The organism is Escherichia sp. Lx600-2, from assembly GCF_036662595.1.
Classification (GTDB): Bacteria; Pseudomonadota; Gammaproteobacteria; order Enterobacterales; family Enterobacteriaceae; genus Escherichia; species Escherichia coli.
The window spans coordinates 1-115343 of the sequence record NZ_JAYQWM010000005.1 but is presented as its reverse complement, the minus strand read 5'-3'; the positions used below and the strand labels follow the sequence as shown (position 1 = coordinate 115343).

Genomic DNA, 115343 nt, shown 5'->3' with positions numbered 1-115343 from the left:
ATCTTTCTGCAACTGCCGAAAACTCGCTGGACCTCCGCGCAGCTCTTGCGCCCGCAAGCACTGGACTTAGTATCCCGCGACGGTAAACGCGTTGTCCCCACGCTGTGGAAGCCGGAAATTTTCAGCTTGATCAAACTCGCCGCCCAGGACAAAGACGTCACGCGCATTTTTGTTAATCCGGCGATTAAACAACAACTTTGCCTTGATGCGGGCACCGATCGCGACTGGTTGCGCAAAGTGCGACCCTGGTTCCAGCATCGCGCGCATATGCATGTACGATTACGTTGCCCTGCCGATAGTCTGGAGTGTGAAGATCAACCTTTACCGCCATCAGGCGATGGTTGCGGGGCAGAACTGCAAAGCTGGTTTGAACCTCCAAAACCGGGAACAACAAAGCCTGAGAAGAAGACACCGCCTCCGTTGCCGCCTTCCTGCCAGGCGCTACTGGATGAGCACGTGATCTAATGGAAACGTTTAATAGCCTGTTTATGGTTTCCCCGCTGTTGCTGGGAGTTCTCTTTTTTGTCGCCATGCTGGCGGGATTTATCGACTCGATTGCCGGTGGCGGTGGGTTACTCACCATTCCGGCATTGATGGCGGCGGGGATGTCTCCCGCTAATGCGCTGGCAACCAATAAACTGCAAGCCTGCGGCGGCTCTATTTCCGCCACTATCTACTTTATTCGCCGCAAAGTGGTTAGTTTAAGCGATCAGAAACTCAATATCGCCATGACCTTTGTCGGCTCAATGAGCGGCGCGCTGCTGGTGCAATACGTTCAGGCTGATGTCTTGAGGCAGATTTTGCCTATTCTGGTGATTTGTATCGGCCTCTATTTCTTGCTGATGCCAAAGCTGGGTGAAGAAGACCGCCAGCGCCGGATGTACGGTTTACCCTTCGCGTTAATTGCCGGTGGCTGCGTCGGTTTTTACGACGGATTCTTTGGTCCGGCAGCCGGATCGTTTTACGCGCTGGCCTTTGTTACGCTGTGCGGATTTAACCTCGCCAAAGCCACGGCTCACGCCAAATTGCTCAACGCAACGTCAAACATCGGCGGCTTACTGCTGTTTATTCTCGGCGGCAAAGTGATTTGGGCGACGGGCTTTGTGATGCTGGTGGGGCAGTTCCTCGGCGCGCGCATGGGTTCAAGACTGGTGTTGAGCAAAGGACAAAAACTGATCCGCCCGATGATCGTTATCGTCTCGGCGGTGATGAGTGCCAAATTACTTTATGATAGCCACGGACAGGAGATCCTCCACTGGTTGGGGATGAACTAATGAACAGTACACACCACTATGAGCAGTTGATTGAAATTTTTAATAGCTGCTTTGCCGATGATTTTAATACCCGTCTGATTAAAGGCGACGACGAACCGATCTATCTTCCTGCTGATGCGGAAGTACCGTATAACCGAATCGTCTTTGCTCATGGCTTTTATGCCAGCGCAATTCATGAGATTTCGCACTGGTGTATTGCCGGAAAAGCGCGCCGTGAGCTGGTTGATTTCGGCTACTGGTATTGCCCGGACGGACGCGATGCCCAAACGCAAAGCCAGTTTGAAGATGTTGAAGTGAAGCCGCAGGCGCTCGACTGGTTGTTCTGCGTGGCGGCTGGATATCCGTTTAACGTCAGTTGCGACAATCTGGAAGGCGACTTCGAACCGGACCGCGTGGTGTTTCAACGGCGAGTACATGCGCAGGTGATGGATTATCTAACAAATGGCATTCCGGAACGCCCGGCACGTTTCATTAAAGCACTACAAAATTATTATCACACGCCGGAACTTACGGCGGAACAGTTCCCGTGGCCGGAAGCGCTCAACTGAAGCCAGCGCCACGTTTTACAATGAGGAAAGAAGATGATCGCGGAGTTTGAATCACGCATTCTGGCATTAATCGACGGTATGGTTGACCATGCCAGTGATGATGAGTTGTTTGCCAGTGGGTATTTGCGTGGCCACCTGACATTAGCCATCGCAGAACTGGAAAGTGGTGATGACCACTCCGCTCAGGCGGTGCATACGACCGTTAGCCAGAGTCTGGAAAAAGCCATTGGTGCTGGTGAATTGTCGCCGCGTGACCAGGCGCTGGTGACCGATATGTGGGAAAACCTGTTTCAGCAGGCGTCACAGCAGTAAGTTGCGGCGTCTGGAGCACCATGCCTGATGCGACGCTTATCGCGTCTTATCAGGCCTACACGTCACACGTAGGTCGGATAAGGCGTTCACGCCGCATCCGACAAACAATGCCAAAGCTGGTTACCCAGCCTTAACTGCTTTACCCTTCAACAATTTCCGCACCCATAACCGATTCGGGTTTAACGCCGCCAGCGTACTGGCATCCATCGGAATTGGTTCGTCGCTCATTTGCGCCGCCAGAATTTCGGCGCACAGTGGGGCAGAGCACAAACCACGCGAACCCAAAGCAGCAAGCATAAAGAGATCGGCATAAATCGGCGCGCTGACTGCGTCTTCTTTCTGTTCTGCCAGCGAGGCATATTCCACGAGCGTTGCGTCATAATCGGGGACATTGCCTACCATTGGCAGATGATCGCGAGTGGCGCAACGCACACCGCAACGTGCCTCTTTTTTACTGACATCAACCGTCTTCGCCCATTGTGCGTGTGGGAAACAATCAATCAACCGCTGGCGATTCTGCTGCTGATCGTCTTCACTGTACGCCGTCTCTTCGCTGCCGCGATGATAACTGGCACCAATACAATGGTGCTGATTCGCCGGATTTTGTGGCGTGAGATAACCGTCATAGCACAGCACCTGCTTCAGTTTTGCCAGTTCGGGTGTCGTCGGAATATGGCTGACCTGACCGGCAACCGAATATACTGGCAGAGATGATGTTTGGCTGAAACGGCTGATTTGATGCCCGTTCGCCAGTACCACTACGCTGTGTGTTGCTTGCTGATCTCCTGCAAAATTCAACAACCAACAGTCATCCTTACGGGATAAATCCTGTAACTGATATTGATAATAAATCTGCAAACCCTGCTGTTGCGCCAGTTCCAGCACATTACGGGTCAGTTCTGCTGGGCACAGCCAACCACCTTGTGGATAAGTAATGCCGCTGCAATTTGTCGCAACGCCCGTAATTTGTTCAACCGCATTTGCCTCAACGGCTACAGCCAGTTCTTCGGGTAAATCCATTGACAGCATCTGTGCGATTTTATGCTGGCTTTTCTCATCCCAGCCTAACTGCGTGACGCCGCACCAGTCATGATCAAATTTAACGGGTAATTGGTCGTAAAACCGACGAGCAAAAGTAAACGCATTAGAGAAAAAGCGGTTTAGCGCCTCATCGTGTTTGCTTAATAACGGATACAACGCCCCCTGGCGATTGCCGGAAGCACCCAGCGCGGGGGCTTCATCCGCGCAATAAAGCGTTACTTGCCAGCCGCGCCGTAATAACGCCAGCGACAACAATGCGCTGGCAATACCGCCGCCGATAATCGCAACTTCCCGTTTGCTGCTGCCCGTACGGTTAAACCACGGCGTGGAGCAGGGGAGTGATAATGTCTGTTCCATCACCCCACAAAGCATTTCCCGTTTGCGCCCAAAGCCCTTACGTTTTTGCATCGTGAATCCGGCGTCCTGCAAACCGCGGCGGACAAAACCGGCAGACGTAAATGTCGCCAGCGTGCCGCCCGGACGCGCCAACCTTGCCATGGCGTTAAACAGATTTTGCGTCCACATATCCGGGTTTTTCGCTGGCGCAAAGCCGTCCAGAAACCAGGCATCTACTTTTTGATTTAGCGAATCGTCCAGTTGGCTGGTCAGTTCATTAATATCGCCAAACCATAAATCCAGCGTCACGCGGCCTTCATCGAGTAATAAACGGTGGCAACCGGGCAAGGGCATTGGCCACTGCGCCTGAAGTTGTTCTGCCCACGGAGCCAGTTCCGGCCAGTGTTGATGCGCTAAGGCTAAATCCGCACGGGTGAGGGGAAATTTCTCAAAACTAATGAAATGTAAGCGTTGTAATTGCGCTTGCGGATGCGCTTCGCGAAACTGATCAAATGCCTGCCATAGCGTCAGGAAGTTTAATCCGGTGCCGAAGCCGCTCTCTGCTACCACAAACAGAGGATGTGGATGTTCAGGAAAGCGTGCCTCTAATTGGTTACCTCCCAGAAAAACATAACGCGTCTCTTCCAGCCCGTTATCGTTGGAAAAATAGACATCATCAAAATCTCGGGAAACAGGTGTACCCTCAGCATTAAATTCGAGGTTGGCAGGTTGTATGGAGTAGTGTTTCACGTAAGTTACTCGTCTTACAGGCGGTGGCTCGATCTTAGCGATGTGTGTAAGGCTGCGCAAATTTCTCTATTAATTGGCTGATCGGACTTGTTCGGCGTACAAGTGTACGCTATTGTGCATTCGAAACTTACTCTATGTGCGACTTACAGAGGTATTGAATGAAACGTGCAGTGATTACTGGCCTGGGCATTGTTTCCAGCATCGGTAATAACCAGCAGGAAGTCCTGGCATCTCTGCGTGAAGGACGTTCAGGGATCACTTTCTCTCAGGAGCTGAAGGATTCCGGCATGCGTAGCCACGTCTGGGGCAACGTAAAACTGGATACCACTGGCCTCATTGACCGCAAAGTTGTGCGCTTTATGAGCGACGCATCCATTTATGCATTCCTTTCTATGGAGCAGGCAATCGCTGATGCGGGCCTCTCCCCGGAAGCTTACCAGAATAATCCGCGCGTTGGCCTGATTGCAGGTTCCGGCGGCGGCTCCCCGCGTTTCCAGGTGTTCGGCGCTGACGCAATGCGCGGTCCGCGCGGCCTGAAAGCGGTTGGCCCATATGTGGTCACCAAAGCGATGGCATCCGGCGTTTCTGCCTGCCTCGCCACCCCGTTTAAAATTCATGGCGTTAACTACTCCATCAGCTCCGCGTGTGCGACTTCCGCACACTGTATCGGTAACGCAGTAGAGCAGATCCAACTGGGCAAACAGGACATCGTGTTTGCTGGCGGCGGCGAAGAGCTGTGCTGGGAAATGGCTTGCGAATTCGACGCAATGGGTGCGCTGTCTACTAAATACAACGACACCCCGGAAAAAGCCTCCCGTACTTACGATGCTCACCGTGACGGTTTCGTTATCGCTGGCGGCGGCGGTATGGTGGTGGTTGAAGAGCTGGAACACGCGCTGGCGCGTGGTGCTCATATCTATGCTGAAATCGTTGGCTACGGCGCAACGTCTGATGGCGCAGACATGGTTGCTCCGTCTGGCGAAGGCGCAGTACGCTGCATGAAGATGGCGATGCATGGCGTTGATACCCCAATCGATTACCTGAACTCCCACGGTACTTCGACTCCGGTTGGCGACGTGAAAGAGCTGGCAGCTATCCGTGAAGTGTTCGGCGATAAGAGCCCGGCGATTTCTGCAACCAAAGCCATGACCGGTCACTCTCTGGGCGCTGCTGGCGTACAGGAAGCTATCTACTCTCTGCTGATGCTGGAACACGGCTTTATCGCCCCGAGCATCAACATTGAAGAGCTGGACGAGCAGGCTGCGGGTCTGAACATCGTGACCGAAACGACCGATCGCGAACTGACCACTGTTATGTCTAACAGCTTCGGCTTCGGCGGCACCAACGCCACGCTGGTAATGCGCAAGCTGAAAGATTAATTCGCAGTAGGCCGGAGTAGGTCGGATAAGACGCGCCAGCGTCGCATCCGACGTTACGCGCCAATGCGGCCTCCGGCACTAACGCCAAAGGGAACCTGATGGTTCCCTTTTTCACATCATTGACAATCGCCGCCTGTACCAGGCAAACTTCCCGCTTTGTCGATTTCCTTCTGAAAAGACGTACGCGTTAATTCCTGCCAACGCACCGTAACCCTGAAACCAGAGAGATGAGACGGGGATACTCCTCGCCTTGCGCTGCATTCTGGAGTAATGCATGACTGCTGTAAGCCAAACCGAAACACGATCTTCTGCCAATTTTTCGCTCTTCCGCATCGCTTTTGCGGTTTTTCTCACCTACATGACCGTAGGGTTGCCGTTGCCGGTTATCCCGTTGTTTGTTCATCATGAATTGGGCTATGGCAATACCATGGTCGGCATTGCCGTCGGGATTCAGTTTCTGGCTACGGTGCTGACGCGTGGTTACGCCGGGCGACTGGCCGATCAATATGGCGCAAAACGTTCGGCGCTTCAGGGGATGTTAGCTTGTGGTCTGGCGGGGGGCGCGTTGCTGCTGGCGGCGATTTTGCCCGTCTCCGCACCGTTCAAATTTGCCCTGTTGGTCGTCGGGCGTTTGATTCTTGGGTTTGGTGAAAGCCAGTTACTGACAGGCGCTCTGACCTGGGGATTAGGCATCGTAGGGCCAAAACACTCTGGCAAAGTAATGTCATGGAACGGAATGGCGATTTACGGTGCCCTCGCTGTTGGTGCACCGCTTGGCCTGTTGATTCATAGCCATTACGGTTTTGCCGCACTGGCGCTCACCACAATGGCATTACCCTTACTGGCGTGGGCCTGTAACGGCACAGTGCGCAAAGTACCAGCCCTGGCGGGAGAACGTCCATCTCTGTGGAGCGTTGTCGGGCTTATCTGGAAGCCAGGGTTAGGGCTGGCACTACAAGGCGTTGGTTTTGCGGTTATCGGGACTTTCGTTTCGCTCTACTTTGCCAGCAAAGGATGGGCGATGGCGGGCTTTACTCTTACCGCGTTTGGCGGCGCATTTGTCGTGATGCGCGTCATGTTTGGCTGGATGCCGGATCGTTTTGGCGGCGTGAAAGTGGCGATCGTCTCTCTGCTTGTAGAAACGGTGGGCTTGTTGCTGCTCTGGCAAGCCCCGGGTGCGTGGGTCGCATTAGCGGGCGCGGCGTTAACCGGAGCCGGATGTTCGCTTATCTTTCCTGCGCTGGGCGTGGAGGTGGTTAAACGTGTCCCCTCACAAGTTCGCGGCACCGCACTGGGCGGTTACGCCGCGTTTCAGGATATCGCCCTCGGCGTCTCCGGGCCGCTGGCGGGAATGCTGGCGACCACGTTTGGTTACTCTTCGGTATTTCTTGCCGGGGCGATCTCTGCGGTGCTGGGAATTATTGTCACGATACTGTCATTTCGTCGGGGTTAACGAACCAGCCAGACCAGCATCAGGATAATCGCGACTAACAGTATCCACAGCGCGGGACGCGTTGCCATATTTTGCAACGTGTCCATCATCGGTGGAAAAGGATTAAGCAGCGGTTGCATATCACGCGGATCAATCCCTTTAACCCGCCGTTGATAAAGCTGATTAAGAATATCCTCGGCCTGGGCAGAAGAAAGCGATGATTGCGCAGAAAGGCCATATTTTTGCTGGATATATGCCGATAACGCCGCCAGTTCACTGGCATCTAAAGGTTGTTTTAGCGTCATTTGTAGTGATTCCAGCGTCGGCGTATTTTGCTGGCTTAGCGTCTGACGCGCCTGCAGCCAGGTCACCAGATGGTTAAACAGTTTCGCTGGAATTAACTCGCCATCTTTCACCCCGGAAAGTTCCAGCATCGATTGCCAGATCTGTTTGCTGGGTTCCCCCGTTGCCGCCGCAAGTTTGGTCACCAGCTGTTTGAGCGCATTGTGCTCCGCCGGTAATAAAGGACGATCGGTCGCCTCGCGCTGCTGCGGTTGCGGAATAACCATCTTCCCTTCCTGCAACAGGGTTAGAATGGTTTTTAATTGCTCCGGTGAGAGCTGATTCAGCGGCGTCTGACCAAAGTTTTGACGGATATAATCCGTGACCGCCTGACGATTATTCCCCAGACGTAAATACTCCCCTAATTGCGCTAAAAGCTGGCGGGCAGAATGGCTTTTTTGCGCGGCCAGCAGACGTTGCGCCAGATTATGCTCAGCGGCAGGGAAGTGACGCGAAAGCAGCGGTGAATCTCCCGACAGACCAATATCGTGCCTGATACCCGCCCACAGTTCTGCTCTTTGCTGTTGCGTCAGTGAGGTCACTTTCGTCATTAAGCTTTCCAGCGAAGTACGTTGCTGACTGGATAAAGGCTGATTGCCCGCGCCAGACGCCAGGTTATCTCCCTGACCTGGTGGTTGCCCAGGAGGAGGGCCGGAAATAGGTTGTATCATTACGTATCCTTATACCTGAAATCTTCGCAAGTATGCCTGGCCGCGAGATTATGGCACACTTGTCCGGTTAACTCTCGTCTCATACAGGTAACACAAACGTGAAAATCCTTGTTGATGAAAATATGCCTTATGCCCGCGACTTATTTAGCCGTTTGGGTGAGGTGATCGCGGTTCCCGGGCGTCCAATCCCCGTCGCTCAACTGGCAGACGCGGATGCGCTGATGGTGCGTTCGGTCACGAAAGTGAATGAATCTTTGCTGGCAGGAAAACCCATTAAATTTGTTGGCACTGCCACTGCGGGGACCGACCATGTCGATGAAGCATGGTTAAAGCAGGCGGGAATTGGTTTTTCCGCTGCACCTGGCTGTAATGCGATTGCGGTGGTGGAATATGTTTTCTCCTCCCTGCTGATGCTTGCCGAACGCGATGGATTTTCACTGCACGAGCGTACCGTGGGGATCGTGGGCGTTGGTAACGTTGGTCGGCGTTTACAGGCACGACTGGATGCGTTAGGGATTAAAACCTTACTTTGCGATCCGCCTCGCGCCGACCGTGGGGATGAGGGTGATTTCCGCTCGCTGGATGAGTTAGTTCAGCGCGCGGATATTCTGACTTTCCATACGCCACTCTTCAAAGACGGGCCGTACAAAACGCTGCATCTGGCGGATGAAAAACTGATCCGTAGCCTGAAGCCGGGAGCGATTCTGATTAACGCCTGCCGTGGCGCAGTCGTCGATAATACTGCGTTGCTGACCTGCCTGAATGAAGGCCAGAAGTTAAGCGTAGTGCTGGATGTCTGGGAAGGCGAACCGGAACTTAATGTGGAATTGCTGACAAAAGTGGATATCGGCACGCCGCATATTGCAGGCTATACCCTGGAAGGTAAAGCACGCGGTACTACGCAAGTGTTTGAAGCCTATAGCAAGTTTATTGGGCATGAACAGCACGTTGCGCTGGATACATTACTACCCGCGCCAGAGTTTGGTCGCATTACGCTGCATGGCCCGCTCGATCAACCGACGCTGAAAAGGCTGGTGCATTTGGTGTATGATGTGCGCCGCGATGACGCACCGCTGCGTAAAGTCGCCGGGATACCGGGTGAGTTCGATAAACTGCGCAAAAACTATCTTGAGCGCCGTGAATGGTCATCTCTGTATGTAATTTGTGATGACGCCAGTGCGGCATCATTGCTGTGTAAACTGGGTTTTAACGCCGTTCATCATCCGGCACGTTAATCTCTTCTTCATGCTCTCTGCTGTAACATTGGCAGGGAGCTTTGCTATTTCTGGAGTAAACCACCATGTCTGAAGGCTGGAACATTGCCGTCCTGGGCGCAACTGGCGCTGTGGGCGAAGCCCTGCTTGAAACGCTGGCTGAACGTCAGTTCCCGGTTGGGGAAATTTATGCACTGGCACGTAACGAAAGCGCAGGCGAACAACTGCGCTTTGGTGGTAAGACAATCACCGTGCAGGATGCTGCTGAATTCGACTGGACGCAGGCGCAGCTGGCATTTTTTGTCGCAGGCAAAGAAGCTACCGCTGCCTGGGTTGAAGAAGCGACCAACTCAGGTTGCCTGGTGATCGACAGCAGCGGATTGTTTGCTCTCGAACCCGACGTACCGCTGGTGGTGCCGGAAGTAAACCCGTTTGTACTGACCGATTACCGCAACCGGAATGTCATCGCCGTACCAGACAGTCTGACCAGCCAGCTGCTGGCGGCACTGAAACCGTTAATCGATCAGGGCGGTTTGTCGCGTATCAGTGTTACCAGCCTGATTTCAGCCTCCGCCCAGGGCAAAAAAGCGGTCGATGCGTTAGCGGGGCAGAGTGCGAAATTGCTCAACGGCATTCCGATTGACGAAGAAGATTTCTTCGGGCGTCAGCTGGCGTTCAACATGCTGCCGTTACTGCCGGATAGCGAAGGTAGCGTGCGTGAAGAACGTCGTATCGTTGACGAAGTACGCAAAATCCTGCAGGACGAAGGACTGATGATTTCGGCAAGCGTCGTCCAGGCACCGGTATTCTACGGTCATGCCCAGATGGTCAACTTTGAAGCTCTGCGTCCACTGGCAGCAGAAGAAGCGCGTGATGCGTTTGTTCAAGGGGAAGATATTGTGCTCTCTGAAGAGAACGAATTCCCAACTCAGGTAGGTGATGCTTCGGGTACGCCGCATCTTTCTGTTGGCTGCGTGCGTAATGACTACGGTATGCCGGAGCAAGTCCAGTTCTGGTCGGTGGCCGATAACGTTCGCTTTGGCGGCGCGCTGATGGCAGTAAAAATCGCCGAGAAACTGGTGCAGGAGTATCTGTACTAATGTCCGACCAGCAACAACCGCCAGTTTATAAAATTGCGCTGGGCATTGAGTACGACGGCAGTAAGTATTACGGCTGGCAACGGCAGAATGAAGTCCGCAGTGTGCAGGAGAAGCTGGAAAAGGCGCTCTCCCAGGTGGCGAACGAACCCATCACCGTCTTCTGCGCCGGGCGTACTGACGCAGGGGTACACGGTACCGGGCAGGTTGTGCATTTCGAAACTACCGCGCAGCGCAAAGACGCTGCGTGGACGTTGGGCGTAAATGCGAATTTACCTGGTGACATCGCCGTGCGTTGGGTTAAAGCTGTACCTGATGATTTTCATGCCCGATTTAGCGCCACGGCTCGCCGTTATCGCTACATCATCTACAATCATCGGCTGCGCCCGGCGGTACTGAGTAAAGGGGTAACCCATTTTTACGAACCGCTGGACGCTGAACGGATGCATCGGGCTGCGCAGTGCTTGCTGGGCGAGAATGATTTCACCTCGTTCCGTGCGGTGCAGTGCCAGTCCCGAACCCCGTGGCGCAACGTTATGCATATTAATGTCACGCGTCACGGTCCTTATGTGGTGGTTGATATCAAAGCGAATGCCTTTGTACATCATATGGTCAGGAATATTGTCGGCAGCCTGATGGAAGTCGGTGCCCACAACCAGCCGGAGAGCTGGATAGCAGAGTTGCTGGCGGCAAAGGACAGAACGCTGGCGGCAGCAACGGCAAAAGCGGAAGGGCTGTATCTGGTCGCGGTGGATTACCCTGACCGGTATGATCTTCCAAAACCGCCAATGGGCCCGCTATTTCTGGCGGACTAACGAGAATAATGCTCGGAACATTTCAGGCTGTAGCCAACGTAGTTACAGCCTGAAAGATGACGAGTACAAGGCATAGGCAAATATGGACCTGATTTATTTCCTCATCGATTTTATCCTGCACATTGACGTGCATCTGGCAGAGCTGGTCGCGGAGTACGGCGTCTGGGTTTATGCCATTTTGTTCTTAATTTTGTTCTGTGAAACCGGTCTGGTGGTAACGCCGTTTTTACCGGGTGATTCATTGCTGTTTGTTGCCGGAGCGTTGGCATCACTGGAAACCAACGATCTCAACGTCCATATGATGGTGGTGCTGATGCTGATCGCCGCGATTGTGGGTGACGCGGTCAATTACACTATCGGGCGGTTGTTCGGTGAAAAGTTATTCAGTAATCCCAATTCGAAAATTTTCCGTCGCAGTTATCTCGACAAAACCCATCAGTTTTATGAGAAACATGGCGGCAAAACGATTATTCTCGCCCGTTTTGTGCCGATCGTCAGAACGTTCGCCCCGTTTGTTGCGGGAATGGGCCACATGTCGTACCGTCATTTCGCCGCTTATAACGTGATCGGCGCACTGTTGTGGGTACTGCTTTTTACCTACGCAGGCTATTTCTTCGGTACAATCCCGATGGTTCAGGATAACCTTAAGCTGCTGATCGTCGGGATTATTGTGGTTTCTATTTTGCCGGGCGTCATCGAAATAATCCGTCACAAACGCGCTGCGGCACGCGCCGCAAAATAAAAAGTAACTCCGCGGTTCGACCACTTTTTTATCCAAAGTTTCGGGCTGTTATGTTTTAATGTGCAACATTCATGGTCTGTTGGGGGCAAAAATGGCATTATGCGTCCCCAAAGATAAAACTGGCATCGAACCAGGTTCAGACAGAAAGGTCCCTAATGAGCTGGATTGAACGAATTAAAAGCAACATTACTCCCACCCGCAAGGCGAGCATTCCTGAAGGGGTGTGGACTAAGTGTGATAGCTGCGGTCAGGTTTTATACCGCGCTGAGCTGGAACGTAATCTTGAGGTCTGTCCGAAGTGTGACCATCACATGCGTATGACAGCGCGTAATCGCCTGCATAGCCTGTTAGATGAAGGAAGCCTTGTGGAGCTGGGTAGCGAGCTTGAGCCGAAAGATGTGCTGAAGTTTCGTGACTCCAAGAAGTATAAAGACCGTCTGGCATCTGCGCAGAAAGAAACCGGCGAAAAAGATGCGCTGGTGGTGATGAAAGGCACTCTGTATGGAATGCCGGTTGTCGCTGCGGCATTCGAGTTCGCCTTTATGGGCGGTTCAATGGGGTCTGTTGTGGGTGCACGTTTCGTGCGTGCCGTTGAGCAGGCGCTGGAAGATAACTGCCCGCTGATCTGCTTCTCCGCCTCTGGTGGCGCACGTATGCAGGAAGCACTGATGTCGCTGATGCAGATGGCGAAAACTTCTGCGGCACTGGCAAAAATGCAGGAGCGCGGCTTGCCGTACATCTCCGTGCTGACCGACCCGACGATGGGCGGTGTTTCTGCAAGTTTCGCCATGCTGGGCGATCTCAACATCGCTGAACCGAAAGCGTTAATCGGCTTTGCCGGTCCGCGTGTTATCGAACAGACCGTTCGCGAAAAACTGCCGCCAGGATTCCAGCGCAGTGAATTCCTGATCGAGAAAGGCGCGATCGACATGATCGTCCGTCGTCCGGAAATGCGCCTGAAACTGGCGAGCATTCTGGCGAAGTTGATGAATCTGCCAGCGCCGAATCCTGAAGCGCCGCGTGAAGGCGTAGTGGTACCCCCGGTACCGGATCAGGAACCTGAGGCCTGATAACTGATAAGGGCAGGGCCACTGGCTCTGCCCTTTTGCTATTCTCACCGTAACGAATCAGCGGATACCATGATTATCAAACGCACTCCTCAAGCCGCGTCGCCTCTGGCTTCGTGGCTTTCTTATCTGGAAAACCTGCACAGTAAAACTATCGATCTCGGCCTTGAGCGCGTGAGCCAGGTCGCGGCGCGTCTTGGCGTTCTGAAACCAGCGCCATTTGTGTTTACCGTTGCGGGTACGAATGGCAAAGGCACCACATGCCGTACGCTGGAGTCGATTCTGATGGCGGCAGGGTACAAAGTGGGCGTCTACAGTTCGCCTCATCTGGTGCGTTATACCGAGCGCGTACGTGTGCAGGGTCAGGAATTGCCGGAATCGGCCCACACCGCCTCTTTTGCGGAGATTGAATCGGCACGCGGTGATATTTCCCTGACCTATTTCGAGTACGGTACGCTGTCGGCGTTGTGGCTGTTCAAACAGGCACAACTTGACGTGGTGATTCTGGAAGTAGGGCTGGGCGGTCGTCTGGACGCAACCAATATTGTCGACGCCGATGTCGCGGTAGTAACCAGTATTGCGCTGGATCATACCGACTGGCTGGGGCCAGATCGCGAAAGTATTGGTCGCGAGAAAGCAGGCATCTTCCGCAGCGAAAAACCGGCAATTGTCGGTGAGCCGGAAATGCCTTCTACCATTGCTGATGTGGCGCAGGAAAAAGGTGCACTGTTACAACGTCGGGGCGTTGAGTGGAACTATTCCGTCACCGATCATGACTGGGCGTTTAGCGATGCTCACGGCACGCTGGAAAACCTGCCGTTGCCGCTTGTCCCGCAACCGAATGCCGCAACGGCGCTGGCGGCACTGCGTGCCAGCGGGCTGGAGGTCAGTGAAAATGCCATTCGCGACGGGATTGCCAGCGCAATTTTGCCGGGACGTTTCCAGATTGTGAGCGAGTCACCACGCGTTATTTTTGATGTCGCGCATAATCCACATGCGGCGGAATATCTCACCGGGCGTATGAAAGCGCTACCGAAAAACGGGCGCGTGCTGGCGGTTATCGGTATGCTACATGATAAAGATATTGCCGGAACTCTGGCCTGGTTGAAAAGCGTGGTTGATGACTGGTATTGTGCGCCACTGGAAGGGCCGCGCGGTGCCACGGCAGAACAACTGCTTGAGCATTTGGGTAACGGCAAATCATTTGATAGCGTTGCGCAGGCATGGGATGCCGCAATGGCGGACGCTAAAGCGGAAGACACCGTGCTGGTGTGTGGTTCTTTTCACACGGTCGCACATGTCATGGAAGTGATTGACGCGAGGAGAAGCGGTGGCAAGTAAGTTTCAGAATCGGTTAGTGGGCACGATCGTGCTGGTGGCGCTGGGGGTGATTGTACTTCCAGGGCTGCTGGACGGGCAGAAAAAACATTATCAGGATGAGTTTGCGGCTATCCCGCTGGTTCCAAAAGCGGGCGATCGCGATGAGCCTGATATGATGCCAGCCGCCACCCAGGCGTTGCCGACGCAGCCGCCGGAAGGCGCAGCGGAAGAGGTGCGGGCAGGTGATGCCGCAGCACCGTCGCTCGATCCGGCCACTATTGCAGCCAATAACACCGAGTTTGAACCGGAACCTGCACCGGTCGCCCCACCGAAGCCGAAACCGGTGGAGCCGCCTAAACCAAAGGTTGAAGCACCACCTGCGCCGAAGCCAGAACCGAAGCCGGTCGTGGAAGAAAAAGCTGCACCGACGGGTAAAGCCTATGTTGTGCAACTGGGTGCGCTGAAAAATGCCGATAAAGTGAATGAAATTGTCGGTAAGCTGCGCGGTGCCGGTTATCGGGTTTATACGTCGCCATCCACGCCAGTGCAGGGTAAAATTACCCGTATTCTGGTTGGGCCGGATGCCTCGAAAGATAAGCTGAAAGGTTCGCTGGGTGAGTTGAAGCAACTTTCTGGCTTAAGTGGCGTGGTAATGGGCTATACGCCGAATTAATACGGTCTTGCCTGATGCGACGCTGGCGCGTCTTATCAGGCCTACGCAGGGGTAGAACCGTAGGTCGGATAAGGCGTTCACGCCGCATCCGACAGCCGTTGCCTGATGCGACGCTGGCGCGTCTTATCAGGCCTACGCAGGGGTAGAACCGTAGGTCGGATAAGGCATTCACGCCGCATCCGACAGCCGTTGCCTGATGCGACGCTGGCGCGTCTTATCAGGCCTACGCAGGGGGAGAACCGTAGGTCGGATAAGGCGTTTACGCCGCATCCGACAGCCGTTGCCTGATGCGACGCTGGCGCGTCTTATCAGGCCTACGCAGGGGTAGAGCCGTAGGTCGGATAAGGCGTTCACGCCGCATCCGACAGCCGTTGCCTGATGCGACGCTGGCGCGTCTTATCAGGCCTGCGCAGGGGTAGAGCCGTAGATCGGATAAGGCGTTTACGCCGCATCCGACACGCATTGTCCGATGCCGCAAAGGCATAAAAAGTCGATGGCGTTGAATATTTTTTCAGCGCCATTTTTATTGATGCGCGGGAAGGAAATCCCTACGCAAACGTTTTCTTTTTCTGTTAGAATGCGCCCCGAACAGGATGACAGGGCGTAAAATCGTGGGACACATATGGTCTGGATTGATTACGCCATAATCGCGGTGATTGCTTTTTCCTCTCTGGTTAGCCTGATCCGCGGCTTTGTTCGTGAAGCGTTATCGCTGGTGACATGGGGTTGTGCTTTCTTTGTTGCCAGTCATTACTACACTTACCTGTCAGTCTGGTTTACGGGCTTTGAAGACGAACTGGTTCGAAATGGGATTGCCATCGCGGTACTGTTTATCGCTACCCTGATCGTTGGTGCTATCGTGAACTTCGTGATAGGCCAGCTGGTGGAGAAAACGGGGTTGTCAGGCACCGATCGGGTGCTGGGCGTCTGTTTCGGTGCGTTGCGCGGTGTGTTGATTGTTGCTGCCATTCTCTTCTTTCTCGACTCCTTTACCGGGGTGTCGAAAAGCGAAGACTGGAGCAAATCACAGCTGATCCCGCAGTTCAGTTTTATCATCAGATGGTTTTTTGATTATCTGCAAAGCTCGTCAAGTTTCTTGCCCAGAGCGTAAGTGCTCTGAGATGTGGCTTAACGAGGAAAAAGACGTATGTGCGGTATTGTCGGTATCGCCGGTGTTATGCCGGTTAACCAGTCGATTTATGATGCCTTAACGGTGCTTCAGCATCGCGGTCAGGATGCCGCCGGCATCATCACCATAGATGCCAATAACTGCTTCCGTTTGCGTAAAGCGAACGGGCTGGTGAGCGATGTATTTGAAGCTCGCCATATGCAGCGTTTGCAGGGCAATATGGGCATTGGTCATGTGCGTTACCCCACGGCTGGCAGCTCCAGCGCCTCTGAAGCGCAGCCGTTTTACGTTAACTCCCCGTATGGCATTACGCTTGCCCACAACGGCAATCTGACCAACGCTCACGAGTTGCGTAAAAAACTGTTTGAAGAAAAACGCCGCCACATCAACACCACTTCCGACTCGGAAATTCTGCTTAATATCTTCGCCAGCGAGCTGGACAACTTCCGCCACTACCCGCTGGAAGCCGACAACATTTTCGCCGCCATCGCTGCTACAAACCGCTTAATCCGCGGCGCGTATGCCTGTGTGGCGATGATTATCGGCCACGGTATGGTTGCTTTCCGCGATCCAAACGGTATTCGTCCGCTGGTACTGGGAAAACGTGATATTGACGAGAACCGCACAGAATATATGGTCGCTTCCGAAAGCGTAGCGCTCGATACGCTGGGCTTTGATTTCCTGCGTGACGTCGCGCCGGGCGAAGCGATTTACATCACTGAAGAAGGGCAGTTGTTTACCCGTCAATGTGCTGACAATCCGGTCAGCAATCCGTGCCTGTTTGAGTATGTATACTTTGCTCGCCCGGACTCGTTCATCGACAAAATTTCCGTTTACAGCGCGCGTGTGAATATGGGCACGAAACTGGGCGAGAAAATTGCCCGCGAATGGGAAGATCTGGATATCGACGTAGTGATCCCGATTCCGGAAACCTCGTGTGATATCGCGCTGGAAATTGCGCGTATTCTGGGCAAACCGTACCGCCAGGGCTTCGTTAAAAACCGCTATGTTGGCCGCACCTTCATCATGCCGGGCCAGCAGCTGCGTCGTAAGTCCGTGCGCCGTAAACTGAATGCCAACCGCGCCGAGTTCCGCGATAAAAACGTCCTGCTGGTCGACGACTCCATCGTCCGTGGCACCACTTCTGAGCAGATTATCGAGATGGCACGCGAAGCCGGAGCGAAGAAAGTGTACCTCGCTTCTGCGGCACCGGAAATTCGCTTCCCGAACGTTTACGGTATTGATATGCCGAGCGCCACGGAGCTTATCGCCCACGGTCGCGAAGTAGATGAAATTCGCCAGATCATCGGTGCTGACGGGTTGATTTTCCAGGATCTGAACGATCTGATCGACGCCGTTCGCGCTGAAAATCCGGATATCCAGCAGTTTGAATGCTCGGTGTTCAACGGCGTCTACGTCACCAAAGATGTTGATCAGGGCTACCTCGATTTCCTCGATACTTTACGTAATGACGACGCCAAAGCAGTGCAACGTCAGAACGAAGTGGAAAATCTCGAAATGCATAACGAAGGATGATGCCTTCGCTCAGGGTGCCGGTCTGGCACCCTGACTTGCAACTCCCGCCGAAATCCTGCAAAGTCTGCCTGCAAGTCTGACAGGGCAACTATTTATGAAACGACTCATTGTAGGCATCAGCGGTGCCAGCGGCGCGATTTATGGCGTGCGTTTATTACAGGTTCTGCGCGATGTCACAGATATCGAAACGCATCTGGTGATGAGCCAGGCGGCGCGCCAGACCTTATCCCTCGAAACGGATTTTTCCCTGCGCGAAGTGCAGGCATTAGCTGATGTCACGCATGATGCGCGCGATATTGCCGCCAGCATCTCTTCCGGTTCTTTCCAGACACTGGGGATGGTGATTTTACCCTGTTCAATCAAAACCCTGTCCGGCATTGTCCATAGCTATACTGATGGCTTACTGACCCGTGCGGCAGATGTGGTGCTGAAAGAGCGTCGCCCGTTGGTGCTCTGCGTGCGTGAAACACCATTGCACTTAGGTCATCTGCGTTTAATGACTCAGGCAGCAGAAATCGGTGCGGTGATTATGCCTCCCGTTCCGGCGTTTTATCATCGCCCGCAATCCCTTGATGATGTGATAAATCAGACGGTTAATCGTGTTCTTGACCAGTTTGCAATAACCCTTCCTGAAGATCTCTTTGCCCGCTGGCAGGGCGCATAACTCCGCTGTTGCCCTGTTTCAGGGCAATTTTGCAACCGCGATCAAATCCTCGACATTTTGTTTCTGCCATTCAATCGAAACGCTGCGATTCAACCGCTATACCTGCTATCTTCAACTTCAGGACAATAATGCAACGTCTTATTAACACATTTAACGTTGAATGTTACTGTTGTCGTCAAGATGGCATAAGACCTGCATGAAAGAGCCTGCAAACACACAACACACAACACACAACACAATACACAACATAAAAAAGCCATTTTCACTTGAGGGTTATGTATGAAGAAGTCGATTCTCGCTCTGTCTTTGTTAGTCGGTCTCTCCGCAGCGGCTTCCAGCTATGCGGCGCTACCGGAGACGGTACGTATCGGAACCGATACCACCTATGCGCCGTTCTCGTCGAAAGATGCTAAAGGTGATTTTGTTGGCTTTGATATCGATCTCGGTAACGAGATGTGCAAACGGATGCAGGTGAAATGTACCTGGGTTGCCAGTGACTTTGACGCGCTGATCCCCTCACTGAAAGCGAAAAAAATCGACGCCATTATTTCGTCGCTCTCCATTACCGATAAACGTCAGCAGGAGATTGCTTTCTCCGACAAGTTGTACGCCGCAGATTCTCGTTTGATTGCCGCCAAAGGTTCGCCGATTCAGCCAACGCTGGATTCACTGAAAGGTAAACATGTTGGTGTGCTGCAGGGATCAACCCAGGAAGCTTACGCTAACGAGACCTGGCGTAGCAAAGGTGTGGATGTGGTGGCCTATGCCAACCAGGATTTGGTCTATTCCGATCTGGCTGCAGGACGTCTGGATGCGGCATTACAGGATGAAGTCGCCGCCAGCGAAGGATTCCTCAAGCAACCTGCTGGTAAAGACTTCGCCTTTGCTGGCTCATCAGTGAAAGACAAAAAATACTTCGGTGATGGCACCGGTGTAGGGCTACGTAAAGATGATGCTGAACTGACGGCTGCCTTCAATAAGGCGCTTGGCGAGCTGCGTCAGGACGGCACCTACGACAAGATGGCGAAAAAGTATTTTGACTTTAATGTCTACGGTGACTGATACGTCGCTGGGAAGCTGTACCTGATGGAATGATCATCATGGTGCACGCCAGGTTTGTTGCACTATCGTGGTGCATTGAAATGCATACTTAAGCATTTTTAATGAAAAATAATACGTCTAACGGGGCGGGATATTTTGCCTTGATGGTCAATTTTATGGCACGATAAGTGTAACAAACCTGTAAATATTCCCTATAAAAAGACTGTCAGTTGAGGACATTATGAAAAAACTGGTGCTATCGCTCTCTCTGGTTCTGGCCTTCTCCAGCGCAACTGCGGCATTTGCTGCGATTCCGCAAAACATCCGCATCGGTACCGACCCGACCTATGCGCCATTTGAATCAAAAAATTCACAAGGCGAACTGGTTGGCTTCGATATCGATCTGGCAAAGGAATTATGCAAACGCATCAATACGCAATGTACGTTTGTCGAAAATCCGCTGGATGCGTTAATCCCGTCCTTAAAAGCGAAGAAGATTGACGCCATCATGTCATCGCTTTCCATTACGGAAAAACGTCAGCAAGAAATAGCCTTCACCGACAAACTGTACGCTGCCGATTCTCGTTTGGTGGTGGCGAAAAATTCTGACATTCAGCCGACAGTCGAGTCGCTGAAAGGCAAACGGGTAGGCGTATTGCAGGGCACCACCCAGGAGACGTTCGGTAATGAACATTGGGCACCAAAAGGCATTGAAATCGTCTCGTATCAGGGGCAGGACAACATTTATTCTGACCTGACTGCCGGACGTATTGATGCCGCGTTCCAGGATGAGGTCGCTGCCAGCGAAGGTTTCCTCAAACAACCTGTCGGTAAAGATTACAAATTCGGTGGCCCGTCTGTTAAAGATGAAAAACTGTTTGGCGTAGGGACCGGCATGGGCCTGCGTAAAGAAGATAACGAACTGCGCGAGGCACTGAACAAAGCCTTTGCAGAAATGCGCGCTGACGGTACTTACGAGAAATTAGCGAAAAAGTACTTCGATTTTGATGTTTATGGCGGTTAATCGCCATCGGTGAAAGAAAGCCAGCTCCCTTCGGGTAACCGGAGGGAGACAAGAGGCGGTAATTCACCACACACGACAGGACAGGCAGCATGTTGTATGGGTTTTCAGGTGTTATTTTACAGGGGGCGCTCGTCACGTTGGAGCTGGCTATCAGCTCTGTAGTGCTCGCTGTAATCATCGGTTTAATTGGCGCTGGCGGTAAGCTCTCGCAAAATCGGCTTTCGGGGCTGATTTTCGAAGGGTACACCACGCTGATTCGTGGCGTGCCGGACTTAGTGTTGATGCTGCTGATTTTCTACGGTTTGCAGATTGCACTAAACACGGTGACGGAGGCGATGGGCGTCGGGCAGATTGATATCGATCCGATGGTCGCTGGTATTATTACTCTCGGTTTTATCTACGGTGCTTATTTTACCGAAACGTTCCGTGGTGCTTTTATGGCAGTGCCGAAAGGACATATAGAGGCGGCGACGGCGTTTGGTTTTACTCGTGGGCAAGTGTTTCGGCGGATCATGTTTCCGGCGATGATGCGTTACGCCCTGCCAGGCATTGGAAACAACTGGCAGGTGATCCTCAAATCTACCGCACTGGTTTCGTTACTCGGCCTGGAAGATGTGGTCAAAGCCACGCAGCTGGCAGGCAAAAGTACCTGGGAACCGTTCTATTTCGCTATCGTTTGTGGCGTGATTTACCTGGTTTTCACCACCGTTTCCAATGGTGTGCTGCTGTTCCTTGAGCGCCGCTACTCCGTGGGTGTGAAGAGGGCTGACCTGTGATCGAAATCTTACATGAATACTGGAAACCGCTGCTGTGGACCGACGGTTATCGCTTTACCGGCGTGGCGATCACTCTGTGGCTGCTTATTTTGTCGGTAGTGATAGGCGGAGTTCTGGCGCTGTTTCTGGCGATTGGTCGTGTCTCCAGTAATAAATACATCCAGTTTCCAATCTGGTTATTTACCTATATTTTTCGCGGTACGCCGCTGTATGTTCAGTTGCTGGTGTTCTATTCCGGTATGTATACGCTGGAGATTGTTAAGGGGACCGAGTTTCTTAACGCCTTTTTCCGCAGTGGCCTGAACTGTACCGTGCTGGCGCTGACGCTTAACACCTGCGCTTACACTACCGAGATTTTTGCTGGGGCAATCCGTTCGGTTCCGCATGGGGAAATTGAAGCCGCCAGAGCCTATGGCTTCTCGACTTTTAAAATGTATCGCTGCATTATTTTGCCTTCTGCGCTGCGTATTGCGTTACCGGCATACAGCAACGAAGTGATCCTGATGCTGCATTCTACTGCGCTGGCGTTTACGGCCACTGTGCCGGATCTGCTGAAAATAGCCCGCGATATTAACGCCGCCACGTATCAACCTTTTACCGCCTTCGGCATTGCCGCGGTGCTCTATTTAATCATCTCTTATGTCCTGATCAGCCTCTTTCGCAGAGCGGAAAAACGCTGGTTGCAGCATGTGAAACCGTCTTCAACGCACTGAGAATACGATGTCCGAGAATAAATTAAACGTTATCGATTTGCACAAACGCTACGGCGAACACGAAGTGCTGAAAGGGGTCTCACTGCAAGCGAATGCCGGAGATGTAATAAGCATCATCGGATCGTCGGGATCGGGGAAAAGTACCTTTCTGCGCTGCATTAACTTCCTCGAAAAACCGAGTGAAGGGTCGATCGTGGTCAATGGCCAGACGATCAATCTGGTGCGCGACAAAGACGGTCAACTCAAAGTCGCCGATAAAAATCAACTGCGCTTACTGCGCACACGCCTGACGATGGTATTCCAGCACTTCAATCTCTGGAGCCATATGACGGTGCTGGAAAACGTCATGGAAGCGCCGATTCAGGTGTTGGGCCTGAGCAAGCAGGAAGCGCGCGAGCGGGCGGTGAAGTATCTGGCAAAAGTCGGGATAGACGAACGTGCGCAGGGGAAATACCCGGTGCACCTGTCCGGTGGTCAGCAACAGCGTGTTTCCATAGCGCGGGCGCTGGCAATGGAACCGGAAGTTTTACTGTTTGATGAACCTACCTCGGCGCTCGATCCTGAACTAGTAGGCGAAGTGTTGCGCATTATGCAGCAACTGGCAGAAGAGGGGAAAACCATGGTGGTAGTGACTCACGAAATGGGCTTTGCTCGTCATGTTTCTACTCACGTCATTTTCCTCCATCAGGGGAAAATAGAGGAAGAAGGCGCGCCGGAGCAGTTATTTGGCAACCCGCAAAGCCCTCGTCTGCAACAGTTCCTTAAAGGTTCGCTGAAATAATTGCCTCTCCGGTGGCTAACGCTGCCGGAGTATTTTCAAGGGGAATTTGCGAGTCAGCTTCCGCTGAAATGTAAAATTTGCAGTCCGCTAAAAATACTTCTGAATTCGCTGTCCAAAGATAAAAACTGCCTGCTGCATTGGGTGTTAATCGTGGTTATTGTCGCGTCATCTTAAATTTGAGGGGTGACGGAACGCCATGACAATATCGACAACTTCCACGCCGCATGATGCGGTATTTAAATCTTTTTTACGCCATCCAGACACCGCGCGGGATTTTATTGATATTCATCTTCCCGCGCCGCTGCGCAAACTGTGTGATTTAACGACGCTTAAACTGGAACCAAACAGTTTTATTGATGAAGACCTGCGGCAATATTATTCCGACCTCTTGTGGTCTGTGAAAACGCAGGAGGGAGTGGGTTATATTTATGTAGTGATAGAGCACCAAAGTAAGCCGGAAGAATTAATGGCTTTTCGCATGATGCGTTATTCCATTGCGGCAATGCAAAACCAGCTTGATGCGGGCTATAAAGAGCTTCCATTGGTGATCCCGATGCTGTTTTATCATGGTTGCAGAAGTCCTTATCCTTATTCACTCTGCTGGCTTGATGAATTTGCCGAGCCTGCGATTGCCCGTAAAATATATTCATCGGCTTTTCCGTTGGTGGATATTACCGTGGTGCCGGATGACGAGATTATGCAACATCGCAAAATGGCGCTGTTGGAGTTAATTCAGAAACATATTCGTCAGCGCGATCTGTTGGGATTAGTCGACCAAATTGTTTCGCTGCTAGTTACAGGGAACACTAATGACAGACAGCTAAAAGCCCTGTTTAATTATGTATTACAAACGGGAGATGCCCAGCGTTTCCGTGCATTTATTGGTGAGATAACAGAACGCGCACCACAAGAAAAGGAGAAACTGATGACCATTGCTGACAGATTACGTGAAGAAGGCGCAATGCAGGGCAAACACGAAGAAGCCCTGCGTATTGCTCAGGAGATGCTGGATAGAGGTTTAGACAGAGAGTTAGTTATGATGGTGACCCGACTTTCACCAGACGATCTTATCGCGCAAAGCCACTAATCCTGTAACACCGGGAGTTAACTGGCGGATGTTTGCTGTAAACCACATCAGCGAACGACATCCGCCAGCGCCTCTTCTAAATCGTACCAGCGAAACGCAAAACCCGCTTCTTCCAGCCGTTTAGGCAGCGCGCGTTGTCCACCTAATACCAGTACTGAAGATTCGCCCATTAACAGTCGAATGGCGGTCGCGGGGACGCGCAAAATGGCCGGGCGATGCAGCGCATGACCGAGCGCATGGGCAAATTGTTCATTGCGTACCGGGTAGGGCGAAACCATATTAAATGGCCCGCGCAGCTCGTTATCCAGCAGCCAGAGAATGCCGTTGACCATATCATCGATATGAATCCAGGCCAGATACTGCCGACCGGAACCAATCGGCCCGCCCAGGCCAAGACGAAACGGCGGCAGCATTTTACCGAGAATACCGCCATCCGGTGCCAGCACTACGCCGGTACGCAGCAGGCACACTCGCGTTTTGTCACTTTGCGCCCGGCAGGCAATTTCTTCCCAGCGGGCGCAGAGTTTATGGGTAAATTCGTTATGCGGCGGTTCCTCTTCGGTAACCACCACTTCACCTAAGTCGCCATAATAGCCCGTTGCCGAGCCGGAAATGAGTACCGACGGTGGCGTGTCGCTGGCATTAATCAAATCGACCAGTTTTTGCGTGATATTCCAGCGGCTTTGGCAGAGACGCTCTTTTTGCTCGTGAGTCCAGCGTTTATCAGCAATCGGTTCTCCGGCCAGGTTGATTACCGCATCAACGCCGTTGAGGTTGCTTTGATCGGCAAGCCCTTGCCATAGTGTCACCCGAGGGCCGAGAACGGAACTGGCTTTCTGCGGGTTACGCGTCATTACCGTGATTTGATGGCCCAGCTCCAGCAAACGTGGAATCAAATGGCGACCAATTAATCCCGTCCCTCCGGTGATCACTATGTTCATGCAGCCTCCCGATATGGCGGTTAACGCTGCCAGCTTAAGGTCATGGATACCGAATCGGCGTAGCGCAGCGCGTGCAGTTTATCGATCTCCACTTCAGCATACGTCACCCAGTGATGTTCACGTGCGATATCGAGCACATCCTGAGTTAATTTTTCCAGCAAAGAGAAACGGTTATTCTCTACATGCTGAATAATGTTTTTCGTTACGGTGCGATAATTCAGCGCATCGTTGATATCTTCGCTGGTGCGCGCTTTATCGGCGGGGTAGTGGATCGTCACATTGATAACAATATCCTGACGGTTGTTAATTTCTTCTTCCTTAATTCCGATAAACGTACGTAAACGAAGGTTCTTTATACGAATAATAGCGGCAGGTTGTGCCATTGCAGGTTCTCCGTTGTTTTACTTAGGATGAAATAATACACGAGAATCTGTTTCTGTTAACTATCCGAACGCTCATCACCGAGTTGTGCTTTTAGCAGTGCCTGCCCGGTGGCAGGGCGCGAACGGATCCGCTCATGCCAGTTCTTGACTGCCGGATACATAGCGAGGTCTATTCGCTGGCGAGTCCAGGCATTAACCCACGGCCAGCAGGCAATATCCGCAATGCTGTAGTTCTCGCCTCCCAGCCAGGGCGAGTTTTCCAGCCGCTTGTTCAGTACATGGTACAGACGCTGAGTTTCAACCTGATAACGTTCAATAGCGTAAGGAATGGTTTGGGGGGCTGCGTGATTAAAATGATGATTTTGCCCAAGCATCGGCCCCAGTCCGCCTACCTGCCAGAATAACCACTGTAATGTGGCGGCGCGTTCACGCGTTTCATGACTCAAAAAGAGCCCCGTTTTCTCAGCCAGATACAACAAAATGGCACCAGATTCAAAGAGGCTTAGCGGTTCGCCGCCATCGGCTGGAGAATGATCAACAATTGCCGGAATTTTGTTGTTAGGCGAAATGCGCAAAAATTCCGGGCGAAACTGACCGCCTTTCCCCAGGTCTACCTTTATCAAGCGATAATCCAGCCCTGCTTCTTCGAGAAACAGCGTAATTTTGTGGCCATTGGGTGTCGGGGCGAAATAGAGATCGATCATTGCAGCTCCGGTTGTCTAATCATCTGAACACCACAAGTATAGAAAGCGCGGCGACTTGCGTGAGTATTCGTCACGTGACAGTGACAAAAAGGCTCTATAGTTTGATAGCCAGCCCCCTTTATTGCCGAGGACATAATGAGTAAACCCGCTATCACGCTTTGGTCAGATGCCCATTTTTTCTCCCCTTATGTGTTATCCGCCTGGGTGGCGTTGCAGGAAAAAGGCCTGTCGTTTCATATCAAGACCATCGACCTCGACAGCGGTGAACATTTGCAACCGACGTGGCAAGGTTACGGTCAGACACGCCGTGTGCCGTTATTACAAATCGATGATTTTGAGTTGAGTGAATCTTCTGCCATTGCGGAGTATCTGGAAGATCGATTTGCGCCACCGACCTGGGAACGTATTTATCCGCTTAATTTAGAAAATCGTGCGCGTGCACGACAGATTCAGGCCTGGCTGCGCAGCGATCTGATGCCCATTCGCGAAGAGCGTCCGACGGATGTTGTCTTTGCGGGGGCGAAAAAAGCGCCACTAACGGCCGAGGGAAAAGCCAGTGCAGAGAAACTGTTCGCGATGGCAGAACATTTGTTAGTACTGGGTCAGCCGAATTTATTTGGTGAATGGTGCATTGCTGATACTGATCTGGCGCTAATGATTAACCGCCTGGTACTACATGGCGATGAGGTGCCAGAATGCCTGGTGGATTATGCGACATTCCAGTGGCAGCGAGCGTCTGTCCAGCGTTTTATTGCACTTTCAGCGAAGCAATCTGGCTGATAGCAACGACAGAATCCAGTATCATAGCTTACGTTTTTTCGACGAGGAGTGAGTGATGAAACTGATGTTTGCATCGGACATTCATGGGTCGTTACCGGCGACGGAACGTGTTCTGGAGTTGTTTGCCCAAAGCGGTGCCCAGTGGCTGGTGATCCTTGGCGACGTGTTGAATCACGGCCCGCGTAATGCTTTACCGGAGGGTTACGCGCCAGCCAAAGTCGCTGAACGGCTTAATGAAGTGGCACATAAGGTTATCGCTGTGCGCGGCAACTGCGACAGCGAAGTGGATCAAATGCTGCTGCATTTCCCGATAACCGCGCCGTGGCAACAGGTATTACTGGAAAAACAACGTCTGTTTTTGACGCATGGTCATCTTTTTGGCCCAGAAAATCTGCCTGCTTTAAACCAGAACGATGTGCTGGTGTACGGCCATACCCATCTGCCAGTGGCAGAACAGCGGGGGGAGATTTTCCACTTCAACCCCGGCTCGGTGAGTATTCCGAAAGGCGGTAATCCGGCGAGTTATGGCATGCTCGATAATGACGTACTCAGTGTAATCGCACTCAATGATCAAAGTATCATTGCGCAGGTCGCGATTAATCCGTAATTTACCCACAACTCAAAATGCGCCGTAAGAGCGCCAGATAAAGAAGGTTTCCTGATAATGGAACAGCGTCGTTTGGCAAGTACTGAATGGGTGGATATTGTCAATGAAGAGAACGAAGTCATTGCACAAGCCAGCCGGGAACAAATGCGGGCACAGTGTCTGCGTCATCGTGCAACTTACATCGTCGTGCATGATGGCATGGGCAAAATTCTGGTCCAGCGTCGTACCGAGACAAAAGACTTTTTACCCGGCATGTTAGATGCGACCGCAGGCGGTGTGGTCCAGGCCGATGAGCAACTGCTGGAATCCGCGCGTCGCGAAGCGGAAGAAGAGTTGGGCATTGCCGGTGTCCCCTTTGCTGAGCACGGGCAGTTCTATTTCGAAGATAAAAATTGCCGTGTCTGGGGCGCATTGTTCAGCTGCGTCTCTCACGGTCCCTTCGCCCTACAGGAAGATGAAGTCAGTGAAGTTTGCTGGCTGACGCCGGAAGAAATCACCGCACGCTGCGATGAGTTCACTCCAGACTCGCTGAAAGCGCTAGCGTTGTGGATGAAGCGCAATGCCAAAAATGAAGCCGTAGAGACTGAAACGGCAGAATGAAAAAAGAGCCGCAATTGCGGCTCTTAACATTTTTAGTGGTAGCCCATCAACTGAGCGCCGATCACTACGACGCTGGACATAATAAACAGCAGTCCAAGCAGGGTCGCGCCCACCTTCAGCCAGTTACGGAAGTCCACCCGGCAAACACCGAGCGTCGCCATTAACGAAGCTGAGGTCGGGTAAATGATGTGACTGAAGCCATCACCAAACTGGAACGCCAGCACGGTAACCTGACGGTTAACACCGACCAGATCGCCAAGCGGCGCCAGTAACGGCATGGTTAACGCCGCCTGACCAGAACCGGACGTCACGAAGAAATTAAATACCGCCTGGAAGAGCAACATAAACCAGGCCGCGACCGCGTTGTCCAGACCGCTAATGGCATTGGCAATGCTGTTGAGGATGGTATTTAACACGCTGGCATCACCCGCTTCACCATTACCGACCAGCAGCAAAATCCCTTTGGCGAAACCCACCAGCAGGGCAGGGGCGATCATCATTCGCGCCCCTTCGGTAAAGGATGAAGCCATGGTATTAACCGTCATGCCGTTAAGGCGGAAAATAACGCCGATGATGCCAATCACCAGACCCATGGTGAAGAACTGGCTGGCAATTTCTGGAATAAACCAGGCATTAACGATCACGCCCCAAATCACCCAGACCATTACGGCGGTCAGGACAATCAATACCAGCCAGTCACCAAAGGTAAACGGACGTTGTTCAACATCTGCCTGCTTTTCACGAAAGAAGCGGTCGGACTCATGCACGCGTGACAGAAGAGGATTCTTTTTCACTCGTGAGGCGTACACCATGGTAAAGATCAGGCCAATCAGAGTGGCGATAACCCACACCACGATGCGCAACCCGGAGCCAGAAAGCACCGGAACGCCGGCAATCCCCTGAGCAACGACCACACAAAACGGGTTCATCCACGAACTGGCAAAACCGATTTGCGTGGCAATATAGGTCACCAGGACGGTGGTAATACTGTCATAGCCCAGCCGGACCATTAGCGGTGCGATGATAATGGCAAAGGCGACGGCCTCTTCCCCCATACCAAATACCGCGCCGCCAAGTGAAAACAGAATAAACAGCGCAGGAATAAAGAGAATTTCATTCCCGCGGGTATGGCGAATAAGCGCCAGGATGCCGTTATCAATGGTTCCTGTACGCATCACAATGCCAAACGCGCCGCCAATCACCAGCATAAACATGATGATGCCAACGGCTGTCCCGTATTTCGATCCTGAGGTTAACCCTTCAAATGGGAAGTTCATCAGGCCCGGGCGTTCATCGCCCGTCGTGAACAGCTGTACGCGGTGATACTCAGGTTCGCCTGCTTCGTTAGTCAGAATGCGAAATGAGTGTGGATCTACGACTTTGCGTGTTTTTGTTTGACCATCAACCTGATACTGCACTTCCTGACTGTCAAACATCCCCACCGGAACTACCCAGGTGGCAAGGCTGGTTAAAATAGCAACAAAAAAGATAATCACCAACGTATCGGGCATTGCCCATCTTCTTGTTGGTTTGGATTCAGTGATTGCGGACATAGCGCAAATATTCCCTTGCACAAAACAAAGTGGTAAGTATGCAAAGTGAAATGGCGCAATTCATTGATGCAGCGCAGTTAAGCAAGATAATCAGAAAGGATTAATGCAAATTAAGAGAATAAAAAACCGGAAATAGTGACTATTTCCGGTTCAGATATCCGCAGCGCAAAGCTGCGGATGATGACGAGATTACTGCTGCTGTGCAGACTGAATCGCAGTCAGCGCGATGGTGTAGACGATATCGTCAACCAGTGCGCCACGGGACAGGTCGTTAACCGGCTTGCGCATACCCTGCAGCATCGGCCCGATGGAGATCAGGTCGGCAGAACGCTGTACCGCTTTGTAGGTGGTGTTACCGGTGTTCAGATCCGGGAAGATGAACACGGTAGCGCGACCTGCAACCGGAGAGTTCGGAGCTTTGGATTTCGCAACGTCAGCCATTACCGCAGCGTCGTACTGCAGCGGACCGTCGATCATCAGGTCAGGACGTTTTTCCTGCGCCAGACGAGTTGCTTCGCGAACTTTTTCTACGTCGCTACCTGCACCAGAAGTACCGGTGGAGTAGGAGAGCATAGCAACGCGCGGTTCGATACCGAAGGCTGCAGCGGAATCAGCGGACTGAATCGCGATTTCTGCCAGCTGTTCTGCGGTCGGATCCGGGTTGATCGCACAGTCACCGTAAACGTAAACCTGTTCCGGCAGCAGCATGAAGAACACGGAAGATACCAGGGAGCTGCCCGGTGCAGTTTTGATCAGCTGCAGCGGCGGACGGATGGTGTTTGCGGTAGTGTGAACAGCACCGGAAACCAGACCATCAACTTCATCCTGTTCCAGCATCAGCGTACCGAGCACCACGTTGTCTTCCAGCTGTTCGCGGGCAACGGTTTCGGTCATGCCTTTGTTCTTACGCAGCTCGACCAGACGACCAACATAGCTTTCGCGAACCACTTCTGGATCAACGATTTCAATGCCTGCACCCAGTTCTACACCCTGAGACGCTGCAACACGGTTGATCTCTGCCGGATTACCCAGCAGTACGCAAGTTGCGATACCACGTTCAGCACAGATAGCGGCTGCTTTAACGGTACGCGGTTCGTCACCTTCCGGCAGTACGATACGTTTGCCCGCTTTGCGCGCAAGTTCAGTCAGCTGATAACGGAACGCTGGCGGAGACAGACGACGGCTGCGCTCAGAAGTGGCAGTCAGAGAATCGATCCAGTCAGCGTTGATGTAGTTAGCAACGTATTCCTGAACTTTCTCGATACGCTCGTGATCGTCAACTGGAACTTCCAGGTTGAAGCTCTGCAGGCTCAGAGAAGTCTGCCAGGTGTTGGTGTTCACCATAAATACCGGCAGGCCGGTAGCGAAAGCACGTTCGCACAGTTTAGAAATGCGCGCGTCCATTTCGTAGCCGCCAGTCAGCAGCAGGGCACCGATTTCTACGCCGTTCATGGCAGCCAGGCAAGCGGCAACCAGCACGTCAGGACGGTCTGCGGAAGTCACCAGCAGAGAACCGGCACGGAAGTGCTCCAGCATGTGCGGAATGCTGCGTGCGCAGAAAGTGACGGATTTAACGCGGCGAGTATTGATGTCGCCTTCGTTGATGATGGTCGCATTCAGGTGGCGAGCCATATCGATCGCACGAGTCGCGATCAGGTCAAAGCTCCACGGCACAGCGCCGAGAACCGGCAGCGGGCTGGATTCTTGCAGCTTCGCCGGATCAACATTGTTTACTTTAGCTTTGGAAGAGTCGTCGAAAATCTCGGACAGATCCGGGCGAGTACGACCCTGTTCATCAACCGGTGCGTTCAGTTTGTTAACGATAACGCCGGTGATGTTGGTGTTTTTGGCACCGCCGAAGCTGTTGCGGGTCAGTTCGATACGCTCTTTCAGCTGTTCCGGGGTGTCAGTGCCCTGAGACATAACGAAGACGATTTCCGCATTCAGCGTTTTAGCGATTTCGTAGTTCAGAGACTGGGCAAACTGGTGCTTACGTGTCGGGACCAGACCTTCAACCAGAACGACTTCAGCGTCTTTGGTGTTAGCGTGGTAGTTTGCGACGATCTCTTCCATCAGCACATCTTTCTGATTGCTGGAAAGCAGACCTTCAACGTAGCTCATTTTCAGCGGTTCAGCGGCCGTCGTAGTGGAAGAGTTCGCACGTACGATAGTCGTAGTCTGATCGGGCGCATCGCCACCGGTACGCGGCTGAGCGATAGGTTTGAAAACGCTCAGACGAACGCCTTTGCGTTCCATTGCACGGATCACGCCAAGGCTGACGCTGGTCAGACCGACGCTGGTTCCGGTAGGGATCAGCATAATAATACGGGACACGGTTTATCCTCTTTCGTTACCGCCGATTTGGCGGGTTACAAAACAGCACCGCCAGCTGAGCTGGCGGTGTGAAATCAGGCAGTCAGGCGGCTCGCGTCTTGCGCGATAACCAGTTCTTCGTTAGTTGGGATAACCACCGCAGGACGGGTACCTTCTTTGTTGATGAAACCAGATTTGCCGAAACGTGCAGCCAGGTTGCGTTCATGATCAACTTCAAAGCCCAGCACGCCCAGTTTGCCCAGAGACAGTTCACGAACCATCGCGGCATTTTCACCGATACCACCGGTGAATACAACAGCGTCCAGACGACCATCCATCAGCGCAGTGTAGGCACCGATGTATTTCGCCAGGCGGTGGCAGTAAACGTCCATTGCGCGCTTCGCGTCTTCTTTCGTCGCGTAGTTGTCTTCAACATAGCGGCAGTCGCTGGTCACTTCGGTCAGACCCAGCAGGCCAGACTCTTTGGTCAGCAGTTTGTTGATTGCGTCAACGCTCATGCCCAGGGTGTCGTGCAGGTGGAAGATGATCGCCGGATCGATATCACCAGAACGGGTACCCATGACCAGACCTTCCAGCGGGGTCAGGCCCATAGAGGTGTCAACGCATTTACCGTTGCGGATAGCAGAAACGGAACCACCGTTGCCCAGGTGGCAGGTGATGATGTTCAGTTCTTCTACCGGTTTGTTCAGCATTTTTGCCGCTTCCTGGGTTACATAGAAGTGGCTGGTGCCGTGCGCGCCGTAACGACGGATGCCGTGCTCTTTGTACAGGTTGTACGGCAGGGCGTAGAGGTAAGACTCTTCCGGCATAGTCTGGTGGAACGCGGTGTCAAATACAGCAACGTTTTTGTCTTTCAGCTGTGGGAAAGATTTCAGAGCTTCTTCGATACCGATCAGGTGAGCCGGGTTGTGCAGCGGTGCAAAAGAAGCTGCATCTTTGATACCCTGAATAACAGACTCATCGATCACTACGGAGCTGGTATACTTTTCGCCGCCGTGTACGATACGGTGACCGATAGCAGTCAGCTGCGCAGACAGTTCTGGTTTTTGTGCCAGAATAGTATTAACGATAAAGTTGAGCGCTTCGCTGTGAGCGGCGCCTGCACCTAAAGCCGCTTCCTGTTTATTGCCGTCCATTTTCCATTTGATACGTGCTTCGGGCAGGTGGAAACATTCGGCTAAACCAGAAAGGTACTCTTCACCATTTACTGCATCGATGATGGCAAATTTCAGTGAAGAACTACCGCAGTTCAGAACCAGTACTAACTTACTCGACATGGAAGTACCTATAATTGATACGTGGCTAAAAAAACGTCAGGGAGCCATAGAGCGTAGCGCATGATGACACCGACATTTATGATTAACATCATGCACTGCAAATTTTTTTTGCATGATGGAAGAAATATCTTGAGTCTATGCCATTTTGCGTAATTTTCAGCCAATGGCATAATGTATATGAATTTGACGACTCAATGAATATGTACTACTTAGGCCTTCAGGCTGCTAAAGGATACCTGATAGTGGGTATGGAAGACAAAATGTTTTGAACGTTGTCCCGCTGAGTTGTGAATTTGCACAAATTTTTGAATCTTTATATGTGAAGTTGAGGTGAAGCATGTCAACGCCGGATAATCGTTCTGTTAATTTTTTTAGCTTGTTTCGCCGGGGACAGCATTACTCAAAGACGTGGCCGCTGGAAAAACGCCTTGCCCCGGTCTTTGTCGAAAATCGCGTTATCAAGATGACGCGTTATGCGATCCGTTTTATGCCGCCGATCGCCGTATTTACTCTCTGCTGGCAGATTGCCCTGGGCGGTCAGCTTGGGCCGGCAGTTGCCACTGCCCTGTTCGCCTTAAGTTTACCCATGCAGGGATTGTGGTGGCTGGGCAAGCGTTCTGTCACGCCATTACCCCCTGCAATCCTCAACTGGTTTTATGAAGTTCGCGGTAAATTGCAGGAGTCTGGACAGGTGTTGGCACCCGTTGAAGGCAAGCCTGATTACCAGGCATTAGCTGACACGCTTAAGCGCGCCTTCAAACAACTGGATAAAACTTTCCTTGATGATTTGTAATTGACCCCTGATTACGCATATAAAAGAAAGCATACTCAGCCTTCTTTTTTTTCACCGTAATAGAGTGATACAGGAGTCAACAATGGAAATGACCAACGCGCAACGTCTTATTTTGTCTAATCAGTACAAGATGATGACTATGCTCGATCCGGCAAATGCTGAACGTTACCGTCGCCTGCAAACAATCATTGAGCGTGGTTATGGATTACAGATGCGTGAACTGGATCGCGAGTTTGGCGAGCTGAAAGAAGAAACCTGCCGCACTATCATCGACATTATGGAGATGTATCATGCGTTGCATGTTTCCTGGTCTAATTTGCAGGACCAGCAATCCATCGATGAACGTCGTGTCACCTTCCTCGGCTTTGACGCCGCCACTGAAGCACGTTACCTCGGTTATGTCCGCTTTATGGTTAATGTGGAAGGGCGCTATACCCATTTTGACGCCGGAACTCACGGTTTTAACGCCCAGACGCCAATGTGGGAAAAATATCAGCGCATGCTTAATGTGTGGCATGCCTGCCCGCGTCAGTACCATTTGAGCGCCAACGAAATTAATCAAATTATCAACGCCTGAGGAGGCCCGCGTGCGGTGCAAAGGTTTTCTGTTTGATCTTGATGGAACGCTGGTGGATTCCCTGCCTGCGGTAGAACGGGCGTGGAGCAACTGGGCCAGACGTCATGGGTTAGCGCCGGAAGAGGTGCTGGCTTTCATTCACGGTAAACAGGCGATCACCTCTCTGCGCCATTTTATGGCGGGCAAATCCGAGGCTGATATTGCCGCCGAGTTTACGCGTCTGGAGCAAATCGAGGCCACGGAAACCGAAGGTATTACCGCGCTTCCGGGGGCAATCGCCTTACTCAATCATTTGAATAAAGCAGGTATTCCGTGGGCCATTGTGACTTCTGGCTCCATGCCGGTAGCGCGAGCGCGCCATAAAATAGCGGGGCTTCCCGCACCAGAGGTGTTTGTAACCGCTGAGCGAGTGAAGCGCGGAAAACCAGAACCTGATGCGTATCTGTTAGGCGCGCAGCTGCTGGGGCTTGCGCCGCAGGAGTGTGTGGTGGTGGAAGATGCTCCCGCTGGCGTGCTTTCTGGCCTGGCGGCGGGTTGCCATGTCATTGCGGTTAACGCTCCGGCAGATACCCCGCGCCTGAATGAGGTCGATTTGGTCCTCCACAGTCTGGAGCAAATTACTGTGACCAAACAGCCAAATGGCGATGTTATTATTCAGTGAAACACCTGATCATGATTTAGCCCCGTCTCGTCGGGGCTTTTTTATGGCAGAATCAAGTCATCCCCCTCAATTAACAAGGATAAGTTGTGAACGGTGAATTGATTTGGGTTCTTTCATTACTGGCCGTTGCCATCGTCTTGTTTGCGACGGGCAGAGTGCGTATGGATGCGGTCGCTTTGTTTGTTATTGTCGCGTTTGCATTAAGCGGAACGCTGACAGTCCCAGAAGTATTTTCCGGCTTTTCTGATCCTAACGTTGTCCTGATTGCCGCCTTGTTTATTATTGGCGATGGTTTGGTCCGTACCGGTGTTGCCACCGTAATGGGAACATGGCTGGTCAAAGTTGCGGGCAACAGTGAAATCAAAATGTTGGTTTTGTTGATGCTGACCGTCGCGGGGCTTGGCGCGTTTATGAGTTCAACCGGCGTTGTCGCTATCTTTATTCCCGTGGTGTTAAGCGTTGCCATGCGTATGCAAACGTCGCCGTCACGTCTGATGATGCCGTTAAGTTTTGCCGGGCTGATTAGCGGCATGATGACGCTGGTGGCGACGCCGCCGAACCTGGTAGTCAACAGTGAATTGCTGCGTGAAGGCTATCACGGCTTCAGTTTCTTTAGCGTAACACCTATTGGCCTGGTCGTGCTGGTGCTGGGTATTTTGTATATGTTAGTGATGCGTTTCATGCTGAAAGGGGATACCCAGACCCCGCAGCGCGAAGGCTGGACGCGTCGAACCTTTCGCGATCTTATCCGTGAATATCGACTGACCGGGCGTGCGCGACGTCTGGCTATCCGCCCCGGATCGCCAATGATTGGTCAACGGCTGGACGATCTCAAATTACGTGAGCGTTATGGCGCTAACGTCATCGGTGTTGAACGCTGGCGGCGTTTTCGTCGCGTTATCGTGAACGTTAATGGGGTTTCTGAATTTCGCGCGCGTGACGTTTTGCTTATTGATATGTCTGCGGCTGATGTCGATCTCCGGCAATTTTGTAGTGAGCAATTGCTGGAGCCGATGGTACTGCGCGGCGAGTATTTTTCTGACCAGGCCCTTGATGTGGGCATGGCAGAGATTTCATTAATTCCTGAGTCAGAACTTATTGGTAAATCGGTGCGCGAAATTGGTTTTCGTACCCGCTACGGACTGAATGTGGTGGGGCTAAAGCGCAATGGCGTGGCGCTGGAAGGTTCGCTGGCGGATGAGCCTCTGCTGCTGGGCGATATCATCCTGGTTGTGGGTAACTGGAAACTGATCGGTATGCTGGCCAAACAGGGCCGCGACTTCGTAGCGCTGAACTTACCGGAAGAGGTGAGTGAAGCATCGCCCGCGCACAGCCAGGCACCCCATGCCATTTTCTGTCTGGTGCTAATGGTGGCGTTAATGCTGACAGATGAAATTCCTAATCCTGTTGCCGCTATCATCGCCTGCCTGCTGATGGGGAAATTCCGCTGTATAGATGCTGAAAGCGCCTATAAATCCATTCACTGGCCGAGCATTATTTTGATCGTTGGGATGATGCCGTTTGCTGTGGCATTACAGAAAACGGGAGGTGTCGCGCTGGCGGTGAAAGGGCTGATGGACATTGGCGGTGGTTACGGGCCACATATGATGCTGGGTTGTTTGTTTGTCTTGTCGGCGGTTATTGGGCTATTTATCTCTAATACCGCGACGGCGGTGTTGATGGCTCCGATTGCGCTGGCTGCTGCCAAAACGATGGGGGTGTCGCCTTATCCATTCGCGATGGTCGTGGCGATGGCAGCATCCGCCGCCTTTATGACACCGGTTTCTTCACCTGTTAACACACTGGTTTTAGGTCCGGGAAATTACAGCTTCAGTGACTTTGTGAAGTTGGGGGTACCGTTCACCATTATCGTGATGGCGGTTTGTGTGGTGATGATCCCGATGCTGTTTCCGTTTTGACAAGAGCCTGATGTCGCATCCGGCGCTTATTGCCTGATGCGACGCAGACTCCGGCTGCTTACAGCGGTGAATCCTGGCTAATCTCATCGAGCGAAAGATGGAAGCTGGGAACAAATACTTCCATGAAGTAGTCCATCTCCTGGCTGCGACGCGCTTCAAGCGTCGCTTCCAGTCGCGTTTTTGCCAGCAAGAATTCATTATTTCCGGCCGCGAGTTCTTCCAGACATTTCAGATATGCACACAGTGCATCTGCCTGTTTCACCAGCGATTTTTCTTCATCGCTATATGCATGCTCGTCAATTAACGGCGCAAAGATATCCCGCAGCTCTTCCGGAACCATATCGACCAGTTTTTGCTGAGCGATTTTTTCAATCGCCTTGTACTCCTGAGCGATTTGCGAATTGAAGTATTTCACCGGAGTAGGGAGATCGCCGGTGAGCACTTCTGAGGCATCGTGGTACATCGCCAGTAAAGCGATACGTTCGGCGTTGACATTACCGCCAAATTTCCGATTTTTGATAGCTGCCAGCGCATGGGCGACCATCGCTACCTGCAAACTGTGTTCGGACACATTTTCCGTCCGCACGTTGCGCATGAGCGGCCAGCGGTTAATGAGTTTCAGGCGGGAGAGATGGGCAAAAAAATGGCTATGTTTCATAGTGACCTTACGTATGATGACATCATCAGGTCATTGTGGCGGGATAACACTGCCGGATGCAATCTCCGGCAGTGAAATTAAGATTACAGCTGATGATAACCAGAAAGGAAACGCGCGAACTTACTCAAAGACAGCTCGATATCATCGACACGCGGTAGCGTGACAATGCGGAAGTGGTCCGGCCACGGCCAGTTGAATGCCGTCCCTTGCACCAACAGAACTTTTTCCTGCAACAGGAAATCCAGCACCATTTTCTGATCGTCGTGAATGTTAAAGCGTTTGGCGTCGATTTTCGGGAACATGTACAGCGCACCACGAGGTTTCACGCAGGAAACGCCCGGAATATCGTTGATCAATTCCCACGCGCGGTTACGCTGCTCATAAAGACGACCGCCAGGGGTAATAAATTCACTGATGCTCTGATAACCACCCAGCGCGGTCTGAATGGCGTGTTGCGCAGGAACGTTAGCACACAGGCGCATTGAAGCCAGCATTTCCAGACCTTCGATGTAGCCTTTGGCGTGTTTTTTCGGCCCGTTCAACACCATCCACCCCTGACGGAAGCCTGCAACGCGGTACGTTTTCGACAGTCCATTAAAGGTAATGGTCAGCAGGTCAGGTGCCAGCGGCGCAATTGAGTGATGCTCAGCGTCGTCGTAGAGAATTTTGTCATAAATTTCATCGGCGAAGATAATGAGATTATGCTGACGTGCAATCTCCACAATCTCCATTAAAAGCTCTTTGGAATATACCGCGCCGGTTGGGTTATTTGGGTTGATAATAACGATCCCACGCGTACGAGGCGTAATTTTAGCGCGAATATCATCGAGGTCCGGGAACCAGTCAGAGGATTCATCGCAAAGATAATGCACCGCTTTACCGCTGGAAAGCGAAACCGCCGCGGTCCATAGTGGGTAATCTGGTGCAGGAACCAACATTTCGTCCCCGCTGTTCAGCAATGCCTGCATTGCCTGAACGATAAGCTCCGATACACCATTGCCGATGTAAATATCTTCCACGGTAACATCACGCATGCCACGAGCCTGGTAGTGCTGCATGATGGCTTTACGCGCGGAGTAAAGACCTTTGGAATCGCAATACCCTTGAGCTGTAGGCAGGTTGCGTATCACGTCAACGAGGATTTCATCTGGCGCGTCAAAACCGAACGGGGCTGGGTTGCCGATGTTCAGTTTCAGTACCTTGTTACCTTCTTCTTCCAGGCGTTTTGCTTCTTTCAGCACCGGACCACGGATGTCATAACAGACATTCTCTAATTTGCTGGATTTTTCAATGGGGGACATGAATCTTGACCTTTTTTGCTGTTATCGCCACTCCCTGCCGTGGAAGTCAGCTTAGAACAATGTACTCCCCCAGGACGGTGTTTTGAAGGTCTGCAGAATAAGATTTTGCCAGAGGGGAAGGCTCGATTGTGCTGTTAATAACTTAATAATGACAAAATAATGAGGTGTATATGCTTTACATGCAATGTTATATAGTGAATTGTTCTGATTCTTGATTGTAAGTCTGGTTTTTTTATCTGTAAGATAATTGTGTGAAAATGCCTCATTTAAGAATTCACTAATGAAACGCGATGATGATATTTCCGCATTACGGAGAGTTTAACAGCGTGATGATTTCCGAGGTGTCGCAATGGGGGCAAGGTGTGAAACTATTGTTAAGCGGAATTAATGAATGAGGATGATGCTAATTAATTATTATTTAATATTCAAAAAGGTTTTGATGTGCTTATTAATAATAGAAGATTACTTTGCCTAACATAACATAACTTTGCATCAGATAATTCGCAATGACCCTTATAAATAAAAGGTTTTTGGGGTAAAATGCTCGCATAAATGACGGATCCCTGCTCTTGATGCCGCCTCACCATTGCTGTTTGTACGTGTTCGCGTATGACCAGCGATGCTGCACGAGAGTGGAACAAGGACTCACATTTACATTTATACAAACACGCGCATGTCATAAATAGAAAATAGTGAGTAACTTAATAGATATGCGATCCCTGAAGATATATTCTGTGATCTACTTCAGGCATTATAACGGAACAATGTGAGTCGCTTTTTTAGTGCAACTCATATGCATTTTTACTTTCGTCCGGGTTCCGGATGAAACTGCCAGGGAGGCACATTACAAATGGAATTGCTTGTTTGTGTGTGCACAGCATTAACCAGCTCAGTATGAGCCGCCAGTAAGTGATAATATATGATAAGTGCAAATCGTCCGATAATTAACCTCGACCTCGATCTGCTGAGAACATTTGTTGCTGTTGCCGATCTGAACACTTTTGCTGCCGCAGCTGCCGCTGTGTGTCGTACTCAGTCCGCCGTAAGTCAGCAAATGCAGCGTCTGGAACAACTCGTTGGGAAAGAACTGTTCGCTCGTCACGGTCGCAACAAACTGTTAACTGAACATGGCATTCAACTTCTTGGTTACGCCAGGAAAATCCTGCGTTTTAATGATGAGGCCTGCTCATCATTAATGTTCAGTAATCTTCAGGGCGTGTTAACTATCGGTGCTTCAGATGAATCTGCCGATACGATCTTACCTTTCCTGTTAAATCGCGTGAGTTCGGTTTATCCGAAATTAGCGCTGGATGTCCGCGTTAAACGTAATGCCTATATGGCAGAAATGCTGGAATCCCAGGAAGTGGATTTGATGGTAACCACCCATCGTCCTTCAGCGTTTAAGGCATTGAACCTGCGTACCTCGCCAACACACTGGTACTGCGCAGCGGAATACGTATTGCAAAAAGGTGAGCCGATCCCTCTTGTATTGCTGGATGATCCAAGTCCGTTTCGCGATATGGTGCTGGCGACGCTTAATAAAGCAGATATTCCCTGGCGACTGGCTTATGTCGCCTCGACGCTTCCGGCCGTTCGTGCGGCAGTGAAAGCCGGTCTTGGCGTGACGGCAAGGCCGGTCGAGATGATGAGTCCGGACTTGCGTGTGCTGAGTGGAGTAGATGGCTTACCGCCGCTACCTGATACCGAATATTTGCTGTGCTATGACCCGTCCAGTAATAATGAGCTGGCCCAGGTGATCTATCAGGCGATGGAGAGCTACCATAATCCGTGGCAATACAGCCCAATATCTGCTCCGGAAGGGGATGATTCATTGTTGATTGAAAGGGATATCGAGTAATCGACGGACGATAGATAATTCCTGAGACAATAGTGTAAAAAACGAGCCGCTGGGGGTGTTTTAAACCCCAGCGGCTTTTTTTTAGTAAAGAACCTTCTTCACATCGTGCAGAACGTACAAAACTGTTCATTTTTCAATCACCAGAGATTCACGCCCCGTACGCACAAATAATCGCCTGAAAAAAATCACCTGCTACAATGATGTTAAAAAATACGTAAATTTGTTGCTGCGTTTTTGTTATGGAATGACAAAAGCGTGTCACAGATCAAGAAAATACTCTCTTTTGGGGGGAGGAATCGACACAAATTCCTGTCAAAATAGACCCGTATTTTTTCCATTGCTTCACAACGGACACGATTCAACAACATCTAATTATCCTGGAGTCGTCAAGGATCTGGGGTGAAAGGGCATTAAATGCTAATGGTGTTGATATTATGTAAACTAATGTGAAGAAACTTTTGTTAAAGTTGACAAAAGGTTATAGAAAGGAGTAAAAGACCACATCAATTAGCTGTATAAAAGAATTTCTACAGTGATTGTAAGGTTTTTTTTATTCCTCCCCATGAATCGATGTGGCGTCCATCTGCCGTGAAGAGCAGTGAATCTGGCGCTACTTTTGATGAGTAAGCAATGAGTATGTCAACATCCACTGAAGTCATCGCTCATCACTGGGCATTCGCTATCTTTCTTATCGTTGCCATTGGCCTGTGTTGCCTGATGCTGGTAGGCGGTTGGTTTTTAGGCGGTCGCGCACGCGCGAGGTCGAAAAACGTGCCGTTTGAATCCGGTATCGACTCGGTCGGCTCCGCCCGCTTACGCCTGTCCGCCAAGTTTTATCTGGTGGCCATGTTCTTCGTTATCTTCGACGTTGAAGCGCTGTATCTGTTCGCATGGTCAACCTCTATCCGCGAAAGCGGCTGGGTAGGCTTTGTGGAAGCTGCAATTTTTATTTTTGTGTTACTGGCAGGTCTGGTTTATCTGGTGCGTATTGGCGCGCTGGACTGGACGCCCGCGCGTTCACGCCGCGAGCGTATGAACCCGGAAACGAACAGTATCGCTAATCGTCAACGCTAACCGCGAGGCATTAAGATGGATTATACGCTCACCCGCATAGATCCCAACGGTGAGAACGACCGTTACCCCCTGCAAAAGCAGGAGATCGTAACCGACCCTCTGGAGCAAGAAGTTAACAAAAACGTGTTTATGGGCAAGCTCAATGACATGGTTAACTGGGGTCGTAAAAACTCAATTTGGCCGTATAACTTCGGTCTTTCCTGCTGTTACGTTGAGATGGTGACTTCGTTTACCGCGGTGCATGACGTGGCGCGTTTTGGCGCAGAAGTATTGCGTGCTTCGCCGCGTCAGGCTGACCTGATGGTGGTTGCAGGAACCTGCTTTACCAAAATGGCACCGGTTATTCAGCGTCTGTATGACCAGATGCTGGAACCAAAATGGGTTATCTCAATGGGTGCCTGTGCCAACTCTGGTGGTATGTACGATATTTATTCCGTTGTGCAGGGCGTCGATAAATTCATCCCGGTTGATGTGTATATCCCGGGCTGCCCGCCGCGTCCTGAAGCGTACATGCAGGCACTGATGCTGTTGCAGGAATCTATCGGCAAAGAACGTCGTCCGCTCTCCTGGGTGGTTGGCGATCAGGGCGTTTATCGCGCCAATATGCAATCAGAGCGCGAACGCAAGCGCGGTGAACGCATTGCCGTAACCAACCTGCGTACACCTGACGAGATTTAATTTGCGCCTGTCGGCAAAGGGATTTTTCTTCGCTTATTCCTAAATCTATTTCGCGAAGCTTACTGCGCCGACAGTCACCACGGACCATTTGCAATGGTGAACAATATGACCGACTTAACCGCGCAAGAACCCGCCTGGCAGACCCGCGATCATCTTGATGATCCGGTAATTGGCGAACTGCGCAACCGTTTTGGGCCGGATGCCTTTACTGTTCAGGCGACTCGCACCGGGGTTCCCGTTGTGTGGATCAAGCGTGAACAATTACTGGAAGTTGGCGATTTCTTAAAGAAACTGCCGAAACCTTACGTCATGCTGTTTGACTTACACGGCATGGACGAACGTCTGCGCACACACCGCGAAGGGTTACCTGCCGCGGATTTTTCCGTTTTCTACCATCTGATTTCTATCGATCGTAACCGCGACATCATGCTGAAGGTGGCGCTGGCAGAAAACGACCTGCACGTACCGACCTTCACCAAACTGTTCCCGAACGCTAACTGGTATGAGCGTGAAACCTGGGATCTGTTTGGCATTACATTCGACGGTCACCCGAACCTGCGCCGCATCATGATGCCGCAAACCTGGAAAGGTCACCCGCTGCGTAAAGATTACCCGGCGCGCGCTACCGAATTCTCGCCGTTTGAGCTGACCAAAGCCAAACAGGATCTGGAGATGGAAGCCCTGACCTTCAAACCGGAAGAGTGGGGGATGAAGCGCGGCACCGAAAACGAGGACTTCATGTTCCTCAACCTCGGTCCGAACCACCCGTCGGCGCACGGTGCTTTCCGTATCGTTTTGCAGCTCGATGGCGAAGAGATTGTCGACTGCGTACCAGACATCGGCTACCACCACCGTGGTGCGGAGAAAATGGGCGAACGCCAGTCCTGGCACAGCTACATTCCGTATACCGACCGTATCGAATACCTCGGCGGCTGCGTTAACGAAATGCCTTACGTGCTGGCGGTAGAGAAACTGGCCGGGATCACCGTGCCGGATCGCGTTAACGTCATTCGCGTAATGCTCTCCGAACTGTTCCGCATCAACAGCCACCTGCTGTATATCTCGACCTTTATTCAGGACGTCGGCGCAATGACGCCCGTGTTCTTCGCCTTTACCGATCGTCAGAAAATTTACGATCTGGTGGAAGCGATCACGGGTTTCCGTATGCACCCGGCGTGGTTCCGTATTGGCGGCGTAGCGCACGACCTGCCGCGCGGCTGGGATCGCCTGCTGCGTGAGTTCCTCGACTGGATGCCGAAACGTCTGGCGTCTTACGAGAAAGCGGCGCTGCAAAATACCATTCTGAAAGGTCGTTCCCAGGGCGTTGCCGCCTATGGCGCGAAAGAGGCGCTGGAGTGGGGCACCACTGGCGCGGGCCTGCGTGCTACCGGGATCGACTTCGACGTGCGTAAGGCGCGTCCTTATTCTGGCTATGAAAACTTCGACTTTGAAATCCCGGTTGGTGGTGGTGTTTCTGACTGCTACACCCGCGTAATGCTGAAAGTGGAAGAGCTGCGCCAGAGTCTGCGCATTCTTGAGCAGTGCCTCAACAACATGCCGGAAGGCCCGTTCAAAGCGGATCACCCGCTGACCACGCCACCGCCGAAAGAGCGCACGCTGCAACATATCGAAACCCTGATCACCCACTTCCTGCAAGTATCGTGGGGGCCGGTGATGCCTGCCAATGAATCTTTCCAGATGATTGAGGCGACCAAGGGGATCAACAGTTACTACCTGACCAGCGACGGTAGCACCATGAGTTATCGCACTCGTATCCGCACGCCGAGTTATGCGCATTTGCAGCAAATTCCGGCGGCGATCCGCGGCAGCCTGGTGTCTGACCTGATTGTTTATCTGGGCAGTATCGATTTTGTTATGTCAGATGTGGACCGCTAATTATGCACGAGAATCAACAACCACAAACCGAGGCTTTTGAGCTGAGTGCGGCAGAGCGTGAAGCGATTGAGCACGAGATGCACCACTACGAAGACCCGCGTGCGGCGTCCATTGAAGCGCTGAAAATCGTTCAGAAGCAGCGTGGCTGGGTGCCGGATGGTGCGATCCACGCGATCGCCGATGTGCTGGGTATTCCGGCAAGCGACGTCGAAGGTGTGGCAACGTTCTACAGTCAGATCTTCCGCCAGCCGGTTGGTCGCCATGTGATCCGTTATTGCGACAGCGTGGTCTGTCATATCAACGGGTATCAGGGTATTCAGGCGGCGCTCGAGAAAAAGCTGAACATCAAACCAGGGCAAACGACATTTGATGGCCGCTTTACGCTGCTGCCAACTTGCTGCCTGGGGAACTGTGATAAAGGGCCAAACATGATGATCGATGAGGACACTCACGCGCATCTGACCCCGGAAGCGATCCCTGAACTGCTGGAGCGGTATAAATGAAAAACATTATCCGTACTCCCGAAACGCATCCGCTGACCTGGCGTCTGCGCGATGACAAACAGCCAGTGTGGCTGGACGAATACCGCAGCAAAAACGGTTACGAAGGGGCGCGTAAGGCGCTGACCGGGCTGTCTCCGGACGAAATCGTTAATCAGGTAAAAGACGCTGGTCTGAAAGGGCGCGGCGGCGCGGGCTTTTCGACTGGCCTGAAGTGGAGCCTGATGCCGAAAGACGAATCCATGAACATCCGTTACCTGCTGTGTAACGCCGATGAAATGGAGCCGGGCACCTATAAAGACCGCCTGTTGATGGAGCAACTGCCGCACCTGCTGGTGGAAGGTATGCTCATCTCCGCGTTTGCGCTGAAAGCTTACCGTGGCTACATCTTCCTGCGTGGCGAATATATTGAAGCGGCAGTGAATCTACGCCGTGCCATTGCCGAAGCCACCGAAGCAGGTCTGCTTGGCAAAAATATTATGGGAACAGGTTTCGACTTCGAACTGTTCGTCCATACCGGGGCAGGGCGCTACATCTGCGGGGAAGAAACAGCGTTAATCAACTCCCTGGAAGGGCGTCGTGCTAACCCACGCTCGAAACCCCCCTTCCCGGCAACCTCCGGCGTATGGGGCAAACCGACCTGTGTCAACAACGTCGAAACCCTGTGTAACGTTCCGGCGATCCTCGCTAACGGCGTGGAGTGGTATCAGAACATCTCGAAAAGTAAAGATGCTGGCACCAAGCTGATGGGCTTCTCCGGTCGGGTGAAAAATCCGGGACTGTGGGAACTGCCGTTCGGCACCACCGCACGCGAGATCCTCGAAGATTACGCCGGTGGTATGCGTGATGGTCTGAAATTTAAAGCCTGGCAGCCAGGCGGCGCGGGGACTGACTTCCTGACCGAAGCGCACCTTGATCTGCCGATGGAATTCGAAAGTATCGGTAAAGCGGGAAGCCGTCTGGGTACGGCGCTGGCGATGGCGGTTGACCATGAGATCAACATGGTGTCGCTGGTGCGTAACCTGGAAGAGTTTTTCGCCCGTGAGTCTTGCGGCTGGTGTACGCCGTGCCGCGACGGTCTGCCGTGGAGCGTGAAAATTCTGCGTGCGCTGGAGCGTGGCGAAGGTCAGCCGGGCGATATCGAAACACTTGAGCAACTGTGTCGATTCTTAGGCCCGGGTAAAACTTTCTGTGCCCACGCACCTGGTGCCGTGGAGCCGTTACAGAGCGCCATCAAATATTTCCGCGAAGAATTTGAGGCGGGGATCAAACAGCCGTTCAGCAATACCCATTTGATTAATGGGATTCAGCCGAACCTGCTGAAAGAGCGCTGGTAACCGAATTTCGATTAACGCTCAGTCTCTGACTGAGAAAACTGGAAGCATGCTAATGGCTACAATTCATGTAGACGGCAAAGAATACGAGGTCAACGGAGCGGACAACCTGCTGGAAGCTTGTCTGTCTCTGGGCCTTGATATTCCTTACTTTTGCTGGCATCCGGCGCTGGGAAGCGTCGGTGCTTGCCGCCAGTGTGCGGTGAAGCAATACCAAAACGCGGAAGACACGCGTGGTCGCCTGGTGATGTCCTGTATGACACCGGCTTCCGATGGCACCTTTATTTCCATTGACGACGAAGAAGCGAAACAGTTCCGTGAAAGTGTGGTCGAGTGGTTAATGACCAACCACCCGCACGACTGTCCGGTATGTGAAGAAGGCGGTAACTGCCATCTTCAGGATATGACCGTGATGACCGGACACAGCTTCCGTCGCTACCGTTTCACCAAACGTACCCACCGTAATCAGGATTTGGGGCCGTTCATCTCTCACGAAATGAACCGCTGCATCGCCTGCTACCGCTGCGTGCGTTACTACAAAGATTACGCTGACGGTACAGATCTGGGCGTTTATGGCGCGCACGACAACGTCTACTTCGGTCGCCCGGAAGACGGCACGCTGGAAAGCGAATTTTCCGGTAACCTGGTCGAAATTTGCCCGACCGGCGTATTTACCGACAAAACGCACTCCGAGCGTTACAACCGTAAATGGGATATGCAGTTTGCGCCGAGCATCTGCCAGCAATGTTCCATCGGCTGTAACATCAGCCCCGGTGAACGTTACGGCGAACTGCGTCGTATCGAAAACCGTTACAACGGTACGGTAAACCACTACTTCCTCTGCGACCGTGGTCGTTTCGGTTACGGTTACGTCAACCTGAAAGATCGTCCGCGTCAGCCAGTACAGCGTCGTGGCGATGATTTCATTACCCTCAACGCCGAACAGGCAATGCAGGGCGCAGCAGATATTCTGCGTCAGTCGAAGAAAGTGATCGGCATTGGTTCTCCGCGCGCCAGCGTGGAAAGCAACTTTGCGCTGCGTGAGCTGGTGGGCGAAGAAAACTTCTACACCGGTATCGCTCACGGTGAGCAGGAACGTCTGCAACTGGCGCTGAAAGTACTGCGTGAAGGCGGCATTTATACTCCTGCTCTGCGCGAAATCGAATCTTACGATGCTGTACTGGTGCTGGGCGAAGACGTTACCCAGACCGGCGCGCGCGTCGCACTGGCAGTGCGTCAGGCTGTGAAAGGTAAAGCGCGCGAAATGGCGGCAGCACAGAAAGTGGCTGACTGGCAGATTGCGGCAATCCTCAACATCGGTCAACGTGCGAAGCATCCGCTGTTTGTTACCAACGTTGATGACACCCGTCTGGATGATATCGCGGCGTGGACTTACCGCGCACCGGTTGAAGATCAGGCGCGTTTAGGTTTTGCCATCGCCCATGCGCTGGATAACTCTGCACCAGCAGTTGACGGTATTGAACCTGAACTGCAAAGCAAAATCGACGTCATCGTGCAGGCACTGGCGGGTGCGAAGAAACCGTTGATTATCTCCGGGACGAACGCCGGTAGCACCGAAGTTATTCAGGCGGCGGCTAACGTCGCAAAAGCCCTGAAAGGTCGCGGCGCTGACGTCGGTATCACCATGATTGCCCGCTCTGTAAACAGCATGGGGCTGGGCATTATGGGTGGCGGTTCGCTTGAAGAAGCGTTAACTGAACTGGAAACCGGACGCGCCGACGCGGTGGTGGTGCTGGAAAACGATCTGCATCGTCACGCTTCTGCTACCCGCGTGAATGCTGCGCTGGCTAAAGCGCCGCTGGTGATGGTGGTTGACCATCAACGCACAGCGATTATGGAAAACGCCCATTTGGTGCTTTCTGCTGCCAGCTTTGCTGAAAGCGACGGTACGGTGATCAACAACGAAGGCCGCGCCCAACGTTTCTTCCAGGTTTACGATCCGGCCTATTACGACAGCAAAACTGTCATGCTGGAAAGCTGGCGCTGGTTACACTCGCTGCACAGCACCCTGCTGAGCCGTGAAGTGGACTGGACGCAGCTCGACCATGTAATTGACGCTGTTGTGGCGAAAATTCCGGAACTGGCAGGTATCAAAGATGCTGCGCCGGATGCGACATTCCGTATTCGTGGGCAGAAACTGGCCCGTGAGCCGCACCGTTACAGCGGTCGTACCGCCATGCGTGCCAACATCAGCGTTCATGAGCCGCGTCAGCCGCAGGATATTGACACCATGTTCACCTTCTCGATGGAAGGTAACAACCAGCCGACCGCACACCGTTCGCAAGTGCCGTTTGCCTGGGCACCGGGCTGGAACTCCCCGCAGGCGTGGAACAAATTCCAGGACGAAGTGGGCGGCAAACTGCGCTTTGGCGATCCGGGCGTGCGTCTGTTTGAAACCAGCGAAAACGGTCTGGATTACTTCACCAGCGTACCGGCACGCTTCCAGCCGCAGGACGGGAAATGGCGTATTGCGCCGTATTACCACCTGTTTGGCAGCGATGAATTGTCACAGCGTGCTCCGGTCTTCCAGAGCCGTATGCCGCAGCCGTACATCAAACTCAACCCAGCGGATGCCGCGAAGTTAGGTGTGAACGCAGGTACACGCGTCTCCTTTAGTTACGATGGCAACACGGTCACGCTGCCGGTTGAAATCGCCGAAGGACTGACGGCAGGGCAGGTGGGCTTGCCGATGGGTATGTCCGGCATTGCTCCGGTGCTGGCTGGCGCGCATCTTGAGGATCTCAAGGAGGCACAACAATGAGTTGGATATCACCGGAACTGATTGAGATCCTGCTGACCATCCTCAAAGCGGTGGTGATCCTGCTGGTGGTTGTCACCTGCGGGGCATTCATGAGCTTTGGCGAACGTCGCCTGCTGGGTCTGTTCCAGAACCGTTACGGACCTAACCGTGTTGGCTGGGGTGGTTCGCTCCAGCTGGTTGCGGACATGATCAAAATGTTCTTTAAAGAAGACTGGATCCCGAAATTCTCGGATCGCGTCATCTTTACCCTGGCACCGATGATTGCCTTTACCTCGCTGCTGCTGGCCTTTGCAATTGTGCCAGTCAGTCCGGGTTGGGTGGTTGCCGACCTGAACATCGGGATTTTGTTCTTCCTGATGATGGCAGGTCTGGCGGTTTACGCGGTGCTGTTTGCGGGCTGGTCAAGTAACAACAAATACTCGCTGCTGGGTGCGATGCGTGCTTCTGCGCAGACCCTGAGCTACGAAGTGTTCCTCGGGCTTTCCCTGATGGGCGTGGTGGCGCAAGCCGGTTCATTCAACATGACCGACATCGTCAACAGCCAGGCGCATGTGTGGAACGTCATCCCGCAATTCTTTGGTTTTATTACCTTTGCCATCGCGGGCGTGGCGGTGTGTCACCGTCACCCGTTTGACCAGCCGGAAGCCGAGCAGGAACTGGCGGATGGTTACCACATTGAATATTCCGGCATGAAGTTCGGTCTGTTCTTCGTGGGTGAGTACATCGGGATTGTGACCATCTCTGCATTGATGGTGACGCTGTTCTTCGGTGGCTGGCAAGGCCCGTTGTTACCGCCATTCATCTGGTTCGCGCTGAAAACCGCGTTCTTTATGATGATGTTCATTTTGATTCGTGCGTCGTTACCGCGTCCGCGTTATGACCAGGTAATGTCCTTCGGCTGGAAAATCTGCCTGCCGCTGACGCTGATCAACTTGCTGGTAACGGCGGCTGTCATTCTCTGGCAGGCGCAATAAGGGGCAATAAGACCATGACCTTAAAAGAATTGTTAGTAGGTTTCGGCACCCAGGTTCGTAGTATCTGGATGATCGGCCTGCACGCGTTCGCCAAACGCGAAACGCGAATGTACCCGGAAGAGCCGGTCTATCTGCCGCCCCGTTATCGTGGTCGTATCGTTCTGACCCGCGACCCGGATGGCGAAGAGCGTTGCGTAGCCTGTAACCTCTGTGCGGTAGCCTGCCCGGTCGGCTGTATCTCGCTGCAAAAAGCAGAAACCAAAGACGGTCGCTGGTATCCGGAATTTTTCCGCATCAACTTCTCACGCTGCATTTTCTGTGGTCTGTGCGAAGAAGCCTGTCCGACCACGGCGATTCAGTTAACCCCGGATTTCGAAATGGGGGAATACAAGCGCCAGGATCTGGTTTACGAAAAAGAGGATCTGCTGATCTCCGGTCCGGGCAAATACCCGGAATATAACTTCTACCGGATGGCAGGTATGGCAATCGACGGCAAAGATAAGGGCGAAGCAGAGAACGAAGCCAAGCCTATCGACGTCAAGAGCCTGTTACCGTAAGGAGAGGGGCAATGGAGTTCGCTTTTTATATCTGTGGCCTGATAGCCATACTTGCGACCTTGCGAGTGATCACCCATACCAATCCGGTACACGCACTGCTGTACCTGATTATTTCGCTGCTGGCGATTTCCGGGGTGTTCTTCTCACTGGGCGCTTACTTCGCCGGTGCGCTGGAAATTATCGTCTACGCGGGTGCCATTATGGTGCTGTTCGTGTTCGTGGTGATGATGCTCAACCTGGGCGGTTCAGAAATCGAACAAGAACGCCAGTGGCTGAAACCGCAGGTGTGGATTGGTCCGGCAATTTTGTCAGCCATCATGTTGGTGGTGATTGTTTACGCCATTCTCGGTGTTAACGATCAAGGTATCGACGGTACGCCAATCAGTGCTAAAGCAGTGGGTATTACGCTGTTCGGGCCTTACGTACTGGCGGTGGAACTGGCTTCTATGCTGCTGCTCGCGGGTCTGGTTGTGGCCTTCCACGTCGGTCGTGAAGAGCGTGCGGGTGAAGTGCTGAGCAATCGTAAAGACGACAGCGCGAAAAGAAAAACGGAGGAGCACGCATGATCCCCTTACAACATGGACTGATCCTCGCGGCAATCTTATTCGTTCTTGGCTTAACCGGTCTGGTTATCCGTCGCAATCTGCTGTTTATGCTGATTGGTCTGGAAATCATGATTAACGCCTCCGCGCTGGCCTTTGTGGTCGCCGGAAGCTACTGGGGCCAGACCGACGGTCAGGTGATGTACATTCTCGCCATCAGCCTCGCGGCGGCAGAAGCGAGTATCGGCCTTGCGCTGCTGCTGCAACTTCACCGTCGTCGCCAGAACCTGAACATCGATTCAGTAAGTGAGATGCGCGGATGAACATGCTTGCCTTAACCATTATTTTGCCATTGATTGGCTTCGTCCTGCTGGCGTTCTCCCGTGGGCGCTGGTCTGAAAACGTCTCGGCGATCGTCGGCGTAGGCTCTGTGGGCCTAGCGGCGCTGGTAACCGCCTTTATTGGCGTCGACTTCTTCGCTAACGGCGAGCAGGCTTACAGCCAGCCGCTGTGGACGTGGATGTCAGTAGGCGACTTTAACATCGGTTTTAACCTGGTGCTGGACGGCCTGTCGCTGACCATGCTCTCGGTGGTCACTGGTGTGGGTTTCCTTATTCACATGTACGCCTCCTGGTATATGCGTGGTGAAGAGGGCTACTCTCGCTTCTTCGCCTACACCAACCTGTTCATCGCCAGCATGGTAGTTCTGGTGCTTGCCGACAACCTGCTGCTGATGTACCTCGGCTGGGAAGGCGTGGGCCTGTGCTCCTATCTGCTGATCGGTTTCTATTACACCGATCCGAAGAATGGCGCAGCGGCAATGAAAGCGTTCGTCGTGACCCGTGTGGGTGACGTTTTCCTCGCTTTCGCACTGTTCATTCTTTACAACGAACTGGGCACCCTGAACTTCCGCGAAATGGTGGAACTGGCACCAGCGCACTTTGCTGACGGCAATAACATGCTGATGTGGGCGACGCTGATGCTGCTGGGCGGTGCGGTCGGTAAATCTGCGCAGTTGCCGTTGCAGACATGGCTTGCCGACGCGATGGCGGGCCCGACGCCTGTCTCCGCGCTGATCCACGCCGCAACGATGGTAACCGCGGGTGTCTACCTGATCGCCCGTACCCACGGCCTGTTCCTGATGACGCCGGAAGTTCTGCATCTGGTGGGTATTGTCGGGGCGGTTACGCTGCTGCTGGCCGGTTTTGCCGCGCTGGTACAGACCGACATCAAACGTGTTCTCGCTTACTCTACCATGAGCCAGATTGGCTACATGTTCCTCGCGCTTGGCGTGCAGGCATGGGATGCGGCGATTTTTCACTTGATGACCCACGCGTTCTTTAAAGCGCTGCTGTTCCTGGCATCCGGTTCCGTCATTCTGGCCTGCCATCACGAACAGAACATCTTCAAGATGGGCGGTCTGCGTAAATCTATTCCGCTGGTTTATCTCTGCTTCCTGGTGGGCGGCGCAGCACTGTCGGCACTGCCGCTGGTCACTGCGGGCTTCTTCAGTAAGGATGAGATCCTCGCGGGTGCGATGGCGAATGGTCATATCAATCTGATGGTGGCAGGTCTGGTCGGTGCGTTTATGACCTCGCTCTACACCTTCCGTATGATTTTCATCGTCTTCCACGGAAAAGAACAAATTCACGCTCACACCGTGAAAGGGGTAACTCACAGCCTGCCGCTGATTGTGCTGCTGATCCTTTCCACCTTCGTTGGCGCACTGATTGTACCGCCGCTGCAGGGCGTGCTTCCGCAAACGACGGAACTGGCGCACGGCAGCATGTTGACCCTGGAAATTACCTCTGGCGTGGTCGCGGTGGTCGGCATTCTGCTGGCAGCCTGGCTGTGGCTGGGTAAACGTACTCTGGTGACCTCCATCGCCAACAGTGCGCCGGGCCGTCTGCTGGGCACCTGGTGGTACAACGCCTGGGGCTTTGACTGGCTGTACGACAAAGTGTTCGTCAAGCCGTTCCTGGGTATTGCCTGGTTGCTGAAACGCGATCCGCTGAACTCAATGATGAACATTCCGGCGGTTCTTTCCCGCTTTGCAGGTAAAGGCCTGCTGTTAAGCGAGAACGGTTATCTGCGCTGGTATGTGGCATCCATGAGCATCGGTGCGGTCGTGGTGCTGGCACTGTTGATGGTACTGCGTTGAGTTAAGGATTGTGGGATTGCCCCTGGGCATATAAGAACGTAGGTCGGATAAGCCTCCTTCGCGGTGCATCCGACACTACCCCCAGTCCGAAGAGAATTTTCTGTCGTGAGAATTCGTTGAAAATCCGGTCCTGACGGGACTTTTACAAGGAATAAAGATCGCCATGTTACTACCCTGGCTAATATTAATTCCCTTTATCGGCGGCTTCCTGTGCTGGCAGACCGAACGCTTTGGCGTCAAGGTGCCGCGCTGGATCGCGCTGATCACCATGGGATTGACGCTGGCGCTGTCGCTGCAACTGTGGTTGCAGGGCGGTTATTCACTGACGCAATCCGCCGGAATTCCGCAGTGGCAGTCTGAATTCGACATGCCGTGGATCCCGCGTTTTGGTATCTCTATCCATCTCGCCATTGACGGGCTGTCGCTGCTAATGGTCGTGCTGACCGGTCTGCTCGGTGTGCTGGCGGTACTCTGTTCGTGGAAAGAGATCGAAAAATATCAGGGCTTCTTCCACCTCAACCTGATGTGGATCCTGGGCGGCGTTATCGGCGTGTTCCTTGCCATCGACATGTTCCTGTTCTTCTTCTTCTGGGAAATGATGCTGGTGCCGATGTACTTCCTGATCGCACTGTGGGGGCATAAAGCCTCTGACGGTAAAACGCGTATCACGGCGGCAACCAAGTTCTTCATTTACACACAGGCGAGTGGTCTGGTGATGTTGATCGCCATCCTGGCGCTGGTTTTTGTTCACTACAATGCGACCGGCGTCTGGACCTTCAACTATGAAGAGCTGTTGAATACGCCAATGTCCAGTGGTGTGGAATATCTGTTGATGCTGGGCTTCTTCATCGCCTTCGCAGTCAAAATGCCGGTGGTTCCGCTGCATGGCTGGCTGCCGGATGCGCACTCCCAGGCTCCGACCGCCGGTTCCGTTGACCTCGCGGGGATCTTGCTGAAAACTGCCGCTTACGGTTTGCTGCGTTTCTCCCTGCCGCTGTTCCCAAATGCGTCGGCAGAGTTCGCGCCAATCGCTATGTGGCTGGGTGTTATCGGCATCTTCTACGGTGCGTGGATGGCCTTCGCCCAGACCGATATCAAACGTCTGATCGCCTACACCTCGGTTTCCCACATGGGCTTCGTGCTGATTGCTATCTACACCGGCAGCCAGTTGGCCTACCAGGGCGCGGTAATCCAGATGATTGCGCACGGCTTGTCGGCGGCGGGTCTGTTTATTCTCTGCGGTCAGCTTTATGAACGTATCCATACCCGCGACATGCGCATGATGGGCGGTCTGTGGAGCAAGATGAAATGGCTGCCAGCACTGTCGCTGTTCTTTGCGGTGGCAACGCTTGGGATGCCTGGCACCGGTAACTTCGTCGGCGAATTTATGATTCTGTTCGGCAGCTTCCAGGTTGTCCCGGTGATTACCGTTATTTCTACCTTTGGGCTGGTCTTTGCATCTGTTTATTCGCTGGCGATGTTGCATCGCGCTTACTTCGGTAAAGCGAAAAGCCAGATTGCCAGCCAGGAACTGCCAGGGATGTCGCTGCGTGAGCTGTTTATGATCCTGTTGCTGGTGGTGCTGCTGGTACTGCTGGGCTTCTATCCGCAGCCGATTCTGGATACCTCGCACTCCGCGATTGGCAATATCCAGCAGTGGTTTGTTAATTCCGTTACTACTACAAGGCCGTAAATCGCCATGACAATAACTCCACAAAACCTGATCGCACTGCTACCGTTGCTGATCGTCGGCTTGACGGTGGTGGTTGTGATGCTCTCCATTGCGTGGCGACGCAATCATTTCCTCAACGCTACGCTCTCGGTTATTGGGCTTAACGCGGCGCTGGTTTCGCTCTGGTTTGTTGGCCAGGCGGGCGCTATGGACGTTACGCCGCTGATGCGCGTTGATGGTTTCGCCATGCTTTACACCGGGCTGGTATTGTTGGCGAGCCTCGCCACCTGTACTTTCGCCTACCCGTGGCTTGAAGGCTATAACGACAACAAGGATGAGTTCTACCTGTTGGTGTTAATTGCCGCCCTGGGCGGGATCCTGCTGGCGAATGCCAACCATCTGGCGTCTCTGTTCCTCGGTATTGAACTGATCTCTTTGCCGCTGTTTGGCCTGGTCGGTTACGCTTTCCGCCAGAAACGTTCGCTGGAAGCCAGTATCAAATACACCATCCTTTCTGCCGCAGCGTCTTCTTTCCTGCTGTTCGGTATGGCGCTAGTGTATGCGCAGTCTGGCGACCTGTCGTTTGTCGCGCTGGGTAAAAACCTCGGCGACGGTATGCTCAACGAGCCGCTGTTGCTGGCAGGTTTCGGTCTGATGATTGTTGGCCTCGGTTTCAAACTCTCTCTGGTGCCGTTCCACCTGTGGACGCCAGACGTATACCAGGGCGCGCCTGCGCCGGTTTCCACTTTCCTGGCGACGGCGAGCAAAATCGCTATCTTCGGTGTAGTGATGCGTCTGTTCCTCTACGCACCGGTGGGTGACAGCGAAGCGATTCGTGTGGTGCTGGCGATTATCGCCTTTGCCTCCATCATCTTCGGTAACCTGATGGCGCTGAGCCAGACCAATATCAAACGTCTGCTCGGTTACTCATCTATCTCTCACCTCGGCTATCTGCTGGTGGCGCTGATTGCGCTGCAAACTGGCGAGATGTCGATGGAAGCGGTAGGGGTTTACCTGGCCGGTTATCTGTTCAGCAGCCTCGGCGCGTTCGGCGTGGTCAGCCTGATGTCCAGCCCGTATCGTGGCCCGGATGCTGATTCCCTGTTCTCTTACCGCGGTCTGTTCTGGCATCGCCCGATCCTCGCGGCGGTGATGACGGTGATGATGCTGTCTCTGGCCGGTATCCCGATGACGCTGGGCTTTATCGGTAAGTTCTACGTGCTGGCGGTCGGTGTCCAGGCACACCTGTGGTGGCTGGTGGGTGCCGTGGTTGTCGGTTCGGCAATCGGCCTTTACTACTACCTGCGTGTGGCGGTGAGCCTGTACCTGCACGCACCGGAACAACCGGGTCGCGATGCACCGTCAAACTGGCAGTACAGCGCAGGTGGTATCGTTGTGCTGATCTCTGCACTGTTGGTACTGGTACTGGGTGTATGGCCACAACCGCTGATTAGCATTGTGCGGTTAGCAATGCCGCTGATGTAAGCTATCAGTTTGTAAGTCAGAAAGCCGCCGACATGTTCGGCGGTTTTTTTTGGAGCCCTGACACCATCACCCAACAATAACCGTCAGCGCATGATTCCCTTGTCGCAGCATACGTCGATACGCGCTAATCAGCTTTTCCATATCAAGCATGATCGAGGCAAAGAGTTGCCCCTCTAACTCTTCTGAAAAGGTCACTCCCGGATAAATCTCCATTTCATTGAGTCGCTTAATGGAAAACTGTTTACGCAGTTCATTTCGATCCAGTGATTCCAGTCGGTCGATTGTCGCGGCTAACTCCTGATTCCAGGTCAATCCAAGGAAGCCATCTATGCCATCTTCGAGGCTGTGTTCACCAAGCACGGCACGACTCAGCGGATCATTCTTCGCGGGATCAAAAGCAGAGGTGCCTGTCAGCCCAAAGTGTAAAAAATCCCAGCGTTTATCAATATCCAGTCGGCGTAATCCTGAAAGCGTGTCATGTATATTATCCATCAAAGGTTTTTCAGTAGACTCAAGCAGTTGGTTAATCTTTTCTGAGTCAATTTCTGCAAAATAGCCAATCATTCCCATTTATTTTTCCTCCGTTGAATTTCATGTTTCGCATCTTAAAACAGATGAGGGAAAATAAAATGTGCATGTCGCTTTTTCTGGACCCGCCTCGAGAAATTTTTATTATTTACTGTTGTATAACAAAGTTATAACACCATCCACTACCTAAGCCATTTTCTGATAATTCAATCTGTCTGCGGTATCACCGGGCAAGTGGTATTGTTTATTACGATAAAAAGCGGTGTCAGTAATCATTATGGCGGGAATATCGTGTTGCCAATAATTCAGGTGATCAGAGAAATCAATACCGGGAATAAACCCTGGGGCATTCATAGAATAAACAGATAAATCCTGAGATGACAACAATGCCGCTTTTACCTGACGAACGGCGTTGATATCCTGCATTCTGCCGACCACGGCAATAAAGTCTCCCCGATCGGGATAAAGCCAGGACATTGCCGGGTAAGGGTAATTCTGGCTTCCAGGCGCAGAGTCGTAATAGCCAATCGGGGACGCCCTGCGCGGTAACTCTGGCACCGCTACTGACAAAGACCTCTTTTATATACTCTACGGACCTATTCAGATTATCAATATTGTCGGCATTACGTGGATGCACAGTTTGTGTAAGATAACGAACTGTTTTTTCTCATTGCTCAGGAATTACGTGTCGGGGCGTTGGCGATAATGCAGTGACCCAGGGTTGGTAAAAAATAATCAGAGGGAGGGAAAACAGAAATAATATAACAAAAGGAAAATTTTTTTCATATGTAAATTATCAATAAAAGACGTTATTTTATCATTATTTATAATGAGTTATGACTGTTTGTTTTATTACGGTTGTTAGATCTATACAAAAAGTATCTTTTACAGTGGCTTCGCTATTTTAAAAAGGAATTCATATAAGGAAAAATATAATTATGTTATTTATTGGCAGATTGAGTTGACAGGGGGCAGAAATCTGAGGGTAAGAAAAGTCAGCAACAACAATCCACTACATCAACAGACCAGCAATCGCGTGCCGAGATACGCTGGAAATACCCGAAGATTGAACTGGCGGATGGTGTGACTGACATCAGTCAGTGATGACTTTTTAGTAAACTATGTTCGACCAGTCAGCATATTTACTGACTAGTCGAATTAATTAACAATGATGTTAACTTACTCTTTTGCTTGATGCTCTATTTTGGGGTTGTGAGTGTTTTATTTCTAAGTTTCTATAATAATGATTGATATTTGCATCGCCATATTTATCTAAATAACAATTTCTGTTTACCTGTCGATGTTGAAAATCAATTTCGTACTGCTCTTCTGCTGAATATTTTTAAATCTGCCAGCATAGTTTTTTAATAACGTATAGGGGGCGCTGTCAGAATTGCTTTCCCTTTGTTCAATCACTTCCTGGGCTGCCATGCACACAAATGCACCGCAACTTTGGCTTAAATGCTGCTGAAGAGCGGCATGTAAAAATATTATCTCGGGTTCAGTTAAATGAACTTTTATATTATTATTCGACATTTCTCCCATGAGTTCAGAATTAAAACTATTAATGACATGCTTAAGTGAATTTTCTTTATCATGGCCTAGTGCGCACAATGAGTTGAATATGACGCATTTAATTTGTTGTGTATTATTTTTTTTCATTTACTATTTTCTGTAGCGAAACTAATATCCAGTGTCCGCCAGTATTTATGGGGAATAACTGGACTTCTTTCGGCCATGATGGATCGCTCTTAATATTATCATTGAGAGCGTCTTCCAGATGAGTTCTGGTGGAGTAGGGGACGTAGAGACCAGTAGGATAATTGACTTGAGTATTTTTTGCATTAGCGGCGATCTTCTGAAGATAGCAATCTATTTCATCTGTGGTTAATTGACGATTTTTATCCCAGAAGTTTGTACCATCACTCAGTTCATTATTCTCATCATTTAAAAGCACCTTTGAAAGCGACTGTTTTTCAGATATAAGAGGAATTTCATCGCCGATAATTGTCATTAATTTCGAAGGGGAGGATAGCTTTTTGAACAGGAGATCATCTGAATTATCCGGAGCAGTTGGTTTAAGGTGGGAATTGGTTGCGGTATGTGCCAAATTATATAATTTTAAACAGGCATTTTTAATAAGTCGGATAATCGATAGGGTCTCATTTGTTGGGTTTCTAACAATATGGTAAAGAATATCTTCAGCTTTTTTTCCAAATTCATCATAACCTAACGCAATGTTATGCAGTAACTCAATACTTTCTTCATCTCCGGATAACGCTGTTTTTTTTAAAGACTGCAGTAATTCCTCGGTCACAGTAAATTTTTCTGCAAATGTCTGACTGAGTTTGGTTTGAGATAATTGACAATAATTGCTGACAACTGTAACCATCATATGCTCCTTTTAGTTGCAAAGGTTGTGCTGAATGAAGATAAAAAGAGGCAACTTATTGCTCTGAATATAGTGCGTAATGAGATGAATAAATATCAAAAATCGCTCAATATGCCCGTGTGGGTGGATATATGTAGCGCGGGTTGCGATAACAGGGCAAGTTTCGCCCTGTTTTTAATAATAAGCAGAGTTAAACGTTAAACATGGCCAAATCATTCGCCAGTTCAGTCGCCGGGAAAATTGACCGACATTCACGTAACAGGTGCTGACAACCTTTGTCATCATAGCGCGAGCTGACGTGGGTAATGATTAGCTTACCGACTCCAGCCTCACGGGCCAGTGTCGCAGCCTGGCGTGTAGAGCTATGACCGCGACTATTGGCTTTGGCTTCCATGGTTATATCCAGCGTCGCTTCGTGCACCATGACATCGACACCTTTAGCCAGGTCAAGTGCGGCATCGCAGGGGCCGGTATCGCCGAAAATAGCGAGTGCTTTACCTGGCACTGGAGCAGCTAAGTAATCTGCGCCGTTAATCTGCCTTCCATCTTCCAGCATGATTGTTTTGCCCGCTTTTAATTCCTGAAACAGTGGGCCAGGCGGTACGCCAGCAGCTTTTAATGCCTGGGCATTTAATGCACCCGGTTTATCATGTTCTTCAATACGATAGCCATAGCATTCCAGTGGGTGTTCCATTGGATAAGCGGTCACTTTGCGCAGGCCATCATCGAGAATTTCGCCAGCGCCAATTTCGACAATTTCCAGCGGATAATCGGTCCATGAGCCGCTAATCCGCAGCGCGGTCTCCACAAATTCACGGATACCTTGCGGACCATAAATCGTTAAGGGTTGGACAATACCAGACATAGAACGACTGCACAGCAAGCCGGGTAAACCAAAGAGATGATCGCCATGAAGGTGACTGATAAAAATCTTGTCCAGTTTTCCAGGGTTAAAGGCGGTATGCAGTAGCTGATGCTGGGTGCCTTCACCGCAGTCAAACAACCAAAGACCGCTTTGGGTCGGATGTTGCAGGTTAAGCAATATTGCCGTGACATTGCGCGTACGGGTTGGCACACCGGCTGAAGTACCTAAAAAAATTAATTCCATGAGTTCATCACGTTTCAAAAAATATTCCGGCTAGTATAAGGCATACATCTAAAAGGAGAGCATTATGATTGAATGGCAAGATCTGCATCACTCTGAATTATCGGTTTCCCAGCTTTATGCCTTATTACAACTGCGTTGCGCGGTGTTTGTTGTCGAGCAGAATTGCCCTTATCAGGATATCGATGGTGATGATTTGACGGGGGATAATCGCCATATTCTCGGTTGGAAAAATGATGAACTGGTGGCGTATGCGAGGATTCTGAAAAGTGATGATGATCTTGAGCCGGTCGTTATTGGTCGGGTGATTGTCAGTGAAGCGTTGCGTGGCGAAAAAGTGGGGCAGCAACTGATGAGTAAAACCCTCGACACTTGCACGCATCACTGGCCTGATAAGCCTGTTTACCTCGGGGCGCAGGCGCATCTGCAAAACTTCTACCAGAGTTTCGGTTTTATCCCTGTGACGGAGATCTATGAAGAAGATGGTATCCCACACATTGGGATGACACGCGAGGTAATTCAGGCGTAATCAATAACCCTTGTCTATAGTTAGTGACAGGTTTTACGCAAATGGAGAACGAGAATGTCTAATCAGTTTGGTGATACACGTATCGATGACGACCTGACGCTGCTTAGTGAAACACTGGAAGAGGTGCTCCGCTCCTCTGGCGATCCCGCCGATCAGAAATATGTTGAGCTGAAAGCGCGTGCAGAAAAAGCGCTGGATGATGTGAAAAAACGGGTTAGCCAGGCTTCAGACAGTTATTACTATCGGGCGAAGCAGGCTGTTTATCGTGCTGATGACTACGTCCACGAAAAACCCTGGCAAGGAATTGGTGTGGGCGCAGCCGTTGGGCTGGTACTAGGACTGTTGCTGGCACGCCGTTAAAACCTCCCTACACCGGGGTACTGCATTTTTTTTGAAGTACCCCGTATAATGTGAGGCTTTTAACAGGGAGAGGTCCGCGTGCAATCACTTACTACGGCGCTGGAAAATTTACTGCGCCATTTGTCGCAAGAGATTCCGGCGACACCCGGCATTCGGGTTATCGATATTCCTTTCCCTCTCAAAGACGCTTTTGATGCCTTGAGCTGGCTGGCCAGTCAGCAAACGTACCCGCAATTCTACTGGCAACAACGTAATGGTGATGAAGAAGCTGCCGTCCTGGGCGCGATTACCCGTTTTACGTCGTTGGACCAGGCACAACGTTTTCTTCGCCAGCACCCGGAACACGCCGACTTACGCATTTGGGGGCTGAATGCGTTTGACCCGTCGCAGGGCAATTTACTTTTACCACGCCTGGAATGGCGACGCTGTGGCGGTAAAGCCACGCTGCGGCTGACGCTATTCAGCGAAAGCTCCCTTCAGCACGATGCGATTAAGGCAAGAGAATTTATCGCCACACTGGTGAGTATCAAGCCCTTGCCTGGGTTACATTTAACCACTACGCGAGAACAACACTGGCCGGACAAAACGGGCTGGACGCAATTAATCGAACTAGCAACGAAAACCATCGCCGAAGGTGAGCTCGACAAAGTGGTGCTTGCTCGGGCAACTGATCTGCATTTCGCAAGTCCGGTCAATGCGGCGGCGATGATGGCGGCCAGTCGTCGACTGAATCTGAATTGCTACCATTTTTACATGGCCTTTGATGGCGAAAATGCTTTTCTTGGCTCTTCACCGGAACGGTTATGGCGGCGGCGTGACAAAGCGCTGCGTACTGAAGCGCTGGCGGGAACAGTAGCAAATCATCCTGATGATAAGCAGGCGCAGCAGTTAGGAGAGTGGCTGATGGCGGATGATAAAAACCAGCGCGAGAACATGCTGGTGGTGGAAGATATCTGCCAACGATTACAGGCCGATACCCAGACGCTGGATGTTTTACCGCCGCAGGTACTGCGTCTGCGTAAAGTGCAGCATCTTCGCCGCTGTATCTGGACTTCACTCAACAAAGCGGATGATGTGATCTGTTTACATCAGTTGCAGCCAACGGCAGCAGTTGCTGGCTTACCGCGCGATCTGGCGCGACAGTTTATCGCCCGTCACGAACCGTTCACTCGAGAATGGTACGCCGGTTCTGCGGGCTATCTCTCATTACAGCAAAGCGAATTCTGCGTTTCCCTGCGCTCAGCAAAAATCAGCGGCAATGTCGTGCGGCTATATGCTGGCGCGGGCATTGTCCGTGGCTCCGACCCCGAGCAAGAGTGGCAGGAAATCGACAACAAAGCGGCAGGGCTGCGTACTTTATTACAAATGGAATAGTAATGAGTCGCATCATTACCGATTCATATCAATAATCTATTTTTGTAGCTCCTTATACTTAGCCGCAATATTGATACCGGACAAACTCATGTCAGTAAGCGCATTTAACCGACGCTGGGCGGCGGTCATTCTGGAAGCATTAACGCGTCACGGCGTCAGACACATCTGTATCGCCCCTGGCTCGCGTTCTACACCGTTAACGTTAGCGGCGGCGGAGAATTCCGCATTCATTCACCACACCCATTTCGATGAGCGTGGACTGGGGCATCTGGCGCTGGGGCTGGCGAAAGTTAGCAAGCAGCCGGTGGCGGTGATTGTGACCTCCGGCACGGCGGTAGCAAATCTCTATCCGGCACTGATTGAAGCTGGGTTAACCGGAGAAAAACTGATCCTGTTAACCGCCGATCGCCCGCCGGAGCTAATTGACTGCGGCGCGAATCAGGCGATTCGTCAGCCGGGAATGTTCGCCTCTCACCCCACGCACAGTATTTCACTGCCGCGCCCGACCCAGGATATCCCCGCACGTTGGCTGGTTTCTACCATCGACCATGCTCTCGGTACGCTTCATGCTGGTGGGGTCCATATCAACTGCCCGTTTGCTGAACCGCTGTATGGCGAGATGGACGACACTGGGCTTAGCTGGCAACAGCGTCTGGGTGACTGGTGGCAGGATGATAAGCCGTGGCTGCGTGAAGCGCCTCGTCTTGAGAGCGAAAAACAGCGCGACTGGTTCTTCTGGCGGCAAAAGCGCGGCGTGGTGGTTGCCGGGCGCATGAGTGCGGAAGAGGGCAAAAAAGTTGCCCTGTGGGCGCAAACTCTTGGCTGGCCGCTGATTGGCGACGTGCTGTCGCAAACCGGACAGCCGCTGCCGTGTGCCGATCTTTGGTTAGGCAATGCCAAAGCGACCAGCGAACTGCAACAGGCGCAAATTGTGGTGCAGCTGGGAAGCAGCCTGACTGGCAAGCGGCTCCTGCAATGGCAGGCAAGCTGTGAACCAGAAGAGTACTGGATTGTTGATGACATTGAAGGGCGACTTGATCCGGCACACCATCGTGGACGCCGCTTAATTGCCAATATTGCCGACTGGCTGGAGCTGCATCCGGCAGAAAAACGCCAGCCCTGGTGCGTTGAAATCCCGCGCCTGGCGGAACAGGCAATGCAGGCGGTTATTGCCCGTCGCGATGCGTTTGGCGAAGCGCAACTGGCGCATCGCATCAGCGACTATCTGCCTGAACAGGGGCAATTGTTTGTCGGTAACAGCCTGGTGGTACGTCTGATTGATGCGCTTTCGCAACTTCCGGCAGGTTACCCGGTGTACAGCAACCGTGGGGCCAGCGGTATCGACGGGCTGCTCTCGACTGCCGCCGGCGTTCAGCGGGCAAGCGGCAAACCGACGCTGGCGATTGTGGGCGATCTCTCCGCACTTTACGACCTGAATGCGCTGTCGTTATTGCGCCAGGTTTCCGCGCCGCTGGTATTAATTGTGGTGAACAACAACGGCGGGCAAATTTTCTCGCTGCTGCCGACGCCGAAAAGCGAGCGCGAGCGTTTTTATCTGATGCCGCAAAACGTCCATTTTGAGCACGCTGCCGCGATGTTTGAGCTGAAATATCATCGTCCGCAAAACTGGCAGGAACTTGAAACGGCGCTTGCTGACGCCTGGCGCACGCCAACCACCACGGTGATTGAAATGGTGGTTAACGACACCGATGGTGCGCAAACGCTCCAGCAACTTCTGGCGCAGGTAAGCCATTTATGATCCTGCACGCGCAGGCAAAACACGGCAAACCAGGTTTACCCTGGCTGGTTTTTTTGCACGGTTTTTCCGGCGATTGCCACGAATGGCAAGAAGTGGGCGAGGTGTTTGCCGACTACTCACGGTTGTATGTTGATCTCCCAGGTCACGGTGGTTCGGCGGCGATTAGCGTCGATGGATTTGATGATGTCACCGACTTACTGCGTAAAACTTTGGTTAGTTACAACATCCTTGACTTCTGGCTGGTGGGGTACTCGCTTGGCGGACGGGTGGCGATGATGGCGGCTTGCCAGGGGCTGGCGGGGCTTTGTGGGGTTGTTGTCGAAGGCGGTCATCCGGGGCTGCAAAATGCTGAACAACGCGCGGAACGTCAGCGTTCCGATCGCCAATGGGCGCAGCGTTTTCGTTCCGAACCATTAACCGCGGTATTTGCCGACTGGTATCAACAGCCTGTTTTTGCCTCGCTCAATGACGATCAACGCCGGGAGCTGGTGGCGCTGCGCAGCAACAATAATGGCGCAACGCTTGCCGCCATGCTGGAGGCGACTTCTCTCGCCGTCCAGCCTGATTTACGTGCTAACCTTAGCGCCCGCACATTTGCGTTTTATTATTTATGTGGTGAACGTGACAGCAAATTCCGCGCTCTGGCGGCGGAACTGGCTGCCGACTGCCATGTCATTCCTCGCGCCGGACATAACGCGCATCGGGAAAATCCCGCTGGCGTTATCGCAAGTCTGGCGCAGATCTTGCGTTTCTGACTAAAGGACACAATATGATTTATCCTGATGAAGCAATGCTTTACGCACCGGTTGAATGGCACGACTGCTCCGAAGGTTTCGAGGACATTCGTTATGAAAAATCCACCGACGGTATCGCAAAAATCACCATTAATCGTCCGCAGGTGCGCAATGCCTTCCGTCCTCTGACGGTAAAAGAGATGATCCAGGCACTGGCAGATGCGCGTTATGACGACAACATCGGCGTGATCATTCTGACTGGTGCAGGCGATAAAGCGTTCTGCTCCGGTGGTGACCAGAAAGTGCGTGGCGATTACGGCGGCTATAAAGATGATTCCGGCGTACATCATCTGAACGTGCTGGACTTCCAGCGTCAGATCCGTACCTGTCCGAAACCGGTTGTCGCGATGGTGGCTGGCTACTCCATCGGCGGCGGTCACGTTCTGCACATGATGTGCGACCTGACTATCGCGGCAGATAATGCCATCTTCGGTCAGACTGGCCCGAAAGTCGGTTCCTTCGACGGCGGCTGGGGCGCTTCCTACATGGCTCGCATCGTCGGACAGAAAAAAGCGCGTGAAATCTGGTTCCTGTGCCGTCAGTACGACGCGAAACAGGCGCTGGATATGGGCCTTGTAAACACCGTGGTGCCGCTGGCGGATCTGGAAAAAGAGACCGTCCGTTGGTGCCGCGAAATGCTGCAAAACAGCCCGATGGCGCTGCGCTGCCTGAAAGCTGCGCTGAACGCCGACTGTGACGGTCAGGCGGGTCTGCAGGAGCTGGCGGGCAACGCCACCATGCTGTTCTACATGACGGAAGAAGGTCAGGAAGGTCGCAACGCTTTCAACCAGAAACGTCAGCCTGATTTCAGCAAATTTAAACGGAATCCGTAATGCGTAGCGCGCAGGTATACCGCTGGCAGATCCCCATGGACGCGGGGGTGGTTCTGCGCGACAGGCGGTTAAAAACCCGCGACGGGCTGTATGTTTGCCTGCGTGAGGGCGAGCGCGAAGGGTGGGGGGAGATCTCCCCACTGCCGGGCTTCAGTCAGGAAACCTGGGAAGAGGCGCAAAGTGTGCTGCTTGCCTGGGTAAATAACTGGCTGGCTGGCGATGGCGAGATACCGCAGATGCCTTCCGTTGCCTTTGGCGTAAGCTGTGCATTGGCGGAGCTGGCAGATACGTTGCCGCAAGCAGCCAACTACCGTGCGGCACCGCTGTGTAATGGCGATCCGGACGATCTGATCCTCAAACTTGCCGATATGCCGGGCGAGAAAGTGGCGAAGGTCAAAGTGGGATTGTACGAAGCGGTGCGCGACGGCATGGTGGTGAATCTGTTGCTGGAGGCAATTCCGGATCTGCATTTGCGTCTTGACGCAAATCGCGCCTGGACACCGCTGAAAGGTCAGCAGTTTGCCAAATACGTTAACCCGGATTATCGCGACCGCATCGCGTTTCTCGAAGAGCCGTGCAAAACCCGCGATGATTCGCGAGCGTTTGCCCGTGAAACCGGCATTGCCATTGCCTGGGATGAAAGCCTGCGCGAGCCGGATTTTGCCTTTGTGGCTGAAGAGGGCGTGCGCGCGGTAGTTATCAAACCCACGCTCACGGGCAGTCTGGAAAAAGTACGCGAGCAGGTACAGGCGGCGCACGCGCTGGGGCTGACGGCGGTGATCAGTTCTTCCATTGAATCGAGCTTAGGCTTAACGCAACTGGCGCGGATTGCCGCCTGGTTAACGCCGGACACCATTCCAGGGCTGGACACGCTGGATCTAATGCAGGCGCAGCAGGTACGTCGCTGGCCGGGTAGCACGCTGCCTGTCGTGGAAGTTGATGCACTGGAGCGGTTGTTATGATCTTCTCTGACTGGCCGTGGCGTCACTGGCGGCAAGTGCGGGGAGAAGCCATCGCCTTACGTCTTAATGACGAGCAACTCAACTGGCGCGAGCTTTGTGCTCGCGTCGATGAATTAGCCTCCGGATTTGCGGTGCAGGGTGTGGTTGAGGGCAGCGGCGTGATGTTGCGGGCGTGGAATACGCCGCAAACGCTGCTCGCCTGGCTGGCGTTACTGCAATGCGGGGCGCGGGTGTTGCCCGTGAACCCTCAGCTGCCGCAACCGTTGCTTGAAGAATTGCTGCCCAATCTGACGCTGCAATTTGCGCTGGTGCCGGATGGGGAAAACACGTTTCCGGCATTAACGTCGCTGCACATTCAGCGGGTTGAAGGCGCACATGCCGCTACGTGGCAGCCGACGCGTCTGTGCTCAATGACGTTGACCTCGGGTTCTACCGGGTTGCCGAAAGCCGCTGTCCATACTTATCAGGCCCATCTTGCCAGTGCCGAAGGGGTGTTATCGCTGATTCCGTTTGGCGATCACGATGACTGGTTGCTCTCTTTACCGCTGTTTCACGTCTCCGGTCAGGGAATTATGTGGCGCTGGTTATACGCTGGTGCGCGGATGACGGTACGTGATAAACAGCCATTGGAGCAAATGCTGGCAGGCTGTACTCACGCTTCACTGGTGCCAACACAACTCTGGCGTTTGCTGGTTAACCGCAGTTCCGTTTCCCTGAAAGCGGTGTTACTTGGCGGCGCGGCTATCCCGATCGAGTTGACGGAACAGGCGCGCGAGCAGGGGATTCGTTGCTTTTGCGGCTATGGTCTGACCGAGTTTGCCTCCACGGTGTGTGCGAAAGAAGCCGACGGCCTGGCAGACGTTGGTTCGCCGCTGCCGGGTCGGGAAGTGAAAATCGTTAATAATGAAGTGTGGCTGCGGGCTGCCAGTATGGCAGAAGGTTACTGGCGTAACGGGCAACTGGTTTCACTGGTTAATGACGAAGGCTGGTACGCTACGCGCGATCGCGGTGAGATGCATAATGGCAAGCTGACCATTGTCGGACGTTTAGACAATCTATTCTTCAGTGGCGGAGAGGGTATTCAGCCGGAAGAAGTCGAGCGCGTAATTGCTGCACATCCTGCGGTTTTGCAGGTGTTTATCGTCCCCGTTGCCGACAAGGAGTTTGGTCATCGACCGGTAGCGGTGGTGGAGTATGACCAGCAAACCGTTGATCTTGGCGAATGGGTGAAAGATAAGCTGGCCCGTTTTCAGCAACCGGTGCGTTGGTTAACGTTGCCGCCTGAACTGAAAAACGGCGGTATTAAAATTTCACGTCAGGCGCTAAAAGAGTGGGTGCAACGTCAGCAATAATTAACCCTCCGTTTCACTTCTCATTTCTGCCATTCCATTGCCGTTGATAAAGAGTTTATCTGTTAATCTGTAAATTGATGTGAAAACTCTTAGCAAACAGGATAATGCAATGGAATGGCTGGTCAAAAAATCGTGCTGCAATAAACAAGATAACAGACATGTACTTATGCTCTGCGATGCTGGCGGCGCGATAAAAATGATCGCCGAAGTGAAGAGTGACTTCGCCGTGAAAGTGGGGGATTTACTCTCACCTTTGCAGAATGCGCTTTACTGTATTAATCGTGAAAAGCTGCATACGGTGAAAGTCCTCTCGGCAAGCAGTTATAGCCCCGATGAGTGGGAACGGCAGTGTACAGCGGCAGGGAAAACTCAGTAACGTTGTTTTGTCGTGGGCAGGAAAATCAGCATCAACCCGCTCATAATACAGGCTACTCCTAGTAGTGCTTTCAGCGAAAAAGTCCCTTCCCAGCCGGGAAGTACCATTGAAGCAATCCATACCAGCACATAACTCATACTGAGCAAGGCATAGGCTTTGCTTAGCGCAAGTTTATGTAGCGTTTTATACCAACAAAAAACGGAAAGCAGATAACCCAGCAGCCCGAGTAACAGTATCCGGGCATCCAGCCCAAAAGCTAACAGCGCCGCGATAAAATCCCATAAGTGCGTCATCGGCGGCAGATGACTCGCCGCAAAACCCAGGCTTAATTGCGCAACTGAGGCAATAATGACGCTGAATAATCCCCACATCAGGCCCATTACACCGTACTCCCGAGGATCACAATGCCACCAATAATGAACGCCACCCCACACCAGTGACGCGGCGATACCGGTTCGTGCCACAGTTTTACTGCAGCCAGCGTCACCCAGACAAAATTCAGACTTAACATCGGGTAGGCAATGCCTACCGGTACGTTCTGCAAGACCAGCAGCCAGAGCACCATGGCAAGACCAAGACAAGCCAGCGCCAGTCCCAGCCACAGCACGATATGTTTGCGCCGTTTGTTTATCGCCACAAAGCAGGTTGCCTGTTTCTGACACAACTGCCCGGCAACGCTAAGCAAGCTGGCAAAGACTAATGTTAGCCAGATCATTTGGGACGATACTGAATCAGCACCAGACGCTCCTGACGATCGATGGCATCTGCGGGCGGAATGGCGAGACTGTTGATATCTTCATCGCGGTCAACCGAAAGCACGAGTGTAATAATCCCCTCCTGACGATGTTGATTAAGCCAGTTTGCGAACTCATCACCGCTGACAAATCTCCCTTTCGCATCCGGATAATTAAGGCCGTATTTCAACTCACCTGTCTGGCGATACATGATGATGTCATCGCGTTGCAGGCTCCATGCCAGACCTGCGGCAACACCGACGCTATCAGTAAGAATATAGCGGCTTGGCTGAAGTGATTCTTGTGTCATCTCGACAAAAAATTGCGGATGTTTTCCTTCCATGACTCTGTCAGGAATTGAAAATCCTACCAGCAACGCTAGCCCCAGCGGGCAAAGCGCGGCAAAAGACCAGGTCTTTTCGACGTTTGTTAAGGTGTACCAGCCGAAAAATGCCCATAGCGAAAAAATCGACCAGGCACAAAAGACTTTATAGCTCTCGAAGGTTTGCCACACCGGCGTGTTCATTGGTCCCCAGGGGGAGACCACAAATGTGGCAATAATGCCAGTGACGCCAAAAGCGATGTTAATCCAGCCATTAATCCGCAGCGCCAGAGGATTATTTTTTGCTGCCAGCAAAGCGTAATGCGCCATCAGCATTGCCAAAGGTGCAAAGCAAGAAAGAATATAGGTGGGCAATTTACCCTTAGCAACGGAGAAAAACAGCAGCGGCATTATCGTCCAGCTCAACAAATAGACGGTTGCGGAATGCTTGCGGTTTTTCCAGCCTGTGTATAGTGCACCGGGGAGTAATCCCAGCCACGGCAGGCTACCGGCAATGATGACCGGCACGTAGTACCAGAACGGGGCTCTGTGTTGGGCATCATCCAGTGCAAAGCGTTGAATATGCTCAACCCAGAAAAAATAGTGCCAGAAGTCAGGCTCCCGCTGCGCTATCGCCAGTCCCCAGGGGAGAACCGTCAGTACGCAACTGATAACCGCCAGCCAGCCGTAAATAAAGAGATCTTTCCAGCGTTTTTGCGTCGCTACCCATGGCAGCACGCTTAATACCGGCACGGCAAGGGCGAGAAAACCTTTGGTCATCACCCCCATGCCGCAGGTGATTCCCAGCAGTAAAAATCCTGCGCTTTTGCCTTTCCACGTCTGTGCCTGCATTGCCAGCCAGAAGCTGCACATTCCCGCCACCAGCCAGAAGGCAATAAACGGATCGAGCACGGCATAAGTGCCGATGGCATAGACAATAAACAATGAGAGATAAATTACTGTGGCGAGTAGAGCCAGACGTTTATCGCGCCATAAGCGCAGAGTAAACCAGGTCACCAGCGCGGCAGTTAACAGGGTCGCAAAGATAACGCCTGCCCGCACACCAAAGTTATTCGCGCCAAATAGCCATTGCCCAATGCTGTTAATCCAGTATCCGGCAATGGGTTTTTCAAAATAACGTAGCCCTAACAGATGGGGCACAATCCAGTCGCCGGATGCCAGCATTTCCCGACTGATTTCCGCATAACGCGTTTCATCTGGTTGCCAGAGCAGACGCGTGCTGATCGGTAACAGGTAATAGCAGGCAATAAACGCGAAGAGGCCGATAAGGTAACGTACCGATTTCATCAGCGACTACCCGCAATTTGTTGGCAACCCAGCCAGCCTTCACGTCCGGCAATATTTCCGCGAACAACTTGTCCGAGCGGCAACGTCTCTGATAACAGTTCGCTTAAAGGGCAAAATGTCACGCCTTCCTGAGCTGCGCGTTTGAGGAGATCCACAAAATTATGCTGATAAGCGCAGCCTTCAACTTCTGCATGAATGGTATAAACCGGCGTGCCTTTATCTCGCAGGATGCGGTTGAGTAACCAACCGTTAAAATCTTCTGCTTTCACATCCCGACCAATCACTTCATCCCAGGTGGGTAAGGTCACCGGAATTTGCGCAGTGCCAGGGTTTCCTGATTCGAGCAGTGGACGGAACGGCATGGCCCCACGGCAATCGCTGTTGTAGCGCAAATGGAACGCTTCTTTTGCTTCGATCACCTGCTGGTCGGCACGCCAGCCCGCAGCGGCAGAACAGGTTACCGGTTGACCGATAATCTCTTCCAGAGTGCGAAGGCCGCGTGCAATATCGTCGATCATTGTTTGCCGATCCCAGTTACCGCTACGGGCTTGCCAGGCATGGTGATCCCAGGCGTGCAGGCCGACTTCGTGATGTTTAGCCGCTTCACGAATGATATCGGCATTGGCATGACCAATCTCTTTACCTGGCCAGGCCGTACCTGCCAGTAAAATATCCCAGCCATAAAGCGATGCCGCGTTTGAGCGCAGCATCTTCCACAAAAACTGTGGCTTCACCAGTCGCCAGAGATGGCGGCCCATATTGTCCGGGCCGACGCTGAAAAAAATGCTGGCCTGAATATTATGCTTACTCAAGATTTCCAGCAGACGCGGCACGCCTTCACGGGTGCCACGAAAGGTATCGACATCAATGCGTAAGCCTACTTTGGTCATGATGGTTTATCCGTAAGATCAACGGTGCGCAGGAAGAAATCCAGCGTTTCGTCGATGGTTTCCTGCATATCAATTTTCGGCTCCCAGTCCAGGCAGCGGTGGGCATTGCGGATGCTCGGTTTACGATGCTCTACGTCCTGATATCCTTTGCCGTAGTAGCTGCTACTTTCGACAACGCGAAAGCCCGCAAACGGTGGGAAATGATGGCGCAGCGGATGTTTTTCGAAGCTCGCCAGCAGCATCTCGCCCAGTTCCTCAATGCTCGCTTCGTTCTCAGGATTGCCAATGTTGATAATTTCGCCGTCGCAGCGATTTCCCGCATTTTCGATAATGCGGTATAACGCCTCGATACCATCGCGAATATCAGTAAAGCAGCGTTTTTGTTTTCCGCCATCAATCAGCTTAATCGGTGAACCTTCTACCAGATTGAGAATGAGTTGCGTAATCGCGCGGGAGCTGCCGATTCGTGCCGCATTAAGGTTATCCAGTCGTGGTCCCATCCAGTTAAACGGGCGGAAGAGGGTGAACTGTAAACCCTCTTTTTCGCCATAGGCCCAGATCACCCGATCAAGTAATTGTTTTGATACCGAATAAATCCAGCGTGGTTTATTCACCGGGCCGACGATTAAATTAGAATGGTCCTCATCGAAGTATTTATCGCTACACATCCCATAAACTTCTGAAGTTGACGGGAAGATGATTCGCTTACGGTACTTCACGCAGTAGCGGATAATGCGCAGATTCTCTTCAAAATCGAGTTCAAATACGCGCAGCGGGTTGCGGGTATATTCAATCGGCGTGGCTATCGCCACCAGCGGCAAGACGACATCACATTTTTTGACGTGATACTCAATCCATTCGGAATGAATACTGATATCGCCTTCGACAAAGTGAAAATGCGGATGATTCAGAAAACGGCTTATCGCATCGCTGCCAATATCCAGACCGTAAACTTCATAATGATCTTCGCGCAGCAGGCGTTCTGTCAGATGGTTGCCAATAAAGCCATTCACCCCGAGGATGAGTACCCGGGTACGGCGTCGGGCGGCACAGGCAGGCTGGCTATTCAAGCGTGAACCTTGCACCAGGCCCAGCGTCTGCGCTAATTGCGAGCCCTGCATAGTAATGCCGTCGCCCGCCTGTCCGGTGACGATTTCCAGCGCGCCATCGCCACAGGCAATCAGCAACGGCGCAACAGAAATCACGCTCCCCGGCTGTGCTTTGCTGGCATGAGGATGAACACGCGACGACCAGACGGTGAATTTCTGATTGCCAGCATAGCTGAAGGCACCCGGCCACGGATCGGCAACGGCACGTACCATGTTGTGCAGTACGGATGCCGGCTTATACCATTCGAGGAAACTGTCATCCGGCGTTCTGCGACCAAAACAGGTGGCTTCGTTTTCGCGCTGGGCGACTTCCAGAATATTACCGTGTTTAATGGCGGGTAATGTCTGTTCCAGTAGCTGGCGCGCAGCATGGCACAATTTATGATGCAGCGTAATGGCGATATCATCTGGCGCAATGGCAACGCGCAGTTGCGCCACAATGGCCCCGGCATCGGCACGTGTCACCATTCGGTGCAATGTAACGCCCGTTTCCGTTTCACCGTTCACCAGCACCCAGTTCAGCGGCGCGCGACCACGATATTTTGGTAACAGCGAACCATGCAGATTAAATGCACCTGCGGGAGCGAGCTGCAAAATTTCGTCGCAAATAAGATGGCGATAATAAAAAGAGAAAATCACCTCTGGCGACAGTTGGGCAATGCGTTCCACCCACAGCGGATGATTAACGTCATCCGGCGCATAAACCGGAATGCCTCTTTCCGCCGCCAGACGAGCCACAGAACCATAAAAGGCTTTTTCACCGGGATTATCGGTATGGGTAAAAATGGCGCTAATTTCGTAACCGGCAGCCAGCAGGGCTTCAATACCGAGGCATCCCATATCGTGGTAGGCAAAAACGACGGTTTTCATTATTCATTTTCCTTGCTAGATGGACGGATAACTTGCTGAACAAAATAGCGGGGGCGGGCGCGGACATCGGTGTAGATCCTGCCGATATATTCACCGAGTAATCCCATGCCGATAAACTGAGCGCCAATAAAAGTAAACAGCACGGCAAATAGCATAAAGACGCCTTCTGCCGCCCATTGTGGTCCGAAGGTCAGGCGTAAAATCACCAGCAGCACCGCAATGCTAAAACCTCCAATCGCAATAATGCTGCCGAGCAGACTCAGCATACGTAGCGGCGTTGTGGTAAGGCAGGTCACCAGGTCGTACATCAAATTAATCAGGCGCATAAAACTGTATTTGGATTCACCAAACTCACGCTCGGCATGATGCACTGGAATTTCAATGGCACGGCGGGCGAAGATATTCGCCAGAATCGGGATAAAGGTGCTGCGTTCATGGCAGTGCAACATCGCATCGACAATATGACGGCGATAGGCGCGCAACATACAACCGTAGTCACCCATCGCTTTGCCGGTGGTGCGCTGAATAAGCCGGTTAATCATCTTCGAAGCGGTTTTGCGAAACCAGCTGTCCTGGCGGTTCTGGCGTACAGTCCCTACCACGTCGTAACCTTCATCGGCTTTTGCCACCAGACGGGGGATCTCCTCTGGCGGATTCTGGAGATCGGCATCGAGGGTAATAATTAAGTCGCCAGTAACGTGACTGAATCCCGCCATAATCGCTGAATGCTGCCCGTAATTGCGGTTAAGCAAAATAGACACAATATGGCTGTTCTCCGCTTGTGAGGCTTCGACCAGCATATGCGCGGAATTATCGCTACTGCCGTCATCAATCAGCAGGATCTCATACTCTTTCCCCAGTGATTCACAGGCTGTGGTGGTGCGCCTGATTAATTCCGGTAAGCTTTCCTGCTCGTTATAAACGGGAATAACCACCGAGACTTTCTTAACAGGGTGGATTTCAAACATGGCTTATTGTCCTGCGAGTTGCTGGAGGGCTGTGATGACGCGGTCGGCATCGGCGGTAGTCATATCCGGGAACAGCGGCAACGAACAGATGCGTTCGCTATTCCATTCGGTATTCGGTAACGACAGCGTGGGAAAACGCTCGCGATAATATTTTTGTGTGTGAGCGGCGCGGAAATGTAACCCGGTACCAATACCTCTTTCTTTTAACGCTTCCATCAACACATCGCGACTGATACCACAACGTTGTTCATCGACACGAATAATAAACAGATGCCAGGCGTGAACGTGCGACCAGGCGGGAAGGCTTAATGGCTGAAAGGGGAGAGCTGCCAGTGCTTGCTGATATTGCTGGGCAATTTCGCGCCGACGGGTGTTGAGGTGCTCTAATTTAGCTAACTGTGTCAGGGCAATCGCGGCGTTAATATCGGTCAGATTGTACTTATAGCCCGGCGTTAAGACTTCAGCCTGCGGTGCACGGCCCCAGGTTTGTCTGTCATAGGCATCGATACCCAGACCGTGAAATTTCAGCATCCGTAGCTGGCAGGCAAGATTTTCATTATCAGTAACAATCAGGCCACCTTCCGCACAGGTAATATTTTTGATGGCGTGAAACGAAAAAATAGCGGTACCTTTTGCGCCAATATGTCGCCCTTTGTAATACGTACCGACGGCATGGGCTGCATCTTCGATAACTGCGATGCCGTAACGTTCGCCAATGGCGCGAATGGCGTCAATATCTGCTGGCGCACCGGCATAATGCACCGGTATGATGGCTTTAGTGCGTGGCGTAATGGCTGATTCGATCGCTTCAGGCGTGACCATCAGCGTATCGCGATCGACATCCACCATTACCGGCGTTGCACCCTGCAAGGAAATCATATTGAGGGTTGAAACCCAGGTCAGGGAAGGCGTAATCACTTCATCGCCCTTGCCAATTTCCAACGCCATTAGCGTGATATGCATTCCGGCGGTGGCTGAACTGACCGCGATGGCATGCTGATTTCCCGTCAACTGGCAAAAGGCTTGTTCAAGCGCGTGATTCTTCGGACCGGTTGTGATCCAACCGGATTCGAGAACCTCTTTAACTGCAGCGAGTTCCTCCACGCCCATTGCTGGTCGCGAAAAAGGCAAAAATTCTGACATTGCTTTTCCTTCCGCCATTGAATACCTGTCCACTTATATTTGCTATAAAGAGTGTTGTGTATATTTTGCCATTTGGAGCGAAATTTTAAGGATAGAATATTAACTTAACCTTAAGAAACTAATATTAGACGTAAATATTGAAATTTTTATATTTTTTCTTATTTAGGCTTTGCATTTGGCAAAATTTTGAGGCATTTTGCCGGCATCGCAGGATTTTTAATATTACACCAACTGCTAATTATCGCCAGAAATGTCGCTCAATTTCACGGTAATTGTCTGGTTGCGCTTGTCTATAGGTGGAGTTTACGTGTTAGCTTTTTGCCGCTCTTCGTTGAAGTCAAAAAAATATTTCATCATTTTACTGGCGCTCGCTGCAATTGCCGGACTGGGTACTCATGCCGCCTGGAGTAGCAATGGTTTGCCACGTATCGACAATAAAACACTGGCCAGACTGGCACAACAGCACCCGGTTGTCGTTTTGTTTCGCCATGCTGAACGTTGCGATCGTTCAACCAATCAATGCTTGTCAGATAAAACAGGTATTACGGTCAAAGGTACCCAGGATGCCCGAGAACTGGGCAAGGCTTTTAGTGCTGATATCCCTGATTTCGATCTCTATTCCAGTAATACCGTCCGGACCATTCAGTCGGCGACCTGGTTTTCAGCGGGTAAAAAATTGACGGTAGATAAACGACTTCTTCAGTGCGGTAATGAGATTTATAGTGCAATTAAGGACTTACAAAGCAAAGCGCCTGATAAAAATATCGTTATTTTCACCCATAATCATTGCCTGACATATATTGCTAAAGATAAGCGTGATGCGACATTTAAACCTGATTATCTGGATGGTTTAGTCATGCATGTGGAAAAAGGCAAAGTTTATCTGGATGGGGAATTCGTTAATCACTAAATTTTCAATCTGACAGCCAGTAATGGCTGTCATCATTGTTACAGAAGACCTTTCAAACGTAACGTTTTTCGGGTGGCGACATTCAAATCATAGTGCGCCAGATCTTCAGGTTTTACCCACGCGTAGTCCTGAAACTCTTCGTTTATTTTCACTTCTCGGTTGGCAGAAACGCAGTCAAAAATCAGGTAAATCATATAAATCTCTTCCTTGCGACCATCTGGATACGTTTTGGTGCGAATATCATCGCTGAAGGTCCACGGCTTGATTTCTGTCAAAAGCAGCTGTTCTCCCAGTTCTTCGCGAATTTCGCGGCGTAGTGCCTCTTCAATTCGTTCGCCGGGCTCCACGCCGCCACCCGAAAGCGCCCATTGACCGGGGAAAACGCCGCGATCGTCGGCCATTTTACACAGCAAATAAGCACCATCATTTTGAATCAAAGGGCATACAATAGTCCGTTGTCGCACAGGGGTATTCCTTATAAATAAATAGAAACCATGAGAATACGGTAACTCAGAAATATGTGAAAGTGACAGTAATCTCTTTTGCGATGATAACTGCACTTATTATTATTTTTGTGTGTATCGGTAAACTGTGTTTATTTTTTCGGCGTTTAATTATTTAAGAAGTATTTAGTTACAATAAGTGACTAGATCCCTTTTTTCGCTCATTGAATCCTCTGCGCCAGGCAGTACAATCCCGCAGCTTTGGGAATTTTGATTAATTGCTTGTGGGAAAGGGGATAATGAAAAAAATTGCGCTAGCAGGTCTGGCCGGAATGCTGTTGGTTTCTGCATCGGTCAATGCAATGAGCATCAGCGGCCAGGCGGGTAAAGAATACACCAATATTGGTGTCGGTTTTGGGACTGAATCGACGGGCCTGGCTTTAAGCGGTAACTGGACACATAACGACGACGACGGTGACGTCGCGGGCGTGGGGCTGGGGTTGAATCTGCCTCTCGGGCCGTTAATGGCGACCGTTGGCGGAAAAGGCGTTTACACCAACCCGAATTACGGCGATGAAGGTTATGCCGCAGCGGTAGGAGGTGGTTTGCAGTGGAAAATTGGCAACAGCTTCCGTTTGTTTGGCGAGTATTACTACTCTCCGGATTCACTCTCCAGCGGTATTAAAAGTTATGAGGAAGCGAATGCTGGCGCGCGTTACACCATTATGCGTCCAGTCAGTATTGAGGCGGGTTATCGCTACCTGAATCTGTCGGGTAAAGACGGCAACCGCGACAACGCCGTGGCTGACGGCCCGTATGTTGGGGTTAACGCCAGTTTCTGATCCCTTCCGGCGCGGCATTCTGCCGCGCCATTCAGTTTCTTACTACGCCTTATCTCCCTTTGCGTTATAGTGATTCGATAACAAAAGCAGGAGATAACCATGTTAAAAGTGGAAATGCTATCCACCGGGGATGAAGTGTTACACGGGCAAATCGTTGACACTAACGCTGCCTGGCTGGCCGATTTTTTCTTTCATCAGGGGTTGCCATTATCTCGCCGCAATACGGTGGGGGATAACCTTGATGACTTAGTGACCATTCTTCGCGAACGTAGTCAGCACGCCGATGTGCTGATCGTTAACGGCGGGCTGGGACCGACCAGCGATGATTTAAGCGCACTCGCCGCTGTAACAGCAAAAGGTGAAGGCCTGGTGCTGCATGAAGCCTGGCTCAAAGAGATGGAACGCTATTTCCACGAACGTGGACGAGTAATGGCACCGAGCAACCGTAAACAAGCGGAGCTGCCTGCCAGTGCTGAATTTATCAATAACCCGGTAGGCACCGCCTGTGGTTTTGCCGTGCAGCTTAATCGTTGCCTGATGTTCTTTACTCCCGGCGTACCGTCAGAATTTAAGGTGATGGTCGAGCACGAAATCCTGCCGCGTCTGCGCGAGCGTTTTTCTTTACCACAGCCGCCGGTTTGCCTGCGTTTGACTACCTTTGGTCGTTCGGAAAGCGATCTGGCACAAAGCCTGGACACTCTACAACTGCCGCCGGGCGTAACAATGGGCTATCGCTCCTCAATGCCGATCATCGAACTGAAACTCACCGGACCGGCAAGCGAGCAACAGGCGATGGAAAAACTGTGGCTGGACGTTAAACGTGTTGCCGGACAGAGCGTGATTTTCGAAGGCACCGAAGGACTGCCCGCGCAGATCAGTCGCGAATTGCAAAACCGCCAGTTCAGCCTGACGTTGAGCGAGCAATTCACCGGTGGTTTATTGGCTTTGCAACTTTCTCGCGCAGGTGCTCCACTGCTGGCGTGTGAAGTGGTTCCTTCACAGGAAGAAACCCTGGCGCAAACTGCGCACTGGATTACAGAACGGCGGGCCAACCATTTTGCCGGGCTGGCACTGGCTGTTTCGGGTTTCGAGAACGAGCATCTCAACTTTGCGCTAGCCACGCCAGATGGCACTTTCGCTCTGCGTGTGCGTTTCAGCACTACACGCTACAGCCTGGCTATCCGTCAGGAAGTGTGCGCAATGATGGCACTGAATATGCTACGCCGTTGGTTAAACGGCCAGGACATTGCCAGTGAGCATGGCTGGATTGAGGTTGTTGAGTCGTTGATGCTGTCGCCACAGGGGGCATGAAAGAGGGCGCGCCGGGGAGAAGGCTTTTACCCGGCACGTTGTCGCATTCATTGCAGGCTTAATGGAGCGAGATCGGCCTCGGTTAGCTGGGTTGTTGCCAGCACCAGGTCACGATCGATACCCTGCTCCAGCATGCGCAAGGCAATTTTAATGGCTTGTTCATGCATGCCTTCCTGCAAACCTTCTAATTTACCTTCTTGCCAGCCTTCAATTTTACCTTCCTGCCAGCCAATTTGATGTCCTTCCTGCCGTAGCCGTTCAGCAATAGTCATTAATCTCTCCTTTTGTAGTGGTGAACGTTCGGCAATCTCCTGAATAAAACGGGTGAAACGGGAGGTATCGCCGCATTGCAGCAGATAATTAAACAGTGTTTGTAGCTGGCTGTCATTAGTGAAGCCTCTAACCAAAAGCGTGGTGATCCTGTCGACCATACCGATTAAATCGCGGTCGCGAATATGCTTTTGAATCAGTTCAAGCAGAGCTATACGCCGATGTTGCATGATCTCATCGTCAGGTACGATGGTAATATCCACCAACGGAAAAGCTTCGGTGTACAACTGCCGGGCAAGTTGCGGATCGTCAAACTCATCCAGCCAGTTGAGTGAGTACGGGTAGGGCGAGGTTTCGCCATGATAAAACAGCAACGGCACCACCAGCGGGACTCTGTCATAGCCTTTGTCCAGGTGACGCTGCATGGCGGCAGTGGCATAGCGCATTAGCCGAAAAGCCATATTCTTTTCTGCAGAGCTTTGATGTTCAATCACGCAGTAGATATAGCCGTCACCGTCGCTGGTTTCCACGGACCACAAAACATCCGAGTAGTAAGCGCGTAAACTTTTTTCAATAAAACTAGTGGGTTCCAGGCGTAAGGTTTGCAGGTTGCAAAGCTTGCGCAGTGGTTCAGGTAAATGTATTTCGAGAAAATCCCGTGCGGTTTCGGGTGTGAACATAAAGGTTTTAAATACTGCATCATGCGGGGAGGAGGTTGTTGATTCGGTCATGGTTGTCCGTCACCTGATATTTATGATGACGCGACATTACGGTTATCCCAGGCCTTTGACATCTGCCAGTTTCAGCCTTTGCGAGACGTTTTCAGAGGAATTTTCACTGCGTTGCAACGCATACATTGGGCACGGAATCGTGTACGCAAAAATGCCCGGTAACCACATGCTTACCGGGCATCAGAAAGGAGTTTAAGCCAGCGCCTGGGCCAGTAGCGTAATCGGATGTTCGCAGCGAAGACTTGTGGACATCTCAATCTGCCATTTACAGGTTTCGCAGTCGGTGACCACCAGATCTGCGCCGCTTTCTTCTATCTGGCGGAACAGTGGTGCGCCGATGGCTTGTGAGGTGGGGTAGTTCTCTTTTTTGAAACCGTAAGTACCCGCAATACCGCAGCACTGGGAATCCAGCACCGTTAATTCAAGCCCCGGGATGTTACGCAACAGCTCCAGGGTGTAGAGCGTCCAGCCCATTTTTTCCATATGGCACGGAGTGTGATAAACCACTTTCAGCGGCAGCGGTTTCAGCGGTAACGTTTTGCCTTCGTCCAGCTTGCGCCACAGCCAGCGGGTCGCCAGTTCGATATGATCGCGCAAGCCTTTATTGTCGACATTCAGCACTTCCGGGTATTCGTCGCGCAGGGCAAATGTACAGGTTGAGGAGGTGGCAATCACCGGAATGCCTTTTACTCCCACAGCTTCGCGGATCGACTCTACATTCGTAATTGCCTGTTTGCGTGCTTTATCGGTAAAGCCGTTGGCGATTAGCGGTACGCCGCAGCATTTTTCTTTGCTGAGCAGTTGTACACCGGTACCCATTGCGTTGAGCACTTTAATTAAATCTTTGCCTAACTGCGGATGGTTGTAGTTAACGAAGCAGCCGTGAAAGAAAGCGACCTGGTCTTTATACTGCGCTTGCTGAGCCGCCACGCTGCGATACCAGCGACGGAACGTGCCGAAGGAGTATTTCGGTAGCGTACGGCGATGATCGATTTTTAACGCCGCATCAAGCAGCTGCCGCACCGGTTTCAGCGAGGTAGCGGTGTTGACAATTGGTGCGAACGGCGTGGAAACGCTACCCATCAGGTCGGTATGACTCAACACAAAATTACGCAGCGACGGGCGCGTGGTGTCATATTTCGCCCGCGCGCGCTGGATGATATCGCCAATCTTCACATCGGACGGGCAGGCGACTTCACAACGTTTGCAGTTGATACAATATTTCAGCGCCTCGTCATACAGTGCGCCATCTTTTAAACGCAGACGCTCGCCATCCGGCCCGGCTTGTTTTGGCCCTGGATAACCGGGATTCACCCGGCTCACTGGGCAGGCGGTGGTGCAGACGGTGCACTTAATGCAGTTTTCGAAGCTGGTGTCATTCATTGTTGGCCTCCTGCGCGTTGGGCAATCTGTTGAGCGGCATGTAAAGCACTGACGGCACAAACACCGCCGCCGCATCCCTGGGCGATGGGATCAAATCCGCCCAGCACCGAACCGATGGCAAACAGGTTTTCAATGGTTTGCCCTGCCTGCGACGGGCGTAGCGTCTGATCAGTGGTTACACCGAACTGCTGCCACGGTTGCGGCGCAAAAAAATCTCCCTTATACCATTCACCCCGCGTGGCGGTTTGTAGCACATCAAGGCCGAGAATCGGCTCTCGAATGCCGTTACGTTCCGCTACCAGTCCGCCACTAAAGAAACTGCCGCTGGCGAGAACCGCGAAACGTGGACGTAGCGGGATATCGGCGTGATTGCGGGTCCAGATTTCATTCACTACGCCATTTTTACAGGTCACTTTTTTCACTTCATCGCCCGGCATCCACACGCCACCCTGGCGCACAAACTGGCGCTGTAACTGGTTTTGCAGACGAATGCCCAGCACGGAAGGCGGCAGCGTTGGCAAAAGCATCAGTGAACAAGGTAGTTTTTCATTCAACCAACGCCACAGTTTGTCATCGGCCAGGCCGAAGCAGGCGGGCATCAGGATCATTTCGCAGGTATTGGCGACAGGAATAAGCGCATCAAGTAACAGCGACCAGTTTTCTTCATTATCAAGGAAACGGGCGATATTCACCGCGCGGAACTCGGTGGCGTTATTGCGCAGGACATCCAGTTCCGGCAGCTCTATTTCTGCGGTTTCAACCGAAAGATCCAGTTCACGCAACGAAGCTGCCGCAAGGTGCGCCTGAAAATCCATCAGCCCGCTTATCCCCACTACACATATCTTCTTCGCGGGTAGCGGCCAGACGGGGACTTCTGGCGAACTTAGCCAGGTAGAGCGCAGAGTGCCGAGCGGCGTAATCCGCTGGTGAGGCAGTTCTACGCTGCCCTGCAATTGCGCACCGCTTTCAGCGATTAATGCCTGCGCCTGGCAAGCGAGATCGAGCACGCGTTGTGGCCCGAGAAGAGAGTAAGGATGTGCAGGTGCCTGCTGACGCAAAGATTCCAGTCCACTGTGAATGTCTGTCACAGCTTGACCATCTGGCAGATGGCTCAGCAAATCCAGCGAACCGGATGAGAAATGCAGCGCGCTTTGACCACGCGTGACAATGGCACAGCGCAGGCCGTGTTTTTGCAGTTGCAGGCCACAGAGTAATCCGGCGAGGCCGCCGCCCATAATGATAGTATCAAAGCGCATCTTTCTGCTCCTTCTCCAGACCACACAGTCCCTGATAAACCCAGCGGGTAAATTCGCTTTCGCGCAGTGCATCTCCCCAGGCGATGGGTTGCACGCCTTTCCAGCGTTCGTTAAGGAAGGTGGAAAGTTGCTCGATAGATTGCGCGGACGTCGTGACGTTAAAACGTTGCAGCAGTCCAGCAGCGCGGCAGGCGCAGAGTTCGCCCTGGCAGGTACCCATCCCCACACGGGTACGACGGCGTAAATCCAGCAGGCTATTAACGTTTAAATTTTCTACCGCGTACTGCACTTCACCCGCAGTTACCGCTTCGCACTCACATACCAGGCTACGGTGCAGACGGCCTTCGCTCAGCCAGGCAGGCGTGCGATCGCCATGACGATAAACCGCAGAACCGCGCAGCGGGGCAGGCAGGGAGATGACTTTACGCAAGGTAACTTCAGCGGGTTCCTGTGAACCCGGAAGTGCCAGATCGGCGGTCGTACAGGGGCGCGTGTTGCCCAGTTTGCGGCATACCGCGTCGGTAGCCCATTCAGCCATCAGCCGATAGGTCATCAGTTTGCCACCGGTGATGGTGATAAATCCGTCCAGACCATCGCGTTCAGCATGGTCGAGCAGCACGATGCCACGGCTGACGTTACGTCCGCTCGGGTCGTCATCGCTGGCAACCAGCGGGCGCACGCCAGAATAGGCCCGCAAAATGCGCGTTTTCGCCATCACGGGGGCCAGTTTTTCCCCTTCACGCAGCAGAATATCAACCTCTTCTGCCGTCACTCGATTATCGTCAATCTCGTTGTAATCAATACGTAAAGAGGTGGTGCCAATCAGCGAAATGGTATCGCCAGGCACCAGAATATCGGCGTCGGAAGGTTTACGGCAGCGGTTGATCACATGCTGGTTAATGCGGTGACCCATGATCAGCAGCGTTCCTTTCGCCGGGAACATGCGAATGCGCAGATCGGCATATTCGGCAATGTGTTGCCCCCAGATCCCAGCGGCATTAACCACGACAGGTGCATGAAGGGCCTGAGTTTCGCCGGTGAGATGGTTACGTACACGAACACCGCACACCGTCGCGCCTTCACGAATCAGCCCCGTGACTTCATGAGCGGTAAGGATAACGGCACCGTGTTCTTTGGCATCCAGCATGTTTGCTGCGGTCAGACGAAATGGATCAACGGTGCCATCCGGAACTTTCACCGCGCCAATCAGTGCCGGGTTAACGGCAGGTTCGATAATGCGCGCTTGCTGCGGGTCTATAGCTTCTGCGCTGATCCCTGCTTCTTCGCAGGCGCGAATAAAAGTGGCCTGGAAGGAGAGGTCATCTTCCGGCAGGGTGATAAACAGGCCGTTGGTTGGTTCAACGCAGTGACGTGCAATGCGTTTCAGGATCTGGTTTTCACTAATGCATTCGCGTGCCGATTCCGCATCGGTTACCGCATAGCGCGCACCGCTGTGCAGCAGGCCGTGGTTACGCCCGGTGGCACCGGTTGCGATGTCGTGGCGCTCAACCAAAATCACGCGCAGCCCGCGCAGGGCACAGTCGCGGGCAATCCCGGCTCCCGTTGCGCCGCCGCCAATGATAATCACGTCACTTGATTGCGAGTCGCGAGTTTTCATTGTTATCCCTCTGAAGTTCGTTTTTTACTATTTAGCCATAGTAAAAACATGAATTGTTTGATTTCGCGCATATTCGCTCATAATTCGAAAGTGAAACGTGATTTCATGCGTCATTCTGAACATTTTCACCATCGTATTTAATAATGTGTGCGGTAATTCACATTTAATTTATGAATGTTTTCTTAACATCGCGGCAACTCAAGAAACGGCAGGTTCTCCCACTGAATCAGGCTGTTAATCATAAATAAGATCACGGGCCACGGAGGCTATCAATGTTGAGTATTTTTAAACCAGCGCCACACAAAGCGCGCTTACCTGCCGCGGAGATCGATCCGACTTATCGTCGATTGCGCTGGCAAATTTTCCTGGGGATATTCTTTGGCTATGCTGCTTACTATTTGGTTCGTAAGAACTTTGCGCTCGCTATGCCTTACCTGGTGGAGCAGGGATTCTCACGGGGTGATTTAGGTTTTGCGCTTTCTGGGATCTCGATCGCCTATGGATTTTCGAAATTCATCATGGGTTCGGTATCGGATCGCTCGAATCCGCGCGTTTTCCTGCCCGCAGGTTTGATTCTGGCGGCGGCAGTGATGTTGTTTATGGGCTTTGTGCCATGGGCGACGTCGAGCATTGCGGTGATGTTTGTACTGTTGTTCCTCTGCGGTTGGTTCCAGGGGATGGGGTGGCCGCCGTGTGGTCGTACTATGGTGCACTGGTGGTCGCAGAAAGAACGTGGCGGCATTGTGTCAGTGTGGAACTGTGCGCACAACGTCGGTGGTGGTATTCCGCCGCTGCTGTTCCTGCTGGGGATGGCCTGGTTCAATGACTGGCACGCGGCGCTCTATATGCCCGCTTTCTGCGCCATTCTGGTGGCATTATTCGCCTTTGCGATGATGCGCGATACCCCGCAATCCTGTGGCTTGCCGCCGATCGAAGAGTACAAAAATGATTATCCGGACGACTATAACGAAAAAGCGGAACAGGAGCTGACCGCGAAGCAAATCTTCATGCAGTACGTGCTGCCGAACAAACTGCTGTGGTACATCGCCATCGCCAACGTGTTCGTTTATCTGCTGCGTTACGGCATCCTCGACTGGTCACCGACTTATCTGAAAGAGGTTAAGCATTTCGCGCTGGATAAATCCTCCTGGGCCTACTTCTTCTATGAGTATGCGGGTATTCCGGGCACCCTGCTGTGCGGCTGGATGTCGGACAAAGTCTTCCGTGGTAACCGTGGGGCAACCGGCGTCTTCTTTATGACACTGGTGACCATCGCGACTATCGTTTACTGGATGAACCCGGCAGGTAACCCAACCGTCGATATGATTTGTATGATTGTTATCGGTTTCCTGATCTACGGCCCTGTGATGCTGATCGGTCTGCATGCGCTGGAACTGGCACCGAAAAAAGCGGCTGGTACGGCAGCGGGCTTTACTGGTCTGTTTGGTTACCTGGGCGGTTCGGTGGCGGCGAGCGCGATTGTTGGCTACACCGTGGACTTCTTCGGCTGGGATGGCGGCTTTATGGTAATGATTGGCGGCAGCATTCTGGCGGTTATCTTGTTGATTGTTGTGATGATTGGCGAAAAACGTCGCCATCAGGAATTACTGCAAAAACGCAACGGAGGCTAATGGCATGAAATTGACGCTGAAAAACCTTAGCATGGCGATCATGATGAGCACTATAGTCATGGGAAGCAGTGCAATGGCGGCGGACAGCAACGAAAAAATAGTCATCGCCCATCGCGGTGCCAGTGGATATTTGCCGGAGCATACGCTGCCAGCAAAAGCGATGGCGTATGCGCAGGGAGCGGATTATCTGGAACAGGATTTGGTGATGACCAAAGACGACCATCTGGTAGTTCTGCATGACCATTACCTCGATCGTGTTACTGATGTTGCCGATCGTTTCCCGGATCGGGCGCGCAAAGACGGTCGTTACTACGCGATAGATTTCACGCTGGATGAAATTAAGTCGTTGAAATTTACCGAAGGTTTCGATATTGAAAACGGTAAAAAAGTGCAGACTTATCCGGGGCGTTTCCCAATGGGTAAGTCCGACTTCCGGGTGCACACCTTTGAAGAAGAGATTGAATTTGTTCAGGGGTTAAATCACTCTACCGGGAAAAATATCGGTATCTATCCAGAAATCAAAGCGCCGTGGTTCCATCATCAGGAAGGGAAGGATATTGCGGCAAAAACGCTGGAAGTGCTGAAGAAATATGGTTACACCGGTAAAGACGATAAAGTTTATTTGCAATGTTTTGATGCTGATGAGCTGAAGCGTATTAAGAATGAGCTGGAACCTAAAATGGGCATGGATCTCAATCTGGTACAGCTGATTGCCTATACCGACTGGAATGAAACGCAGCAGAAACAGCCGGATGGAAGCTGGGTTAATTACAACTACGACTGGATGTTTAAGCCGGGTGCCATGAAACAGGTGGCGGAATATGCAGATGGTATTGGTCCGGATTACCATATGTTGATTGAGGAGACATCGCAGCCGGGTAATATCAAACTCACTGGCATGGTGCAAGATGCTCAGCAGAACAAGCTGGTAGTGCATCCTTATACCGTGCGGTCAGATAAACTGCCTGAATACACAACTGGTGTGAATCAGTTATATGATGCTCTGTATAACAAAGCGGGTGTAAATGGGTTGTTTACTGATTTCCCTGATAAAGCGGTTAAATTCCTGCATAAAGATAATTAATGACACAGGCATCCGGGAAGGCAAAACCTGACCGGATGCCCTTTTCACAATATGCCTTTGACCACCAGGGTTTCCATACACATTTGCAATAAAAACAATGGGCTGCCTTCTACCGGCGCCTCTTTGACCAGCAATGAAATTTGCCGATAAAACGTCGGCTCCAGCGGGACAGAGCATAACTCACCGGCGACGGCTTTCAGCGTCAGCTCCGGTAACAGAGCAATTCCTAATCCCTGGCGAATAAAACTTATTGCCGTATCTGGATGGTTAAATTCATATTTAATGACCGGCGTAATATTCTTTTCCTTAAATAACGCCATAATGCTTAATTCATAACGCCCCTTACTGATAATGAGCGGTTCTCCCACCAGTTCTTCCACCGATATAGCGTTATTTTTTGCCAGGGGATGAGCATCTGGCAGCACCACGGTAAATTTATCCTGATATACCGGGACGGAATACATTCCGGTTACCGGAAAATGGACAAAACCGGCATCGATAGTTTCGTTTTGCACCGAATCAATAATTTCACTGCTGTTCTCTTCGTAAGGAATGATTTTTATCTGCGGATGATAAGTTTCAAAATAGCGAATAATACCCGGTAAAATACACGCGCAGGCGCTGGGAAAGCAGCCGATGCGCAGCGTTCTGGTCGGGTTATGTTTTTCCTGCTCGGCAATTTCTTTCACAGCGTTCACTTCACGGGTAATCGCCCGCAGATGGCTTGCGATGCGTGAGCCGGCGTCAGTCAGCTGCAGTGCTTTTCGCCGCTCGCGGATCAGGATCTCTACGCCAAGCTCTTGCTCCAGGGTGGCAATGGCCTGGCTTACGGCGGATTGCGTCATAAACAGGCGCTTACTGGCTTCGGTAAAGCCGCCATAATCCAGTACGGCGAGCAGGGTGTGGATTTGGGTTAGTGTCATTAGTAATATCTAATTAATATGATTAAAACGATTAATTTCTCTTATAGAGTGCATCCATTTATACTCTATTTCTATCGAGTAAATCACATTTTGACGCACCTGTAGTGGTTCAGCCTGTGATGCTGAGCGGTGTCCTTGTGCGCCATTTGAACGGGTCGTTTAGTATGAAAGAAAAATTATGGACGAAAGATTTTTGGGCAATCACCATTATTAGCTTTATTATCTTTTTCGTCTTTTATGTGTTGCTGACCTTATTACCTATTTATATCTCCGATCGTCTCCATGCATCCCCTGATAAAGCTGGTCTGCTGGTGACATTATTTTTAATTGCGGCGATTGTTATTCGACCCTTTGCCGGGCAATGGGTGGGTAAATATTCGAATAAAACTATTCTGGTGCTCTCTTCTCTGGCCTTTTTGGTGGTCACTGCGCTGTATCCTTTTTGCCACTCAATAGAATCACTGCTTTTTATTAGGGTGCTTCATGGTATTACCTTCGGGGTTATCACAACGGTAAAGGGAACGATTTCCGCGCGGCTGATCCCGGCCTCCCGACGTGGGGAGGGCATCAGTTTTTTCTCTCTGGCAATGGGGCTGGCAATGGTGGTCGGGCCGTGGATTGGCCTGAATATGGCGCGCTGGGAGGCCTTTAATATGGCTTTCTGGTTATGTACTGGCGTTGCGGCGGTGGGGATTATCCTGTCGCTGATTATGACCGTGCCGCCGGTTATCAGCCATGCCGACGGTTCAAAGCCAAAGATGGGCTTCGCCGCCATGTTCGATCGCGCGGCATTGCCGTTTGCCATGGTTACATTCTTTATGACCTTTTCGTATGCCGGGGTTTCTGCCTTTCTGGCGCTTTACGCCCGCGAACTTAATCTGATGTCGGCGGCCAGTAATTTCCTGCTCTGCTACGCCATCTTCCTGATGATCTGCCGTACCTTCACCGGCAATGTTTGCGACAAAAAAGGCCCGAAATATGTGGTTTACCCCTGCCTGCTGTTCTTTACGGTTGGGCTGGTGGTTCTCGGCTACACCCAGGGCAGCGTAATGATGGTCGTTTCTGGCGCGTTGATTGGTATCGGGTATGGTTCCGTGACGCCAGTTTTTCAGACGCAGATTATCAGTTCAGTGGAACCGCATAAAATCGGTGTCGCAAACTCCCTCTTCTTCAATGCGATGGATGCAGGCCTGGCGCTGGGAGCCTGTGTGATGGGGATGATGGTTGCACATACTGGCTACCGAATGATTTATCTGCTGGGCGCACTATTAGTGGTAGTGGCTGGTGGAGTCTATGCGCTGCAAATGAAGGGTAAAAGCGGTGTCGCGCTAGTAGTGGCAAAAGAAATTCATTAATACGACACGTTTCATTAAGATTTTTCGCAGGTAACCACCTATAGTCATTGTCGTTAATAAAAAATGACAGGCGATAGGGTATGGCAGTTTCAGCAAAGCACGACGAATTTAATCACTGGTGGGCAACAGAGGGCGACTGGGTTGAAGAGCCTAACTATCGCCGTAATGGTATGAGCGGGGTGCAATGCGTCGAGCGCAACGGCAAAAAGCTATATGTAAAGCGCATGACGCATCATCTGTTTCATTCCGTACGTTATCCTTTCGGCCGACCAACGATTGTCCGTGAGGTTGCGGTAATTAAAGAACTGGAACGGGCCGGTGTCATCGTGCCGAAGATCGTTTTTGGTGAAGCGGTGAAAATTGAGGGGGAATGGCGCGCGTTGCTGGTGACTGAAGATATGGCGGGGTTCATCAGCATTGCTGACTGGTATGCCCAGCATGCAGTAACGCCCTATTCTGACGAAGTACGGCAAGCCATGTTGAAAGCAGTGGCGCTGGCGTTTAAGAAAATGCATAGCATTAATCGTCAGCATGGGTGCTGCTACGTTCGCCATATCTATGTGAAAACGCAGGGGAAGGTGGAAGCTGGTTTCCTCGATCTGGAAAAATCCCGCCGCCGTTTGCGTCGTCATAAAGCCATTAGTCATGACTTCCGGCAGTTGGAGAAATATCTTGAGCCGATCCCCAAAGCGGACTGGGAGCAGGTGAAAGCGTATTACTATGCCATGTAATCGTTGTAGGCCAGATAAGACGCATAAGCGTTGTATCTGGTACTACAACCAATTCACAACTCGATTTCAATATCGCCTTTTGCCCGGCAACAACAGGGCAAAATTTCCCCCGGCTGAATAAAGGCTAACGGTTCGGCAATCCAGTCCACCTGGCCTGCAACAAGGCGCGTGCGACAGGAGCCGCAGTAACCTTCGCGGCACTGGTACTCAACCGCCACATTGTGGGATTCCAGCGCCGCCAGAAGGGAAGGGTGTTCATCCTGGCACAGCAGTTGTGTGCCAGTGATGCGCAGGGTAACGCAGGCCATCAGAGCTGGAAGTTACTCAAATCGTCGGTGTCCACTTCCGAGTCAATCTGCCCGACCAGATAAGAACTCACCTCCACTTCCTGTGGAGCAACCTGCACGTTATCAGACACCAGCCAGGTGTTGATCCACGGGATCGGGTTGGAGCGCGTCTGGAACGGCAGATCCAAACCAACCGCCTGCATACGGATATTGGTGATGTACTCCACGTACTGGCAGAGAATGTCTTTGTTCAGACCAATCATCGAACCGTCACGGAACAGATAATCCGCCCAGTCTTTCTCCTGTTGTGCCGCCTGAACAAACAGGTCATAGCATTCCTGCTTACACTCTTCGGCAATTTCCGCCATCTCCGGATCATCCGCGCCGCTGCGCAGCAGATTCAGCATATGCTGAGTACCGGTCAGGTGCAGGGCTTCATCGCGGGCAATCAGGCGAATAATCTTGGCGTTACCTTCCATCAGTTCGCGTTCTGCAAAGGCAAAGGAACAAGCAAAGCTGACGTAGAAACGAATCGCTTCCAGCGCGTTAACGCTCATCAGGCAGAGATACAGTTTTTTCTTCAGCTCGCGCAGGCTAACGGTTACGGTTTTACCGTTAACGGTGTGGGTGCCTTCGCCCAGAAGGTGCCAGTAGCTGGTCATTTCGATCAGCTCATCGTAATAGCTGGAGATCCCTTCCGCACGTTTCTGGATCTGCTCGTTGGTGACGATATCGTCAAACACAACAGACGGATCGTTAACGATATTACGAATGATATGAGTATAGGAACGGGAATGAATCGTTTCTGAGAACGCCCAGGTTTCGACCCAGGTTTCCAGTTCCGGAATAGAAATAAGCGGCAATAGCGCCACGTTCGGGCTACGACCCTGAATGGAATCCAGCAGCGTCTGATATTTCAGGTTGCTGATAAAGATGTGTTTTTCGTGCTCCGGCAGCGCCTGGTAATCGATACGGTCGCGGGAGACGTCAACTTCTTCCGGACGCCAGAAGAAAGAGAGCTGCTTTTCGATCAGCTTTTCGAAGATGTCATATTTTTGCTGATCGTAGCGAGCCACGTTGACCGGCTGACCAAAAAACATCGGTTCTTTGAGCTGATCATTTTTCGTCTGTGAAAAGGTGGTATATGCCATGAGTGTGTCCTGTTGGGAGTTTAATGCCGGATAAGGCATTTTACGCCGCATCCTGTGCCTGATGCGACGCTGGCGCGTCTTATCAGGCCTACAAATCCGAGCCGTAGGCCGGATAAGGCGTTCACGCTGCATCCGGCACCCGGAGCCTGATGCGACGCTGGCGCGTCTTATCAGGCCTACAAACCGAGCCGTAGGCCGGATAAGGCGTTTACGCCGCATCCGGCATCTCAATATCAGATCTTACATGCGCCGCTTTCGCAGCCATCGTCCTGGATTGACGGCACCAGATCGTCCTGCGCGTCTTCAGCGCCGTCACGGGTGTTCTGATAATACAGCGTTTTGACCCCGAATTTGTAGGCGGTGAGCAGGTCTTTCAGCAACTGCTGCATCGGCACTTTTCCTGACGGGAAACGTGACGGATCGTAGTTGGTGTTAGCAGAGATCGACTGATCGATAAATTTCTGCATGATACCCACCAGTTGCAGATAGCCATCGTTACCCGGCATTTCCCACAGCAGTTCATAGGCGTCGTGCAGATGCTCGTAGTCCGGCACCACCTGGCGCAGAATACCGTCTTTCGACGCTTTGATGCTGACGTAACCACGCGGCGGTTCAATACCGTTAGTGGCGTTAGAGATCTGCGAAGAGGTCTCGGACGGCATCAGAGCAGAAAGCGTGGAGTTACGCAGGCCGTGCGTTTTGATTGACTCACGCAGTGCTTCCCAGTCGTAATGCAGCGGCTCATTAGCGATGGCATCCAGATCTTTCTTATAGGTATCGATCGGCAGGATCCCTTTCGCGTAAGTGGTTTCGTTAAACCACGGGCACGCGCCTTGCTCTTTCGCCAGCTCATTAGAGGCTTTCAGCAGGTAATACTGAATGGCTTCGAAGGTTTTATGCGTCAGGTTGTTGGCGCTGCCGTCGGAGTAGCGTTTACCATGCTTCGCCAGGTAGTAAGCGAAGTTGATCACACCAATACCCAGCGTACGACGACCCATCGCTCCACGTTTGGCGGCCGGGATCGGGTAATCCTGATAATCCAGCAGCGCGTCAAGTGCACGAACCGCCAGAATTGCCAGCTCTTCCAGTTCATCCAGGCTATTAATTGCGCCCAGGTTGAAAGCAGACAGCGTACACAGCGCGATTTCACCGTTCTCGTCGTTGACGTCGTTCAGCGGTTTGGTCGGCAGGGCTATCTCCAGGCACAGGTTAGACTGACGCACTGGCGCGATGGCCGGATCAAACGGGCTATGGGTATTGCAGTGGTCAACGTTCTGAATATAGATACGACCGGTAGACGCACGTTCCTGCATCATCAGCGAGAACAGCTCAACGGCTTTCACACGCTGCTTGCGGATGCTGTCGTCTTTCTCATATTTGGTATACAGACGTTCAAACTCTTCCTGATCGGCGAAGAATGCGTCGTACAGCCCCGGTACGTCGGACGGGCTGAACAGGGTGATATCTTCACCTTTCAGCAGGCGGGTATACATCAGTTTGTTGATCTGTACCCCGTAGTCCATATGGCGCACGCGGTTGCCTTCCACACCACGGTTGTTTTTCAACACCAGCAGGCTTTCCACTTCCAGATGCCACATCGGGTAGAACAGCGTTGCCGCACCTCCGCGCACGCCGCCCTGAGAGCAGGATTTCACCGCAGTCTGGAAATGTTTGTAGAACGGAATGCAGCCGGTATGGAACGCTTCGCCACCGCGAATCGGGCTACCCAGCGCACGAATACGCCCGGCGTTGATGCCGATCCCGGCACGCTGGGAAACATATTTCACAATCGCGCTGGAGGTGGCGTTGATGGAATCCAGGCTGTCGCCGCACTCGATCAGTACGCAGGAGCTGAACTGACGAGTCGGGGTACGCACGCCGGACATGATTGGCGTCGGCAGCGAAATTTTAAATGTGGAAACCGCGTCGTAAAAACGCTTCACATATTGCAGGCGCGTTTCACGCGGGTAGTTCGAGAACAGGCACGCGGCAACCAGAATATAAAGGAACTGGGCGCTTTCGTAGATTTCGCCGGTCACGCGGTTCTGTACCAGATATTTGCCTTCCAGCTGCTTAACGGCAGCATAAGAGAAGGTCATATCACGGTCGTGATCGATAAACGTGTCCATCTGCTTGAGCTCTTCTTCCGTGTAGTCTTCCAGCAGATGATTATCGTATTTGCCCATCTCGACCATTTTCACCACATGGTCATACAGCGCAGGTGGCTCAAACTGGCCGTAGGCTTTTTTACGCAGGTGGAAGATCGCCAGGCGCGCGGCGAGATACTGATAATCCGGCGCATCACGGGAGATCAGGTCTGCGGCAGCCTTGATAATGGTTTCGTGGATGTCAGAGGTCTTGATACCGTCATAAAACTGAATGTGGGAGCGCAGCTCGACCTGGGAAATCGAAACGTTATGCAGTCCTTCTGCCGCCCAATCCAGAACGCGATGGATTTTGTCGAGATTGATGCGCTCTGTGCTACCGTCGCGCTTTGTCACCAGCAGATTCTGATTCATGTATGTCGTACCTGTTTTTGGAATTCTTTCCGCAATAGTTTCGTGCAGACTACCTGTAGTACGGGAAGCTGCTTAGAACACTATATATAGGGGGTATGTTTGGGATTCACTGCAAGATAGTGTGAAAATGGCCCTCTTGCAAGTGCATAACTTTGTGGATAACTCAGGAAGGAAAAAGTGGCTTTCGCGCACCTTAGGTCAGACAAGGTGTCCGGGAAAGTCAATGGGAAGAGAAAAATTTGTTAAAAATAACTGTTCGGCGATTTCTTGAACGGCAGAATAGGTTGGATAAATTGATATAGATGGTTTATTAATCTTTTTGCTAATGATTGCAAAAATTGATCTAAGCACGAGTCATCACATAATCTGATGTATCAGTTGTGGTCAATATATAAGCGAATGTAAGAGATTGTTGGTGGCGAAATGGTTGTTTTCTATTCGGTTATTGTTAAATGCGAAGCCATTTTGTTAATTTACCTTATATTATAAGAAAATTATTCATTACTTTAATTTAGTTTAAATATAACTGGTATCCCTTAAGGTTATTAACTTGAATGATGACGCACTGATACTATTCATCAAATAATAACAAAATAGCTATTGCATCGGGTTGGACAATTTACAAAAGAAAGATAACCCATATTGTATAATGCGTTTAAATATTCCGTCTTATATAAAATGATGGTCAGATTAATATGCGGGTTATCTTTCTACGCAAGGAGTATTTATCTCTACTCCCGTCAATGATTGCATCTCTTTTCTCTGCTAACGGTGTCGCGGCGGCCATTGATTTATGCCAGGGATATGATATCAAAGCGAGTTGTCACGCCAGCAGGCAAAGCCTTTCAGGCATTACGCAGGTCTGGAGTATCGCCGATGGGCAATGGCTGGTTTTTTCGGATATGACCAATAATGCCAGCGGTGGGGCCGTATTTTTGCAACAAGGAGCGGAATTTACATTATCACCAGAAAATGAAACTGGAATGACTCTGTTTGCCAATAACACCGTTTCAGGAGAATATAATAACGGCGGGGCAATATTTGCTAAAGAAAACTCAACGCTGAATCTTACTGATGTTATTTTTTCTGGTAACGTCGCAGGCGGCTATGGTGGCGCAATCTATTCTTCTGGTACTAACGATACCGGTGCCATCGATTTACGTGTCACTAACGCCGTGTTTCGCAATAACATCGCTAATGGCCGTGTTTCGCAATAACATCGCTAATGACGGCAAAGGTGGTGCAATTTATACCATCAATAATGATATCTATTTAAGTGATGATGTTTTTAACAATAACCAGGCATATACATCAACAAGTTACAGTGATGGCGATGGCGGCGCAATCGATGTCACAGATAATAATAGCGACAGCAAGCATCCTTCAGGTTATACGATAATAAATAACACTGCCTTTACAAATAACACTGCCGAAGGTTATGGCGGGGCGATATATACCAATAGCGCGACGGCTCCCTATCTTATTGATATTTCTGTTGATGACAGCTACAGCCAGAACGGAGGCGTGTTAGTCGATGAGAACAATAGCGCAGCAGGCTATGGAGATGGTCCTTCCTCTGCGGCGGGTGGCTTTATGTATCTCGGCTTAAGTGAAGTTACCTTTGATATTGCCGACGGAAAAACGCTGGTTATTGGCAATACAGAGAATGACGGAGCTGTTGACTCTATTGCTGGTACCGGGTTAATCACCAAAACAGGTTCCGGCGATCTGGTACTTAATGCAGATAACAATGACTTTACTGGTGAGATGCAGATTGAAAACGGTGAAGTTATCCTGGGCCGCAGCAACTCCCTGATGAATGTCGGCGATACTCATTGCCAGGACGATCCGCAAGACTGCTACGGTCTGACGATAGGGAGTATTGATAAGTACCAGAATCAGGCAGAGCTAAATGTTGGCTCCACCCAACAAACTTTTGTGCACTCATTGACGGGCTTTCAGAATGGTACTTTAAATATCGATGCTGGTGGCAATGTTACTGTTAATGAAGGCAGTTTTGCTGGCACCATCGAAGGTGCTGGTCAGCTCACCATTGCGCAAAACGGCAGCTATGTGCTGGCGGGAGCGTCGTCGATGGCGCTAACCGGCGATATAGTCGTTGATGATGGTGCGGTGCTTTCGCTGGAAGGCGACGCGGCAGATCTTGCCGCTCTCCAGGACGATCCGCAGTCGATCGTGTTAAACGGCGGTGTGCTCGATCTCTCTGATTTCTCCACCTGGCAGAGCGGTACATCATACAAAGATGGCCTTGAAGTCAGTGGCAGCAGCGGAACGGTTATCGGCAGTCAGGATGTGGTAGATCTTGCAGGCGGAAACGATATGCATATCGGCGGCGACGGGAAAGATGGCGTCTACGTGGTGATCGATGCGGGTGACGGGCAGGTCAGCCTGGCAAATGACAATCAATACCTCGGCACAACGCAAATCGCCTCCGGTACGCTGATGGTGAGCGACAACTCGCAGCTTGGAGATACCCATTATAACCGCCAGGTTATCTTTACTGATAATCAACAAGAAAGCGTGATGGAGATTACTGCCAATGTCGATACTCGTTCTACAACGGCTGAGCATGGGCGTGATATTGAAATGCGCGCCGACGGTGAAGTGGCAGTTGATGCGGGGGTAGACACGCAGTGGGGCGCACTGATGGCTGACAGCAGCGGGCAACATCAGGATGAGGGTAGCACATTGACTAAAACGGGGGCGGGTACACTGGAGCTGACCGCCAGCGGTACAACGCAGTCAGCGGTGAGAGTAGAAGAGGGCACGCTGCAAGGTGATGTTGCGGATATCTTCCCTTATGCTTCGTCGCTATGGGTCGGTGACGGGGCAACGTTCGTTACTGGCGCGGATCAGGATATTCAGTCAATTGATGCTACTTCCAGCGGCACTATCGACATCAGCAATGGTACGGTTTTGCGCCTGACCGGGCAGGATACTTCCGTCGACCTTGATGCCTCACTGTTTAACGGCGATGGTACGCTGGTGAATGCCACCGATGGCGTGACGTTGACAGGTGAGCTTAATACCAACCTTGAAACTGACAGCCTGACTTATCTTTCCGACGTAACAGTTAATGGCAATCTGACCAATACGACCGGTGCGGTCAGCCTGCAAAATGGCGTCGCTGGCGATACGCTGACGGTAAACGGTGATTACACCGGCGGCGGTACGTTACTGTTCGACAGCGAATTAAACGGCGATGACTCAGCAAGCGACCAGTTGGTGTTGAACGGTAATACTGCTGGCAATACCACGGTTGTGATTAATCCCATTACAGGGATTGGTGAGCCGACATCTACAGGCATTAAAGTGGTTGATTTCGCAGCTGATCCCACGCAGTTTCAAAACAATGCGCAGTTCAGTCTGGCAGGCAGTGGCTACGTCAACATGGGAGCGTATGACTACACGCTGGTGGAAGATAACAACGACTGGTATCTGCGATCACAAGAAGTAACGCCGCCATCGCCACCTGATCCCGACCCGGACCCAACCCCCGATCCTGACCCAACACCCGATCCAATCCCCGCTTACCAGCCGGTGCTGAATGCCAAAGTTGGCGGTTATCTCAATAACCTGCGGGCGGCAAATCAGGCGTTTGTGATGGAGCGACGCGATCACGCTGGTGGCGATGGTCAGACGCTGAATTTACGTGTTATCGGCGGACGTTATCATTACACGGCGGCAGGGCAACTGGCTCAACATGAAGACACTTCTACGGTGCAGCTTAGCGGCGATCTGTTTAGCGGGCGCTGGGGCACGGATGGCGAGTGGATGCTTGGGATTGTTGGTGGCTACAGCGATAACCAGGGCGACAGCCGCTCGAGTATGACCGGAACTCGCGCCGATAACCAGAACCACGGTTATGCCGTTGGGCTGACCTCAAGCTGGTTTCAGCACGGTAAGCAGAAGCAGGGGGCCTGGCTGGATAACTGGTTGCAGTACGCGTGGTTTAGCAATGATGTTTCTGAACATGAAGATGGCGTGGATCATTACCATTCGTCGGGGATTATCGCCTCGCTGGAAGCGGGGTATCAGTGGTTACCGGGGCGTGGTGTGGTGATTGAACCGCAGGCGCAGGTGATTTATCAGGACGTGCAGCAGGATGATTTTACCGCCGCTAACCGTGCGCGCGTGTCACAATCGCAGGGTGATGATATTCAGACGCGGCTGGGTTTACACAGCGAATGGCGTACCGCTGTTCATGTCATACCAACATTAGATCTGAATTATTATCACGATCCCCATTCGACGGAAATTGAAGAGGATGGCAGCACTATCAGTGACGATGCGGTGAAGCAACGGGGTGAAATAAAAGTGGGAGTCACGGGCAATATCAGTCAGCGAGTGTCCCTGCGCGGCAGCGTGGCGTGGCAGAAAGGGAGTGATGATTTTGCCCAGACGGCAGGGTTTTTGTCGATGACGGTGAAATGGTAATCGCTGTCTGACCATCACTATTGCTGGATGCGGCGTAAACGCCTTATCTGGCCTACGGAGAGCATTTGTAGGCCTGATAAGACGCGGCAAGCGTCGCATCAGGCATTGGCGCGGTTGCCGGATGAATCCAAACAACAACCTCACTTATTCTGCGTGTGCAGCATATAGTTCACATCCACGCCGGGGCCGAGTTTAAAAGTATTAGTGATCGGGTTGTAATGTAGCCCGGTTATATGTCGCTCTTTAAGGCTTGTCTGATCTACCCAGCCAAGCAGCTCTGCCGGTTTAATAAACTTCTTCACATCATGCGTGCCTTTGGGCACCATGCGCAAAATATATTCAGCACCAACCACCGCCATCAGCCATGATTTGCCGTTGCGGTTAAGCGTCGAGAAAAAGACATCGCCGCCTGGTTTCACCAGTTGCGCACAGGCTCTCACCACTGACTGCGGATCGGGAACGTGCTCCAGCATCTCCATGCAGGTCACCACATCATACTGCCCGGCATGTTTTGCCGCGTGCTCTTCCACGGTTTCCTGCACGTAATCCACCTGAATGCCGCTTTCCAGCGCGTGCAGTTTTGCCACCTGCAATGGCTCAAAGCCCATATCCAGACCGGTCACCGTCGCACCTTCGCGCGCCATACTCTCGGCCAGAATGCCGCCGCCACAACCGACATCGAGCACCTTTTTGCCGAATAAACCGCCAGCACGCTCGGCAATATAGCCCAGACGCAGCGGGTTAATGCGGTGCAGCGGTTTGAACTCACCTTCCAGATCCCACCAGCGGGAGGCGACGGCTTCAAATTTAGCGATCTCTTCGTGGTCTACGTTATGGTTTACCGGCGATTTTTCGGCATTCATTGGCACTTCTACTCCGTAATTGGCAAGACAAACGAGTATATCAGGCATTGGATGTGAATAAAGCGTATAGGTTTACCTCAAACTGCGCGGCTGTGTTATAATTTGCGACCTTTGAATCCGGGATACAGTAGAGGGATAGCGGTTAGATGAGCGACCTTGCGAGAGAAATTACACCGGTCAACATTGAGGAAGAGCTGAAGAGCTCCTATCTGGATTATGCGATGTCGGTCATTGTTGGCCGTGCGCTGCCAGATGTCCGAGATGGCCTGAAGCCGGTACACCGTCGCGTACTTTACGCCATGAACGTACTAGGCAATGACTGGAACAAAGCCTATAAAAAATCTGCCCGTGTCGTTGGTGACGTAATCGGTAAATACCATCCCCATGGTGACTCGGCGGTTTATGACACGATCGTCCGTATGGCGCAGCCATTCTCGCTGCGTTACATGCTGGTAGACGGTCAGGGTAACTTCGGTTCCATCGACGGCGACTCTGCGGCGGCAATGCGTTATACGGAAATCCGTCTGGCGAAAATTGCCCATGAACTGATGGCCGATCTCGAAAAAGAGACGGTCGATTTCGTTGATAACTATGACGGCACGGAAAAAATTCCCGACGTCATGCCAACCAAAATTCCTAACCTGCTGGTGAACGGTTCTTCCGGTATCGCCGTAGGTATGGCAACCAACATCCCGCCGCACAACCTGACGGAAGTCATCAACGGTTGTCTGGCGTATATCGATGATGAAGACATCAGCATTGAAGGGCTGATGGAACACATCCCGGGGCCGGACTTCCCGACGGCGGCAATCATTAACGGCCGTCGCGGTATTGAAGAAGCTTACCGTACCGGTCGCGGCAAGGTATATATCCGCGCCCGTGCCGAAGTGGAAGTTGACGCCAAAACCGGACGTGAAACCATTATCGTCCACGAAATTCCGTATCAGGTAAACAAAGCGCGCCTGATCGAGAAGATTGCGGAACTGGTAAAAGAAAAACGCGTGGAAGGCATCAGCGCGCTGCGTGACGAGTCTGACAAAGACGGTATGCGCATCGTGATTGAAGTGAAACGCGATGCGGTCGGTGAAGTTGTGCTCAACAACCTCTACTCCCAGACCCAGTTGCAGGTTTCTTTCGGTATCAACATGGTGGCATTGCACCATGGTCAGCCAAAGATCATGAACCTGAAAGACATCATCGCGGCGTTTGTTCGTCACCGCCGTGAAGTGGTGACCCGTCGTACTATTTTCGAACTGCGTAAAGCTCGCGATCGTGCTCATATCCTTGAAGCATTAGCCGTGGCGCTGGCGAACATCGACCCGATCATCGAACTGATCCGTCATGCGCCGACGCCTGCAGAAGCGAAAACTGCGCTGGTGGCTAATCCGTGGCAGCTGGGCAACGTTGCCGCGATGCTCGAACGTGCTGGCGACGATGCTGCGCGTCCGGAATGGCTGGAGCCAGAGTTCGGCGTGCGTGATGGTCTGTACTACCTGACCGAACAGCAAGCTCAGGCGATTCTGGATCTGCGTTTGCAGAAACTGACCGGCCTTGAGCACGAAAAACTGCTCGACGAATACAAAGAGCTGCTGGATCAGATCGCGGAACTGCTGCGTATTCTTGGTAGCGCCGATCGTCTGATGGAAGTGATCCGTGAAGAGCTGGAGCTGGTTCGTGAACAGTTCGGTGACAAACGTCGTACTGAAATCACCGCCAACAGCGCAGACATCAACCTGGAAGATCTGATCACCCAGGAAGATGTGGTCGTGACGCTCTCTCACCAGGGCTACGTTAAATATCAGCCGCTTTCTGAATACGAAGCGCAGCGTCGTGGCGGGAAAGGTAAATCTGCCGCACGTATTAAAGAAGAAGACTTTATCGACCGACTGCTGGTGGCGAACACGCACGACCATATTCTGTGCTTCTCCAGCCGTGGTCGCGTCTATTCGATGAAAGTTTACCAGTTGCCGGAGGCCACTCGTGGCGCGCGCGGTCGTCCGATCGTCAACCTGCTGCCGCTGGAGCAGGACGAACGTATCACCGCGATCCTGCCGGTGACCGAGTTTGAAGAAGGCGTGAAAGTCTTCATGGCGACCGCTAACGGTACTGTGAAGAAAACCGTCCTCACCGAATTCAACCGTCTGCGTACCGCCGGTAAAGTGGCGATCAAACTGGTTGAAGGCGATGAGTTGATCGGCGTTGACCTGACCAGTGGCGAAGATGAAGTAATGCTGTTCTCCGCCGAAGGTAAAGTGGTGCGCTTTAAAGAGTCTTCTGTCCGTGCGATGGGCTGCAACACCACCGGTGTTCGCGGTATTCGTTTAGGCGAAGGTGATAAAGTCGTCTCTCTGATCGTGCCTCGTGGCGATGGCGCAATCCTCACCGCAACGCAAAACGGTTATGGTAAGCGTACCGCAGTGGCGGAATACCCAACCAAGTCGCGCGCGACGAAAGGGGTTATCTCCATCAAGGTTACCGAACGTAACGGTTTAGTTGTTGGCGCGGTACAGGTAGATGACTGCGACCAGATCATGATGATCACCGATGCCGGTACGCTGGTACGTACTCGCGTTTCAGAAATCAGCATCGTGGGCCGTAACACCCAGGGCGTGATCCTCATCCGTACTGCGGAAGATGAAAACGTAGTGGGTCTGCAACGTGTTGCTGAACCGGTTGACGAGGAAGATCTGGATACCATCGACGGCAGTGCCGCGGAAGGGGACGATGAAATCGCTCCGGAAGTGGACGTTGACGACGAGCCAGAAGAAGAATAATTTTACTTCTTCATGCCAAAAGGGAGCTATCTCCCTTGTTTGAATTGAAAAGTCCAGGCTGCAAAGTCTGGGCTTTTGTCGTATTAGGGCACGGTAAAGTTTGGCTGTGCCCGTAAAAAATGGCTGGCTATACACAAGGAATGTGGCAATGAGTGGTGAAAAAAAGGCGAAAGGCTGGCGGTTCTATGGTCTTGTAGGTTTTGGCGCAATAGTACTGCTTTCCGCTGGCGTCTGGGCGTTGCAATATGCTGGCAGTGGGCCAGAAAAAACGTTGTCGCCGCTGGTGGTGCACAACAATCTGCAAATCGATCTCAATGAGCCAGACCTCTTTCTCGACAGCGACTCTCTGAGCCAGCTTCCCAAAGATCTCCTCACCATTCCGTTTCTCCACGATGTTCTTAGCGAAGATTTCGTTTTCTATTATCAGAATCATGCCGATCGTCTGGGCATTGAAGGCAGCATTCGCCGCATTGTCTATGAACACGATCTCACGCTGAAAGATAAACTCTTTTCGTCACTCTTAGATCAGCCCGCGCAGGCGGCGCTATGGCACGATAAACAAGGCCATCTTTCACATTACATGGTGCTGATCCAACGCAGTGGTTTAAGCAAACTGCTGGAGCCATTGCTGTTTGCTGCTACCAGCGATAGCCAGTTAAGCAAAACGGAAATCAGTAGCATCAAGATAAATAGTGAAACTATTCCTGTTTATCAGTTGCGCTATAACGGCAATAACGCCCTGATGTTCGCGACATATCAGGACAAGATGCTGGTGTTTTCCAGCACGGATATGCTGTTTAAAGATGATCAGCAGGATACCGAAGCCACGGCGATCGCAAGCGATTTGTTGAGCGGCAAAAAACGCTGGCAAGCCAGCTTTGGCCTGGAAGAGCGTGCTGCCGAAAAAACGCCAGTACGCCAGCGTATCGTAGTCAGCGCCAGGTTGCTGGGGTTTGGCTACCAGCGATTAATGCCTTCTTTTGCTGGCGTACGCTTCGAAATGGGTAACGACGGCTGGCACAGTTTTGTGGCGTTAAATGATGAATCCGCCAGCGTAGATGCCAGTTTCGATTTTACGCCGGTCTGGAACAGTATGCCTGCCGGGGCCAGCTTCTGTGTGGCGGTGCCGTATTCACACGGTATTGCCGAAGAGATGCTTTCGCACATCAGCCAGGAAAACGACAAGTTGAATGGGGCGTTGGACGGTGCCGCGGGGCTGTGCTGGTATGCAGACTCAAAATTGCAAACCCCGCTGTTTGTCGGTCAGTTTGATGGCACTGCCGAACAGGCGCAATTGCCAGGGAAACTGTTTACGCAAAATATTGGCGCGCACGAAAGCAAAGCGCCAGAAGGTGTTTTGCCGGTAAGCCAGACTCAGCAAGGCGAAGCGCAAATCTGGCGTCGCGAAGTGAGTTCCCGGTACGGTCAGTATCCGAAAGCGCAGGCGGTGCAACCCGATCAATTAATGTCGGATTATTTTTTCCGCGTGTCGCTGGCGATGCAAAACAAAACGCTGCTTTTCTCCCTCGATGACACGCTGGTTAATAACGCCCTGCAAACACTGAATAAAACCCGCCCGGCAATGGTGGATGTAATACCCACAGATGGCATCGTTCCGCTCTATATCAATCCACAAGGCGTGGCGAAACTGCTGCGTAACGAAACGCTGACCAGTCTGCCGAAGAATCTCGAACCGGTTTTTTATAACGCCGCACAAACTTTATTAATGCCGAAGCTGGACGCTTTATCTCAACAACCGCGTTATGTCATGAAGCTGGCCCAGATGGAACCCGGTGCCGCCTGGCAGTGGCTAACCATAGCCTGGCAGCCGCTATGAGGCACGGGCTGCTGGCGCTGATTTGCTGGCTGTGTTGTTGCCCATAGCGAAATGCTGAATGTCGAACAATCCGGGCTGTTTCGCGCCTGGTTTGTGCGCATTGCTCAGGAACAGCTCCGCCAGGGGCCAAGTCCACGCTGGTATCAGCAGGATTGTGCGGGCCTGGTGCGATTTGCGGCGAACGAGACGCTGAAAGTTCACGACAGTAAATGGCTAAAAAGTAACGGTTTATCTAGTCAGTATTTGCCGCCAGAGATGACGCTAACACCTGAACAGCGTCAACTGGCGCAAAACTGGAATCAGGGGAACGGGAAAACCGGCCCCTACGTGACCGCGATTAATTTGATTCAGTACAACAGCCAGTTTATTGGCCAGGACATAAACCAGGCGCTGCCTGGCGATATGATTTTTTTCGATCAGGGCGATGCCCAGCACTTAATGGTCTGGATGGGGCGTTACGTCATCTACCACACCGGAAGCGCCACGAAAACTGACAACGGAATGCGCGCAGTCAGTCTGCAACAACTTATGACATGGAAGGACACCCGATGGATACCCAACGATTCCAATCCCAATTTCATTGGCATTTATCGTTTAAATTTTCTGGCGCGATAGCAGCGTGCTTGTCCCTGTCTCTTGTGGGAACAGGGCTTGCTAATGCTGATGATTCGCTTCCTTCCAGTAACTATGCGCCGCCCGCAGGGGGAACATTCTTTTTGCTTGCTGACAGCAGTTTTAGCAGCAGTGAAGAGGCGAAAGTGCGACTGGAAGCGCCGGGGCGTGATTATCGGCGCTATCAGATGGAAGAGTACGGCGGCGTGGACGTTCGCCTGTATCGTATTCCTGACCCGATGGCATTTTTGCGCCAGCAGAAAAACCTGCATCGCATTGTGGTGCAACCGCAATATCTGGGCGACGGGCTGAACAATACGCTGACCTGGCTGTGGGATAACTGGTACGGCAAATCTCGCCGCGTGATGCAGCGTACTTTCTCTTCTCAGTCACGGCAGAATGTGACTCAGGCATTACCCGAATTACATCTCGGCAATGCCATTATTAAACCTTCCCGTTATGTACAGAACAACCAGTTTTCCCCGCTGAAAAAATATCCCCTGGTGGAACAGTTCCGTTACCCATTATGGCAGGCTAAACCGGTCGAGCCGCAGCAAGGGGTAAAACTGGAAGGCGCATCCAGCAATTTCATCTCGCCGCAGCCGGGTAACATTTATATTCCTCTCGGCCAACAAGAGCCGGGACTGTACCTCGTCGAGGCGATGGTTGGTGGGTATCGGGCGACGACGGTGGTGTTTGTTTCCGATACCGTGGCGCTTAGCAAAGTGTCAGGCAAAGAGCTTCTGGTGTGGACCGCGGGTAAAAAACAGGGTGAAGCGAAGCCCGGCTCAGAGATCTTGTGGACTGACGGTCTTGGCGTGATGACCCGCGGTGTGACCGATGACAGCGGTACCTTGCAGTTACAACATATATCGCCAGAACGTTCATACATTCTGGGTAAGGATGCTGAAGGCGGCGTTTTTGTCTCCGAGAACTTCTTCTACGAAAGCGAAATCTACAACACCCGCTTGTATATTTTTACCGATCGCCCGCTATATCGCGCAGGCGATCGTGTCGATGTTAAAGTGATGGGCCGCGAGTTCCACGATCCGTTGCATTCATCCCCCATCGTCAGCGCCCCGGCGAAGCTTTCGGTGCTGGACGCTAACGGCAGTCTGTTGCAAACCGTCGATGTCACGCTGGATGCGCGCAATGGCGGGCAGGGAAGTTTCCGCCTGCCAGAAAATGCCGTTGCCGGAGGTTATGAGTTACGTCTTGCTTACCGCAATCAGGTCTATAGCAGTAGTTTTCGCGTAGCCAACTATATCAAGCCACATTTCGAGATTGGTTTAGCTCTCGACAAAAAAGAGTTCAAAACTGGCGAAGCGGTCAGCGGCAAACTGCAACTTCTCTACCCGGATGGCGAGCCGGTAAAAAATGCCCGCGTGCAGTTAAGTTTGCGCGCTCAGCAATTATCAATGGTCGGTAACGATTTGCGTTATGCCGGACGTTTCCCCGTGTCGCTGGAAGGCAGTGAAACGGTGTCCGACGCCAGCGGTCATGTGACGTTAAATCTCCCCGCCGCCGATAAACCGAGCCGCTATTTGTTAACCGTCTCCGCCAGTGACGGCGCGGCGTATCGCGTCACCACCACCAAAGAGATCCTCATTGAACGCGGCCTGGCGCATTACTCTTTAAGTACCGCCGCACAATACAGTAATAGCGGCGAGTCGGTTGTGTTCCGTTATGCCGCGCTGGAATCTTCAAAACAGGTTCCTGTTACGTATGAATGGTTGCGTCTCGAAGACCGCACGAGCCATAGCGGAGAGCTACCGTCTGGCGGCAAATCCTTTACCGTCAATTTCGATAAACCTGGCAACTACAATCTGACGTTACGCGATAAAGACGGCTTAATTCTCGCCGGGTTAAGCCATGCAGTCAGCGGTAAGGGCAGCATGTCGCATACTGGTACGGTAGATATCGTGGCAGATAAAACGCTGTACCAGCCTGGCGAAACCGCGAAGATGCTGATTACCTTCCCGGAGCCAATTGATGAAGCATTATTGACGCTGGAACGCGATCGCGTGGAACAGCAGTCGCTGCTTTCGCATCCGGCAAACTGGCTAACGCTACAACGTTTAAACGATACTCAGTATGAAGCCCGTGTTCCAGTGAGCAATTCCTTTGCGCCTAACATCACTTTTTCGGTGCTGTATACCCGTAACGGTCAGTACAGTTTTCAGAACGCCGGGATCAAAGTTGCCGTTCCTCAGCTGGATATCCGGGTGAAAACGGACAAAACCCATTACCAGCCTGGTGAACTGGTCAATGTCGAATTAACCTCGTCGCTGAAAGGTAAACCTGTTTCTGCGCAGCTAACGGTAGGCGTGGTCGATGAAATGATCTACGCGCTGCAACCAGAAATCGCGCCGAATATCGGCAAATTTTTCTATCCGCTGGGGCGTAACAATGTGCGTACCAGCTCCAGTCTGTCGTTTATCAGCTACGACCAGGCGCTCTCCAGCGAGCCGGTTGCGCCTGGCGCAACTAACCGCAGCGAGCGGCGAGTAAAAATGCTTGAACGTCCACGGCGTGAAGAGGTGGATACCGCGGCATGGATGCCGTCACTCACAACCGATAAACAAGGCAAAGCGTATTTCACGTTCCTGATGCCTGATTCGTTAACCCGCTGGCGTATCACCGCGCGTGGGATGAACGGCGACGGGCTGGTCGGGCAGGGGCGTGCTTATCTGCGTTCGGAAAAAAATCTCTACATGAAGTGGAGTATGCCAACGGTGTATCGCGTGGGCGACAAACCGGCGGCAGGACTGTTTATCTTCAGTCAGCAGGATAACGAACCGGTGGCGCTGGTGACTAAATTTGCAGGCGCTGAGATGCGCCAGACGCTGACGCTGCACAAAGGGGCGAATTATATTTCGCTGACGCAGAACATTCAGCAATCTGGCTTGTTAAGTGCAGAACTGCAACAAAATGGGCAAGTGCAGGACAGCATTAGCACAAAACTGTCTTTTGTGGATAACAGCTGGCCCGTTGAACAGCAGAAAAATGTCATGCTCGGCGGTGGCGATAACGCGCTGATGTTGCCCGAGCAGGCGAGCAATATCCGGCTACAAAGTAGTGAAACGCCGCAGGAGATTTTCCGCAACAATCTTGATGCGATAGTCGATGAACCGTGGGGTGGGGTGATCAACACCGGTAGCCGTCTGATCCCGCTCAGTCTCGCCTGGCGTTCGCTTGCCGATCATCAAAGTGCCGCCGCTAACGACATTCGTCAGATGATTCAGGATAACCGTCTGCGGCTGATGCAACTGGCGGGGCCCGGAGCGCGCTTTACCTGGTGGGGTGAAGATGGCAATGGTGACGCCTTCCTTACGGCATGGGCATGGTACGCCGACTGGCAGGCCAGCCAGGCGCTCGGCGTAACGCAACAACCGGAATACTGGCAGCATATGCTCGACAGTTATGCCGAGCAGGCAGATAACATGCCGTTATTGCATCGGGCGCTGGTGCTGGCGTGGGCACAGGAGATGAATCTGCCGTGCAAAACGTTGTTGAAAGGGTTGGATGAAGCTATCGCCCGGCGCGGAACTAAAACTGAAGATTTCTCGGAGGAAGACCCCCGCGATATCAATGACAGCCTGATCCTCGATACACCGGAATCTCCACTGGCAGATGCGGTGGCAAACGTCTTAACCATGACGTTGCTGAAAAAAGCGCAGTTGAAGTCCACGGTGATGCCTCAGGTTCAGCAATATGCGTGGGATAAAGCGGCAAACAGCAATCAGCCGCTGGCGCACACGGTTGTGCTGCTCAATAGCGGTGGTGACGCTACCCAGGCGGCTGCTATTTTAAGTGGTTTGACCGCTGAGCAATCTACTATTGAGCGCGCGCTGGCCATGAACTGGCTGGCGAAATATATGGCGACAATGCCTTCGGTTGTGTTGCCTGCGCCTGCGGGCGCATGGGCCAAACATAAGTTAACTGGAGGGGGCGAATACTGGCGTTGGGTTGGTCAGGGCGTGCCGGACATTCTCTCTTTTGGTGACGAATTATCGCCGCAAAATGTGCAGGTCCGCTGGCGTGAACCGGCAAAAACGGCTCAACAAAGTAACATTCCGGTGACCGTTGAACGCCAGTTGTATCGGCTTATCCCCGGTGAAGAAGAGATGAGCTTTACTCTGCAGCCGGTGACCAGCAATGAGATTGACAGCGATGCGCTGTATCTCGATGAAATTAAGCTTACCAGCGAGCAGGATGCAGTTCTGCGCTATGGTCAGGTGGAAGTACCGCTCCCGCCGGGAGCCGACGTTGAGCGCACAACATGGGGCATTTCAGTCAATAAACCCAACGCCGCGAAACAGCAGGGGCAATTGCTGGAAAAAGCGCGTAATGAAATGGGCGAACTGGCCTATATGGTGCCGGTGAAAGAACTGACGGGAACGGTCACTTTCCGCCATTTGCTGCGCTTCTCGCAAAAAGGGCAATTCGTTCTGCCTCCTGCTCGTTATGTGCGTTCCTATGCACCTGCGCAGCAAAGTGTTGCGGCAGGGAGCGAATGGCCCGGGATGCAGGTGAAATAAGTGAACTGGCGCAGAATCGTCTGGCTATTGGCGTTGGTTACTCTGCCAACGCTTGCGGAGGAGACGCCGTTACAACTGGCACTGCGTGGTGCGCAGCACGATCAACTGTATCAGCTGTCGTCATCAGGCGTGACCAAAGCCTCGACATTACCTGACTCGCTCACCACGCCGTTAGGGAGTTTGTGGAAACTGTATGTTTACGCCTGGCTGGAGGATACCCATCAACCGGAGCAGCCCTACCAGTGTCGCGGAAACTCCCCGGAAGAGGTTTATTGTTGTCAGGCTGGGGAGAGCATAACGCGCGATACCGCGCTGGTACGTTCCTGTGGGCTCTATTTTGCGCCGCAGCGGTTGCATATTGGCGCAGATGTGTGGGGGCAATACTGGCAACAGCGTCAGGCACCTGCGTGGTTAGCGTCTCTTACTACGCTGAAGCCAGAAACCTCGGTAACGGTTAAATCGCTGCTTGATTCATTAGCGACGTTACCTGCGCAAAACAAAGCTCAGGAAGTCTTACTGGATGTGGTGCTGGACGAGGCGAAAATCGGTGTCGCATCCATGCTCGGTAGTCGGGTTCGGGTGAAAACCTGGAGCTGGTTTGCCGATGATAAACAGGAAATCCGTCAGGGTGGTTTTGCCGGCTGGTTAACCGATGGTACACCGCTGTGGGTGACTGGCAGTGGCACCAGCAAAACGGTACTGACCCGTTATGCGACGGTGCTTAATCGGGTTTTGCCAGTGCCGACACAAGTTGCCAGTGGGCAATGTGTAGAGATGGAGCTATTTGCCCGCTATCCGCTGAAGAAAATCACAGCGGAAAAGAGTACGACGTCAGTAAAACCCGGCGTACTTAATGGGCGCTATCGTGTGACATTTGCCAATGGTAACCACATTACGTTTGTCAGCCACGGTGAGACGACCTTACTGAGCGAAAAGGGCAAACTGAAATTGCAGTCGCATCTCGATCGTGAAGAGTACGTTGCCAGAGTTCTGGATCGCGAGGCGAAAAGTACGCCCCCTGAGGCAGCGAAAGCCATGACCGTGGCAATTCGCACTTTTTTACAGCAAAACGCCAATCGGGAAGGCGATTGCCTGACCATCCCCGACAGCAGCGCCACGCAGCGTGTTTCTGCTTCGCCAGCTACCACGGGGGCGCGAACGATGACCGCCTGGACGCAGGATCTCATCTATGCGGGCGATCCGGTTCATTATCACGGCAGTCGCGCTACCGAAGGGACGCTTTCCTGGCGGCAAGCCATGGCCCAGGCGGGGCGGGGAGAGCGTTACGACCAGATACTCGCGTTTGCTTATCCCGACAACAGCCTTAGCCGCTGGGGAGCGCCACGCTCAACCTGTCAGTTATTACCCAAAGCGAAAGCCTGGCTGGCGAAAAAAATGCCGCAGTGGCGGCGTATATTACAAGGCGAGACGGGGTACAACGAACCAGACGTGTTTGCGGTCTGTCGTTTAGTCTCAGGTTTCCCCTATACCGATCGGCAGCAGAAACGGCTGTTTATTCGTAACTTCTTTACGCTTCAGGATCGGCTGGATTTAACCCATGAGTATCTGCACCTGGCCTTTGATGGTTATCCCACCGGGCTTGATGAGAACTATATCGAAACGCTGACCCGACAATTATTAATGGACTAATGCTATGCGAAAGATTTTTCTTCTGTTGTTACTGGTGGCGCTTTCGCCTGTCGCTCACAGTGAAGGTGTGCAGGAAGTCGAGATTGACGCACCGCTCTCAGGCTGGCATCCGGCAGAGGGCGAAGATGCCAGTTTTTCACAATCGATCAATTACCCGGCGTCGTCCGTCAACATGGCAGATGATCAAAATATCTCAGCGCAGATCCGCGGCAAAATAAAGAATTATGCTGCGGCGGGTAAAGTTCAGCAGGGCCGGCTGGTGGTCAACGGTGCCAGTATGCCGCAGAGAATTGAATCCGATGGTTCATTTGCACGCCCTTATATTTTCACTGAAGGCAGCAACAGCGTGCAGGTCATCAGCCCGGATGGGCAAAGCCGACAAAAAATGCAGTTTTACTCAACGCCGGGTACAGGAACGATTCGTGCACGTTTACGGCTGGTTCTCTCGTGGGATACGGACAATACCGATCTCGATCTCCATGTTGTCACGCCCGATGGCGAACACGCCTGGTACGGTAACACCGTGCTGAAAAACAGTGGTGCACTGGATATGGATGTCACGACGGGGTACGGACCCGAGATTTTCGCCATGCCAGCGCCAGTTCACGGGCGCTATCAGGTGTATATCAACTACTATGGTGGGCGCAGCGAAACGGAATTAACCACCGCCCAACTGACGCTGATTACCGATGAAGGATCGGTCAATGAGAAACAGGAAACATTTATTGTACCGATGCGTAATGCTGGCGAGCTGACGCTGGTGAAAAGTTTTGACTGGTGATCCATCCCTTCACACAACCTGGCTCTTTCTTTTTTCAGATAAGACTGCTGGGCGATCTGCCGACGCCAGGATATAACCATTAACAAGCGTCGGCAGATTGGTCATTTCTTATTTTTCGTACTGAGAACTGTCCATTTACTCCGGCTTTCCTGGTTAAGGCAATGGTTTCTAAGCGATACGCATTATTGCAATGGTGACAGAACATTGCGGTAACACGCTTTTACCGCTACCTTAACCACACTCCATCGGTCACCTGAGGCGGAGCTTCGCCCCTTTGAAATACCTTGCTTCTTTTCGTACAACCCTGAAAGCCTCGCGCTACATGTTCAGAGCATTGGCGTTAGTGCTCTGGCTGTTGATTGCTTTTTCATCCGTTTTTTACATCGTTAATGCGTTACATCAGCGAGAATCGGAAATTCGTCAGGAATTTAATCTGAGTTCCGATCAGGCTCAGCGCTTTATTCAACGCACCTCTGATGTGATGAAAGAGCTGAAGTACATCGCTGAAAATCGCTTATCGGCAGAAAACGGTGTGCTTTCCCCGCGTGGACGAGAAACGCAGGCGGATGTGCCTGCGTTTGAACCGCTGTTTGCCGACTCCGATTGTTCCGCAATGAGTAACACCTGGCGAGGTTCTCTGGAGTCATTGGCGTGGTTTATGCGCTACTGGCGCGATAATTTTTCTGCGGCTTACGATCTCAACCGGGTATTTTTAATCGGCAGCGATAACCTCTGCATGGCCAATTTCGGTCTGCGTGATATGCCAGTGGAACGCGATACCGCGTTGAAAGCGTTGCATGAACGCATCAATAAATATCGAAATGCACCACAAGATGATAGCGGCAGTAACCTCTACTGGATCAGCGAAGGTCCGCGCCCTGGCGTCGGGTATTTTTACGCGTTGACGCCAGTTTATCTGGCGAACAGGTTGCAGGCGCTTTTGGGTGTCGAGCAGACCATCCGGATGGAGAATTTTTTCTTACCGGGTACGTTGCCGATGGGGGTTACCATTCTTGATGAAAATGGTCATACCCTGATTTCGCTTACCGGACCAGAAAGCAAAATTAAGGGCGATCCTCGCTGGATGCAGGAACGCTCCTGGTTTGGCTATACGGAAGGTTTCCGGGAGCTGGTGCTGAAGAAAAATCTGCCTCCCTCATCGCTAAGCATCGTTTATTCGGTGCCGGTTGATAAGGTGCTGGAACGCATTCGCATGTTGATCCTTAACGCAATTTTGCTGAATGTGCTTGCTGGAGCTGCATTGTTTACTCTCGCGCGGATGTACGAGCGGCGTATTTTCATTCCGGCGGAAAGCGATGCCCTGCGACTGGAAGAACATGAGCAGTTTAACCGCAAGATTGTCGCCTCCGCGCCAGTGGGTATCTGTATTTTGCGTACCGCAGATGGCGTCAATATTTTAAGTAACGAACTGGCGCATACCTATCTCAATATGCTTACGCATGAGGACCGCCAACGGCTGACACAAATTATCTGTGGGCAGCAGGTCAATTTTGTTGATGTCCTGACCAGCAACAATACCAATCTGCAAATCAGCTTCGTCCATTCGCGCTATCGTAATGAAAACGTGGCCATTTGTGTGCTGGTGGATGTTTCTTCGCGCGTGAAGATGGAAGAGTCGTTGCAGGAGATGGCACAAGCAGCGGAACAGGCGAGCCAGTCAAAATCGATGTTCCTTGCCACCGTCAGTCATGAGCTGCGAACGCCGCTGTATGGCATTATCGGTAACCTGGATCTGTTGCAAACCAAAGAGTTACCGAAAGGCGTCGATCGTCTGGTGACGGCAATGAACAACTCTTCCAGCCTGTTGTTGAAAATTATCAGCGATATTCTCGATTTCTCGAAGATTGAATCGGAACAGTTGAAGATCGAACCGCGTGAGTTTTCACCGCGTGAAGTGATGAACCACATCACCGCCAACTATTTACCGCTGGTGGTACGCAAGCAGTTAGGCTTGTACTGCTTTATTGAACCGGATGTGCCAGTGGCTTTAAATGGCGACCCGATGCGTTTACAGCAGGTCATCTCCAACCTGTTGAGTAACGCCATAAAATTCACTGATACCGGCTGTATAGTTTTGCATGTCCGCGCTGATGGCGATTATCTCTCTATCCGTGTTCGCGATACCGGCGTGGGGATTCCGGCGAAAGAAGTGGTGCGCTTGTTTGATCCCTTCTTCCAGGTCGGAACGGGCGTACAGCGAAACTTCCAGGGGACCGGTCTGGGTCTGGCGATTTGTGAAAAACTGATCAGCATGATGGACGGCGACATCTCGGTAGATTCAGAACCGGGAATGGGCAGCCAGTTTACCGTGCGTATTCCGTTGTACGGCGCTCAGTACCCGCAGAAAAAAGGCGTGGAAGGGCTGAGTGGTAAACGCTGCTGGCTGGCGGTCCGCAATGCGTCGCTCTGTCAGTTCCTGGAAACCAGTTTGCAGCGCAGCGGCATCGTCGTTACAACATACGAAGGGCAGGAACCGACTCCCGAAGATGTGTTAATCACTGACGAGGTAGTGAGTAAAAAATGGCAGGGCAGAGCGGTAGTGACCTTCTGTCGTCGACATATTGGTATTCCGCTGGAGAAAGCGCCAGGGGAGTGGGTACACAGTGTGGCTGCTCCGCATGAGCTACCGGCATTGTTGGCGCGTATTTATTTGATCGAGATGGAGAGCGACGATCCTGCTAACGCTCTGCCGTCGACGGACAAAGCGGTCAGCGATAATGACGATATGATGATTCTGGTCGTGGATGATCATCCGATTAACCGACGTCTGCTGGCAGATCAGTTGGGATCGTTGGGCTATCAATGTAAAACCGCGAATGATGGCGTCGATGCGCTTAATGTACTTAGCAAGAATCATATTGATATCGTGCTTAGCGACGTCAACATGCCAAATATGGATGGTTACCGCTTGACGCAACGCATTCGTCAGTTGGGACTGACGTTGCCGGTAATCGGAGTAACTGCTAATGCGTTGGCTGAAGAGAAGCAGCGGTGTCTGGAGTCCGGTATGGACAGCTGCCTGTCGAAGCCGGTAACGCTGGATGTGATAAAACAGACGCTGACGGTATATGCCGAGAGGGTCAGGAAATCGCGGGATTCGTAGGACGGATAAGGCGTTTACGCCGCATCTGGCATTCAGTGCAAATGCCAGATGCGACGCTGACGCGTCTTATCTGGCCTACTTTAATGTAATCTGTTGAAATAATGGGAATCGTAGGACGGATAAGGCGTTTACGCCGCATCTGGCATTCAGTGCAAATGCCAGATGCGACGCTGACGCGTCTTATC

General features: G+C 52.0%; 95 protein-coding genes and 4 pseudogenes (1 of these 99 running past the window's edge). 68 read left to right on the top strand and 31 right to left on the bottom strand.

What is annotated here, in order from left to right:
- The 4 genes in view from mepA to OQV04_RS03260 are tightly spaced (at most 33 nt apart) and all read left to right on the top strand, a layout consistent with a single transcriptional unit that may run on beyond the window.
- Positions 1-465: the 3' portion of a penicillin-insensitive murein endopeptidase gene (gene mepA / locus OQV04_RS03275; RefSeq protein ID WP_032281289.1), read on the top strand. It extends 360 nt beyond the left edge of the window; only the last 465 of its 825 coding nucleotides appear in the window; its start codon lies off the left edge, out of view; the stop codon is at positions 463-465.
- Entirely contained in the window at positions 465-1274 is an 810-nt protein-coding gene (locus tag OQV04_RS03270) for a sulfite exporter TauE/SafE family protein (protein WP_000447361.1), read from the top strand. The genes mepA and OQV04_RS03270 overlap by 1 nt, the downstream gene beginning before the upstream one ends.
- A complete protein-coding gene (gene epmC / locus OQV04_RS03265; RefSeq protein WP_001089222.1) occupies positions 1274-1822 on the top strand; it encodes an elongation factor P hydroxylase in 549 nt (182 codons plus the stop codon). The genes OQV04_RS03270 and epmC overlap by 1 nt, the downstream gene beginning before the upstream one ends.
- A gap of 33 nt (positions 1823-1855) precedes the next feature.
- Positions 1856-2134 (top strand): YfcL family protein, encoded by a 279-nt coding sequence (locus OQV04_RS03260; RefSeq protein WP_000559764.1) that lies wholly within the window; start codon positions 1856-1858, stop codon positions 2132-2134.
- 120 nt (positions 2135-2254) lie between these two features.
- Here the strand turns inward: OQV04_RS03260 and mnmC are convergent, their stop codons facing one another.
- The gene (gene mnmC, locus OQV04_RS03255; RefSeq protein ID WP_032281287.1) at positions 2255-4261 is read right to left on the bottom strand and encodes a bifunctional tRNA (5-methylaminomethyl-2-thiouridine)(34)-methyltransferase MnmD/FAD-dependent 5-carboxymethylaminomethyl-2-thiouridine(34) oxidoreductase MnmC; all 2007 of its coding nucleotides are present in this window, start codon (positions 4259-4261) and stop codon (positions 2255-2257) included.
- Positions 4262-4419: 158 nt separating this feature from the next.
- Here mnmC and fabB point away from each other — a divergent pair, with 158 nt between their 5' ends.
- Positions 4420-5640, top strand: coding sequence for a beta-ketoacyl-ACP synthase I (gene fabB / locus OQV04_RS03250; protein ID WP_000817178.1), 1221 nt, complete (start codon positions 4420-4422; stop codon positions 5638-5640).
- A gap of 274 nt (positions 5641-5914) precedes the next feature.
- Complete coding sequence (locus OQV04_RS03245) at positions 5915-7093, top strand: arabinose transporter (protein ID WP_000127789.1); 1179 nt, start codon at positions 5915-5917, stop codon at positions 7091-7093.
- On the opposite strand, the gene flk is transcribed toward OQV04_RS03245, so the two are convergent.
- The gene (flk, locus tag OQV04_RS03240) at positions 7090-8085 is read right to left on the bottom strand and encodes a flagella biosynthesis regulator Flk (RefSeq protein ID WP_032281285.1); all 996 of its coding nucleotides are present in this window, start codon (positions 8083-8085) and stop codon (positions 7090-7092) included. The genes OQV04_RS03245 and flk overlap by 4 nt on opposite strands.
- Positions 8086-8183: 98 nt before the next feature.
- Between flk and pdxB the strand changes: the two genes are divergently transcribed.
- The 16 genes from pdxB to rpnB all read left to right on the top strand — a co-directional run bounded on the left by pdxB (position 8184) and on the right by rpnB (position 23764).
- On the top strand, positions 8184-9320 hold the full coding sequence (gene pdxB / locus OQV04_RS03235) for a 4-phosphoerythronate dehydrogenase PdxB (RefSeq protein ID WP_032281284.1): 1137 nt from the start codon (positions 8184-8186) through the stop codon (positions 9318-9320).
- A 65-nt stretch (positions 9321-9385) separates the two neighbouring features.
- Positions 9386-10399: an aspartate-semialdehyde dehydrogenase gene (locus tag OQV04_RS03230; RefSeq protein WP_001289167.1), complete on the top strand. Its 1014-nt coding sequence runs from the start codon at positions 9386-9388 to the stop codon at positions 10397-10399.
- Positions 10399-11211, top strand: coding sequence for a tRNA pseudouridine(38-40) synthase TruA (gene truA / locus OQV04_RS03225; RefSeq protein ID WP_001283590.1), 813 nt, complete (start codon positions 10399-10401; stop codon positions 11209-11211). Before OQV04_RS03230 ends, truA begins: the two co-directional genes overlap by 1 nt.
- An 82-nt stretch (positions 11212-11293) precedes the next feature.
- On the top strand, positions 11294-11953 hold the full coding sequence (locus tag OQV04_RS03220; RefSeq protein WP_000364335.1) for a DedA family protein: 660 nt from the start codon (positions 11294-11296) through the stop codon (positions 11951-11953).
- A 155-nt stretch (positions 11954-12108) separates the two neighbouring features.
- Entirely contained in the window at positions 12109-13023 is a 915-nt protein-coding gene (gene accD / locus OQV04_RS03215; protein WP_000118404.1) for an acetyl-CoA carboxylase, carboxyltransferase subunit beta, read from the top strand.
- Positions 13024-13092: 69 nt separating this feature from the next.
- Positions 13093-14361 carry a bifunctional tetrahydrofolate synthase/dihydrofolate synthase gene (gene folC / locus OQV04_RS03210; protein ID WP_000584575.1) on the top strand — a complete coding sequence of 423 codons (1269 nt, stop codon included), beginning with the start codon at positions 13093-13095 and terminating at the stop codon, positions 14359-14361.
- Positions 14351-15013, top strand: a complete 663-nt coding sequence (gene dedD, locus OQV04_RS03205; protein ID WP_000146992.1) for a cell division protein DedD — start codon at positions 14351-14353, stop codon at positions 15011-15013. The genes folC and dedD overlap by 11 nt, the downstream gene beginning before the upstream one ends.
- Before the next feature lie 622 nt (positions 15014-15635).
- Positions 15636-16124, top strand: a complete 489-nt coding sequence (gene cvpA / locus OQV04_RS03200) for a colicin V production protein (protein WP_000262113.1) — start codon at positions 15636-15638, stop codon at positions 16122-16124.
- Positions 16125-16160: 36 nt separating this feature from the next.
- Positions 16161-17678: an amidophosphoribosyltransferase gene (purF, locus tag OQV04_RS03195; RefSeq protein WP_000334220.1), complete on the top strand. Its 1518-nt coding sequence runs from the start codon at positions 16161-16163 to the stop codon at positions 17676-17678.
- Positions 17679-17772: 94 nt separating this feature from the next.
- Complete coding sequence (gene ubiX / locus OQV04_RS03190) at positions 17773-18342, top strand: flavin prenyltransferase UbiX (protein WP_000825700.1); 570 nt, start codon at positions 17773-17775, stop codon at positions 18340-18342.
- A 279-nt stretch (positions 18343-18621) separates the two neighbouring features.
- Positions 18622-19404: a lysine/arginine/ornithine ABC transporter substrate-binding protein ArgT gene (argT, locus tag OQV04_RS03185; protein ID WP_000748261.1), complete on the top strand. Its 783-nt coding sequence runs from the start codon at positions 18622-18624 to the stop codon at positions 19402-19404.
- Positions 19405-19624: 220 nt separating this feature from the next.
- Positions 19625-20407, top strand: coding sequence for a histidine ABC transporter substrate-binding protein HisJ (gene hisJ, locus OQV04_RS03180; RefSeq protein ID WP_000737621.1), 783 nt, complete (start codon positions 19625-19627; stop codon positions 20405-20407).
- Between the two features lie 89 nt (positions 20408-20496).
- The gene (gene hisQ, locus OQV04_RS03175) at positions 20497-21183 is read left to right on the top strand and encodes a histidine ABC transporter permease HisQ (protein ID WP_000965518.1); all 687 of its coding nucleotides are present in this window, start codon (positions 20497-20499) and stop codon (positions 21181-21183) included.
- Positions 21180-21896 carry an ABC transporter permease gene (locus OQV04_RS03170; RefSeq protein ID WP_000569958.1) on the top strand — a complete coding sequence of 239 codons (717 nt, stop codon included), beginning with the start codon at positions 21180-21182 and terminating at the stop codon, positions 21894-21896. The genes hisQ and OQV04_RS03170 overlap by 4 nt, the downstream gene beginning before the upstream one ends.
- A 7-nt stretch (positions 21897-21903) precedes the next feature.
- Positions 21904-22677, top strand: a complete 774-nt coding sequence (gene hisP / locus OQV04_RS03165; RefSeq protein WP_001293612.1) for a histidine ABC transporter ATP-binding protein HisP — start codon at positions 21904-21906, stop codon at positions 22675-22677.
- Positions 22678-22873: 196 nt separating this feature from the next.
- Positions 22874-23764, top strand: coding sequence for a recombination-promoting nuclease RpnB (rpnB, locus tag OQV04_RS03160; protein ID WP_032281280.1), 891 nt, complete (start codon positions 22874-22876; stop codon positions 23762-23764).
- A gap of 47 nt (positions 23765-23811) precedes the next feature.
- Here the strand turns inward: rpnB and OQV04_RS03155 are convergent, their stop codons facing one another.
- The 3 genes from OQV04_RS03155 to yfcG are packed head-to-tail and all read right to left on the bottom strand — an operon-like array spanning position 23812 to position 25792.
- On the bottom strand, positions 23812-24705 hold the full coding sequence (locus OQV04_RS03155; protein ID WP_001551399.1) for a TIGR01777 family oxidoreductase: 894 nt from the start codon (positions 24703-24705) through the stop codon (positions 23812-23814).
- A 20-nt stretch (positions 24706-24725) separates the two neighbouring features.
- Positions 24726-25088 carry a dihydroneopterin triphosphate 2'-epimerase gene (gene folX / locus OQV04_RS03150; RefSeq protein WP_000068457.1) on the bottom strand — a complete coding sequence of 121 codons (363 nt, stop codon included), beginning with the start codon at positions 25086-25088 and terminating at the stop codon, positions 24726-24728.
- Between the two features lie 56 nt (positions 25089-25144).
- Positions 25145-25792 (bottom strand): GSH-dependent disulfide bond oxidoreductase, encoded by a 648-nt coding sequence (gene yfcG, locus OQV04_RS03145; protein WP_000566499.1) that lies wholly within the window; start codon positions 25790-25792, stop codon positions 25145-25147.
- A 135-nt stretch (positions 25793-25927) separates the two neighbouring features.
- On the opposite strand from yfcG, the gene yfcF reads away from it, so the two are divergent.
- The 3 genes from yfcF to yfcD are packed head-to-tail and all read left to right on the top strand — an operon-like array spanning position 25928 to position 27779.
- Complete coding sequence (gene yfcF / locus OQV04_RS03140; protein ID WP_032281278.1) at positions 25928-26572, top strand: glutathione transferase; 645 nt, start codon at positions 25928-25930, stop codon at positions 26570-26572.
- 55 nt (positions 26573-26627) lie between these two features.
- Positions 26628-27179 carry a phosphodiesterase gene (yfcE, locus tag OQV04_RS03135; RefSeq protein ID WP_000772452.1) on the top strand — a complete coding sequence of 184 codons (552 nt, stop codon included), beginning with the start codon at positions 26628-26630 and terminating at the stop codon, positions 27177-27179.
- Between the two features lie 57 nt (positions 27180-27236).
- Positions 27237-27779 (top strand): NUDIX hydrolase YfcD, encoded by a 543-nt coding sequence (gene yfcD, locus OQV04_RS03130; RefSeq protein ID WP_000437935.1) that lies wholly within the window; start codon positions 27237-27239, stop codon positions 27777-27779.
- A gap of 32 nt (positions 27780-27811) precedes the next feature.
- Here the strand turns inward: yfcD and yfcC are convergent, their stop codons facing one another.
- The 3 genes from yfcC to ackA all read right to left on the bottom strand — a co-directional run bounded on the left by yfcC (position 27812) and on the right by ackA (position 32943).
- Positions 27812-29332, bottom strand: a complete 1521-nt coding sequence (gene yfcC, locus OQV04_RS03125) for a putative basic amino acid antiporter YfcC (RefSeq protein WP_032281276.1) — start codon at positions 29330-29332, stop codon at positions 27812-27814.
- 189 nt (positions 29333-29521) lie between these two features.
- A complete protein-coding gene (gene pta / locus OQV04_RS03120) occupies positions 29522-31666 on the bottom strand; it encodes a phosphate acetyltransferase (protein ID WP_000086716.1) in 2145 nt (714 codons plus the stop codon).
- Between the two features lie 74 nt (positions 31667-31740).
- Positions 31741-32943 carry an acetate kinase gene (ackA, locus tag OQV04_RS03115; RefSeq protein WP_000095707.1) on the bottom strand — a complete coding sequence of 401 codons (1203 nt, stop codon included), beginning with the start codon at positions 32941-32943 and terminating at the stop codon, positions 31741-31743.
- Positions 32944-33280: 337 nt separating this feature from the next.
- On the opposite strand from ackA, the gene yfbV reads away from it, so the two are divergent.
- From yfbV to OQV04_RS03095, 4 genes are all read left to right on the top strand, one after another.
- Positions 33281-33736 (top strand): terminus macrodomain insulation protein YfbV, encoded by a 456-nt coding sequence (gene yfbV / locus OQV04_RS03110; RefSeq protein WP_000106627.1) that lies wholly within the window; start codon positions 33281-33283, stop codon positions 33734-33736.
- Positions 33737-33818: 82 nt separating this feature from the next.
- A complete protein-coding gene (locus OQV04_RS03105) occupies positions 33819-34313 on the top strand; it encodes a YfbU family protein (RefSeq protein WP_000426124.1) in 495 nt (164 codons plus the stop codon).
- Between the two features lie 10 nt (positions 34314-34323).
- Positions 34324-34974, top strand: a complete 651-nt coding sequence (gene hxpA, locus OQV04_RS03100; protein WP_001203399.1) for a hexitol phosphatase HxpA — start codon at positions 34324-34326, stop codon at positions 34972-34974.
- A gap of 86 nt (positions 34975-35060) precedes the next feature.
- Positions 35061-36893, top strand: a complete 1833-nt coding sequence (locus OQV04_RS03095) for an SLC13 family permease (RefSeq protein WP_001012899.1) — start codon at positions 35061-35063, stop codon at positions 36891-36893.
- Between the two features lie 58 nt (positions 36894-36951).
- On the opposite strand, the gene yfbR is transcribed toward OQV04_RS03095, so the two are convergent.
- Together yfbR and alaA are read right to left on the bottom strand one after the other, a co-directional pair.
- The gene (gene yfbR, locus OQV04_RS03090; protein WP_032281274.1) at positions 36952-37551 is read right to left on the bottom strand and encodes a 5'-deoxynucleotidase; all 600 of its coding nucleotides are present in this window, start codon (positions 37549-37551) and stop codon (positions 36952-36954) included.
- 83 nt (positions 37552-37634) lie between these two features.
- A complete protein-coding gene (alaA, locus tag OQV04_RS03085; protein WP_000074527.1) occupies positions 37635-38852 on the bottom strand; it encodes an alanine transaminase AlaA in 1218 nt (405 codons plus the stop codon).
- Between the two features lie 919 nt (positions 38853-39771).
- Between alaA and lrhA the strand changes: the two genes are divergently transcribed.
- The 14 genes from lrhA to nuoN all read left to right on the top strand — a co-directional run bounded on the left by lrhA (position 39772) and on the right by nuoN (position 56365).
- Entirely contained in the window at positions 39772-40710 is a 939-nt protein-coding gene (lrhA, locus tag OQV04_RS03080; protein ID WP_000622284.1) for a transcriptional regulator LrhA, read from the top strand.
- A 630-nt stretch (positions 40711-41340) separates the two neighbouring features.
- Positions 41341-41784 carry an NADH-quinone oxidoreductase subunit NuoA gene (gene nuoA / locus OQV04_RS03075; protein WP_000062997.1) on the top strand — a complete coding sequence of 148 codons (444 nt, stop codon included), beginning with the start codon at positions 41341-41343 and terminating at the stop codon, positions 41782-41784.
- Positions 41785-41799: 15 nt separating this feature from the next.
- A complete protein-coding gene (gene nuoB, locus OQV04_RS03070; protein WP_000386733.1) occupies positions 41800-42462 on the top strand; it encodes an NADH-quinone oxidoreductase subunit NuoB in 663 nt (220 codons plus the stop codon).
- 93 nt (positions 42463-42555) lie between these two features.
- The gene (gene nuoC, locus OQV04_RS03065) at positions 42556-44358 is read left to right on the top strand and encodes an NADH-quinone oxidoreductase subunit C/D (protein ID WP_000247878.1); all 1803 of its coding nucleotides are present in this window, start codon (positions 42556-42558) and stop codon (positions 44356-44358) included.
- Positions 44359-44360: 2 nt separating this feature from the next.
- A complete protein-coding gene (gene nuoE / locus OQV04_RS03060; protein ID WP_000545042.1) occupies positions 44361-44861 on the top strand; it encodes an NADH-quinone oxidoreductase subunit NuoE in 501 nt (166 codons plus the stop codon).
- Positions 44858-46195, top strand: a complete 1338-nt coding sequence (nuoF, locus tag OQV04_RS03055; protein WP_000789502.1) for an NADH-quinone oxidoreductase subunit NuoF — start codon at positions 44858-44860, stop codon at positions 46193-46195. The genes nuoE and nuoF overlap by 4 nt, the downstream gene beginning before the upstream one ends.
- A 52-nt stretch (positions 46196-46247) precedes the next feature.
- Positions 46248-48974, top strand: a complete 2727-nt coding sequence (gene nuoG / locus OQV04_RS03050) for an NADH-quinone oxidoreductase subunit NuoG (protein WP_001603039.1) — start codon at positions 46248-46250, stop codon at positions 48972-48974.
- On the top strand, positions 48971-49948 hold the full coding sequence (nuoH, locus tag OQV04_RS03045) for an NADH-quinone oxidoreductase subunit NuoH (protein ID WP_000118507.1): 978 nt from the start codon (positions 48971-48973) through the stop codon (positions 49946-49948). The genes nuoG and nuoH overlap by 4 nt, the downstream gene beginning before the upstream one ends.
- A gap of 14 nt (positions 49949-49962) precedes the next feature.
- Positions 49963-50505: an NADH-quinone oxidoreductase subunit NuoI gene (gene nuoI, locus OQV04_RS03040; protein WP_000172749.1), complete on the top strand. Its 543-nt coding sequence runs from the start codon at positions 49963-49965 to the stop codon at positions 50503-50505.
- Positions 50506-50516: 11 nt separating this feature from the next.
- A complete protein-coding gene (gene nuoJ, locus OQV04_RS03035) occupies positions 50517-51071 on the top strand; it encodes an NADH-quinone oxidoreductase subunit J (RefSeq protein ID WP_000393511.1) in 555 nt (184 codons plus the stop codon).
- Positions 51068-51370, top strand: coding sequence for an NADH-quinone oxidoreductase subunit NuoK (gene nuoK, locus OQV04_RS03030; protein ID WP_000612644.1), 303 nt, complete (start codon positions 51068-51070; stop codon positions 51368-51370). Before nuoJ ends, nuoK begins: the two co-directional genes overlap by 4 nt.
- Positions 51367-53208, top strand: a complete 1842-nt coding sequence (nuoL, locus tag OQV04_RS03025; RefSeq protein WP_032281269.1) for an NADH-quinone oxidoreductase subunit L — start codon at positions 51367-51369, stop codon at positions 53206-53208. The genes nuoK and nuoL overlap by 4 nt, the downstream gene beginning before the upstream one ends.
- Positions 53209-53371: 163 nt before the next feature.
- Positions 53372-54901, top strand: coding sequence for an NADH-quinone oxidoreductase subunit M (gene nuoM, locus OQV04_RS03020; protein ID WP_000926441.1), 1530 nt, complete (start codon positions 53372-53374; stop codon positions 54899-54901).
- A 6-nt stretch (positions 54902-54907) separates the two neighbouring features.
- The gene (gene nuoN / locus OQV04_RS03015) at positions 54908-56365 is read left to right on the top strand and encodes an NADH-quinone oxidoreductase subunit NuoN (RefSeq protein WP_000156701.1); all 1458 of its coding nucleotides are present in this window, start codon (positions 54908-54910) and stop codon (positions 56363-56365) included.
- Positions 56366-56431: 66 nt separating this feature from the next.
- On the opposite strand, the gene OQV04_RS03010 is transcribed toward nuoN, so the two are convergent.
- The 4 genes and pseudogenes from OQV04_RS03010 to rbn form a co-directional block, all read right to left on the bottom strand.
- Positions 56432-56935: a YfbM family protein gene (locus OQV04_RS03010; protein WP_000525360.1), complete on the bottom strand. Its 504-nt coding sequence runs from the start codon at positions 56933-56935 to the stop codon at positions 56432-56434.
- Between the two features lie 144 nt (positions 56936-57079).
- Positions 57080-57656: pseudogene (locus tag OQV04_RS03005) on the bottom strand (hypothetical protein).
- 411 nt (positions 57657-58067) lie between these two features.
- A pseudogene (gene elaD / locus OQV04_RS03000) lies at positions 58068-59288 on the bottom strand (deubiquitinase ElaD).
- A gap of 187 nt (positions 59289-59475) precedes the next feature.
- Positions 59476-60393, bottom strand: a complete 918-nt coding sequence (gene rbn, locus OQV04_RS02995; RefSeq protein ID WP_032281264.1) for a ribonuclease BN — start codon at positions 60391-60393, stop codon at positions 59476-59478.
- Between the two features lie 64 nt (positions 60394-60457).
- On the opposite strand from rbn, the gene OQV04_RS02990 reads away from it, so the two are divergent.
- The 9 genes from OQV04_RS02990 (at position 60458) to pmrD (ending at position 68729) form a co-directional block, all read left to right on the top strand.
- A complete protein-coding gene (locus tag OQV04_RS02990) occupies positions 60458-60919 on the top strand; it encodes a GNAT family N-acetyltransferase (RefSeq protein WP_274446448.1) in 462 nt (153 codons plus the stop codon).
- 54 nt (positions 60920-60973) lie between these two features.
- Positions 60974-61279, top strand: a complete 306-nt coding sequence (elaB, locus tag OQV04_RS02985) for a stress response protein ElaB (protein ID WP_000070621.1) — start codon at positions 60974-60976, stop codon at positions 61277-61279.
- A gap of 78 nt (positions 61280-61357) precedes the next feature.
- Positions 61358-62653, top strand: coding sequence for an isochorismate synthase MenF (gene menF, locus OQV04_RS02980; protein ID WP_001191387.1), 1296 nt, complete (start codon positions 61358-61360; stop codon positions 62651-62653).
- Between the two features lie 88 nt (positions 62654-62741).
- Positions 62742-64412: a 2-succinyl-5-enolpyruvyl-6-hydroxy-3-cyclohexene-1-carboxylic-acid synthase gene (gene menD / locus OQV04_RS02975; RefSeq protein ID WP_032281261.1), complete on the top strand. Its 1671-nt coding sequence runs from the start codon at positions 62742-62744 to the stop codon at positions 64410-64412.
- Positions 64409-65167 carry a 2-succinyl-6-hydroxy-2,4-cyclohexadiene-1-carboxylate synthase gene (menH, locus tag OQV04_RS02970; protein ID WP_000600532.1) on the top strand — a complete coding sequence of 253 codons (759 nt, stop codon included), beginning with the start codon at positions 64409-64411 and terminating at the stop codon, positions 65165-65167. The genes menD and menH overlap by 4 nt, the downstream gene beginning before the upstream one ends.
- Positions 65168-65181: 14 nt before the next feature.
- Positions 65182-66039, top strand: a complete 858-nt coding sequence (gene menB, locus OQV04_RS02965; RefSeq protein ID WP_000639996.1) for a 1,4-dihydroxy-2-naphthoyl-CoA synthase — start codon at positions 65182-65184, stop codon at positions 66037-66039.
- Positions 66039-67001 carry an o-succinylbenzoate synthase gene (gene menC / locus OQV04_RS02960; protein WP_032281260.1) on the top strand — a complete coding sequence of 321 codons (963 nt, stop codon included), beginning with the start codon at positions 66039-66041 and terminating at the stop codon, positions 66999-67001. Before menB ends, menC begins: the two co-directional genes overlap by 1 nt.
- Entirely contained in the window at positions 66998-68353 is a 1356-nt protein-coding gene (gene menE / locus OQV04_RS02955) for an o-succinylbenzoate--CoA ligase (protein WP_032281258.1), read from the top strand. Before menC ends, menE begins: the two co-directional genes overlap by 4 nt.
- Before the next feature lie 109 nt (positions 68354-68462).
- Positions 68463-68729 (top strand): signal transduction protein PmrD, encoded by a 267-nt coding sequence (gene pmrD, locus OQV04_RS02950; protein WP_001297080.1) that lies wholly within the window; start codon positions 68463-68465, stop codon positions 68727-68729.
- Here the strand turns inward: pmrD and arnF are convergent.
- The 7 genes from arnF to arnB are packed head-to-tail and all read right to left on the bottom strand — an operon-like array spanning position 68723 to position 76073.
- Positions 68723-69109: a 4-amino-4-deoxy-L-arabinose-phosphoundecaprenol flippase subunit ArnF gene (gene arnF / locus OQV04_RS02945; protein ID WP_000523880.1), complete on the bottom strand. Its 387-nt coding sequence runs from the start codon at positions 69107-69109 to the stop codon at positions 68723-68725. The genes pmrD and arnF overlap by 7 nt on opposite strands.
- Positions 69109-69444 (bottom strand): 4-amino-4-deoxy-L-arabinose-phosphoundecaprenol flippase subunit ArnE, encoded by a 336-nt coding sequence (gene arnE / locus OQV04_RS02940; RefSeq protein WP_000638031.1) that lies wholly within the window; start codon positions 69442-69444, stop codon positions 69109-69111. Before arnE ends, arnF begins: the two co-directional genes overlap by 1 nt.
- Positions 69441-71093, bottom strand: a complete 1653-nt coding sequence (arnT, locus tag OQV04_RS02935) for a lipid IV(A) 4-amino-4-deoxy-L-arabinosyltransferase (protein WP_032281257.1) — start codon at positions 71091-71093, stop codon at positions 69441-69443. The genes arnE and arnT overlap by 4 nt, the downstream gene beginning before the upstream one ends.
- Positions 71093-71983, bottom strand: a complete 891-nt coding sequence (arnD, locus tag OQV04_RS02930; protein WP_000169737.1) for a 4-deoxy-4-formamido-L-arabinose-phosphoundecaprenol deformylase — start codon at positions 71981-71983, stop codon at positions 71093-71095. Before arnD ends, arnT begins: the two co-directional genes overlap by 1 nt.
- On the bottom strand, positions 71980-73962 hold the full coding sequence (arnA, locus tag OQV04_RS02925) for a bifunctional UDP-4-amino-4-deoxy-L-arabinose formyltransferase/UDP-glucuronic acid oxidase ArnA (RefSeq protein ID WP_032288236.1): 1983 nt from the start codon (positions 73960-73962) through the stop codon (positions 71980-71982). The genes arnD and arnA overlap by 4 nt, the downstream gene beginning before the upstream one ends.
- Positions 73962-74930: an undecaprenyl-phosphate 4-deoxy-4-formamido-L-arabinose transferase gene (gene arnC / locus OQV04_RS02920; RefSeq protein ID WP_000461657.1), complete on the bottom strand. Its 969-nt coding sequence runs from the start codon at positions 74928-74930 to the stop codon at positions 73962-73964. The genes arnA and arnC overlap by 1 nt, the downstream gene beginning before the upstream one ends.
- Positions 74931-74933: 3 nt before the next feature.
- A complete protein-coding gene (arnB, locus tag OQV04_RS02915) occupies positions 74934-76073 on the bottom strand; it encodes a UDP-4-amino-4-deoxy-L-arabinose aminotransferase (protein WP_247806612.1) in 1140 nt (379 codons plus the stop codon).
- Between the two features lie 307 nt (positions 76074-76380).
- Between arnB and ais the strand changes: the two genes are divergently transcribed.
- Positions 76381-76983, top strand: coding sequence for a lipopolysaccharide core heptose(II)-phosphate phosphatase Ais (gene ais, locus OQV04_RS02910; RefSeq protein WP_001625543.1), 603 nt, complete (start codon positions 76381-76383; stop codon positions 76981-76983).
- Positions 76984-77021: 38 nt separating this feature from the next.
- Here the strand turns inward: ais and nudI are convergent, their stop codons facing one another.
- The gene (gene nudI / locus OQV04_RS02905; protein WP_032281253.1) at positions 77022-77447 is read right to left on the bottom strand and encodes a nucleoside triphosphatase NudI; all 426 of its coding nucleotides are present in this window, start codon (positions 77445-77447) and stop codon (positions 77022-77024) included.
- A gap of 278 nt (positions 77448-77725) precedes the next feature.
- Between nudI and OQV04_RS02900 the strand changes: the two genes are divergently transcribed.
- Positions 77726-78268 carry a YfaZ family outer membrane protein gene (locus tag OQV04_RS02900; protein ID WP_001301623.1) on the top strand — a complete coding sequence of 181 codons (543 nt, stop codon included), beginning with the start codon at positions 77726-77728 and terminating at the stop codon, positions 78266-78268.
- 99 nt (positions 78269-78367) lie between these two features.
- Positions 78368-79579 carry a nicotinamide mononucleotide deamidase-related protein YfaY gene (locus tag OQV04_RS02895; RefSeq protein ID WP_032281251.1) on the top strand — a complete coding sequence of 404 codons (1212 nt, stop codon included), beginning with the start codon at positions 78368-78370 and terminating at the stop codon, positions 79577-79579.
- Positions 79580-79626: 47 nt separating this feature from the next.
- Here the strand turns inward: OQV04_RS02895 and OQV04_RS02890 are convergent, their stop codons facing one another.
- The 4 genes from OQV04_RS02890 to glpA all read right to left on the bottom strand — a co-directional run bounded on the left by OQV04_RS02890 (position 79627) and on the right by glpA (position 84837).
- On the bottom strand, positions 79627-80580 hold the full coding sequence (locus tag OQV04_RS02890) for an ISNCY family transposase (protein ID WP_032281250.1): 954 nt from the start codon (positions 80578-80580) through the stop codon (positions 79627-79629).
- Positions 80581-80772: 192 nt separating this feature from the next.
- Entirely contained in the window at positions 80773-81963 is a 1191-nt protein-coding gene (glpC, locus tag OQV04_RS02885) for an anaerobic glycerol-3-phosphate dehydrogenase subunit GlpC (RefSeq protein ID WP_001000379.1), read from the bottom strand.
- The gene (gene glpB, locus OQV04_RS02880) at positions 81960-83219 is read right to left on the bottom strand and encodes a glycerol-3-phosphate dehydrogenase subunit GlpB (protein ID WP_032281249.1); all 1260 of its coding nucleotides are present in this window, start codon (positions 83217-83219) and stop codon (positions 81960-81962) included. Before glpB ends, glpC begins: the two co-directional genes overlap by 4 nt.
- Positions 83209-84837: an anaerobic glycerol-3-phosphate dehydrogenase subunit A gene (glpA, locus tag OQV04_RS02875; protein ID WP_274446452.1), complete on the bottom strand. Its 1629-nt coding sequence runs from the start codon at positions 84835-84837 to the stop codon at positions 83209-83211. Before glpA ends, glpB begins: the two co-directional genes overlap by 11 nt.
- Before the next feature lie 272 nt (positions 84838-85109).
- On the opposite strand from glpA, the gene glpT reads away from it, so the two are divergent.
- Together glpT and glpQ are read left to right on the top strand one after the other, a co-directional pair.
- A complete protein-coding gene (gene glpT, locus OQV04_RS02870) occupies positions 85110-86468 on the top strand; it encodes a glycerol-3-phosphate transporter (RefSeq protein ID WP_000948724.1) in 1359 nt (452 codons plus the stop codon).
- 4 nt (positions 86469-86472) lie between these two features.
- Positions 86473-87552 (top strand): glycerophosphodiester phosphodiesterase, encoded by a 1080-nt coding sequence (gene glpQ, locus OQV04_RS02865; RefSeq protein ID WP_032281247.1) that lies wholly within the window; start codon positions 86473-86475, stop codon positions 87550-87552.
- Positions 87553-87596: 44 nt separating this feature from the next.
- Here glpQ and OQV04_RS02860 read toward each other — a convergent pair whose 3' ends face one another.
- Positions 87597-88475, bottom strand: coding sequence for a LysR family transcriptional regulator (locus tag OQV04_RS02860; RefSeq protein WP_000176730.1), 879 nt, complete (start codon positions 88473-88475; stop codon positions 87597-87599).
- A gap of 164 nt (positions 88476-88639) precedes the next feature.
- Here OQV04_RS02860 and OQV04_RS02855 point away from each other — a divergent pair, with 164 nt between their 5' ends.
- Both OQV04_RS02855 and inaA read left to right on the top strand, forming a co-directional pair.
- Positions 88640-89830, top strand: a complete 1191-nt coding sequence (locus OQV04_RS02855; protein ID WP_000660231.1) for an MFS transporter — start codon at positions 88640-88642, stop codon at positions 89828-89830.
- An 80-nt stretch (positions 89831-89910) separates the two neighbouring features.
- A complete protein-coding gene (inaA, locus tag OQV04_RS02850) occupies positions 89911-90561 on the top strand; it encodes a lipopolysaccharide kinase InaA (protein ID WP_032281245.1) in 651 nt (216 codons plus the stop codon).
- Between the two features lie 53 nt (positions 90562-90614).
- Here inaA and yfaE read toward each other — a convergent pair whose 3' ends face one another.
- The 3 genes from yfaE to nrdA all read right to left on the bottom strand — a co-directional run bounded on the left by yfaE (position 90615) and on the right by nrdA (position 94518).
- Positions 90615-90869, bottom strand: a complete 255-nt coding sequence (yfaE, locus tag OQV04_RS02845; RefSeq protein WP_001613486.1) for a ferredoxin-like diferric-tyrosyl radical cofactor maintenance protein YfaE — start codon at positions 90867-90869, stop codon at positions 90615-90617.
- A complete protein-coding gene (gene nrdB, locus OQV04_RS02840) occupies positions 90869-91999 on the bottom strand; it encodes a class Ia ribonucleoside-diphosphate reductase subunit beta (RefSeq protein ID WP_000332037.1) in 1131 nt (376 codons plus the stop codon). Before nrdB ends, yfaE begins: the two co-directional genes overlap by 1 nt.
- Positions 92000-92232: 233 nt before the next feature.
- Complete coding sequence (gene nrdA / locus OQV04_RS02830) at positions 92233-94518, bottom strand: class 1a ribonucleoside-diphosphate reductase subunit alpha (protein ID WP_032281244.1); 2286 nt, start codon at positions 94516-94518, stop codon at positions 92233-92235.
- A gap of 127 nt (positions 94519-94645) precedes the next feature.
- Here nrdA and ypaB point away from each other — a divergent pair, with 127 nt between their 5' ends.
- Complete coding sequence (ypaB, locus tag OQV04_RS02825) at positions 94646-94789, top strand: protein YpaB (RefSeq protein WP_001300064.1); 144 nt, start codon at positions 94646-94648, stop codon at positions 94787-94789.
- 424 nt (positions 94790-95213) lie between these two features.
- A pseudogene (gene yfaL / locus OQV04_RS02820) lies at positions 95214-98976 on the top strand (AIDA-I family autotransporter adhesin YfaL/EhaC).
- Between the two features lie 140 nt (positions 98977-99116).
- Here yfaL and ubiG read toward each other — a convergent pair.
- On the bottom strand, positions 99117-99839 hold the full coding sequence (ubiG, locus tag OQV04_RS02815) for a bifunctional 2-polyprenyl-6-hydroxyphenol methylase/3-demethylubiquinol 3-O-methyltransferase UbiG (RefSeq protein ID WP_000990765.1): 723 nt from the start codon (positions 99837-99839) through the stop codon (positions 99117-99119).
- Between the two features lie 146 nt (positions 99840-99985).
- On the opposite strand from ubiG, the gene gyrA reads away from it, so the two are divergent.
- The 7 genes and pseudogenes from gyrA to rcsC all read left to right on the top strand — a co-directional run bounded on the left by gyrA (position 99986) and on the right by rcsC (position 115158).
- On the top strand, positions 99986-102613 hold the full coding sequence (gene gyrA / locus OQV04_RS02810) for a DNA topoisomerase (ATP-hydrolyzing) subunit A (protein WP_001281251.1): 2628 nt from the start codon (positions 99986-99988) through the stop codon (positions 102611-102613).
- A 148-nt stretch (positions 102614-102761) separates the two neighbouring features.
- Positions 102762-104450 (top strand): DUF2138 domain-containing protein, encoded by a 1689-nt coding sequence (locus OQV04_RS02805; RefSeq protein WP_032281241.1) that lies wholly within the window; start codon positions 102762-102764, stop codon positions 104448-104450.
- Positions 104447-105065 (top strand): annotated as a pseudogene (locus OQV04_RS02800) (DUF1175 domain-containing protein). The gene OQV04_RS02805 and the pseudogene OQV04_RS02800 overlap by 4 nt, the downstream one beginning before the upstream one ends.
- 23 nt (positions 105066-105088) lie before the next feature.
- On the top strand, positions 105089-109603 hold the full coding sequence (locus OQV04_RS02795; RefSeq protein ID WP_196606242.1) for an alpha-2-macroglobulin family protein: 4515 nt from the start codon (positions 105089-105091) through the stop codon (positions 109601-109603).
- Complete coding sequence (locus tag OQV04_RS02790) at positions 109604-111253, top strand: YfaQ family protein (RefSeq protein WP_032281238.1); 1650 nt, start codon at positions 109604-109606, stop codon at positions 111251-111253.
- A 4-nt stretch (positions 111254-111257) separates the two neighbouring features.
- Positions 111258-112034 (top strand): YfaP family protein, encoded by a 777-nt coding sequence (locus tag OQV04_RS02785; protein WP_032281237.1) that lies wholly within the window; start codon positions 111258-111260, stop codon positions 112032-112034.
- A 274-nt stretch (positions 112035-112308) separates the two neighbouring features.
- Positions 112309-115158: a two-component system sensor histidine kinase RcsC gene (gene rcsC, locus OQV04_RS02780; protein WP_000876013.1), complete on the top strand. Its 2850-nt coding sequence runs from the start codon at positions 112309-112311 to the stop codon at positions 115156-115158.
- The last annotated feature ends 185 nt before the right edge of the window (positions 115159-115343 follow it).

What these genes read in the sequence shown, in the direction of transcription:
- OQV04_RS03270 (WP_000447361.1), top strand. Translation starts at nt 465, where the DNA reads ATGGAAACGTTTAATAGCCTGTTTATGGTTTCCCCGCTGTTGCTGGGA.
- epmC (WP_001089222.1), top strand. Translation starts at nt 1,274, where the DNA reads ATGAACAGTACACACCACTATGAGCAGTTGATTGAAATTTTTAATAGC.
- OQV04_RS03260 (WP_000559764.1), top strand. Translation starts at nt 1,856, where the DNA reads ATGATCGCGGAGTTTGAATCACGCATTCTGGCATTAATCGACGGTATG.
- fabB (WP_000817178.1), top strand. Translation starts at nt 4,420, where the DNA reads ATGAAACGTGCAGTGATTACTGGCCTGGGCATTGTTTCCAGCATCGGT.
- OQV04_RS03245 (WP_000127789.1), top strand. Translation starts at nt 5,915, where the DNA reads ATGACTGCTGTAAGCCAAACCGAAACACGATCTTCTGCCAATTTTTCG.
- flk (WP_032281285.1), bottom strand. Translation starts at nt 8,085, where the DNA reads ATGATACAACCTATTTCCGGCCCTCCTCCTGGGCAACCACCAGGTCAG.
- OQV04_RS03230 (WP_001289167.1), top strand. Translation starts at nt 9,386, where the DNA reads ATGTCTGAAGGCTGGAACATTGCCGTCCTGGGCGCAACTGGCGCTGTG.
- truA (WP_001283590.1), top strand. Translation starts at nt 10,399, where the DNA reads ATGTCCGACCAGCAACAACCGCCAGTTTATAAAATTGCGCTGGGCATT.
- OQV04_RS03220 (WP_000364335.1), top strand. Translation starts at nt 11,294, where the DNA reads ATGGACCTGATTTATTTCCTCATCGATTTTATCCTGCACATTGACGTG.
- accD (WP_000118404.1), top strand. Translation starts at nt 12,109, where the DNA reads ATGAGCTGGATTGAACGAATTAAAAGCAACATTACTCCCACCCGCAAG.
- folC (WP_000584575.1), top strand. Translation starts at nt 13,093, where the DNA reads ATGATTATCAAACGCACTCCTCAAGCCGCGTCGCCTCTGGCTTCGTGG.
- cvpA (WP_000262113.1), top strand. Translation starts at nt 15,636, where the DNA reads ATGGTCTGGATTGATTACGCCATAATCGCGGTGATTGCTTTTTCCTCT.
- purF (WP_000334220.1), top strand. Translation starts at nt 16,161, where the DNA reads ATGTGCGGTATTGTCGGTATCGCCGGTGTTATGCCGGTTAACCAGTCG.
- ubiX (WP_000825700.1), top strand. Translation starts at nt 17,773, where the DNA reads ATGAAACGACTCATTGTAGGCATCAGCGGTGCCAGCGGCGCGATTTAT.
- argT (WP_000748261.1), top strand. Translation starts at nt 18,622, where the DNA reads ATGAAGAAGTCGATTCTCGCTCTGTCTTTGTTAGTCGGTCTCTCCGCA.
- hisJ (WP_000737621.1), top strand. Translation starts at nt 19,625, where the DNA reads ATGAAAAAACTGGTGCTATCGCTCTCTCTGGTTCTGGCCTTCTCCAGC.
- hisQ (WP_000965518.1), top strand. Translation starts at nt 20,497, where the DNA reads ATGTTGTATGGGTTTTCAGGTGTTATTTTACAGGGGGCGCTCGTCACG.
- hisP (WP_001293612.1), top strand. Translation starts at nt 21,904, where the DNA reads ATGTCCGAGAATAAATTAAACGTTATCGATTTGCACAAACGCTACGGC.
- rpnB (WP_032281280.1), top strand. Translation starts at nt 22,874, where the DNA reads ATGACAATATCGACAACTTCCACGCCGCATGATGCGGTATTTAAATCT.
- OQV04_RS03155 (WP_001551399.1), bottom strand. Translation starts at nt 24,705, where the DNA reads ATGAACATAGTGATCACCGGAGGGACGGGATTAATTGGTCGCCATTTG.
- folX (WP_000068457.1), bottom strand. Translation starts at nt 25,088, where the DNA reads ATGGCACAACCTGCCGCTATTATTCGTATAAAGAACCTTCGTTTACGT.
- yfcG (WP_000566499.1), bottom strand. Translation starts at nt 25,792, where the DNA reads ATGATCGATCTCTATTTCGCCCCGACACCCAATGGCCACAAAATTACG.
- yfcF (WP_032281278.1), top strand. Translation starts at nt 25,928, where the DNA reads ATGAGTAAACCCGCTATCACGCTTTGGTCAGATGCCCATTTTTTCTCC.
- yfcE (WP_000772452.1), top strand. Translation starts at nt 26,628, where the DNA reads ATGAAACTGATGTTTGCATCGGACATTCATGGGTCGTTACCGGCGACG.
- yfcD (WP_000437935.1), top strand. Translation starts at nt 27,237, where the DNA reads ATGGAACAGCGTCGTTTGGCAAGTACTGAATGGGTGGATATTGTCAAT.
- yfcC (WP_032281276.1), bottom strand. Translation starts at nt 29,332, where the DNA reads ATGTCCGCAATCACTGAATCCAAACCAACAAGAAGATGGGCAATGCCC.
- ackA (WP_000095707.1), bottom strand. Translation starts at nt 32,943, where the DNA reads ATGTCGAGTAAGTTAGTACTGGTTCTGAACTGCGGTAGTTCTTCACTG.
- yfbV (WP_000106627.1), top strand. Translation starts at nt 33,281, where the DNA reads ATGTCAACGCCGGATAATCGTTCTGTTAATTTTTTTAGCTTGTTTCGC.
- OQV04_RS03105 (WP_000426124.1), top strand. Translation starts at nt 33,819, where the DNA reads ATGGAAATGACCAACGCGCAACGTCTTATTTTGTCTAATCAGTACAAG.
- yfbR (WP_032281274.1), bottom strand. Translation starts at nt 37,551, where the DNA reads ATGAAACATAGCCATTTTTTTGCCCATCTCTCCCGCCTGAAACTCATT.
- alaA (WP_000074527.1), bottom strand. Translation starts at nt 38,852, where the DNA reads ATGTCCCCCATTGAAAAATCCAGCAAATTAGAGAATGTCTGTTATGAC.
- lrhA (WP_000622284.1), top strand. Translation starts at nt 39,772, where the DNA reads ATGATAAGTGCAAATCGTCCGATAATTAACCTCGACCTCGATCTGCTG.
- nuoA (WP_000062997.1), top strand. Translation starts at nt 41,341, where the DNA reads ATGAGTATGTCAACATCCACTGAAGTCATCGCTCATCACTGGGCATTC.
- nuoB (WP_000386733.1), top strand. Translation starts at nt 41,800, where the DNA reads ATGGATTATACGCTCACCCGCATAGATCCCAACGGTGAGAACGACCGT.
- nuoC (WP_000247878.1), top strand. Translation starts at nt 42,556, where the DNA reads ATGGTGAACAATATGACCGACTTAACCGCGCAAGAACCCGCCTGGCAG.
- nuoE (WP_000545042.1), top strand. Translation starts at nt 44,361, where the DNA reads ATGCACGAGAATCAACAACCACAAACCGAGGCTTTTGAGCTGAGTGCG.
- nuoF (WP_000789502.1), top strand. Translation starts at nt 44,858, where the DNA reads ATGAAAAACATTATCCGTACTCCCGAAACGCATCCGCTGACCTGGCGT.
- nuoG (WP_001603039.1), top strand. Translation starts at nt 46,248, where the DNA reads ATGGCTACAATTCATGTAGACGGCAAAGAATACGAGGTCAACGGAGCG.
- nuoH (WP_000118507.1), top strand. Translation starts at nt 48,971, where the DNA reads ATGAGTTGGATATCACCGGAACTGATTGAGATCCTGCTGACCATCCTC.
- nuoI (WP_000172749.1), top strand. Translation starts at nt 49,963, where the DNA reads ATGACCTTAAAAGAATTGTTAGTAGGTTTCGGCACCCAGGTTCGTAGT.
- nuoJ (WP_000393511.1), top strand. Translation starts at nt 50,517, where the DNA reads ATGGAGTTCGCTTTTTATATCTGTGGCCTGATAGCCATACTTGCGACC.
- nuoK (WP_000612644.1), top strand. Translation starts at nt 51,068, where the DNA reads ATGATCCCCTTACAACATGGACTGATCCTCGCGGCAATCTTATTCGTT.
- nuoL (WP_032281269.1), top strand. Translation starts at nt 51,367, where the DNA reads ATGAACATGCTTGCCTTAACCATTATTTTGCCATTGATTGGCTTCGTC.
- nuoM (WP_000926441.1), top strand. Translation starts at nt 53,372, where the DNA reads ATGTTACTACCCTGGCTAATATTAATTCCCTTTATCGGCGGCTTCCTG.
- nuoN (WP_000156701.1), top strand. Translation starts at nt 54,908, where the DNA reads ATGACAATAACTCCACAAAACCTGATCGCACTGCTACCGTTGCTGATC.
- OQV04_RS03010 (WP_000525360.1), bottom strand. Translation starts at nt 56,935, where the DNA reads ATGGGAATGATTGGCTATTTTGCAGAAATTGACTCAGAAAAGATTAAC.
- rbn (WP_032281264.1), bottom strand. Translation starts at nt 60,393, where the DNA reads ATGGAATTAATTTTTTTAGGTACTTCAGCCGGTGTGCCAACCCGTACG.
- OQV04_RS02990 (WP_274446448.1), top strand. Translation starts at nt 60,458, where the DNA reads ATGATTGAATGGCAAGATCTGCATCACTCTGAATTATCGGTTTCCCAG.
- elaB (WP_000070621.1), top strand. Translation starts at nt 60,974, where the DNA reads ATGTCTAATCAGTTTGGTGATACACGTATCGATGACGACCTGACGCTG.
- menD (WP_032281261.1), top strand. Translation starts at nt 62,742, where the DNA reads ATGTCAGTAAGCGCATTTAACCGACGCTGGGCGGCGGTCATTCTGGAA.
- menH (WP_000600532.1), top strand. Translation starts at nt 64,409, where the DNA reads ATGATCCTGCACGCGCAGGCAAAACACGGCAAACCAGGTTTACCCTGG.
- menB (WP_000639996.1), top strand. Translation starts at nt 65,182, where the DNA reads ATGATTTATCCTGATGAAGCAATGCTTTACGCACCGGTTGAATGGCAC.
- menC (WP_032281260.1), top strand. Translation starts at nt 66,039, where the DNA reads ATGCGTAGCGCGCAGGTATACCGCTGGCAGATCCCCATGGACGCGGGG.
- menE (WP_032281258.1), top strand. Translation starts at nt 66,998, where the DNA reads ATGATCTTCTCTGACTGGCCGTGGCGTCACTGGCGGCAAGTGCGGGGA.
- pmrD (WP_001297080.1), top strand. Translation starts at nt 68,463, where the DNA reads ATGGAATGGCTGGTCAAAAAATCGTGCTGCAATAAACAAGATAACAGA.
- arnF (WP_000523880.1), bottom strand. Translation starts at nt 69,109, where the DNA reads ATGGGCCTGATGTGGGGATTATTCAGCGTCATTATTGCCTCAGTTGCG.
- arnE (WP_000638031.1), bottom strand. Translation starts at nt 69,444, where the DNA reads ATGATCTGGCTAACATTAGTCTTTGCCAGCTTGCTTAGCGTTGCCGGG.
- arnT (WP_032281257.1), bottom strand. Translation starts at nt 71,093, where the DNA reads ATGAAATCGGTACGTTACCTTATCGGCCTCTTCGCGTTTATTGCCTGC.
- arnD (WP_000169737.1), bottom strand. Translation starts at nt 71,983, where the DNA reads ATGACCAAAGTAGGCTTACGCATTGATGTCGATACCTTTCGTGGCACC.
- arnA (WP_032288236.1), bottom strand. Translation starts at nt 73,962, where the DNA reads ATGAAAACCGTCGTTTTTGCCTACCACGATATGGGATGCCTCGGTATT.
- arnC (WP_000461657.1), bottom strand. Translation starts at nt 74,930, where the DNA reads ATGTTTGAAATCCACCCTGTTAAGAAAGTCTCGGTGGTTATTCCCGTT.
- arnB (WP_247806612.1), bottom strand. Translation starts at nt 76,073, where the DNA reads ATGTCAGAATTTTTGCCTTTTTCGCGACCAGCAATGGGCGTGGAGGAA.
- OQV04_RS02900 (WP_001301623.1), top strand. Translation starts at nt 77,726, where the DNA reads ATGAAAAAAATTGCGCTAGCAGGTCTGGCCGGAATGCTGTTGGTTTCT.
- OQV04_RS02895 (WP_032281251.1), top strand. Translation starts at nt 78,368, where the DNA reads ATGTTAAAAGTGGAAATGCTATCCACCGGGGATGAAGTGTTACACGGG.
- OQV04_RS02890 (WP_032281250.1), bottom strand. Translation starts at nt 80,580, where the DNA reads ATGACCGAATCAACAACCTCCTCCCCGCATGATGCAGTATTTAAAACC.
- glpC (WP_001000379.1), bottom strand. Translation starts at nt 81,963, where the DNA reads ATGAATGACACCAGCTTCGAAAACTGCATTAAGTGCACCGTCTGCACC.
- glpB (WP_032281249.1), bottom strand. Translation starts at nt 83,219, where the DNA reads ATGCGCTTTGATACTATCATTATGGGCGGCGGCCTCGCCGGATTACTC.
- glpA (WP_274446452.1), bottom strand. Translation starts at nt 84,837, where the DNA reads ATGAAAACTCGCGACTCGCAATCAAGTGACGTGATTATCATTGGCGGC.
- glpT (WP_000948724.1), top strand. Translation starts at nt 85,110, where the DNA reads ATGTTGAGTATTTTTAAACCAGCGCCACACAAAGCGCGCTTACCTGCC.
- glpQ (WP_032281247.1), top strand. Translation starts at nt 86,473, where the DNA reads ATGAAATTGACGCTGAAAAACCTTAGCATGGCGATCATGATGAGCACT.
- OQV04_RS02860 (WP_000176730.1), bottom strand. Translation starts at nt 88,475, where the DNA reads ATGACACTAACCCAAATCCACACCCTGCTCGCCGTACTGGATTATGGC.
- OQV04_RS02855 (WP_000660231.1), top strand. Translation starts at nt 88,640, where the DNA reads ATGAAAGAAAAATTATGGACGAAAGATTTTTGGGCAATCACCATTATT.
- inaA (WP_032281245.1), top strand. Translation starts at nt 89,911, where the DNA reads ATGGCAGTTTCAGCAAAGCACGACGAATTTAATCACTGGTGGGCAACA.
- yfaE (WP_001613486.1), bottom strand. Translation starts at nt 90,869, where the DNA reads ATGGCCTGCGTTACCCTGCGCATCACTGGCACACAACTGCTGTGCCAG.
- nrdB (WP_000332037.1), bottom strand. Translation starts at nt 91,999, where the DNA reads ATGGCATATACCACCTTTTCACAGACGAAAAATGATCAGCTCAAAGAA.
- nrdA (WP_032281244.1), bottom strand. Translation starts at nt 94,518, where the DNA reads ATGAATCAGAATCTGCTGGTGACAAAGCGCGACGGTAGCACAGAGCGC.
- ypaB (WP_001300064.1), top strand. Translation starts at nt 94,646, where the DNA reads ATGGCCCTCTTGCAAGTGCATAACTTTGTGGATAACTCAGGAAGGAAA.
- ubiG (WP_000990765.1), bottom strand. Translation starts at nt 99,839, where the DNA reads ATGAATGCCGAAAAATCGCCGGTAAACCATAACGTAGACCACGAAGAG.
- gyrA (WP_001281251.1), top strand. Translation starts at nt 99,986, where the DNA reads ATGAGCGACCTTGCGAGAGAAATTACACCGGTCAACATTGAGGAAGAG.
- OQV04_RS02805 (WP_032281241.1), top strand. Translation starts at nt 102,762, where the DNA reads ATGAGTGGTGAAAAAAAGGCGAAAGGCTGGCGGTTCTATGGTCTTGTA.
- OQV04_RS02785 (WP_032281237.1), top strand. Translation starts at nt 111,258, where the DNA reads ATGCGAAAGATTTTTCTTCTGTTGTTACTGGTGGCGCTTTCGCCTGTC.